General features: G+C 65.2%; 84 protein-coding genes (2 of these 84 running past the window's edge). 51 read left to right on the top strand and 33 right to left on the bottom strand.

Translation table 11 applies throughout. The features are described 5' to 3' along the window. The 3 genes from BerOc1_RS14040 to BerOc1_RS14030 all read right to left on the bottom strand — a co-directional run. A protein-coding gene (locus BerOc1_RS14040) for a dihydroorotase (RefSeq protein ID WP_071546290.1) crosses the window boundary here: on the bottom strand, positions 1-797 show its 5' portion. 532 nt of this gene lie to the left of the window's left edge; the window shows 797 of its 1,329 coding nt (coding positions 1-797); its start codon is at positions 795-797; the stop codon falls past the left edge of the window. Positions 798-901: 104 nt separating this feature from the next. After that, on the bottom strand, positions 902-2,095 hold the full coding sequence (locus tag BerOc1_RS14035; protein WP_207503311.1) for a diaminopropionate ammonia-lyase: 1,194 nt from the start codon (positions 2,093-2,095) through the stop codon (positions 902-904). 660 nt (positions 2,096-2,755) lie between these two features. Then, entirely contained in the window at positions 2,756-4,327 is a 1,572-nt protein-coding gene (locus tag BerOc1_RS14030; protein WP_165610825.1) for a sigma-54 interaction domain-containing protein, read from the bottom strand. A gap of 254 nt (positions 4,328-4,581) precedes the next feature. Here BerOc1_RS14030 and BerOc1_RS14025 point away from each other — a divergent pair, with 254 nt between their 5' ends. The 3 genes from BerOc1_RS14025 to BerOc1_RS18710 are packed head-to-tail and all read left to right on the top strand — an operon-like array spanning position 4,582 to position 8,410. Next, positions 4,582-6,153: a flavocytochrome c gene (locus BerOc1_RS14025; RefSeq protein WP_084641572.1), complete on the top strand. Its 1,572-nt coding sequence runs from the start codon at positions 4,582-4,584 to the stop codon at positions 6,151-6,153. 11 nt (positions 6,154-6,164) lie between these two features. After that, positions 6,165-6,644, top strand: coding sequence for a cytochrome c3 family protein (locus BerOc1_RS14020; RefSeq protein WP_084641569.1), 480 nt, complete (start codon positions 6,165-6,167; stop codon positions 6,642-6,644). A 56-nt stretch (positions 6,645-6,700) separates the two neighbouring features. Continuing rightward, positions 6,701-8,410, top strand: coding sequence for a cytochrome b/b6 domain-containing protein (locus BerOc1_RS18710; protein ID WP_129586542.1), 1,710 nt, complete (start codon positions 6,701-6,703; stop codon positions 8,408-8,410). A gap of 176 nt (positions 8,411-8,586) precedes the next feature. On the opposite strand, the gene BerOc1_RS19150 is transcribed toward BerOc1_RS18710, so the two are convergent. After that, positions 8,587-9,198, bottom strand: coding sequence for a LamG domain-containing protein (locus BerOc1_RS19150; RefSeq protein WP_165610824.1), 612 nt, complete (start codon positions 9,196-9,198; stop codon positions 8,587-8,589). A gap of 327 nt (positions 9,199-9,525) precedes the next feature. Here BerOc1_RS19150 and BerOc1_RS14005 point away from each other — a divergent pair, with 327 nt between their 5' ends. Next, positions 9,526-9,747, top strand: coding sequence for a Nif11-like leader peptide family natural product precursor (locus tag BerOc1_RS14005; RefSeq protein WP_071546286.1), 222 nt, complete (start codon positions 9,526-9,528; stop codon positions 9,745-9,747). Positions 9,748-9,894: 147 nt separating this feature from the next. Here the strand turns inward: BerOc1_RS14005 and BerOc1_RS14000 are convergent, their stop codons facing one another. The 4 genes from BerOc1_RS14000 to BerOc1_RS13985 all read right to left on the bottom strand — a co-directional run bounded on the left by BerOc1_RS14000 (position 9,895) and on the right by BerOc1_RS13985 (position 17,002). Then, positions 9,895-12,936, bottom strand: a complete 3,042-nt coding sequence (locus BerOc1_RS14000) for an efflux RND transporter permease subunit (RefSeq protein ID WP_071546285.1) — start codon at positions 12,934-12,936, stop codon at positions 9,895-9,897. Continuing rightward, positions 12,933-14,051, bottom strand: coding sequence for an efflux RND transporter periplasmic adaptor subunit (locus BerOc1_RS13995; protein ID WP_242653008.1), 1,119 nt, complete (start codon positions 14,049-14,051; stop codon positions 12,933-12,935). The genes BerOc1_RS14000 and BerOc1_RS13995 overlap by 4 nt, the downstream gene beginning before the upstream one ends. A 57-nt stretch (positions 14,052-14,108) precedes the next feature. Continuing rightward, positions 14,109-14,687 (bottom strand): TetR/AcrR family transcriptional regulator, encoded by a 579-nt coding sequence (locus BerOc1_RS13990; protein ID WP_071546284.1) that lies wholly within the window; start codon positions 14,685-14,687, stop codon positions 14,109-14,111. Between the two features lie 176 nt (positions 14,688-14,863). After that, a complete protein-coding gene (locus BerOc1_RS13985; protein WP_071546283.1) occupies positions 14,864-17,002 on the bottom strand; it encodes a molybdopterin-containing oxidoreductase family protein in 2,139 nt (712 codons plus the stop codon). A gap of 490 nt (positions 17,003-17,492) precedes the next feature. On the opposite strand from BerOc1_RS13985, the gene BerOc1_RS13980 reads away from it, so the two are divergent. The 12 genes from BerOc1_RS13980 to BerOc1_RS13925 all read left to right on the top strand — a co-directional run bounded on the left by BerOc1_RS13980 (position 17,493) and on the right by BerOc1_RS13925 (position 30,508). After that, positions 17,493-18,635: an iron-containing alcohol dehydrogenase gene (locus BerOc1_RS13980; protein ID WP_071546282.1), complete on the top strand. Its 1,143-nt coding sequence runs from the start codon at positions 17,493-17,495 to the stop codon at positions 18,633-18,635. Further along, positions 18,629-19,837 carry a two-component system sensor histidine kinase NtrB gene (locus BerOc1_RS13975; protein WP_071547129.1) on the top strand — a complete coding sequence of 403 codons (1,209 nt, stop codon included), beginning with the start codon at positions 18,629-18,631 and terminating at the stop codon, positions 19,835-19,837. Before BerOc1_RS13980 ends, BerOc1_RS13975 begins: the two co-directional genes overlap by 7 nt. Beyond that, complete coding sequence (locus BerOc1_RS13970; protein ID WP_071546281.1) at positions 19,830-21,173, top strand: sigma-54-dependent transcriptional regulator; 1,344 nt, start codon at positions 19,830-19,832, stop codon at positions 21,171-21,173. The genes BerOc1_RS13975 and BerOc1_RS13970 overlap by 8 nt, the downstream gene beginning before the upstream one ends. A gap of 363 nt (positions 21,174-21,536) precedes the next feature. Then, complete coding sequence (locus BerOc1_RS13965; protein WP_071546280.1) at positions 21,537-22,718, top strand: iron-containing alcohol dehydrogenase; 1,182 nt, start codon at positions 21,537-21,539, stop codon at positions 22,716-22,718. A 114-nt stretch (positions 22,719-22,832) separates the two neighbouring features. After that, positions 22,833-23,384 (top strand): 4Fe-4S dicluster domain-containing protein, encoded by a 552-nt coding sequence (locus tag BerOc1_RS13960; RefSeq protein WP_071546279.1) that lies wholly within the window; start codon positions 22,833-22,835, stop codon positions 23,382-23,384. Next, positions 23,381-24,283 (top strand): CoB--CoM heterodisulfide reductase iron-sulfur subunit B family protein, encoded by a 903-nt coding sequence (locus BerOc1_RS13955; RefSeq protein ID WP_071546278.1) that lies wholly within the window; start codon positions 23,381-23,383, stop codon positions 24,281-24,283. The genes BerOc1_RS13960 and BerOc1_RS13955 overlap by 4 nt, the downstream gene beginning before the upstream one ends. After that, a complete protein-coding gene (locus BerOc1_RS13950) occupies positions 24,283-26,238 on the top strand; it encodes a CoB--CoM heterodisulfide reductase iron-sulfur subunit A family protein (protein WP_071546277.1) in 1,956 nt (651 codons plus the stop codon). The genes BerOc1_RS13955 and BerOc1_RS13950 overlap by 1 nt, the downstream gene beginning before the upstream one ends. Further along, positions 26,229-26,702 (top strand): hydrogenase iron-sulfur subunit, encoded by a 474-nt coding sequence (locus BerOc1_RS13945; protein WP_071546276.1) that lies wholly within the window; start codon positions 26,229-26,231, stop codon positions 26,700-26,702. Before BerOc1_RS13950 ends, BerOc1_RS13945 begins: the two co-directional genes overlap by 10 nt. Positions 26,703-26,714: 12 nt before the next feature. Then, complete coding sequence (locus tag BerOc1_RS13940) at positions 26,715-27,680, top strand: 4Fe-4S dicluster domain-containing protein (protein WP_071546275.1); 966 nt, start codon at positions 26,715-26,717, stop codon at positions 27,678-27,680. Next, a complete protein-coding gene (locus tag BerOc1_RS13935; RefSeq protein WP_071546274.1) occupies positions 27,680-28,750 on the top strand; it encodes a 4Fe-4S dicluster domain-containing protein in 1,071 nt (356 codons plus the stop codon). Before BerOc1_RS13940 ends, BerOc1_RS13935 begins: the two co-directional genes overlap by 1 nt. Further along, on the top strand, positions 28,743-29,585 hold the full coding sequence (locus BerOc1_RS13930; protein ID WP_071546273.1) for an FAD/NAD(P)-binding protein: 843 nt from the start codon (positions 28,743-28,745) through the stop codon (positions 29,583-29,585). The genes BerOc1_RS13935 and BerOc1_RS13930 overlap by 8 nt, the downstream gene beginning before the upstream one ends. A gap of 116 nt (positions 29,586-29,701) precedes the next feature. Then, entirely contained in the window at positions 29,702-30,508 is an 807-nt protein-coding gene (locus BerOc1_RS13925; protein WP_071546272.1) for a hypothetical protein, read from the top strand. Positions 30,509-30,513: 5 nt separating this feature from the next. Here the strand turns inward: BerOc1_RS13925 and BerOc1_RS13920 are convergent, their stop codons facing one another. Then, positions 30,514-30,708 carry a hypothetical protein gene (locus BerOc1_RS13920; RefSeq protein WP_071546271.1) on the bottom strand — a complete coding sequence of 65 codons (195 nt, stop codon included), beginning with the start codon at positions 30,706-30,708 and terminating at the stop codon, positions 30,514-30,516. A gap of 372 nt (positions 30,709-31,080) precedes the next feature. Between BerOc1_RS13920 and BerOc1_RS13915 the strand changes: the two genes are divergently transcribed. Further along, a complete protein-coding gene (locus BerOc1_RS13915; RefSeq protein ID WP_071546270.1) occupies positions 31,081-32,103 on the top strand; it encodes a molybdopterin-binding protein in 1,023 nt (340 codons plus the stop codon). 44 nt (positions 32,104-32,147) lie between these two features. Further along, positions 32,148-34,862, top strand: a complete 2,715-nt coding sequence (locus tag BerOc1_RS13910) for a molybdopterin-dependent aldehyde oxidoreductase (RefSeq protein ID WP_071546269.1) — start codon at positions 32,148-32,150, stop codon at positions 34,860-34,862. A 95-nt stretch (positions 34,863-34,957) separates the two neighbouring features. Here the strand turns inward: BerOc1_RS13910 and BerOc1_RS13905 are convergent, their stop codons facing one another. The 3 genes from BerOc1_RS13905 to BerOc1_RS13895 all read right to left on the bottom strand — a co-directional run bounded on the left by BerOc1_RS13905 (position 34,958) and on the right by BerOc1_RS13895 (position 40,417). Then, a complete protein-coding gene (locus tag BerOc1_RS13905; protein WP_071546268.1) occupies positions 34,958-37,822 on the bottom strand; it encodes an ATP-binding protein in 2,865 nt (954 codons plus the stop codon). 98 nt (positions 37,823-37,920) lie between these two features. Then, positions 37,921-38,421: a chemotaxis protein CheW gene (locus BerOc1_RS13900; RefSeq protein ID WP_071546267.1), complete on the bottom strand. Its 501-nt coding sequence runs from the start codon at positions 38,419-38,421 to the stop codon at positions 37,921-37,923. Between the two features lie 10 nt (positions 38,422-38,431). Beyond that, positions 38,432-40,417 carry a methyl-accepting chemotaxis protein gene (locus tag BerOc1_RS13895; RefSeq protein WP_242653006.1) on the bottom strand — a complete coding sequence of 662 codons (1,986 nt, stop codon included), beginning with the start codon at positions 40,415-40,417 and terminating at the stop codon, positions 38,432-38,434. 118 nt (positions 40,418-40,535) lie between these two features. Between BerOc1_RS13895 and BerOc1_RS13890 the strand changes: the two genes are divergently transcribed. Then, positions 40,536-42,419, top strand: a complete 1,884-nt coding sequence (locus tag BerOc1_RS13890) for a response regulator (RefSeq protein ID WP_071546266.1) — start codon at positions 40,536-40,538, stop codon at positions 42,417-42,419. On the opposite strand, the gene BerOc1_RS13885 is transcribed toward BerOc1_RS13890, so the two are convergent. Further along, positions 42,404-45,934, bottom strand: a complete 3,531-nt coding sequence (locus tag BerOc1_RS13885) for a PAS domain S-box protein (protein WP_165610823.1) — start codon at positions 45,932-45,934, stop codon at positions 42,404-42,406. The two genes, BerOc1_RS13890 and BerOc1_RS13885, sit on opposite strands and share 16 nt — an antisense overlap. Before the next feature lie 364 nt (positions 45,935-46,298). Beyond that, complete coding sequence (locus tag BerOc1_RS13880; RefSeq protein ID WP_071546264.1) at positions 46,299-48,479, bottom strand: molybdopterin-containing oxidoreductase family protein; 2,181 nt, start codon at positions 48,477-48,479, stop codon at positions 46,299-46,301. A gap of 307 nt (positions 48,480-48,786) precedes the next feature. On the opposite strand from BerOc1_RS13880, the gene BerOc1_RS13875 reads away from it, so the two are divergent. After that, a complete protein-coding gene (locus BerOc1_RS13875) occupies positions 48,787-49,428 on the top strand; it encodes a TetR/AcrR family transcriptional regulator (RefSeq protein WP_242653004.1) in 642 nt (213 codons plus the stop codon). 140 nt (positions 49,429-49,568) lie between these two features. Here BerOc1_RS13875 and BerOc1_RS13870 read toward each other — a convergent pair whose 3' ends face one another. Together BerOc1_RS13870 and BerOc1_RS13865 are read right to left on the bottom strand one after the other, a co-directional pair. Next, on the bottom strand, positions 49,569-53,021 hold the full coding sequence (locus tag BerOc1_RS13870) for an acyl-[ACP]--phospholipid O-acyltransferase (RefSeq protein ID WP_071546263.1): 3,453 nt from the start codon (positions 53,019-53,021) through the stop codon (positions 49,569-49,571). Between the two features lie 250 nt (positions 53,022-53,271). After that, entirely contained in the window at positions 53,272-53,844 is a 573-nt protein-coding gene (locus BerOc1_RS13865; protein ID WP_084641552.1) for a TetR/AcrR family transcriptional regulator, read from the bottom strand. 206 nt (positions 53,845-54,050) lie between these two features. On the opposite strand from BerOc1_RS13865, the gene BerOc1_RS13860 reads away from it, so the two are divergent. Both BerOc1_RS13860 and BerOc1_RS13855 read left to right on the top strand, forming a co-directional pair. Further along, positions 54,051-55,931 (top strand): copper resistance system multicopper oxidase, encoded by a 1,881-nt coding sequence (locus BerOc1_RS13860; protein ID WP_071546261.1) that lies wholly within the window; start codon positions 54,051-54,053, stop codon positions 55,929-55,931. A 9-nt stretch (positions 55,932-55,940) separates the two neighbouring features. Further along, a complete protein-coding gene (locus BerOc1_RS13855) occupies positions 55,941-56,672 on the top strand; it encodes a copper resistance protein B (protein WP_071546260.1) in 732 nt (243 codons plus the stop codon). A gap of 3 nt (positions 56,673-56,675) precedes the next feature. Here the strand turns inward: BerOc1_RS13855 and BerOc1_RS13850 are convergent, their stop codons facing one another. Then, on the bottom strand, positions 56,676-57,470 hold the full coding sequence (locus BerOc1_RS13850; RefSeq protein ID WP_071546259.1) for an MBL fold metallo-hydrolase: 795 nt from the start codon (positions 57,468-57,470) through the stop codon (positions 56,676-56,678). A gap of 184 nt (positions 57,471-57,654) precedes the next feature. On the opposite strand from BerOc1_RS13850, the gene lplA reads away from it, so the two are divergent. From lplA to BerOc1_RS13835, 3 genes are all read left to right on the top strand, one after another. Then, on the top strand, positions 57,655-58,632 hold the full coding sequence (gene lplA / locus BerOc1_RS13845) for a lipoate--protein ligase (protein WP_071546258.1): 978 nt from the start codon (positions 57,655-57,657) through the stop codon (positions 58,630-58,632). 186 nt (positions 58,633-58,818) lie between these two features. Continuing rightward, positions 58,819-59,145 carry a carboxymuconolactone decarboxylase family protein gene (locus BerOc1_RS13840; protein WP_071546257.1) on the top strand — a complete coding sequence of 109 codons (327 nt, stop codon included), beginning with the start codon at positions 58,819-58,821 and terminating at the stop codon, positions 59,143-59,145. A 111-nt stretch (positions 59,146-59,256) separates the two neighbouring features. After that, on the top strand, positions 59,257-59,646 hold the full coding sequence (locus BerOc1_RS13835) for a PaaI family thioesterase (RefSeq protein WP_071546256.1): 390 nt from the start codon (positions 59,257-59,259) through the stop codon (positions 59,644-59,646). Positions 59,647-59,783: 137 nt separating this feature from the next. Here the strand turns inward: BerOc1_RS13835 and BerOc1_RS13830 are convergent, their stop codons facing one another. From BerOc1_RS13830 to BerOc1_RS13805, 6 genes are all read right to left on the bottom strand, one after another. Then, positions 59,784-60,092, bottom strand: coding sequence for a DUF6506 family protein (locus BerOc1_RS13830; protein ID WP_071546255.1), 309 nt, complete (start codon positions 60,090-60,092; stop codon positions 59,784-59,786). A gap of 12 nt (positions 60,093-60,104) precedes the next feature. Beyond that, positions 60,105-61,097 carry an NAD(+)/NADH kinase gene (locus BerOc1_RS13825; RefSeq protein WP_071546254.1) on the bottom strand — a complete coding sequence of 331 codons (993 nt, stop codon included), beginning with the start codon at positions 61,095-61,097 and terminating at the stop codon, positions 60,105-60,107. A gap of 63 nt (positions 61,098-61,160) precedes the next feature. Next, positions 61,161-62,132, bottom strand: coding sequence for an alpha-ketoacid dehydrogenase subunit beta (locus BerOc1_RS13820; protein ID WP_071546253.1), 972 nt, complete (start codon positions 62,130-62,132; stop codon positions 61,161-61,163). 43 nt (positions 62,133-62,175) lie between these two features. Beyond that, positions 62,176-63,135, bottom strand: a complete 960-nt coding sequence (locus BerOc1_RS13815; RefSeq protein ID WP_071546252.1) for a thiamine pyrophosphate-dependent dehydrogenase E1 component subunit alpha — start codon at positions 63,133-63,135, stop codon at positions 62,176-62,178. Between the two features lie 18 nt (positions 63,136-63,153). Next, entirely contained in the window at positions 63,154-63,579 is a 426-nt protein-coding gene (locus tag BerOc1_RS13810; RefSeq protein WP_071546251.1) for a Lin0512 family protein, read from the bottom strand. Between the two features lie 9 nt (positions 63,580-63,588). Then, positions 63,589-64,938 carry a dihydrolipoamide acetyltransferase family protein gene (locus tag BerOc1_RS13805; protein ID WP_071546250.1) on the bottom strand — a complete coding sequence of 450 codons (1,350 nt, stop codon included), beginning with the start codon at positions 64,936-64,938 and terminating at the stop codon, positions 63,589-63,591. Positions 64,939-65,338: 400 nt separating this feature from the next. On the opposite strand from BerOc1_RS13805, the gene BerOc1_RS13800 reads away from it, so the two are divergent. Continuing rightward, positions 65,339-67,327, top strand: coding sequence for a sigma-54-dependent Fis family transcriptional regulator (locus tag BerOc1_RS13800; RefSeq protein WP_242653002.1), 1,989 nt, complete (start codon positions 65,339-65,341; stop codon positions 67,325-67,327). A 137-nt stretch (positions 67,328-67,464) separates the two neighbouring features. Here the strand turns inward: BerOc1_RS13800 and BerOc1_RS13795 are convergent, their stop codons facing one another. From BerOc1_RS13795 to BerOc1_RS13775, 5 genes are all read right to left on the bottom strand, one after another. Further along, positions 67,465-68,265 (bottom strand): dimethyl sulfoxide reductase anchor subunit family protein, encoded by an 801-nt coding sequence (locus BerOc1_RS13795; RefSeq protein ID WP_071546248.1) that lies wholly within the window; start codon positions 68,263-68,265, stop codon positions 67,465-67,467. A 2-nt stretch (positions 68,266-68,267) separates the two neighbouring features. After that, complete coding sequence (locus BerOc1_RS13790; protein ID WP_071546247.1) at positions 68,268-68,828, bottom strand: 4Fe-4S dicluster domain-containing protein; 561 nt, start codon at positions 68,826-68,828, stop codon at positions 68,268-68,270. A 10-nt stretch (positions 68,829-68,838) separates the two neighbouring features. Beyond that, positions 68,839-71,085: a molybdopterin-dependent oxidoreductase gene (locus tag BerOc1_RS13785; RefSeq protein WP_071546246.1), complete on the bottom strand. Its 2,247-nt coding sequence runs from the start codon at positions 71,083-71,085 to the stop codon at positions 68,839-68,841. 35 nt (positions 71,086-71,120) lie between these two features. After that, entirely contained in the window at positions 71,121-71,687 is a 567-nt protein-coding gene (locus BerOc1_RS13780; RefSeq protein ID WP_071546245.1) for a molecular chaperone TorD family protein, read from the bottom strand. Positions 71,688-71,810: 123 nt separating this feature from the next. Then, positions 71,811-73,145, bottom strand: a complete 1,335-nt coding sequence (locus BerOc1_RS13775) for a LuxR C-terminal-related transcriptional regulator (protein WP_071546244.1) — start codon at positions 73,143-73,145, stop codon at positions 71,811-71,813. A 72-nt stretch (positions 73,146-73,217) separates the two neighbouring features. Here BerOc1_RS13775 and BerOc1_RS13770 point away from each other — a divergent pair, with 72 nt between their 5' ends. Next, a complete protein-coding gene (locus BerOc1_RS13770; protein WP_071546243.1) occupies positions 73,218-73,637 on the top strand; it encodes a hypothetical protein in 420 nt (139 codons plus the stop codon). Positions 73,638-73,707: 70 nt separating this feature from the next. On the opposite strand, the gene BerOc1_RS13765 is transcribed toward BerOc1_RS13770, so the two are convergent. Genes BerOc1_RS13765 through hybA form a run of 3 tightly spaced genes read right to left on the bottom strand, consistent with a single transcriptional unit; the run spans position 73,708 to position 77,924 of the window. Further along, positions 73,708-75,867 carry a tetrathionate reductase family octaheme c-type cytochrome gene (locus BerOc1_RS13765; RefSeq protein ID WP_071546242.1) on the bottom strand — a complete coding sequence of 720 codons (2,160 nt, stop codon included), beginning with the start codon at positions 75,865-75,867 and terminating at the stop codon, positions 73,708-73,710. After that, positions 75,854-77,026: an NrfD/PsrC family molybdoenzyme membrane anchor subunit gene (gene nrfD / locus BerOc1_RS13760; RefSeq protein ID WP_071546241.1), complete on the bottom strand. Its 1,173-nt coding sequence runs from the start codon at positions 77,024-77,026 to the stop codon at positions 75,854-75,856. Before nrfD ends, BerOc1_RS13765 begins: the two co-directional genes overlap by 14 nt. Continuing rightward, positions 77,016-77,924 (bottom strand): hydrogenase 2 operon protein HybA, encoded by a 909-nt coding sequence (hybA, locus tag BerOc1_RS13755; RefSeq protein WP_071546240.1) that lies wholly within the window; start codon positions 77,922-77,924, stop codon positions 77,016-77,018. The genes nrfD and hybA overlap by 11 nt, the downstream gene beginning before the upstream one ends. Before the next feature lie 366 nt (positions 77,925-78,290). On the opposite strand from hybA, the gene BerOc1_RS13750 reads away from it, so the two are divergent. The 24 genes from BerOc1_RS13750 to BerOc1_RS13635 all read left to right on the top strand — a co-directional run bounded on the left by BerOc1_RS13750 (position 78,291) and on the right by BerOc1_RS13635 (position 112,604). Beyond that, positions 78,291-79,502: an efflux RND transporter periplasmic adaptor subunit gene (locus BerOc1_RS13750; protein WP_242653000.1), complete on the top strand. Its 1,212-nt coding sequence runs from the start codon at positions 78,291-78,293 to the stop codon at positions 79,500-79,502. Continuing rightward, complete coding sequence (locus BerOc1_RS13745) at positions 79,502-82,603, top strand: efflux RND transporter permease subunit (protein WP_071546239.1); 3,102 nt, start codon at positions 79,502-79,504, stop codon at positions 82,601-82,603. Before BerOc1_RS13750 ends, BerOc1_RS13745 begins: the two co-directional genes overlap by 1 nt. Before the next feature lie 135 nt (positions 82,604-82,738). After that, positions 82,739-83,143, top strand: a complete 405-nt coding sequence (locus tag BerOc1_RS13740) for a cytochrome c3 family protein (RefSeq protein WP_084641543.1) — start codon at positions 82,739-82,741, stop codon at positions 83,141-83,143. 16 nt (positions 83,144-83,159) lie between these two features. Continuing rightward, a complete protein-coding gene (locus BerOc1_RS13735) occupies positions 83,160-84,125 on the top strand; it encodes a hydrogenase small subunit (protein ID WP_071546238.1) in 966 nt (321 codons plus the stop codon). A gap of 30 nt (positions 84,126-84,155) precedes the next feature. Then, positions 84,156-85,820, top strand: coding sequence for a nickel-dependent hydrogenase large subunit (locus BerOc1_RS13730; RefSeq protein WP_071546237.1), 1,665 nt, complete (start codon positions 84,156-84,158; stop codon positions 85,818-85,820). 148 nt (positions 85,821-85,968) lie between these two features. Beyond that, positions 85,969-89,193 (top strand): transporter substrate-binding domain-containing protein, encoded by a 3,225-nt coding sequence (locus BerOc1_RS13725; protein WP_071546236.1) that lies wholly within the window; start codon positions 85,969-85,971, stop codon positions 89,191-89,193. A gap of 214 nt (positions 89,194-89,407) precedes the next feature. Next, positions 89,408-91,366, top strand: a complete 1,959-nt coding sequence (locus tag BerOc1_RS13720; RefSeq protein ID WP_071546235.1) for an amylo-alpha-1,6-glucosidase — start codon at positions 89,408-89,410, stop codon at positions 91,364-91,366. Between the two features lie 2 nt (positions 91,367-91,368). Next, entirely contained in the window at positions 91,369-92,655 is a 1,287-nt protein-coding gene (locus tag BerOc1_RS13715) for a glycosyltransferase family 4 protein (RefSeq protein WP_071546234.1), read from the top strand. Beyond that, positions 92,652-93,854, top strand: a complete 1,203-nt coding sequence (locus BerOc1_RS13710) for a glycoside hydrolase family 57 protein (RefSeq protein ID WP_071546233.1) — start codon at positions 92,652-92,654, stop codon at positions 93,852-93,854. The genes BerOc1_RS13715 and BerOc1_RS13710 overlap by 4 nt, the downstream gene beginning before the upstream one ends. Positions 93,855-93,865: 11 nt before the next feature. Then, on the top strand, positions 93,866-98,107 hold the full coding sequence (gene glgP / locus BerOc1_RS13705; protein WP_071546232.1) for an alpha-glucan family phosphorylase: 4,242 nt from the start codon (positions 93,866-93,868) through the stop codon (positions 98,105-98,107). 569 nt (positions 98,108-98,676) lie between these two features. Continuing rightward, positions 98,677-100,071: a sigma-54 dependent transcriptional regulator gene (locus tag BerOc1_RS13700; RefSeq protein ID WP_071546231.1), complete on the top strand. Its 1,395-nt coding sequence runs from the start codon at positions 98,677-98,679 to the stop codon at positions 100,069-100,071. Between the two features lie 270 nt (positions 100,072-100,341). Further along, positions 100,342-100,614: a hypothetical protein gene (locus tag BerOc1_RS13695; protein WP_084641539.1), complete on the top strand. Its 273-nt coding sequence runs from the start codon at positions 100,342-100,344 to the stop codon at positions 100,612-100,614. Between the two features lie 3 nt (positions 100,615-100,617). Continuing rightward, positions 100,618-100,956, top strand: coding sequence for a hypothetical protein (locus tag BerOc1_RS13690; RefSeq protein ID WP_071546230.1), 339 nt, complete (start codon positions 100,618-100,620; stop codon positions 100,954-100,956). A 26-nt stretch (positions 100,957-100,982) separates the two neighbouring features. Further along, on the top strand, positions 100,983-101,546 hold the full coding sequence (locus BerOc1_RS13685; protein WP_071546229.1) for a GNAT family N-acetyltransferase: 564 nt from the start codon (positions 100,983-100,985) through the stop codon (positions 101,544-101,546). 12 nt (positions 101,547-101,558) lie between these two features. Next, a complete protein-coding gene (locus tag BerOc1_RS13680) occupies positions 101,559-101,831 on the top strand; it encodes a hypothetical protein (protein ID WP_071546228.1) in 273 nt (90 codons plus the stop codon). A gap of 56 nt (positions 101,832-101,887) precedes the next feature. Next, positions 101,888-102,532, top strand: coding sequence for an SET domain-containing protein (locus tag BerOc1_RS13675; protein ID WP_071546227.1), 645 nt, complete (start codon positions 101,888-101,890; stop codon positions 102,530-102,532). 89 nt (positions 102,533-102,621) lie between these two features. Further along, positions 102,622-103,698 (top strand): acyltransferase family protein, encoded by a 1,077-nt coding sequence (locus tag BerOc1_RS13670; RefSeq protein WP_071546226.1) that lies wholly within the window; start codon positions 102,622-102,624, stop codon positions 103,696-103,698. Positions 103,699-103,735: 37 nt separating this feature from the next. After that, positions 103,736-104,854: a spermidine/putrescine ABC transporter ATP-binding protein PotA gene (gene potA / locus BerOc1_RS13665; RefSeq protein WP_071546225.1), complete on the top strand. Its 1,119-nt coding sequence runs from the start codon at positions 103,736-103,738 to the stop codon at positions 104,852-104,854. Then, entirely contained in the window at positions 104,844-105,695 is an 852-nt protein-coding gene (gene potB, locus BerOc1_RS13660) for a spermidine/putrescine ABC transporter permease PotB (RefSeq protein ID WP_071546224.1), read from the top strand. Before potA ends, potB begins: the two co-directional genes overlap by 11 nt. Then, positions 105,692-106,459 (top strand): spermidine/putrescine ABC transporter permease PotC, encoded by a 768-nt coding sequence (gene potC / locus BerOc1_RS13655; RefSeq protein ID WP_129586541.1) that lies wholly within the window; start codon positions 105,692-105,694, stop codon positions 106,457-106,459. The genes potB and potC overlap by 4 nt, the downstream gene beginning before the upstream one ends. After that, on the top strand, positions 106,456-107,490 hold the full coding sequence (locus BerOc1_RS13650) for an extracellular solute-binding protein (protein WP_071546223.1): 1,035 nt from the start codon (positions 106,456-106,458) through the stop codon (positions 107,488-107,490). Before potC ends, BerOc1_RS13650 begins: the two co-directional genes overlap by 4 nt. 232 nt (positions 107,491-107,722) lie before the next feature. After that, positions 107,723-108,406 (top strand): TetR/AcrR family transcriptional regulator, encoded by a 684-nt coding sequence (locus BerOc1_RS13645; protein WP_071546222.1) that lies wholly within the window; start codon positions 107,723-107,725, stop codon positions 108,404-108,406. Continuing rightward, positions 108,403-109,494, top strand: a complete 1,092-nt coding sequence (locus BerOc1_RS13640; RefSeq protein ID WP_071546221.1) for an efflux RND transporter periplasmic adaptor subunit — start codon at positions 108,403-108,405, stop codon at positions 109,492-109,494. Before BerOc1_RS13645 ends, BerOc1_RS13640 begins: the two co-directional genes overlap by 4 nt. Positions 109,495-109,496: 2 nt before the next feature. Further along, a complete protein-coding gene (locus BerOc1_RS13635) occupies positions 109,497-112,604 on the top strand; it encodes an efflux RND transporter permease subunit (protein WP_071546220.1) in 3,108 nt (1,035 codons plus the stop codon). Positions 112,605-112,675: 71 nt separating this feature from the next. Here the strand turns inward: BerOc1_RS13635 and BerOc1_RS13630 are convergent, their stop codons facing one another. Then, positions 112,676-114,016, bottom strand: coding sequence for an ABC transporter substrate-binding protein (locus BerOc1_RS13630; protein WP_165610822.1), 1,341 nt, complete (start codon positions 114,014-114,016; stop codon positions 112,676-112,678). 16 nt (positions 114,017-114,032) lie between these two features. Next, on the bottom strand, positions 114,033-115,343 hold the 3' portion of the coding sequence (locus tag BerOc1_RS13625) for an adenylate/guanylate cyclase domain-containing protein (protein ID WP_071546218.1). 858 nt of this gene lie beyond the right edge of the window; the window shows 1,311 of its 2,169 coding nt (coding positions 859-2,169); the start codon falls outside the window, past its right edge — the gene reads right to left on this strand; it ends in the stop codon at positions 114,033-114,035.

The following is a 115,343-nucleotide window of genomic DNA, read 5'->3' as shown; positions in this document are numbered from 1 at the left end:
TCGAACAGAAAATAGTGCGGACAGCTCTCGATGGCAAAGCGGCCCTCCCGCAACAGCTCGGCGAACCCTTGCTTGAGCTTCGCCACGGTGGTGCCGCAGTTGGTGTGCACGATGTAGCAGTACCCGCCGGAATACTCGCAGATCTGGGCCAGCTTGACGACCTCGCTGATCTCGGACAGGGGCGGCCGCCGCCTGCCGTGCTGGGAAAACGGCGCACCCGTGGATTCGTCAACCAAACCGTCGTTCTCGGCGTGGACCAGGACGGTAAAGCCCGCCCGCTCCGACTCCTTGCACAGGGCGGCGATGAGCCGGTCGCCCGTGCGCCGGTTGGTGGAGGCGTAGGTGGTGAACAGCTTGATCGAGGGCATGCCCTGGGAGACCACGAAGTCGGCCAGTTCCCGCAGGTTGTCCCTGTAGCCCATGATGGTCGGGTGGAAGCCGTAGTCCACGAGACAACCCGCCGCGTCCCGCTTCCTTTCCTCGAAGGCGTTCCGCATCCCGGCCAGGGTGTCCGCCGGGTCCAGAAAATCGATGATTGTGGTCACGCCGCCCAGGGCCGCCAACATGGAGCCGGTCCGGAAATCGTCGCGCGAAACCGTGCCGCCCACCCGCAGGTTGAAATGGACGTGGGGATCGATCAGCCCGGGCAGGACCCATTTCCCGGCCGCGTCGAAGGTGGACTCGACCTCCGGGAGATCCCCGGCAATGGCCGCGATGACCCCGTCCTTTATATGGACGTTGGTCCGCTCGAAGCGCCCTTCCCTGTAGACGGAGCCGTTGACGATGGAGAGATCCATGGCGCTCACGATCCGGCCCCCTCGCCTTTCCCGCCGGAATGGCTTTTGAGCAGGATGAGCCGCCCGCGAATTTCGACTGTCACGCTTTGCCGCACGTCGCCCGCCTAGGCCATGGGCTCGTTGTATTTGCCGAACCAGACCACGTCCCGGTACACGCCGGGGTCGGTGTCGCCCTCGGTGCTGAAGACCAGGACCTTGGAGTCTTGGTCCAGCTCCAGCAGCGCCTTGCAGTCCGCGTACTCCGGATTGCGCATGATCCGTTCCAGGACCCCGGCGCCCACGGCGCCCGACTCGCCGCTGACCACCGGGGCATCGCCCGGGAGCGGGTTGGCCAGGATACGCATTCCATTGGCCGAGGCCCACTCCGGGGCGCTGATGAACCCGAAGGCCAGTTGCTTGAGAATCTTGTTGGCCAGGGGATTCTGCTCACCGCAGGCGAGCCCGGCCATGATTGTGGTCAGATCCCCGGTCTTGGTCACATCCTCGCCCTTGAGGGCGCTCTGGTAAAAGCAGTCGGCCGCTTCGGCCTCGACGATGACGACCTTGGGGCATCGGTCCTTGTAGAGCGCGTACAGGGATTCGGCGATGGTGCCCGCGAAAGCGCCCACGCCCGCCTGGATGAAGACATGGGTGGGGACGGCCTCCCCCAGGTCGTCGAAGAGTTCCCGGGCGATGATCGAATAGCCCTGCATGATCCAGCGGGGCACGTCCTCGTAGCCTTCCCAGGCGGTATCCTGGATGACCAGGCAGTTCTTCTCGGCCCCCTTGCGCGCCACAAGGCGGACGGTCTCGTCGTAGTTCAGGTCCGTGACCGTGGCTTCGGCCCCTTCCCTTCTGATGTGTTCGAGCCGCGCCGCGGTCGTACCTTTCGGCATCCACACGGAAACCGGAAGCCCGAGCTGGCGGCCCATCCAGGCCACGCCTCGGCCGTGGTTGCCGTCGGTGGCCGCCAGCAGCTTCAGATGCGGCAGCCGCTCGCGGACGCGCTCCCTGAGCACTGGGAAGGGAAGAGCGGAAAGCGGTTCGCCCAACTCCCGGGCCAGCGCCTTGCCGATGGCGTACGAGGCGCCCAGCGCCTTGAAGGAGTTCAGGCCGAAGCGGCTGGACTCGTCCTTCACCCAAAGGGAGCCCGCGCCCATGAACCCGGCAAGCGAAACGAGCGAATGCAGCGCGCTCTTTCGGTACCCCGCGATGGAGCCATGGAACGCCTGGACCTCCTCAAAAAGACCGGCGTCGATGAGCCTAGGCTCGTAGGAGGAGACGTCCCGCTTCACATTCTTCAAACACTGTATTTTCACTCTGTCTCATCCCTGTATATTCGGTGATTGGCTCGGCGGAGGCTCGATCAAGCGGGATTCGGCGATCGCCCGTAAACGCCCGAGAAGGGAGTGACGCCTGTCGGCTCATCGCGCGGCCAGGCGGCGGCTGCCGAGCCAAGCTTCACTTAATTAATTTAGTCTGGCTAAACCCATTTAGCCCTCGAACTCTTCACCTGTCAATACGCCAAGGCACAATTACAGCAAATTTTCGTCTATTTTGTTAAACCAGACTAAATTACAAAGCAATCAAATACTATTTTTAACAAAATTAGCAAATTTATCCACCAGCTGATACCGCCATCAAGAGCACGATTTGCATTACGCAACGCTATCGGCATGGCCGAGACACTGCTGCTCCCCTTCCTCGGTCCCTCCGCTGCCCGCAACAGGCAAAAAGGCTGGTAGAAAACCTCCCAAGCCAAGGTAGTTAGCGGCAAAGCCGAAAGGAAAGGAACTTCGCTTCCATGAGTGCCGTAGAAAGGACACTCGGTGGATTTGCTCCGTTCCGCTCGTCTCGAACAGCCTCGCGGGAACACGCGGAGGAACTGGATAGGGGGAGTCGGGGGGGCGGGGATCACCGGGGCTCTCGCCCGGGTGAGGTCGGCGGATGGTGGGCGAGAGGATCGGGTCGACCGGACCTTAGTCCGATGCAAGGCCGCCGAAGCCGCCAGGCAATTGCCTACCGAAAGGAATATTCATTTTTTTCAGTCGACTACGGAGGGTGCTCGGATTCACATCCAGGAGTTCGGCCGCGCCTCCCTTTCCGTGAATACGGCCGCCGGAGCGGCGGAGGGCGTCCAGCATGTGGTCTCGAACACATTCATCCAGTGTCGGCACGCCCTGGGAGAGCCCGGAGGCATCCCCCTCCCCGGCCATGGAGGAGTCCTGGACGTGCGCGCGGGAGGCGCCGTGTCCGCGATCGGCGGCGAAATGCGGGTCCAGATGAACGCGAAAAGGGGCGCCGCAACTCAGGATCAGGGAGCGGTCCAGACAGTTCTCCAGTTCCCGCACATTCCCCGGCCAGTCGTAGCGGACCAGGCGGTCCATGTCCGATCCAATCGGCGGGGCGGCCGACCACCCATATTCCTGTGCCTTTTTCCGGACAAAGTATTCGGCGAGCACGGGGATGTCTTCCCTTCTATGCCGCAAGGGCGGCACCTCCACCCTGATGCAGTTGAGCCGGAAATAGAGATCCCGGCGGAACCGGCCGTCCCGGCACATGGCCTCCAGGTCGTTGTTGGTGGCGGCCACCACCCGGAAATCGAGGGGCACATCGCGGCTTCCGCCCACCCGCCGTATGGTCTTGTTCTGCAACACCTGCAACAGGCGCGTCTGCATGGCCGGGGGAAGCTCCCCGATCTCGTCCAGGAACACGGTGCCGCCGTTCGCCTGCTCAAAGAGGCCGATACGGTCGGAGCCGGCGCCGGTAAAGGCCCCTTTCTGATGGCCGAAAAGCTCGGACTCGATCAATGACTCCGGCAGGCTCCCGCAATTGACGTGGACGAATCCGGCGGCCCTGCGGGGGGAGAGATCGTGCAGACGTCGTGCCAGCGCATCCTTCCCGACACCCGTTTCTCCGGTCAGCAGGACGGTGTTACCCGTCGGCGCTACGGCGCTCAACAGCCTGTACACCATCCGCATGGCACTGGAGGGACAGACAAAGTGGCCTCCGCTTTCAGGGGCCACGGCGGAATCCCCGAGCTCATCGTGGGACCACACCCGCAGTGCGGACAGCTTGTTGGCCAGGCTCAGGGCGATGGGGCCCCGTATCTTCATGAGCAGGTCGAGCGTCGCGTCGGACAGGTGCGGGCCGGGCGTGTGGAAGGCCAGCATCCCGATGTGCCTTCCGTCCAGCCGGACGCGGCATTCGTAGAGGGAATGGCTCGTGGGAATGCAGGATGGAAGCGTGATGGCCATGGCGGGGAACTCGTTGAGCCGGTTGACGATATTCAGTTCCTTGCGCCTGTTGGACAGGAGGTAGTTGTGCAGCGCGTCCTGGACGGGTTGTTTTTGGCGGCATTCCTCACTATGGGATTTGCCCGCGTAGACCAGGCTGTAGACCTGCTTCTCCTCGGGCGCATGATGCCCGATGAACACGCCCTCGATATCGGTCCGCGCTTCCAGTAGCTTTTGCAGATGGGTAATGGCCAGCTGCAAATCCAAGGTCGAACACACCTTGTCGACTATGTTCTCGAAAAGTCTGTCGCTCATTTCATCTGCTATTTGATATTTCATTGCACATAACCATTTGCGAACAACTTCGTTGGTATTCTTTGACTGTGTGACTTCGCAAGTCAACTGCGATATTTCGCAAATCAACTGCCGCCCCTCGCAATCCGATTGCCGGAATATAAATTTATCTTATAATTACAGTTTATTACAAAATGGCACACTCGTTGCTTTTTGGAAACATTTGAGTGTGACGCAAGTGTTTTTTAACCCATCACAGTACCCGGAGGAGGGTCATGAGTAGAAAGATCAAACAACACGGCAAGCCCGATACGATGGGCCGTCGTGACATGCTGAAGGTGGCTGGTCTTGCCGCCGGTTCGGCCCTGTTGTCCCAGATTGCAACGAGCGAGGCGAAAGCCGCGCCGTCGACGTCCGACCAATGGGATCGCGAATTCGACGTCATCATCGCCGGCAGCGGTTTCGCGGGCTGCGCCGCGGCCATCGCCGCCAGAAGGGAGGGCGCCTCCACTCTGGTCATCGAAAAGATGTCGGTATTCGGCGGCAACTCGGCGATCAACGGCGGCGCCATGGCCGTGGCGGGTTCCGCGCTGCAAAAGGAGAAAGGCATCAACGACAGCGTCGAGCTGATGATGGCCGACATGCTCAAGGGCGGCCGGGGCACCAACCACGTCGATCTGCTGCGCGTCGTCTGCGCGGGCACGGCCGAGGCCTTCGAAATGACCAGGGAATTCGGCGTCAAGTGGAAGGACGTCCTGTTGCAGTTCGGCGGCCACTCGGTCCAGCGCACCTTCCAGACCGAGCACTTCACCGGCGGCGACATCACCATTCCCCTGATGAAGGGCGGCATCAGCCTCGGGGCCATCTTCAAGAACCGCTGCAAGCTGGAGGAGATCCTGACGGACATGGACGGCGGCATCGCCGGCATCGTCGTCCGGGAGGACTACTACTTTCCGGACGAAAACTCCGGCACCCTGCGCCGGTACAAGGTGAACCGGGGCTTCGTGGCCTGCACCGGCGGGTTCGGCAGCGACATCGCCTTCAGGAAGACGCAGAATCCGAGCCTGGACGAAAGCGTCGGCTGCACCAACCATCGCGGGGCCACGGCCGAATCCTTCAACGCCCTGCTCGAGGTCAACGCGGCCCCGGTCAACACCGGGTCCTTTCAACTCGGCCCCTGGGCATCCCCGGACGAAAGCGGCTTCGGCTACGCCCCGCAATTCAACCAGCAGGCGGCCTTCCCCTACGGCATCATGGTCGACATCCGCGACGGCCTGCGCTTTGTCAATGAAAACGCCGACCGCAAGACCCGCGCCGACGCCCAGCTCAAGCACTGCAAGGAAGCGGACGGCACCATCCATTATCCGGTGGCCTTCTGTTCCGAGCCCGGCACGGTCAAGTCGCCCACCGTCAAATACGCCCTCAAGGAAGGCGTCGCCTGGAAATTCGACTCCCTCGAAGCCCTGGCGAACAACTTCGGCATCCCCCTCAAGCCGCTTCAGGAGCAGGTGGACCGTTTCAAGCAATTCGTGGCCAACGGCAAGGACGAGGAATTCGGCAAGCCCATCTTCGGCTTCGACCGCGCCCTGTACCTCGACAAGCCGCCCTACTACGCCATGCGCGCCTGGCCCAAGGTCCACTTCTGCCAGGGCGGGGTGAACATCAACCCCCGGGCCGAGGTCACCCACATGCGGACCGGCCAGCCCATTCCCAAGCTGTACGCTGCCGGTGAAATCACCGGAGGCACCCACGGCGAGAGCCGGCTGGGCAGTTGCGCCATCGCAGAAACGCTGGTCATGGGCACCATCGCCGGCAAAAACGCGGCCAGAAACAAGGCCCGAAGCTGAGGGGGAAGAGAATGAAACGCTTGATGATCTTAGCCGCGACCCTGGCCATCGGCGCCGCCGCCTGGGGAATCGTCGCCACCGAGGGCCTTTCGCAGTCGCCCGAGGGCCAGACCGGCCCCAACGGCGAGAGCGTCGACGCGGTGGGGTACAACCCCTCCGCCGGGGCGCAACTCGCGGAATCGGTCCGCGTCATGCTGGGCGAACGCACGCTCAAGGACTATCACAAGAAAATTCACCAGAACGGAACCAACTGTCAGTTGTGCCACTCCGGCGAAGCGCCCACGTCTCCTCCGGACGACACCAACTGCATCCGCTGCCACGGCACCCCGGAGCAGATGGCCCAGGTCACGGCCAAGCTGGAACGCAATCCCCACAGCGCGCCCCACTACGGCACGAACGTGCCGTGCACGACCTGCCACAAGGAGCACCAGCCCTCCAAGGTGCTGTGCTCCGATTGTCATAGCTTCACTTTCGAAAAGTTCAAGAAGTAGGGAATGCCGTACTGGAGGAAATTGTGAAAACGTACCGTCATTGTATATATGTAGTAATGGCGCTCATGGTCTGCACGGCCCCGCTGCGCAGCGCCTGGGCGGATACGGGGGGCGGCGATCCGGCCCCTGTATCCGTAAGGGGAAGCGCGCCGCAATCCGCCGACGGGGCCTCGGCCGACACACCGGCCGCGCCCGCGCCGGCGCGGTTTCCCGACGGCGTCCGGCGCGACACGTGCCTCGGCTGCCACGGCAAGGCGGACCTTAGGGCCGTCACCGAGCGCGGCGCCGGGCTGGACATCCACATTCCGGAAAACGGGTACGACCGGAGCGTCCACGGAAGAATGGAATGCGTGGTCTGCCACGCGCCCAAAGCCGCGCCCGAGGACTTCGGAAAAATCCCGCACAACGTGAATCGCGAGGCCCTGCCCTCGTGCATGAACTGCCATGACAAGGCCTTCGACCACGTCCGGCGACAGATCGCCAAGAGCAGGCACTTTGAAAAGCAGGGGAGCAAGATAACCTGCACGGACTGCCACAACCCGCACACGCAGCGGCGAGTGACGGCCATGGACTCCTATTCCGCCTCCGTGGCGGACAGCAACCGGCCGTGCGTGGATTGCCACACCAGCGCCATCCACTACAAGGAACTTACCGGGAAGGCCGTCTACACGCAGGACCTCTCCCACGAGTTCCTCCCCTTCCGCGACCGCCACTTCGCCAGCGTCCGGTGCGTCGAATGCCATACCCCGGCGGACGGCGACGCGCAGGTGCACGAGATACAGGCCAAGGAGAAGGCCCTACGGGATTGCACGGCCTGCCACAACAAGGACGACTCCCTTCTCGTGTCCCGCATCGCGGGCTACACGGACAGCCGGAACGGCGGAGGGGCCTTCCTGGGCAAGGGGTTCTTCGACGACGCCGAACTCATCGCCAAGATGCAAAAGGCGAACATCGCCCCGGGCACCACCGGAGCCATTGTCAACCGGATCGTCCCCGAAGGGGAAATCATCGGGTCCTTCGGCGATGCCTACGTTCCCGGCCTGGGCCAGACATCCGCGCTGGACGGCAGGGCCAACCTCTTCCTACTGGCCGTCCTGGCCGCCCTGGTCCTGCACGGCCTGCTGCGCGTCTTCACCGGACGCGGGGCCGCCGAAAGGGATGTTCCGGGAGAGCGGATATACTCCCTGTGGGTGCGCATCCTCCACTGGATCAACGCGCTGCTCTTCCTGGTACTGTTCGCCACCGGCCTGAGCATCCACTTCCCCGGCGGCTGGCTGAGCCTGCCCATGGAGTTCAGCGTGGACGTGCATGACGTGGCGGGCGGACTGCTGACGGCCAACTTCGCGGTCTTCCTGCTCTACAGCCTGCTCTCCGGCGACATCGTCCAGTACATCCCGTTCAAACGGGGAACGGGACGCCGGTTCTGGCGGCAGATCCACTACTACCTGATCGGCATCTTCCGCGGCGACGACAAGCCCCATCACGTCAGCGCCAGCCAGCGCATGAATCCCGTGCAACAGCTGACCTACCTGCTGGTGTACTGCCTGGGCATGTTCGTCATGCTGGGCTCGGGCCTGCTCCTGCTGGTCCCCGAACTGGCCGCCAGGGTCGTCCCCTGGGCCACTCCCCGGGGCCTCGCCACGGCCCACTATGTGCTGGCCGCCTGCTATCTCGCGTTCCTCCTGCTGCACGTCTACATGACGACAACCGGAAAACGCGCGTTCTCATTGATCAAGGCGATGATTACCGGCCGTCACTTCGGCTAACCTTCACCAAAGCAGCGGCTCCCGCCTTTCCCGGCGGGGGCCGCACTCAGCCTTGTCCGGCGCATCGCGGGCGGAGGCAGACGCCCAATCGGCATATGGAGCGACAGATCGGCTTGGGATCCGAGGCCCTGCCCGAAAACGGGCATTTCGGGAGCGGCCCGTTCCGGGCCCCCGGCTCATCGCACGATCAGGTAGTCGGCGCCGTCCTGAAGCCAGCTGCCGTACACCTTGACCTGATAAACGCTAACCTCGTCGTCGCCCTGGGCGCGCAGGGTTATGTTCCGCGCGGGGCGACCGACCAGGACCTGATGCCACTTCCCGTTGCGCTTCACGTCGATGTCGCGGGCGACGAGCACGTCGTCGGCGTAGACCGAGACCAGGCCATCATGCTTTGTTCCGATGTTGTCGTCGGCAAAGAAGAGCACCCGATCGACCGCGGCCATGCGCTGCAAGGACAGGATGAGTTCGTCGAAGGAATCGCGGCCGCACTTGTCCCCGCCCATACAGTAGGCCCGTTCCGGGCGAAAGGAGAGGATCATGCCTTCGGCCACGTCGCGCTGCTCTTGCGCCTGCTCCCTTTGCCGCTCCTCTTCCAGACGCAGCCGCCGCCGCTCCAGTTCGTTCCGCTCGTCCTGCCTGCGCGCCTCGAGCCGCTGTTCCGGCGTGAGCCGGTCCCACTCCTCGTCGCTCATGCCCAACGGATGCGTGGCGCAGGCCGCCAGAAGCAGGAGCAGGGCGAACCGGCCAAAAACGCTGGAGAGCCTGAACACAAATCTATCGGATGCCATGGAGTCCGTCCTCGTCGCTTGAGCGCGTCGCGCTATTTTGGAATCGATATTCCAAAGCAGGTAAACAACTGTTTGACGCATTGTCAAACATCCGCATTCCTTCGCCGTGGCGGCGGCAATCCCGGACCGCATCGCCCCGCCCTCCACCGTCTCTTTTGAAAAACTTGAATCCCGGACTAAAACGGATACTTGACGGTGATATCGGCCCCAAGCTAAAGTTGATTCATTGTCCGAGTCCGGCTTCATGCCTGTACTTGTCCATGCTTGTCGGCTCTTCCGATCCGAATAGCGCCATACCCCAATTTGTTGCCCCAAAGGAGCATCGCCATGTCCAAGAAAGAAGTGGAACGCCTGCTGATCGCAGGCGGTGAGGATAAGACCGTAAAGACCAAATACAACGCCATCGCCACCAAGGAAGCCTTCGTGGAAACCGCCAAAGAGGACGGTTACGATTTCACGGCCGAGGAACTGGACGAGGTGCTCCAGGAGAACGGCGACGACTTCACGCGCACCGGCAACCCGCCCGCGCGCATGATCTGGTGGACCTAACAACGGTCGGCATATCAAAACAGTTTCGTCAGAGCGCCGGTCCGATCCGACCTCCGCTTTCTGAAAACGAACGCCCCGCAGGGACACATATCCCTGCGGGGCGTTTTCCTATTGAACGGCCTGGGGGCTCGGCCGTTTTTTTAGCGGTTAATCTCCCGGGTTGCGGATCCGGTGGAACATGGCGAAGAGCACGGGAACCACGATCAGCGTCAGGATGGTGGCGAACATCAGGCCGCCCATGATGGTCACGGCCATGGCCGAGAAGAACGGATCGAACATGAGCGGGAGCATGCCCAGTATGGTCGTGGCCGCGGCCATGGCCACCGGCCTGATCCTGCTGACCGCCGACTCCACGATGGCCAGGTACGGCGGCCTGCCTTTCATCAGTTCCAGCATGATCTGATCGAGCAGGACAATCGCGTTCTTGATGAGCATGCCCGACAGGCTCAGGAAACCCAGCAGGGCCATGAACCCGAAGGGTTGGCCGGAGGCGAGCAGGCTGGCGGTCACGCCGATGATGGCCAGCGGGACCGTCAGCCAGATGACGAGGGGATTGCGGATCTTGTTGAAGAGCAGGACCGTCATCAGAACCATGATGATCGTGGGCAGGATGACTCCCTTGGCCAGGCTCTGCTGCGCGTCGTTCGAATCCTCGTATTCGCCGCCCCATTCCATGAAGTAGCCCGTCGGCAGTTTTATCGCCTCGATGCGCGGCATCAATTCCGCGAGCAGCGTCGAAGGCAAGCCCTCGATCGGGTCACAGGAGGCCGTGATGGTCAGCATGCGGTTCCGGGAGCGGATAATGCCGAAGTCCATTTCCGTGCGCATCTCGGAGACGACCTCCTCCATGGGGATCATGCGCCCGGCCGTCGGGCTGAAGACCTGGACGTTGCCGAGTTCATGCACGTTGTTCCGCTCGTCGGCCGGCGGACGCAGGACGATGGGAAGCAGATTGTCGTTCTCCCGGTACACCCCGATCTGGGTGCCGTTGAAGAAGGTGTTCAGGGCGTCGGCCAGGGCCGGACGCGTGATGCCCGCCCGCTTGGCCGGCGTTTCGGAAAGGACCGGCCGGATCACCTTGACGGGCTGACGCCAGTTGTCGCGTATGGACCGGGCGTTCCCGGAGGCGTGCATGATCTTCTGGGCCTTAAGCGAGAGTTCGCGCAGGACCTTGGTGTCCGGGCCGCTGAAGCGGACCTCGATGGGGGCGTCCCGGCCCGGTCCGAGGCGGAACTTCTTGAATTTGGCCTCGGAGTCCGGATACTGCCTGTCGACCTTGTCCCTGTATTCGGCCAGGACGGCATCGACCTGCTCGTAATTCTCGACCTCGACCAGCAACAGCCCGTAGGACGAATTGGTCTTCTCCGGAGTATAGGTGAGGATGAAGCGGGGCGCGCCCTCGCCCACGAAGGTCGCCACCGACTTGACGCGCTCGTCCTTCATGAGCATGGCCTCGATTTCGGATATCTGCTCGCTGGTGTGGCGGATATCGCTCCCCTGGGGCAGCCAGTAGTGGAGGAAGAACCTCGGTTGGGTGGAGTTCGGGAAAAAGGACTGCTTGACGAAGCCGAATCCGTAGATCGATACCGCCAGCATGCCGATGAGCACCCCCACCGTCGTCAGACGGTGTCTCATGCAGGCCTCCAGGCACCGCCTGTAGAAGCGGAAGATGCCCCCGCCATAGGGATCCTCTTCGGCCCCGCGGGGCTTGGGATGGAGAAACAGCTTGCACAGAAGCGGGGTCACGGTCACCGCCGTCACCCAGCTCATGAACAGGGAGACGCACAGGACGATGAACAGGGAGTTGCAGAACTCGCCGACCGACTCCTCGCTCAGGCCGATGCCGGCAAAGGCCATGATCGCGATGACGGTCGCGCCCAGCAGCGGCCACATGTTCTGATCCACCACGTCGGCGCAGGCCTTAACGCGGTCCTCGCCCCCCTGATAGCGGATGAGGATGCCCTCGACCACCACGATGGCGTTGTCCACCAGCATGCCCAGGGCGATGATCAACGCCCCCAGGGAGATGCGCTCAAGGGCCACGCCGGCCATCTCGATGAAGATGAACGATCCGCAGATGGTGATCAGCAGGATCACGCCGATGAGCACGCCGCTCTGCAGCCCCATGAACAGGAGCAGGACCACGATGACGATGGCCACGGCCTCGGCCAGGTTGAGGGTGAAGGACGAGATGGCCTGCTCGACCCGTTTGGGCTGATAGTAGACCGTATTGATGTGCATGCCCACCGGGGTCATGCTCTGGAGTTCCTCAAGCCGCTGGTCGATGGCCTTTCCCAGCTCCACCACGTTGCCCGTGGAGATCATGGAAATGCCCATGGCCACGGCCGGCTTGCCGTCGAAGCGCATCACCTGCGAGGGCGTGTCCGAATACCCCCGGCTGATATCGGCGATCTCCTTGAGGGCCACGAGGTTGGTCCCGTCGGCATTGGCGATGAGCAGGTCGCCGAGGCTCTTCACCGTGGGCTTGACGCCCGTCGGCGAGATGCGGACGTATTCGGGCCCCACCCGCACGTTGCCCGCCGGGACCACGAGATTGCGCTGCGCCAGGGTGTCGGTCACGGCGTCCATGGTCACGCCCATGCGGCTCATGCGGGCGCGGGACATCTCGATATACACGTTCTCCTGCTGTTCGCCCCAAAGGCTGATCTTGGCCACGTTGTCCACGAGCAGGAGTTGCTTGCGCAGGTACTTGGCGAAGTCCTGAATGTCCTGCGTGGAGTACCCGTCTCCGCTGATGGACAGGAGAATGCCGTAAACGTCGCTGAAATCGTCCACGACCAGGGACGGTCCGGCTCCGGGAGGCAATTCGCCCTGCGCGTCGTTTATCTTGCGGCGCAGTTCGTCCCAGACCTGGGGCAGGGTCTCCTTGTCGTACTTCTCCTTGACTTCCACCGTGACGATGGACTGGCCGGGATTGGATTGGGAGCTCACCTTGTCCAGCTGCCCGAGCTGCTGGGTGGCGCTTTCTATGACGTCGGTGACCTCGTTGGCCACTTCCTCGGGTGTCGCCCCGGGGTAGTTGGTGATAACCAGGGCTTCCTTGATGGTGAAGTCGGGGTCTTCCAGCCTCGGCATGTTCATGAAGGCCGCGACGCCGCCAACGAGAAAGCATAGGGTCAGGACAAGGGTGACCGTGCTCTTTCTGATGGAATACTCGGCAATGTTCATTGACGGCCTCCGATGCGCCCTTTCAGGGTCTCCACCTTCTGCCCTTCATGCAGATAGTTCACGCCGGCCGACACCAGGGTCTCCCCGGGAGTGAGCCCCGAAGTCACCAGGGCCATGCCCAGATCGGAAATCCGCCCCAGAACCACTTCGCGCTTGCTGACCGTGTTGTCCTTGTTCAGGATCCAGACGTACTTCTCCCCTTTGGCGTCCCCGACGATAGCGTGAAACGGGACGCTGACGGAGGTGTCCGCGCCCGGCCCCTGCATCACCCCGCTGATCTCCGCTGTCATGCCGGGATACACGCCGGATTCCTCCGCGTCGTCAATGGTCAGGGTCACCTTGTAGGTCTGGGTGCCGGGGTCGGAGTTGGTCTGGTACTCCTTGAGACGGAGCGGAAACGTTTTGCCGGGAAGAGACTCGAAACTTGCGATATTGCTGGATTTTTCCTTATCCCCTTCGCTGAACGCCCGGACCCACACGTTTTCGGGCACGTCCACGACGATGTCCAGGGAGGAGATGTCTTCCAGATCGACGATGGACTCCTGGGCCTGAACGAATTCATGGTTCGAAATGTACCTTCTGGCGACGACCCCATCAAAGGGGGCGGTCAATTCCGTGTAAAGAAGGTTCAATTTCGCCCGGCGCAAGGTCTGCTCCAGGGAAAGCACTCTGGCCCGGCTGGTCTCGTAGTTGCTTTGCGCCGTATCGAAGGTGCTCTGGGAGACAATCTTTTCCTGAAGAAGGGTGCTGTTGCGCTGGATGTTGAGCTTGGCCTCCCGCAGGGTGGACCGGGCGCCGACCAATTGCGCCTCGTAGTCCGCCACGGCGGCGCGGTAGTCCCGCTGGTCCAGCATGGCGATCAGCTGGCCCTTGCGCACGAAATCGCCCTCGTTGACCTTCAATTCCACCACTTCGCCGGACAGGCGAAAGGCTAGGGTCGCCTCCTTGGAGGCCTTCACCTTGCCGGGGTAGGTCCGTGAATCCAATTGGACGGTCCCGTCCGTGGTGAACACCCGCACAGGGCGCACCGCCTCGGGCTTGACGACCTTCTCGCCGTCTCCGCAACCGGCCACAAAGATGGTCAACGCCAATATCAAAACAATATTTTTCATCATTTTCTCTCCCAAGTATGGAATTAATCAATCACTTGATTAATACAGGCCAAAAAAAAATTACTCCACCAGCGAGGGCAGTCCGTAGCTCAGTATCTGCGTTATGGTTTCCGCATACTTATCCAATGATTCATCATCATTAATATTGTCGCCGCCGCCGAGGAGGTAGTCGGAGAAGAGCATCCCCATGACCCCGTCGAATATGAGCCGCTGCGTCTGGGGCATCTTTTCCCTGCGCCCGGTCCTGGCGAGAAATCCGGCGAAATACTCGTCGCTCTTCTCCCTGAGCCACTCCTGGTCGTCCTTGAGCCACTCGAGGTCCCTGTTCATCGAACGCAGCCCGACCAGAAATACCTCGCGGTTCTTGCGGGCCACGTCCAGAAGGGCCCGGCACGTGCCGTTGCAAAGATCAAGGCTGTCGGCGGCGCGCTCCAGGTGCACCCGGGCGACGGCGAGCACGACCTGGACGAACCGGGCGAAAATCTCCCTGTGCAGCCCGCTCTTCCCACCAAAATAGTATGAGATCATCGCGCTGTTGACGTCCGCTTCCCTGGCTATGTCCCGAATGCCGACCATGTCGTAGGAGTAGTCGGCAAAGAGCTTGGCCGCCGCCTTCAATATGCTTTCCCGTTTTGTCATACCCTATTTTTAATCATTCGATTAACGGCTGTCAATCACCTGATTAAGATTTGGCGACAGGTGGCATGCCGCCTCTTCTTCACTGCCTTGGCCGGAAAATCCGTTCCCCCGGGTTCATCGAAGGCCCGGCCGACTCTGGAAGCCGGCCGGGCCGTGTTTCGTCCTTTGTCCCGTCGTCAGGCCGCGCTCTCCACCGCGTCCGACAGCGGCTGCACCGCGCAGAGCAGGCACTTCAGGGGTTGGGCCCCGGAGATGGGGTCGAAGTGCTCGTTGCCGAAGAGCAGGTTGGCGTTGCTGGTGAAGCAGTCGAAGTCGGGTTCTTCCCGCTCCGGGAACCACCAGGCGTGCTCGGCATGGACCACGCCCCGTTGCAGGCGGTCGTCGGGGTGCAGCTTGAACCGCTGTCTGCCGTACGGAGTGGCCACCTCGACCATCTGCCCGGCCTCGAGGCCGAGCGCCGCGGCGTCCTCGGGGTGCATGTCCACCATCGGGTCGGGGTGGAGCTTGCGCAGAGCCGGGATGTTGCGCCCTTCGGAGTGGAAGAACCCCTTGATCTTGCAGCCGGTCATGAGGATGAAGGGATACTCGTCCAGCAGTTCCGGCGTGGAGACCGGGGACAGGGGCGGCTCCGTGTACACGGGCAGGGGATCCAGCCCCATGTGCTCCATGACGTTGGAGTAGAGTTCGAACTTGCCGCTGGGGGTCTTGAACCCTTCCTTTTCATACTTCCGGTATCCCATGTCGCCGAACAGGATGTCCTTTTCGGCGAACTCCTCGAAGGTCATGCCCGACGGCTCGAGGATCCACTTCAGGTAGTCGTCCCAGTCCTTCCAGGGGAAGGCCTCGTCAAGGCCCAGCCTGTGGGCCATCTCGAGCATCACCGCCCGGTCGTCGCGCGTCTCGCCGACCTGGGCCAGCTTCTTGCGCGACAGCACGCACCAGATCTTGTGGAAGTAGACCACGTCCTCCTGCTCGAGCCAGTGGGCGGCCGGGAGGACCAGGTCGGACACGGCGGCCGTGGGCGTCATGAAGAAGTCGGACGTGACCACGAACTCCATGTGGTCGCGCAGGGCCCTCTGGACCACGTCGCCCCGGGTGTGGGTCATGATCGGGTTGGTGCCGATCAGCCAGATGGCCTTGGGCTTGTAGGGCTTGCCGTCCACGCAGGCCTGCCAGAAGGTCGGCGGATGCGCCCCGGGGCAGAGCGGGAACGGGCTGATGCACTTCTTCTGCTGCTCCGGGGAGAGGAACTGCGCGCCCTGGACCGAGTGGTCCACCATGTGGGACTTGGGCCGCAGGTTCGCGGGCGGCACCCAGCGGACCATGCCGCCGGGCGCGTCGATGCTGCCGCACAGGGCCAGCAGCAGGTACACGGCCCGGGCGGTCTGGAACGCGGACACGCTCTCGTCGATGCCGTTGCCCCAGATCAGCGCCGAGGGCCCGGTCCGGGCAAAGGTCAGGGCCGCCTCCTCGATCATTTCGGCGGGTACGCCGGTGATCTCCTGCGCCCACCGGGTCGTGAACGGCTGGATATGGGCCTGCAGCTTATCGAAGCCGAAGCAGTGATTCTCGACGAAGTCCTTGTCGTAGGCCTCGTTGACGATGACCGCGTGGAGCATGCCGAGCATGAGCGCGCACTCCGAACCGGGCCGAAGCGCCAGGTGGTAGTCGCTGCCCTCGCAGGCCTTGATCCGCCGGGGGTCGATGATGATGGTCTTGTCCGCCTGGTCCAGGGCCTTGGTGACCATCTTGCCGCAATAGCCGCCCTCGCCCCCGGACTCCATGATGTTGCTGCCGAAGACCATGACGCAGCGCGGCATGGTCCCGGAACGGCCGTAGATGTCCGGCTGGGGGAACCAGCCCATGGTCATTCCGGCGCAGATGTTCCGGGGCACGTAGCAGTTGTGCGCGGGCGAAACGTGGTTCGGGGAGCCGAGCGCGTTGCAGAAGCGCGGCGTGAACTCCGTGTAGGGCCGCCCTGTGCCCTGCGCGATGGCGATGTATTCCGGACCGTGCTCGTCGATGATCCGCTTGAAATGGCTCTCCATCAGGTCCAGGGCCTCGTCCCATTCTATGGCCCGCCACGCCGCCTCGCCGCGCCCCTTTTCGCGCAGCATCGGCCGGGTGATCCGGTCCGGATGGTACAGGGTGTCGGCCGCCCGCGCGCCCTTGGGGCAGATGAACCCCTGGCTGGTCGGGCTGTCCTTGTCGCCGGTGATCTTGACGATCCGGCCGGTCTCGTCCTGGTGGACGAGAAGTTGGCAGACGCCGTGACAGCCCCTGCACGAGGATCGGGTAATCGTTGCCTTCGCCATACTTGCCTCCTTCCCTAACGGTATAGCATTGCGGTTGTCCGTTTGAGGACCAGTGTGCCCGCAATCGGTCCGGTTTGATATTATATAGGAGATCCTCTCTCCCGGCCCTTCCCGCCCGGGAAGCGCCGTTTGCCGCAGGGGAGAGAATCCGCCATGCCTGCCATCGATACCCGGGATGGCGTCAGGCTCGACACCCATCCCGGTTTCGTCCATACACCATACTCATCAAAAGAATAATCATCACAAAAAGAAATCTCTTTTCTATGCATGGGCACAATCACTCAGCCGCATCGGCCCGCCCGCCGAGCCGCCCGAAGCGGGGCGTGGCGAAAAAAGGGACGCAACCGACCGATTTCCCGGGAGCTCACCATTGCGCCGCGCGGGCCGGGCCGCGTGGCTGGTGCAAAAATGAGAACCTCGGCAAAGGGCTTGCCTAAATTAGAGGAAACTGAGTACGCTTGAGCACACTACAATTACGTGCGGAGATGTCATGCTCATCACAAAATTCGCCATTCCGGAAGTCATCTTCGGCAACGGCAGCATAAAGTACCTTGCGCCCTGCGCCCGGCGCCTGGGGGCCAAGCGCGTCCTGCTGGTCAGCGACCCCGGTGTCGAACGGGCGGGCTGGGTCGAGGTCGTCATGGATCTCCTGCGCAAGGACTCCATCGAGTGCGTCTATTTCAACGAGGTCAGTTCCAATCCCCGCGACGTGCAGGTCCACAAGGGGGCCGAACTGTACGTGGAGAACGGCGCGGACGTCATCGTCGGCATCGGCGGGGGCAGCCCCATCGACGCTGCCAAGGGCATCTCCACCATCGTGGGCAACGGCGGGCGGATCAGGGACTACGAGGGCGCCAACAAGATCATGCGCCCCCTGCCGCCCATGATCTTCATTCCCTCCACTGCGGGCAGCGGGTCGGACGTCTCCCAGTTCTGCATCATCACCGACGTGGAGCGCCAGGTGAAGATGTCCATCATCAGCCGTTCGCTGGTGCCCAACCTGTCCATCATCGACCCCATGATCCTGATGACCAAGAGTCGGGAACTGATCGCCGCGTCTGCCGTGGACGCCCTGGCCCACGCCGTGGAGTCCTACGTCTCCCGGATGGCCTCGCCGTTCACCGAGCCCCAGTCCATGCAGGCCATCCAGCTGTTCATGGAAAACGTCCGCGAGGCGGTGGACTCCAAGTCCCCGGAGGCGCTCAAGAACCTGAGCATCGCCAGCACGGCCGCGGGCATGGCCTTCAGCAACGCGGGCCTGGGCATCGCCCACTCCCTGGCCCACTCCATCGGCGGGCGGTTCGACGTCCTGCACGGCATGGTCCACCCCGTGCTGCTCCCCTCGGTCATGCGCTTCAACCTCATGTCCCGGCCCAAGAAGCTGGCCCGCGTGGGCTTCCAGATAACCGGCGTGCAGTGCCGGTCCGAGGAAAAGCAGGCCATGAAGGGCATCGAGTACCTGGAACAGCTGTTCCTGGACCTGGGGGCCACCTGCCGCCTGAACGACATCCTGCCCGACGACAGCGAACTGGAACTGCTCTGCCACAAGGCCCTGCCCGACGCCTGCACCCTGACCAACCCCCGGGAGGCGACCTGCAAGGACCTGATGAGCATATGCGAGGCCGCATGGTGAGCACCGCGAAGACCACACTCGAAGACCTCATGGGCATTGAGCACAGCAAGCTCAACTTTTTCCAGGAACTGCGCCAGAGCATCGAGAAGCTGACCGCCAGCCACCGGGAGTCCGAGGACCAGCGCCTCGAGATCGCGGCCATCCTCGAAGGCATCACCGACGTCATGATGGTCCTCTCCGAGAACCTGGAGATCATCTCGGTCAACCATGTCTTCCTGGAGCTCTTTCCGGGCATCAACCCCATCGGCCGGTACTGCTACGAGGTCTTCCGGCACACCAACTACCCGTGCCACGAATGCCCGGCCTTCCGGTCCCTGAGCACGGACACGGTCTGCCGGGAGACGGCCATCTTCCGCATCGGCGGGCGCAACCGCCAGTTCCAGATGGTCGCGGCCCCCCTGAAGAATCCCCACCTGCCCCAGCACAGGGTGCTGATCTTCAAGCGGGACGTGACCATGGAAAAGGAATACCAGGCCAAGTTCTATCAGGCCGAGAAGATGGCCACCACCGGCATGCTGGCCGCGGGCGTGGCCCACGAGGTCAACAATCCGCTGGCCGCGGTGGCCGGTTTCGCCGAGGGGCTCAAGCGCCGCCTCCCCCGGCTGGAAAACGTCGTGGACGACGAGCTCTACGAGGATTTCAAGGAATACACGGACACCATCCTCAAGGAGTGTTCGCGCTGCCAGAAGATAGTCCAGACCCTGCTGACCTTCAGCCGCCCCATGGTGGCCGACTTCACCCAGGTCAGCGTCAACCGCGTGGTCAAGGACACCATCCGCATCCTGCAGCACCATTTCAAAAACCACCCGAAGCTCAAGGTCTCCATGTCCCTGGCCGAGACCCTGCCCATGATCTACGGCGACGAGGCGCAGCTCAAGCAGGTCGCCCTGAACCTGCTGACCAACGCGGTGGACGCCATCGGCGAGGAGGGGGAACTGTGCGTGTCCACCTGTCTCCACGAGGGCGGCGTGCGCATGGCCGTCAGCGACACCGGCTGCGGCATCCCGGAAAAGAACCTGGACAAGCTCTTCGAACCGTTCTTCACCACCAAGCCCGTGGGCAAGGGCATCGGCATCGGCCTGGCCACCTGCTACCACATCGTCCAGGACCACGGCGGGGAGATCACGGTCAACAGCGAGCTCGGCACCGGCACATGTTTCTCGGTCACCCTGCCCATCGGCAAACGAGGCCGCCATGGCTAACGGCTACAAGGTCCTGGTCATCGACGACGAGGAATCCATCCTCCGTCTGCTCCAGCACGAACTGAGCACCGAGGAGCGGACCGTGGACACGGCTCCCTCGGCCACCATCGGGCTGGAGAAATTCGCCAAGGGCCACTACGACGTGGTGGTCTCGGACATCCGCCTGCCGGACGGCGACGGCCTGGACATGCTCGTCAAGTTCAAGACCGCCTACCCGGACATCGAGGTCATCCTGATCACCGGCCACGGCAACATCGACAACGCGGTCGAGGCCATGCGCATCGGGGCCTACGACTACGTGACCAAGCCCTTTCACCTCGACCGGGTGGAGATGGTCATCGAGCGGGCCTACCAGCGGGTCTGCCTGCAGCGCGAGAACCGCAGCTTCCGCCATTCCAAGCAGACCCTGCCCGCCTCCAAGCTGGTGGGCAACTCCGCGCCCATCAAACAGATAAAATACCTCATCGGCAGGGTCGCCCCCACCGACGTGGCCGTGCTCATCACCGGCGAAAGCGGAGTGGGCAAGGACGTGGTGGCCCACACCATCCAGGAGCACAGCGAACGCAGCGAGCGGCCGTTCATCGTCAAGAACTGCGCCACCCTGCAGAAGGAGCTGATGCGCAGCGAACTGTTCGGGCACACGCGCGGCTCCTTCACCGGGGCCACGGAAAACCGCGACGGCCTGATGACCTACGCCGATACCGGCACCCTTTTCCTGGACGAGATCGGCGAGCTGCCCCTGGAGGTCCAGGGCGGGCTGCTCCGGGTGCTCGAGGCCAAGATGTACCGCCGCATGGGCGAGAAGAACGAGCGCCACGTGGACATCCGCTTCCTGTTCGCCACCAGCCGCAACCTGGCCGAGGAGGTCGAGGCCGGGCGGTTCAACGAGGCCCTGTACCACCGCATCAACGTCTTCAACATCCCGGTCCCGCCCCTTTGCCAGCGCAAGGAGGACATCCCGCTGCTGGTGGAGCACTTCCTCGGCCGCATGAGCATCGCCATGCGCCGGGAGCGGCTGACCATCACCGACAAGGCCGTGCAGTGCCTGACGCAGTACGACTGGCCCGGCAACATCCGCGAGCTGCGCAACGTGCTCGAGCGGAGCATCATCCTGGCCGAAGGCGGTGTGATCACCATCCAGGCCCTGCCCCGGGAACTGGTCGAGCACGTGGCCGACCAGGGCGAGGGCACCGTCTTCTCCCTGGAGGAGCTGGAGCGCCAGCACATCCAGCGCGCCCTGCAGTTCTACGACGGCAACCGACTCCAGGCGGCCAGGGCCCTGGGCATCGGCAGGAAGACCCTATACCGGAAGATCGAGAAGTTCGGACTGGGGTAGCCCCCTTCCCTCACATTATACTATGCACAGATCCGAAAAACCGTTATCATAACGGTTTTTTTATATGCGCTCGTGCCCTGATATTTTGACCCATTCGGCCTGTTTTCGTGTGTCAAAAGGATACACACTGTAACCTGTCAAAATAGCAGGATTTGACCGCCCTCCCCCACCTCCCGGGGTCACGCTGACCCAAAAATGAAGGCAGAAGGGTCACAAAGGCCCATTTGGGAGAATCTACCTAACGTACTATTATAATGATTATAACTTGAATGGCCCGGTCCTTGCTCAAGGGAATGACGTCACAACGATGTGGCAGGCACTTGTCCCTAGTTCAGTCACCCTCAACCACAAGGACGGAACATTATGGCAGTTACCGAACAAGTTAATGGCTTTTTCATTCCCAGCGTGACCCTTATCGGCATCGGCGCCCACAAGGAGATCCCGGCCAAGATCAAGGCCCTGGGCAGCAAAAAACCGCTGCTCGTGACTGACAAAGGCATCACCGCCTGCGGCATCACCCAGCAGATCGTCGACCTGCTCAAGAGCCATAAGATGAGCTGCGTGGTGTACGACGAGACCATTCCCAACCCCACGGACAAGAACGTCCACGACGGCGTGAAGGTCTACAAGGACAACAAGTGCGACTCCCTGATCACCCTGGGCGGCGGCTCCTCCCATGACTGCGGCAAGGGCATCGGCCTGGTCGTGGCCAACGGCGGCAAGATCCACGACTACGAAGGCGTGGACAAGTCCACCAACCCCATGCCCCCCTACGTCGCCGTGAACACCACCGCCGGCACCGCGTCCGAGATGACCCGCTTCTGCATCATCACCGACACCTCCCGCAAGGTGAAGATGGCCATCGTCGACTGGCGTGTCACCCCGGGCATCGCCCTGGACGACCCGCTGCTGATGATGGGCATGCCCCCGGCGCTGACCGCCGCCACCGGCATGGACGCCCTGACCCACGCCGTGGAGGCCTATGTTTCCACCATCGCCACCCCGATGACCGACGCCTGCGCCGAAAAGGCCATCCGCCTTATCTTCAAGTTCCTGCGCCGCGCCGTGGCCAACGGCTCCGACATCGAGGCCCGCGAAGGCATGTGCTACGCCCAGTACCTGGCCGGCATGGCCTTCAACAACGCCAGCCTCGGCCACGTCCACGCCATGGCCCACCAGCTGGGCGGCTTCTACGACCTGCCGCACGGCGAATGCAACGCCATCCTCCTGCCCCACGTCGAGAAGTTCAACCTCATCGCCCGCGTCGAGCGGTTCGCCGAAATGGCCGAGATGATGGACCAGAACATCGCCGGCATGAGCAAGCGCGACGCCGCCGAACTGTGCCTCGACGCCATCAAGCAGCTCTCCTCCGACGTCGGCATCCCCGCCGGCCTGGTCGAGCTGGGCAAGCGTTACGGCAAGGATGTCAAGATCAAGGACATCAAGATCATGACCGAGAACGCCCAGAAGGACGCCTGCGGCCTGACCAACCCCCGCTGCCCCAAGGACATGGACGTCATGGCCATCTACGAAGCAGCAATGTAGGTCCTCCCTTCCAATGGGGGCGGGGCTTCGGCTCCGCCCCTGTTCGGAAGACCTCCCCATATTCGGGCGGCCGCACACGCCGCCCGTTTGCCACCAACACGGAGAGTCACGTCCATGTCATCCAGCCCGAAGACCTTTGATTCAGAATTCATCGCCGAGGTGCAGCGGGAGAGCGAGCAGAACCTCGCCCTTTGCTACCAATGCGGCAACTGCACCGCCGGGTGCCCGGTTTCCTTCGCCTACGACTATCCGGTCAACCAGATCATGCGCCTGGTCCAGGCCGGGAGGAAGCAGGAAGCCCTGTCCTCCCACGCCATCTGGCTGTGCGCCTCCTGCGAGACCTGCACCACCCGGTGTCCCAACGACATCGACGTGGCCAGGATCATGGACGTCCTGCGCCACATGGCCCGGCGCGAGGACATCGTCAGCGAAAAGGCGGTCGGCGCCTTCTGGAAGGCCTTCCTGGAATCCGTGGAAAAGCACGGCCGCGTCTTCGAGCTCGGGCTCATGGCCAACTACGTGAGCAAGACCGGCCGGATGTTCACCGACGTGGACCTGGCCCCCATGGCCCTGCGCAAGGGCAAGCTGGGCCTGAGGGCCCACGACATCAAGAAATTGGCTGAAATCCGAGGGATTTTCGACCGCTATCGGGAGCAGAAACAATGAGTCTGTGTTACGCGTATTATCCGGGATGCTCGGGACTCGGCACCTCGCTCGAGTACGACACCTCCACCCGCGCCCTGTGCGAAAGCCTGGGCATCGAGCTGGTGGAGATCCCCGACTGGAACTGTTGCGGCTCCACCCCGGCCCACGCGGTCGATCACCTGCTGTCAGCCTGCCTGGTGGGCCGCAACCTGGGCATCGCCGACGACATGGCCGAAGAGCGGAAACTCGACGGCATCCTCACGCCCTGCCCCAGCTGCCTGAAGAATCTCAAGACCACCCAGCACCGGCTGGCCGATCCCGAATTCCACCGCAAAGTGGAACTGGTGGTCGGGCGGACGCTGACGGCCGACCTGCCGATCAAATCCGTGCTCCAGATGCTGGTCGAGGACCTCGGCCTCGAAGCCCTGGCCAAGCTGGTCCAAAAGCCCCTGGCCGGACTCAAGGTGGTCCCCTACTACGGCTGCATCATGATCCGCCCGCCGCAGATCATGCAGTTCGATGACCCGGAAAACCCCATGGCCCTGGACAACCTGCTGGCCGAACTGGGGGCCGAGGTCCTGCCCTTCGCCCTGAAGACCGACTGTTGCGGCGCGTCCCTGGGCACCACCCGCAAGGACGTCATCGCCAAGCTTTCCGGGCGCATTCTGGACGCGGCCGAGGAGGCCGGGGCCGACGCCATCGTCACGGCCTGCCCCCTGTGCCAGCTGAACCTGGACATGCGCCAGTCGCAGATCAACAAGGCCAATCACAGCGGGCACAACATGCCCGTCTTCTACTATACGCAACTTGCCGGCCTTGCCGCCGGGCAGGGCGAGACGAGCACCATGATGGACAAACTCTGCGTCAGTCCGCGTCCCCTGCTCGCCTCCCTGGCCGGGCGCACCGGAGAGGGGGCCTAATGAATATCGGAGTCTTCGTCTGCCACTGCGGCAGCAACATCGCCGGAACCGTGGACACCGAGGCCGTGGCCAAGGCGGCCCTGAACTTTCGCGAAGTGGTCTTCGCCACGGACACCATGTACGCCTGCTCCGAACCGGGCCAGGCGGGCATCGTGGACGCCATCAAGACCTATGACCTGGACGGCGTGGTCGTGGCCTCCTGCACCCCGCGCATGCACGAGGCGACCTTCCGGCGCACCCTGGAGAGGGCGGGCCTGAACAAGTACATGTTCGAGATGGCCAACATCCGGGAGCACGTCTCCTGGGTCGGCAAGGACAAGGAGGCCAACACCCGCAAGGCCGAGGAACTGGTCCACATGGCCGTCGAAAAGCTGCGCCGCAACGACTATCTCGAGGCCGGCGAGTTCGACATCAACAAGCGGGTCATGGTCATCGGCGGCGGCGTGGCCGGAATCCAGGCCGCCCTGGACTGCGCCGACGGCGGGCTCGAAGTGGTCCTGGTCGAGCGCGAGCCGAGCATCGGCGGCAAGATGTCCAAGCTCGACAAGACCTTCCCCACCGTGGACTGTTCGAGCTGCATCCTCGGCCCCAAGATGGTCGACGTGGCCCAGCACCCGAACATCACCCTGTACACCCTGTCCGAGGTGGACTCGGTCAAGGGATTCGTCGGCAACTTCGACGTCACCGTGCGCCGCAAGGCCGCGTACGTGGACTGGGACGCCTGCACCGGGTGCGGGGAATGCGCCACCAAGTGCCCGAGCAAGAAGACCCCGGACCGCTTCAACGAATTCATCGGTACGACCACGGCCATCAACATCCCGTTTCCCCAGGCCATTCCCAAGAAGGCGTCCATCAACCCGGAGGCCTGCATCATGCTGACCAAGGGCAAGTGCGGCGCCTGCGCCAAGGCCTGCCCCACCGAGGCCATCCGCTTCGACCAGCAGGACGAACTGGTCACCGAGCAGGTGGGCGCGATCATCGCGGCCACGGGCTACGACCTGTTCGACTTCACCAAGTACGGCGAATACGGCGGCGGCCGGTATCCGGACGTGATCACGTCCATGCAGTACGAGCGCCTGCTGTCCGCCTCCGGCCCCACCGAGGGGCACATCAAGCGGCCGTCCGACGGGACCGAGCCCAAGGACATCGTCTTCATCCAGTGCGTGGGCTCCCGCGACAAGTCCATCGGCCGCCCTTACTGCTCCGGCTTCTGCTGCATGTACACGGCCAAGCAGACCATCCTGACCAAGGACCACATGCCCGACTCCCAGTCCTACGTCTTCTACATGGACATCCGCTCACCCGGTAAGAACTACGACGAGTTCACCCGGCGGGCCATGGAGGAATACGGGGCCCGGTACATCCGGGGCAGGGTCTCGGCCATCCAGCCCAAGAACGGCCGCTACCTGGTCAAGGGCGCGGACACGCTGCTCGGCCAGCAGGTGGAGATCGAGGCCGACCTGATCGTTCTCGCCGTGGGGGCCGAGGCCGCCAAGGGCGCGGGCGAGCTGGCCGAGAAGCTGCGCATCTCCTACGACCCGTACGGATTCTTCCTGGAGGGACACCCCAAGCTCAAGCCGGTCGAGACCAACACCGCGGGCATCTACCTCGCAGGGTCCTGCCAGGGCCCCAAGGACATCCCGTCCTCGGTGGCCCAGGGCGACGCGGCCGCGGCCAAGGTCCTGGCCCTGTTCTCCAAGGACAAGCTGGCCAGCGATCCCCAGGTCTCGGGCGTCAAGCTGGTGCGCTGCATCGGCTGCGGCAAGTGCGAATCGGTCTGCCCCTTCGGGGCCATCGAGATGATCGACTTCCGGGGCATGCCCAAGGCCTCGGTCGTCGAGACCGTATGCCAGGGCTGCGGCGTATGCACGGCCGCCTGCCCGCAGGGGGCCATCCAGCTCCGCCACTTCACCGACAACCAGATACTCGCCGAGGTGAACACCTTATGTCTGTAAACGAAGGAAAGGAACTGCGGATCATCGGCTTCCTTTGCAACTGGTGCTCCTATGCGGGAGCCGACACCGCGGGCGTGGGCCGGTTCGCCCAGCCCACGGACCTGCGCATCGTCAGGCTGCCCTGCACGGGCCGCATCAACCCGCTGTTCATCGTCCGCGCGTTCATGAACGGGGCCGACGGCGTGCTCGTCTCCGGCTGCCATCCAAGGGACTGCCACTATTCCGAAGGCAACTTCTACGCCCGCAGGCGGCTCGAGGTCCTCAAGGCCCTGCTGCCCGTCATCGGCGTCGATCCCGGCCGCTTCGAATATACCTGGGTCTCGGCCTCCGAGGGCCAGCGCTGGCGGTCGGTGGTCACCAGCTTCACCGAGCAGGTGCACGCGCTGGGCCCCATGCCCGGCTTCAAGTCCGGAACCAGCCTGGACATGTGCCTGTGTCACATGGACCAGACCCAGGCCCTTTAAAGGAGTCCCGCAATGGCATCATCCATTGACGATCTGAAAACCGAGATAAAGAAAGCGCTGCCCGGCCTCGACATGGTCATCGCCTGGGCGGCGGGCCCCGATCCCCTGAGCCACACCCCGCTGTTCATCACCGAAGAGGCGGATGTCGAACGTATCGAATGGGACCCCCGCTGTTCCCAGAACCTGGCGGGATACCTGCCCGGCCTTCGCGGCAAGAAGGTCGGCATCGTGGTCAAGGGGTGCGACGCCCGGTCCCTGGTCGAACTGCTCCAGGAGAAGCTCATCGACCGCGAGGACGTGACCATCTTCGGCCTGCACTGCACCGGTGCGGTGGACGCCCGGGCGGCGCGCAAGGCGCTGGGCTCGTTGCGCGGCGGCCTGGAATCCGTGTCCGTGAACGGCGGGACCGCGAGCTTCTCCATGTCCGGTGAGCCCAGGACCCTGCCCCTGGCCGAGGTGTTGCAGAAAAAATGCTTCACCTGCACCGGGGCCGACGCCGAGGTCTGCGACCACTTCATCGGCGAGCACGGCGAACCGCCCCGGGTGACCGAGACCCCGGCCACCACCCTGGAGGAGCTGGAGGCCATGAGCATGGAGGAGCGCCTGCACTTCTGGGAGGACCAGATGAGCCGCTGCATCCGCTGCTACGCCTGCCGGTCCGCCTGCCCCCTGTGCGTCTGCCAGGACCACTGCGCGGCCCAGAGCCGTGAGCCCCACTGGGTGGACCAGACCGACCACCCCCGGGAAAAACTCATGTTCCAGGCCATCCACGCCCTGCACACGGCCGGGCGCTGCACCGAATGCGGCGAATGCGAGCGGGCCTGCCCCATGGGGCTGCCGATCATGACCCTGAAGCAGGCCCTCAACCGCAGCATTCAGGACCTGTTCGACTACCGGGCCGGGACCGACCCGGACCAGGCCCCGCCGCTGTTCGAATTCCGTGAAGAGGAGAAAAACATCAAGGAGAGGGAGTGGTAATGCTCACCGCACGATACATCGCCGACGACAAGCTCATGCCCTGGCTCCTTTCCCTGGCCGAGACCCGGCAGGTCCTGGCGCCGGTGCGACAGGGGGGACAGACTCTCTTCGCGCCGCTTGATGCGGACAGCCAGCTGGATCTGGAGGGGCTGGCCGACGCATCAGCCAAAGCCGCACTGCTCCCCCGCTGCGAAACACTGTTGGAGTTCCACTACTCCAAGGGCGAGGGCGTGCCGTCCCGGACCGAACTCGAGGTCCGCGAGACCCTGCCCGACCGGGACGCCTTCCTGTTCGGGGCCCGGCCCTGCGACGCCAAGGGGTTCACCGTGTTCGACCGCGTTTACGACGGCGGCTCCCGCCGGGACATCTACTACTGCACCCGCCGGGACAAGACCATCGTGGCCGCCCTGGCCTGCACCGATCCCGCGGACACCTGTTTCTGCAACCGCGTGGGCGGCGGCCCCGGCGACACGGACGGCTCGGATATCCTGTTCACGCCCGTGGAGGGCGGCTACGTGATCGAGCCCGTGACCGAGCGGGGCGAGGCGTTCCTGGCGGAACAGCCCCTGGTGGAGGCCGAAGGCCGGTTGGAGGAGGCCCGCCAGGTCCGCAAGGACGTTGCCGAGTCCATGCCCGGAGGCGATCCCCTGGGCGGGGCCCAGGGCGAAGTGCTCCGGCTCTTCGACGACCAGGAATTCTGGGGCGGGGTGGCGGCCAAGTGCCTCAGCTGCGGCGCGTGCAGCTACCTCTGCCCGACCTGCTACTGCTTCAACATGACCGACGAGATCAACGGCGACGACGGTGTCCGGGTACGGACCTGGGACAACTGCATGTCCTTCCAGTTCACCCTGGAGGGCAGCGGCCACAACCCGCGCAACGGGAAGGCCCAGCGCATGCGCAACCGGATCGGCCACAAGTTCAGCTACTATCCCGAACTGCACGACGGCAACCTCGCCTGCGTGGGATGCGGGCGGTGCATCGTGCATTGCCCCGTGTCCATGGACGTCCGGGCCATCGTCGCCCAAGCGCGGGACCGCGCCTTGGCCAAACAGGAGCACGCCAATGACTAGCACCGACGCGAGCAATCTGTATCTTCCCGACATGGGCACCATCCAGGAAGTGATTGAGGAGACGGCGAACATCAAGACGTTCCGCATCACCCTCAACAACCCCGATGCCATGCGGAACTTCCGGTTCGAGCCGGGACAGGTGGGACAACTGTCCGTCTTCGGCGTGGGCGAATCCACCTTTGTCATCAACTCCACCCCCACCCGCATGGACTACCTGCAGTTCAGCGTCATGCGCGTGGGCGAGCTGACCGAGAAGTTGCACAAGCTGCGCCCGGGCGACCAGGTCGGCGTGCGCGCCCCCCTGGGCAACAGCTTCCCCTACAAGGAGATGCGGGGCAAGGACATCGTCTTCGTCGGCGGCGGCATCGGCATGGCCCCGCTGCGGACCCTGCTTCTGTACATGCTCGACAACCGCGACGACTACGGCAAGATCACCCTGCTCTACGGCGCGCGCAGCCCCTTTGACATGGCCTTCAGCTACGAACTGCCCGACTGGCTCGAGCGCGAGGACATGACCACCGAGCTGACCGTGGACAACGGCACCCCGGACTGGCCGCACCACGTGGGACTGATCCCCAACGTGCTCAAGGAGATGGCCCCCTCGGCCGAGAACGCCTTTGCCGTGACCTGCGGCCCGCCGATCATGATCAAGTTCACCATAGAGGCCCTGCACACGCTGGGCTTCAAGGACGAGCAGATCATCACCACCCTGGAGAAGAGAATGAAGTGCGGGGTGGGCATCTGCGGCCGGTGCAACATAGGCACCAAGTACGTCTGCAAGGACGGCCCGGTCTTCACCAACAAGCAGCTCAAGGAGCTGCCCAACGAATTATAGACACCTCATCACCTTAGCCTCCGTGGCCCGGGGCGGCGAAAGCCGCTCCGGGCCACACCCCGGGTGCGCGGACGGGTACCCGGTGCGTCCCGACAAACGACAGAGGAGAAGCAAGGATGTACGACGACGACATGCCGGTGGAAGGATGGATGGGACAGGGCTGGGCCCCGGGCGGAACCGACGCCCTGACGCAGAAGGAATGCGCGTTCCTCAGCCTGCCGCCGGAACTCTTTTTCGCCTCGGAACTGTTTCAGGGACAGTATGTGCGGCGCCGGGTGCGCGTGCGCGACTATCCCATCCAGTCGACCTGCGCCCACCGCACCCTCCACTACACGGGCGTGCGGCTCGACCAGTTCGACCAGGACGTATTTCTGGCCTGCGCGGCCAGGTTCCCCCGGCAGAAGTCCTCGGCTCCCTGCACCCGAAAAATGGACCTCAGGGGTCTGGCAAGGGAAGTGCTCAAAAGGGCGGGGACCACGGACAGGCGCCGGGTGGCCGAATCGCTGCGCAGGCTGGAATCGGGCCGCATCAAGATCCGCGACGGGCGGTTCACCTGCTATCTGCAGCCCATTCAGAAGGCCCTGTTCGACGACAAGGCCGGGTTCTGTCTCATTGAACTGAACCCCGAGATGCTCATCTCGCTGCAACGCCTGGACAACCTGCAGGGGTTCGTCCGGGAGCGGTTCCAGCTGCCCAAGGTCTCCATGGACCGCTGGCTGCACGGGGTCATGCACTACAGCGACCGGATCTGCATCCCCTTCTCGGGTCTCCCCGCCCTGTCCGGCAATGCCCAGGCCGTTCCGGTCCAGGTCGAGGAATCCGTGAACCGCCTGCGCACGTCGGTGAGCCTGTATCGTCTGAGCCTTGGGGAAGGAGGACTGGAGATCAGCAGGCAGGCTCGGGCGGGCGGGGAGAGACGATGAAGGGTCTAGTTGATGGCGCCGTCCCGGTAATTGTACATGAGCCGGTCCGCCTGGGGGGCGTGCTCGTAGTCGGCCCACTTGTAGTCGGTCTGGCTCATCAGCCACTGGATGACTTCGCCCTGGCTCGAAGGAGTGCCCGGGTATTCCACAACCTTTGAGATGTTCTCGCCGAACACGTTGATTTCGATGGCTATCTTCATATCTACTCCGATTGTTTTCACGCTCCCGGCCCAGGCGGCGCTCCGACACGACCAGCCTGCGGCACGGCGCATTGACTGTTGAGTGGGTCCGGCGGCAGGCGGTTTCCTTTACCTGAAACACACCGCCTGTCGTCGGCCCGCCGACACCGGAAAACCGGTGCCCACAAGTCCGGCGTAACGTAGGTCAGAAACCGCGTCAAACCCTTAAAATCGGCTATTTTTTATCGAGGGAAAATAGAAATACAGCAAAAACGGGAAGTTGGAACGAACATCATCTTGCCGTGTAAAATGCAAAAAAATTAAAATTTATTTTTATAGTACATTTTTGAAGCATGGTCAATGGCCTTGATGCAGTAATAAGGAGTCCTGGACATGAAGGTAGTTCCGGTTGAAAGCGCCGTGGGTATGGTGCTCTGCCACGACATGACGCGCATCGTTCCCGACGAATACAAGGGCCCGGCCTTCCGCAAGGGGCACGTGGTCACCGAAAAAGACATCCCCGTCCTGCTGCGGATCGGCAAGGAACACATCTACGTCCTGGACATGCCCCCGGGCAAGATCCACGAGGACGAGGCCGCCGTGCGCATCGCCAAGGCCGCCGCCGGGCCCGGGCTGACCCTGAGCCCCGTGTCCGAGGGCCGCGTGAACATGAAGGCCGACCCGGGCCTGCTCGACATCAACGTGGAGGCCCTTTACGAGATCAACTCCATCGAGGAGGTCGTGCTCTCGACCATGCACACGGGCATGACCTTCACCGCCCCGCGCGACGTGGCCGGGACCCGCGTGGTCCCGCTCGTGGTGGACGAGTCCAAGATCGAGCAGGTGGAGGCCATCTGCGCCGCCAACTACCCGGTCATCCAGGTCCGCCCCCTGCAACCCATGTCCGTGGGCATCGTGACCACCGGCAGCGAGATCTTCCACGGCCGCATCAAGGACAAATTCGGCCCGGTGCTGAACAAAAAATTCGGCCTCCTGGGGTCGAAGTCCATGGGCCAGACATTCGTCGGCGACGAGGTCGAGGCCACCCGCGACGCCATCCTCCAGTTCGTGGTCGACGGCGCGGACATGGTCATGGTCACGGGCGGCATGTCCGTGGACCCGGACGACCAGACCCCTGCGGGCATACGGGCCACGGGCGCGGACGTGGTCACCTACGGATCGCCCACCTTCCCCGGGGCCATGTTCCTGCTGGCCTACCTCGGCGACGTGCCCATCCTCGGCCTGCCCGGCTGCGTCATGTACTACCGGGCCTCCATCTTCGATCTGGTCGTTCCCCGGCTGCTGGCCGGTGAGCGGCTCAACCGCTCGGACATCATTTCCATGGGACATGGCGGCTTCTGCGCCGGATGCGATACCTGCCGCTATCCGCTCTGTTCCTTTGGCAAACACGACTGATTGGAATTGGCTCCAATCGCAACCCGGACAGAGGAGAAAACCCTATGAAAAAGACACTGATGGTAAACGGTGTCAGCCGGATGGTGGTGGCGAAATCCACCGACCTTTTGGCCGACGTCCTGCGCAAAAGCCTTGGACTGACCAGCGTCAAGGTCGGCTGCGGCCAGGGCCAGTGCGGTTCCTGCAGCATCATTCTCGACGGCAAGCTGATCCGTTCGTGCACCCGGAAGATGGGCCGGGTCCCCGAAGGGGCAGTGGTCACCACCCTGGAGGGCATCGGCACCCCCGGCAACCTGCACCCCATCCAGATGGCCTGGATGGCTTACGGCGGCGCGCAGTGCGGCTTCTGCACGCCCGGCTTCATCGTGTCCACCTACGCCCTGCTCGAGACCAATCCGAACCCGACGCGCATGGAGGTCCGCGACTGGTTCCAGAAATACCGCAACGTCTGCCGCTGCACCGGCTACAAGCCGCTGGTGGACGCCGTCATGGCCGCCGCCGAAGTGATGCGCGGCGAGGCCCCTCTTTCCGACCTGGAATTCAAGATTCCCGAGGACGGCCGCATCTGGGGCACCAAGTACCCGCGCCCCTCGGCCGTGGCCAAGGTCACCGGCACCTGGGACTTCGGCGCGGACCTGGGGCTGAAGCTGCCCGACGACACCCTGCACTGCGCCCTGGTCCAGGCCGAGGTCTCCCACGCCAACATCAAGTCCATCGACGTGACCGAGGCCGAAAAGATGCCCGGCGTGTACAAGGTCGTGACCCACAAGGACGTCAAGGGCAAGAACCGGATCACCGGCCTGATCACCTTCCCGACCAACAAGGGCGACGGCTGGGACCGTCCCATCCTGTGCGATGAGAAGGTCTTCCAGTACGGCGACGCCATCGCCATCGTCTGCGCGGACACCGAGGACCACGCCCACGACGCCGTGGCCAAGGTCAAGGTGGAGCTGGAGCAGCTGCCCGAGTACATGAGCGCCCAGGCGGCCATGGCCGACGACGCCATCGAGATCCACCCGGGCACGCCCAACGTCTACTACATCCAGAACGTGGCCAAGGGCGAGGATACCAAGCCCGTCTTCGATGCGGCCGACGTGGTCATCGAAGGCGACTACTACACGCAGCGCCAGCCGCACATGCCCATCGAGCCGGACGTCGGGTTCGCCTACACCGACGAGAACGGCAAGCTGTTCATCCACTCCAAGTCCATCGGCGTGCATCTGCACATGTACATGATCGCGCCGGGCCTGGGCGTGGAGCCCGAGAACATGGCCCTGGTCCAGAACCCCACGGGCGGCACCTTCGGCTACAAGTTCTCGCCCACCATGGAAGCCCTGGTCGGCGCGGCCTCCCTGGCCACCGGCCGTCCGGTCTTCCTGCGCTACAACTGGCACCAGCAGCAGACCTACACCGGCAAACGCTCCCCGCAGTTCACCACCGTGCGCATGGCCGCCACCAACGACGGCCAGCTGCTTGGCATGGAGACCGACTGGACCGTGGACCACGGCCCGTACTCCGAGTTCGGCGACCTGCTGACCCTGCGCGGCGCGCAGTTCATCGGCGCGGGCTACAACATCCCGTCCATCCGGGGCGAGGGCCGCACCGTGTGCACCAACCACTGCTGGGGCGCGGCCTTCCGCGGCTACGGCGGACCCGAGGCGGAGTTCCCGTCCGAGGTGCTGATGGACGAGCTGGCCGAAAAGCTGGGCATGGACCCGCTGGAGTTGCGCTACAAGAACGTCTACCGCAAGGGTTCCACCACGCCCACGGGCCAGGATCCCGAGGTCTACTCCCTGCCCGAGATGCTCGACATCGCGCGGCCCAAATATGAAGAGGCCAAGAAAAAGGCGGCCGCGAACTCCACCGCCGAGGTCAAGCGCGGCGTGGGCCTGGCGCTGGGCATCTACGGCTCCGGCCTGGACGGCCCGGACACCGCCGAGGTCGACGCCGAGCTCAACGCGGACGGCTCGGTGACCATCTACTCCTGCTGGGGAGACCACGGCCAGGGCGCGGACATGGGCACCCTGGGCACGGCCCACGAGGCCCTGCGCCCGCTGAACATCGCTCCGGACCGGATTCATCTGGTCATGGGCGACACCAGCCTGGCACCCAACGCGGGCCCGGCCGGCGGCAGCCGCTCCCAGGTCATGGTCGGCGGCGCCACCAAGAATGCCTGCGAACAGCTGGTCGCGGCCATGAAGAAGGCCGACGGCTCCTTCCGGACCTATGACGAGATGACCGCCGAGAGCCTGGAACTGCGCTACAACGGCAAGTTCACCGCGCCCGCCAACGACTGCGACGCGAACGGCCAGGGCAACCCCTTCTGCTGCTACATGTACGGCGTGTTCCTGGCCGAGGTGGCCGTGGAGGTCGCCACCGGCAAGACCACGGTGGAGAAGATGACCATGGTGGCCGACATCGGCGTGGTCAACAACTTCCTCCTGGTGGACGGCCAGATCTACGGCGGCCTGGCCCAGGGCATCGGCCTGGCCCTGTCCGAGGACTACGAGGACATCAAGAAGCACTCGACCATGGCCGGAGCCGGTATCCCGTACATCAAGGACATCCCGGACGACATGGAGATCGTCTACGTCGAGTCCCCGCGCCCCGACGGCCCGTTCGGCGCTTCCGGCGTCGGCGAGGTCCCGCTGTGCGGACCGCACCCGGCGATCATCAACGCCATCTACAACGCCTGCGGCGTGCGCATCCGCGAGCTGCCCGCCTACCCCGAAAAGGTGCTGGCCGGTCTCAAGGGCTAGCGGATCGCATCAAGAACCGAACAACAGGGGCGGCCGCCGGAATCTCCGGCGGCCGCCCTCTTTTGCGCGAAGTTGTTCAAAGGATAAGCGGCCCCCTAATCCGCCATTTCGGGAATCGACACTCTGAAGACGGTCCCGACCGAGTCGTTGGACACGAACTCGGCCTTGCCTCCCAGGTAGTTCTCGGTCAGGAGCTTGATCGAATAGGTGCCCACCCCGCGGCCCTGCCCCTTGGTGGAGTAGAACCGCTTGAAAACCTGAAGCTGCGTTTTTTCCTCCATGACCCGATCGTTCCGCACCTCGAAGACCACCCGGCCGTCGATGGAGAAGCAGCCCGCATGGACCGTGCCGCCGACCTCCGTGGCCTCGAGGCCGTTCTTGAGCATATTGACCAGGACCCGGCGCAGCAGGGAGCGGTCCGCCCAGACCGCGTGGTCCTCGGAGGACGGGGAAATCCGGATGGACCGTCCCTCGGCCAGGGGCTGCGAGAGCAACTCCCTGGTCACGTCCTCCAGGAGTTTCCCGGACATGACCCGCGACTCGTGGGGCGGGTAGTCCCCCCTTTCCGCCATCATCAGGTCCCTGTGGCTCATGATCTCGTCCACCAGGCCGTTCAGGGCCGTGCAGAGCAGGCCGCTGAGCTCGCACAGCTCGCTGTCCCCCTCGCTTTGCAGCAATTCCACCAGGTTCCGGGCCCCTCCGGCGGTGTTGATGATGTCGTGGAAGAACGTCCGCTCCAGCAGTTCACGCTGCTTCAGGTCGCTGATATCCTGGATGGTGACCACGTAAAACCGGGCCTCTCCGACGCTGAAGGGCACCGCGTGGACGCGGAAATCCTTGGCCTGGCACCTGCCCTCCACGGACTGGAGAATCCGGGTGTCGTGCGTGGACGGGCCATTGCTCTCCATGCACCCGAGCACGGCCCGGACCAAGCCGCACTCCCGGCAGAACCGGGACGTCCCGCAGCCCCCGGGCTCGAGCCCGGAATAGGCGCACTGTATGGCCTCTCCCGGGCGGTGTCCCAGGAAGTCCTCCACGCTCGACAGCCCGAGCATGTCCAGGCAGGCCTGGTTGGCGAAAACGAGCTGGCGGTGGTTGTTCAGGACGAGCAGGGGCAGGGGGAAAAAACTGAAATACACGGAACAGGAGTTCTGGGAAATCTCGAGGAAATCGCATTCGATCTCGTCAAGCGGGCTTCTGTAGGCGGAAGCGAACCGCGTGTCCGGCTCCGCTCCGGCCAGAGGCGCGGGACGCCAAACGTCCTCACCCGGCGGCCCCTCGGCCGACACAACGTCCGGCGCGACGGCCGGACGCTCGTCCGCGCCCCCGCCCAGGGCCTCCCGCATGGCCGACAACAGGACGGTCTTGCCCACGGGCTTGGGCACGAAGCCGGTTATGCCGGACTTGATCAGCCGCTCGTGGTCGCCCGGTGGGGCGTAGGCGGTCATGGCCACCACCGGGATCGTCGCGTTGCCCGGCCCGGCCTCTCCGTTGCGGATGGCCTCCGTGGTTTCGATGCCGCCCATCCCGGGCATCCGCACGTCCATCAAAACCACGTCGAAATCGTGCTCCGCCAGCAGGCGGAGAGCCTCCGTGCCGTTTTCCGCCGTGCGCACGCCGAACCCGGCGCTCTCCAGCATGACGCGCACCGAATAGCTGTCCACGTAGTCGTCCTCCGCGACCAGCACGCGCACCCCGGTCCCGGGTGAAGGGCCCTCCCCCTTGTCGCCGCCCTTGCCGAACACGCCGTGCCTCAACGGGACCAGCGGCAGGCTGACGGCCACGGTCGTGCCCGCGCCCGGCTCGGATTCCATGGCGATATTGCCGCCCATGAGCTCCACCAGCCGCCTGCAGATGGCCAGCCCGAGCCCGGCGCCGTCGAACAGCCGGGAAAACCCGGTGGAGACCTGGGTGAAGGAGGTGAAGAGCGACGGGATCATCCGGTCGGGCACGCCGATCCCGGTGTCGGAGACCATGAACAGGACCCGGAATCGCTCATGGTCGGCGGGCAGCTGCCGGAAGGCTTCGATGCGCACCTCTCCCGAGCGGGTGAATTTCAGGGCGTTGCCCACAAGGTTGTTCAGGACCTGCTGGATGCGCAGCCGATCGCCCAACAGAACGTCCGGGACGGCCTCGTCCACCGAACAGGTCAGGCGCACGCCGTTCTGCCGCGCGGCCGGGCCGAAGAGCGAATGGACGTCCGCGACCAGCCCATTCAGGGAAAAGGGCCTCGGGGCCAGCGGCATCTTGCTGGCTTCGGCCCGGGACAGGTCCAGGATGTCGGAGAGCAGGCTGGCCAGCCTGGCGCACGACTGCACGGCGATGTCCGCAAAATCGCGCTGTTCCGAGCTCAGATCCGACTCCTGGAGCAGTTGCATCATGCCCAGGACGCCGTTCAGGGGCGTGCGGATCTCGTGGCTCATGTTGGTCAGGAACTCGGACTTGGCCTTGTTCGCGGCCAGCGCCACTTCCCGGCTCTCCAGCAACCGCTCCTCGCGGCACTTCTTTTCCGTGATGTCGAAACCGGCGACCAGAAAGCGCTGGACGGTGTCGTTGTCGTCGAACCTGCCCCTGAGACTCCACTCGATCCAGTGGGTGGTGCCGCCGAAGTCGACCCGCGAAGTCAACGAGGTCAGCGGCTCCTCGCGGGTGAGGGAGGGCAGCAGGCCGCAGATGGCCTCCAGGTGGCAGGCACAGAAAGTCGGCTCGGGAAGTTCGCCGCATCGGGTCATGGAAAAACCGAAGAAATCCGAAGCGGCCGCGTTGACGTAGGAGATCGCGCCGTCAGGGAGCATTTCCAGGATCAGGACGGGCAGTTCCTCGACCAACCGGCGATACCGGTCGTCGCGCTCGGCGGGCGTGCCGCGGCAAGCGTCCCCGCCCTGCGGTTCGTCCCGGACCACGAGGGGAATCCGCCCCTCCTCGGCGCCCAAGGACAGTTCCATCTTGTTCCCGCACATCGCTCGACCTCCTGTCATGCGCTTTTGGGGAATCCGAACGGCCGGACGCCGTTCCCCGAATATCGTTACCCCCGGCTGCTCCTCCCGCCGCCCGACAACTAGGCGGCCCTGCCGCTTTCCTCTCCGGCCGATCCATCGGCCCATTGCACTTCGTCGGCAAAGACCTCGTCCACGTCGACGATGATGACGAACCTGTCCCCGTCACGGCCCATCCCGCGAATCCAGGCGTCCCGGCCGCCGGGTCCCATCCTCGGCGCGGCCTCGATGTCCGCCTCATTGATCCCGGACACCTCCCGGACCGAATCCACCAGGGCGCCCATGACGATCTCCCCGGCCCCGGACGCCACCTCCAGGATGATGATGCAGGTGTCCACGGTCCGCTCGGCCGGGCACATGCCCAGTTTCCGGCGCATGTCCATGACCGGGACGGCGCGCCCCCTGAGGTTGATGACGCCCATCATGTGGGCCGGGGTGCGCGGGATGTCGGTCATTCCCGTCGATCCCAGCACCTCGCGAACCTTGGCGACCTCCACGGCGAAGCGCTCGCCGCCGAGGGCGAACGTCAGGAACTGGCCCTGAGAAACGACGCTTGTCTCCATGCCGCCTCCCCTAGAACCGTTCGAAATCGGTGTCCCGATCCTTGCCTTCGGCCGGAGGCAGGGCGGAAGGCGACCGTCTGACGACCGAAACCCGCCCCTGCGTCCCGCCGGGCAAGCCCTGGGCCACAGTAAAGAAGGACATGGTCATCTGGAGCTGCTGCCCCTGGCTGGACAACTCCTCGCTCGTCGAGGCCATTTCCTCGGACGCCGAGGCGTTGCGCTGGATGACCGAGTCCAGTTGGCTGATGGCCTGGTTGATCTGCTTGGCCCCGGCGTTCTGCTCGCTGCTGGCGGCCGCGATCTCCTGGACCAGGGACGCGGTCTTTTCTATGTCCGGGACCAGGGCCGCCAACATCTGCCCGGCGTCCTCGGCCACGGCCACGCTTGTCGAGGACAGTTCGCTGATCTCCGAGGCGGCCGAGCCCGACCGTTCGGCCAGCTTCCTGACCTCGGCGGCCACGACGGCGAAGCCCTTGCCGTGCTCGCCCGCCCGGGCGGCCTCGATGGCCGCGTTCAGGGCCAGCAGGTTGGTCTGCCGGGCGATCTCCTCGATGATGGAAATCTTTTCGGCGATGCTCTTCATGGCGCTCACGGTCTGGTTGACCGCCTCGCCGCCCTTCCGGGCGTCGGCCGCCGCCTTGGTGGCCAGCGCGTCCGTATCCTTGGCGTTCTGGGCGTTCTGGCTGATGTTGGCGGCCATCTCCTCCATGGAGGCGGAAACTTCCTCGATGGACGCGGCCTGCTCGGTGGCCCCCTGGGAAAGGGACTCGGCCGACGCGGACAGCTCCTCGCTGCCCGAAGCCACGTTCTCGGTGGCCTCCTGGACGTCGGAAACCACGCCGGTCAGCCTGTCCTTCATGTTCCTGAGAGCCTCGGCCAGGATGCCGATCTCGTCGGACTGGTGGACGTCGACCGTCTGGGTCAGGTCGCCCTGGGCCAGCTTCCGGGCAAAGGCCACGCCCTGCATGACCGGCCCGGTGATGGCCCTGGTCAGGAACACGGCCAGGACGACACCCAGCAGCAGGGCCGCGACCAGGCCGACGATCATCACCAGGGACGCGGTCTCCAGATCCTTCACGTCCGCGTCGGCACGGGCCTTGGACGCCCCGGAGGCGGCCAGGGCGGTCTGCTTGGCGGACTCGATGATCTTGGCTCCAAGGGCCTCGCTCTCCCGGGTCAGGGCCTGGAGGGCGAGGGAGTTGTCGAGGAACGCCTGCATGGCCGCGGCATACTCCTGGGCGGCCTTGCGGATGTTCTCGATCTGCTCGTGGTTCTCCTCGCGCCAAGTGGTCGCGGCCAGTTCGTCCAGCATGGCCTCGATCTTCTTCATGTCCTCCAGCCCAGCGCGCATGAACTCGGGATTCCTGTCCGCCTGGGCAATGAGGTTCTTGAGGCGCGTTTCATAGCCCAGCCCGATGACGTCGCTGATCATATGTATCTTCTCCAACCGATCGAGCAACATGCCCTCGGTCGCCCCGGACTCCATGTCCTGCTTCATGGCCTCCTCGGCCAGATTCAGGAACCGCTTGCAGTTCTCCATGTATGCCCGGGCCGGTCCGTTCATCGCGTCGCGGCTCGCGGTCAGGGCCGCGATCAGATCGTGGGACCTGGAGGCCAGTTCCGAATAGCCGTCGATGTCGCCCTTGGCCTTTTCTGTGTTGGCCTTGAGCTTGACCAGGTAGGGGTAGCGGCCGTAATGGGCCTCAGCATTCCTCAAGGCCTTCTGCTCGTCGTCCATATACCCGACGGCCCGTTCCCAGAACCCCTCCTCGCGGCTGAAGGAATAGCCGCGCATGGCGTACATGGTCAGCAGCGACGACCGTTCGATGTCCGTGGCCATGCCGACCTCCGGGACATAGGCATCGGCCAGACGGGTGGACCCATCGCTCGCCTTGTGCATGTTGTATACGGCCAGACCGCCAAGCATGGTCGCGATAAGTATCAGGCAACCGAACCCCAATCCCAATTTCAGGCCCAGTTTCATGTTCTTCAACATAACGGATTCCCCCCGAACATTTTATATGTAATACTCGCAACTAGTACCTATGGGTACTAGGTATTGCATACCTTGCACACTTTGCATCTTATGTAAAGTGCGATACTGTTATAATAATATGAGACAACTAGGCACTTTCATAAAGCAAAAGCGGGAGGAGCTGCTCAAGGCGGACCGCGCCTTCTCGCAACTGCAGGTCAGCAAGCGCATCGGCATCGAGCAGTCCTACCTGAGCAAGGTCGAACGCGGCGTGGCCACGAAACTCTCCGAGGAGAAGATCGTGGCCCTGGCCGAGATACTGGGCGAGGACCCGGACTACATGCTCGCCCTGGGCGGCAAGGTCTCGGGCGACGTGCTGGCCATCATCAAGCAGCGGCCCCGTCTCTTTTCCCGCCTGGTCCGGGACATGAAGCACATGTCCGAGGACGTGATCGAGGCGGATCACGACTTCAAGCGGCGCCAGTCCCGGATGAACCGGATCTACGATTTCGCCGCGCTCGGGTTCTTCCACCTGGAGGAAGGCGCCGACCGATCCATATGGTCCTCGCACACCCCGGCCATCCTCGGCCTGCCGGACGACACCCCGCCGAGCCTGGACGCCGTGGTCCGGGCCCTGGACCTGGGCGACCGCAGGCGGTTCATCGCGGTGGAGCGGGAGTCCTGCCGCCTGCACAAGCCCTATTCCTGCGAACTGCGCATCGAGGACAAGGACGTCCTCCCCCGGTACATCCGCATATGGGGGGATTTCGAGACCTCCGGTCCGGACGGGGTGGTCCGGGTCGGCCTGATCCAGGACGTCACCCGGGAAGTGGCCTCCCGGGAGGAGCTGCGCCAGGCGCAGCATGCCCTGAGCGGCACGGTCAGGCAGCAGAGCCGGCAGCTCTCCCAGGGGATCGAGGAACTCAAGCGCGAGATCACGGCCCGCAAGGAGCTGGAGGGCAAGCTGCGCGCGGTCAATGAGGAGATTGCCCGACAGAGGGACGTGCAGCGGGAGTACCTGAAGCAGAGCGCCTATGAACTGCGTTCGCTGGTCAACCGGCTGGTGGTCGAGAAGGCGGACCTGCGCGAGGACACCCTGGCCGCCAGCCTCAGCCTCATCTCCACGACCATCGACAACATGAACGATTTCTTCGAGATGCCGTCGGGCCTGTGCCCGCTGGCCGAGGCGTTCTCGCCCAGGGGGGCCGCCGAGAACTGGACCGGGGACCTCGTCCGCGCCCGGCTCACTCCGGACATCGGGCTGACCCTGACGGTTTCGCCCAACCTGCCCGAGCGCATCGTGGGCGACCCGCAGCGGTTGCAGCAGATCGCGGTCTGCGTGGTCGGCTTCCTGCTCAAGGCCACCACCTGGGGCTCGGTCGGACTGACCCTGGACTACATGGCCGGGGAAGGCCTTCTGAGCCTGACGGCGTCGAGTCCGGCGGTCGGAGAACCGGTGACCAACGAATCCCTGTTTCCGAACTCCGTCGGCGGATTCGGCAAGGCGTCCTGGATGCTGTCCACGGTCGGGCCCATGGTCGAGGCCTTGCGCGGCACGGTGAACGTCGACCGCCTCTCCGGCAGCGGCGTGGCCGTTTCCATCCAGATCCCCGCGCAGCCCGAGGCCGAGCCCGCCCGCGAGGCCATCGACGCCAGGCTGCCCATCCTGGTCGTGGAGGACGACGCCCCCAGCCGCTTCTTCACCGAAAGCGTCATCCAGGGCGAAGGCTACCGGGCCGAGGCCATCGCCCTGGGCCGGGAGGCCTTGTCCCGGCTCGACGAGCAGCGGTACAGCCTCGTGCTCCTGGACATCCAGCTCCCCGACGTCGATGGCGTGACCATCGCCAGGACCATGCGCCGGGAGGGGGCGCTCAACGCCCGGACGCCGATCATCGCGGTCACGGCCCACGCCACCCCGGAACACCGGCAGCGCTACGAGGACGCCGGGATCGACCAGCTCATCACCAAGCCGTTCAAGGTCGCGGCACTCAAGAAAATGATCGAAAGCTATCTCGGCGACTGACCGGACGGCGCACCGCCGACACCGCGCGGACGGCCCTCGGACGCCTCCCGCTCCGGACCGACGGGGTCGAGCGGCAGGGAGACGTAGACCGAGGTTCCCTGTCCCGGCGCGCTGTCCACGCACAGGGTGCCGCCCATCAGGTCGATGATCCGCTTGACGATGGGCAGCCCCAGCCCGGCCCCCTGGTGGGAGCGGGCCAGCCCCTGCGACACCTGGCCGAAGGTCTCGAAGGCGGTCTTGAGCTCCTCATCCGCCATGCCGGGGCCGGTGTCCGAGACGACGAAGAGCAGCCCGCCCCGGCCGTTGTCCGAGCCCAACGCGGAGACATGCAGCGAGACCGAGCCCTGTTGGGTGAATTTCAGCCCGTTTCCGACCAGGTTGAAGAGGATCTGGCGCAGCCGGATCTCATCCGCCAGGACGCGCTCCGGCACGTCCGGATCCATGAAGGCGCCGAGCGACACCCCGGTCTGCCCGGTGGTCACGGCCAGCAGGCCGACCACGGAATCCACCAGGTCGTGCACGTCCACCGGGGCCGGGGACAGGGCGAATTTGCCCGCCTCGATGGCCGAGATGTCCAGGATGTCGGTCAACAGCCGGGTCAGCCGCTCCCCGGAGAACTGGGCGATCTCGATGAGCCGTCCCTGCTCCGGGCTCGGCCCGGACGATTCGAGCAGCTGCAGCATCCCCATGAGCCCGTTCAAGGGCGTGCGGATTTCGTGGCTGATGTTGGCCAAAAATTCCGATTTGGCCCGGTTGGCGGCCTCGGCGGCCTCCTTGGCGTCGATCAGGGCCTGCTCCGCCTGCCTCCTGTCCGAGATGTCCCGAAACTCCACGGCCCGGACGACCCGCCCCTTGTAGGGGATGTTGCGCATCTCGATGCGCACGGGATATTCCCGCCCATCCTTGCGCACCCCGAAGGTCTCGTAGGCCCCTTCGAACCCGGAGTGGATCTTCTCCCTGCCCTCCTCACGGGCCTGCTCGGCGATCAGGAACAGCCCGTCCGCCCCGATCATCTCGCTCATCTCATACCCGGTCATGGCGCACAGCCCCTGGTTGCAATCCAGGATCAACCCGTTGTCGTGGATGCCGATGCCCCCGCGCGACGCCTCGTGCAGGGTCTTGTAGCGGATCTCGCTTTCCCTGAGCGCGTCCTGCGCCCTTTTCAACTCGGTGATGTCCACGAAACTGACCACTACCCGCACCAACCGGTCGCCCTCGTACAGGGGCACGGCGTTGGCCAGCCTCCAGCCCACGTCTTCCCGGGGAGACTTGCGCAGCCCAGCGACCAGCCCGTGTACGGAGACGCCCGAGGAGAGCACCCGGAACAGGGGGCGCTCCTCCTCCGGCATGGCGCTCCCGTCCTCGCGGAAGAACGACCATCCCTCCAGCGTCCGGTCGCCCCTGGTGCCGATGAGTTCCTCGGCGGGGATGCCGATCATGGCGCAGACGGCAGGATTGACGCTGCGGATCGTGGTGTCGCTGTCCATGACGATCACCCCCGCATCCAGACTGTCCAGAATCTTGCGGTAGGTTTCGTCCTTGCGCCGCCTCTCCAGTTCCAGCCGCTTCCTGGCGGTGATGTCCTGGAACGCGCCCCACAGGCCGATGATCCCGCCCGCGGCGTCGAACTCGGCCTCGCCCCGGACCCACATCCACCCCTGGCCGCCGTCGTCTCCCCGGGTACGCAGCTCCAGTTCGTAGGGCTCCCCGGTGACCACGGTCCGGTCCAGCGATTCCAGGAGCCGCTTCGCGTCATCCGGTTTGAACAGCCGTCCGAGCCCTGTATACGGCAGGGGGTCGGCGTCCGGGGCAAGCCCGTACATCCTGCGCAGCTCCTCGGTCCAGACCATGGACCGGTTGGAGAGGTCCAGATGCCAACTGCCGAGGCGGACGATGCTCTGGGACTTCTTCAGGTCGTGTTCCCGCCGCCGCAGCCGCTCTTCCAGCCGCTTCCGGCAGGAGATGTCCACGTGGGTGCCGAGCATGCGCAGCGGATTGCCCAGATAGTCCCGTTCGACCACCTCGCCCCGGTCCAGGATCCAGAGCCAGCCGCCGTCCTTGGTGCGCATGCGGTACTCCGCGCGGTATGCCTCCCCGGTGTCCCAATGGCGCCGCAGCAGGTTCATGATTCCGTCCACGTCGTCGGGATGGATGAGGGACAGCACTTTTTCCCTGGAAAAGGGAAATTCGTTGGGCTCATAGCCCAGCATCGTGAACCAGCGCGGGCTGAGGTAGGCCTCATCGCTGTCGAAGCGCAGGTCCCAGACCGCGTCGCTGGCGGCGTCGAAGGCCATGGTCATGCGCTCCTCGGATATCCGCCGGTCCTCGATGGCCCTGCGCCTGTCGACCAGGAGCATGACGTTGGCCACAAAGGCCTCGACCTGGGCCGCGTCCTCCTCGGTATAGGCGGTCGACTTGTTGGCCACGGTGGCCAGCGCGTGCACCTTTCCGTCGCGGATATAGGGGACCGACATCAACCGCCGGATGGGCACGTGGCCCTCGGGCAGCCCCTTCTTCCACTCGCCGGCCTGTCCGTAGTCGTTGTGGATGACGCTCCGTTTCCGGGCCACGGCCTCGCTCCACAACCCGCCGCAACTCAACGGGAACGTCCTGGATCCGGCCCGGACCGAGCAGATGTCCATGGCCTCGGGCGACCAGGCGTAGACGACCATCGCGTCCACGACTTCGTCAAAGAACCCGAAAAAGGAATACTCGCTCCCGGTCAGGCGCAGGACCTCGGCCAGAACCAGCTCGCAGAGTTCGTCGTAGCTGGCCTCGGCCATGCGGGCCACGTTCCACAGGGACTGGAGCCTTTCCTGGAGGCAGGTCCGCTCGTCCTCCCGCCGCTTACGGGCCGAGATGTCGGTCATCACGACCCCGGCGGCGGGCTCGCCCCGATAGGAAAAAGCCCTCGACCGGAACTCCGCCGGAAAGGTCGAGCCGTCCCGGCGCAGCCCCACGGACTCGAACGAACAGGCCCGGGACAGGCAGTCCCCCCGGCGAATGGCCTCCACCTGACCGGAGGCCACGGTCAAGGGCAGGATATCCCTGCCGAGCATCTCCTCCGGGGCGTAGCCGAACATCTCGTAGTACCGTTCGTTGGCCTCCAGGAGCACGCCGTTCCGGATGATGGCCACCCCGGAAAGGGACGCGTCCGCCAGCATGGCGAACCGCTCCTCGCTCTCGGCCAGTTCCCGTTCGCGCCGGTCCAGCCGGTCGCGCAGCCTCGCGAAGCGCACGCCAAGGAGCAACCCGGCGAAAAGGAATACCGCCGACACCGCCCAGAGCGCGCCCTGCGCGCCATCCCGAACGGCCGGAGCGGGCGAGGCCGCGGGGCCGGAGGACGGACTGTCCGCGCCTCCGACGGACTGGGCGACAAGAATGGATTCCGGCAAGAATGCCCGCGACACGGATTCGGAAGGGCGCACCCCCTGCGGCGAACGGGACGGTTCCGTGCGCGCGGCAAGGGCGTCCGCCCGGCGGAACGCCGGAACGGCCAGGATCACGGCGAGCATCGCGGCCACCATGAGCCCACGCCATGCACAAGGCCGGGCCACGTCCGCCCCATTTGCCCGGCGCACCGCCTTACACATGGGAATATAAAGATAAAAACAGCACTGCCCCGTCTCCTCGCGAAGAAAGTCGCCTTGTCCGGCCTGCCCGGGAATCGGGAAAGCCCCCTATGGTCCATCCGCCCGCTGCAACAAGTGCCAGCATACAATCAGATACACGCCGCGCCCATCCTTGCCAAGGCCTATCCAAACGAAAGCGGTGCGTCCGCCCCCCCTTCTCCCATCGCCCCGGCAAAAGCAAGGCCCCGCAATGCGCAGGGCATTGCGGGGCCTGTATCGTCTTGGATCCGGCTCACGCCGGTTCCGGCTATTCCTTTTCAACGCGGCACATGAGCGCCGTATGGGGCCAGCTGCCGATCTCCGGGCTGCAGAACTCGGGATCGTCAGGGCAGAGCATGTTGGTGTTGGACTCGAACACGCCGAACAGCTCGGGCAACTTGCCGTTGCGTTCCGGGAACCACCAGGAATGCTGCGCGTCCACCGTGCTCGGGTGCATGGCATCCGTGATGCGAACGCGCTGGCGGATGGACCCCTGCGGGGTGGAGATCACGGCCCAGTCCCCTTCGGCCAGCCCAAGCTTGGCGGCCGTGTCCGGATGGATCGAGACCAGGGGATCGGGGACCTTCTTGCGGGCCTTTTCGATCTGCCGCTGTTCCGAGTGATACATGGGCAGGTACCGACTGCCGGTGATCAGGATGAGCGGGTATTCCCGGGTAAGGTCCGGGTCCTCGCTCTTGGGGCTCCACACGGGCTCGCGGTACACGGGCACCGGGGACGCGCCCAGCTCCTCGAAAATCGAGGACTTGAGTTCGACCTTGCCGGACGGGGTGCCGAAGCCGTACTTCTCGTACCGCCGGTACTCCCTTTCACCGAACACGCCGTTCCGCTCGGCCAACTGCTTGAAGGTCAGGCCGAGAGGGTCCAGGCAGTAATCGTAGACGTCCTCGACGGTCTCCCACGGCCAGTGCTCCTCCTGGCCGAGGCGCAGCCCCAGCTGCCGGTAGAAGTAGTAGCTGTCGCGGCGCTCCTCGATCTTGTCGATGCCCTGCGGGCAGGCCACGCAGAAATCACGGGTCAACCACATCTCGGGCTGCTCCACCGTGGTGGACGCGGGGAGGACGTAGTCGGCCATGGCCGCGGACGGGGTCATGTAGTATTCCATGACCACGTAGAGCTTGAGTGCCTTGAGAGCCTCGAACACGTGCTGAGTGTTGGGCAGTGCGAGCAACGGATTGTTCGCCAGGGTGATGGCGGCGGTCACCGGATAGGGCTTGCCGGTCAGGATGGCGTCCATGACGGGCCTGGCGTGGGCCAGGTTCGAGTGCCACGCCTCGGGCGGGGCCAGATAGCCCTCGGGGAGCTTGGCGTTGGCCGCCGTGTTCCGTTCCCAACCGGGGAAACCGAAGAACGGATACTCGTCGCTGCCGAGCTGCTTGGCCCGCTGCTCCGCGGAAATCATGTCGTTGCATTCCAGCGCTGTCCAGTCATGGATTTTGGCGATGTCGCCCGCCAGGCTGATGTTGTCGCCGCCCGGAACCTCCAGGTTGCCGGTGAGGGAGCGCAGGATGGCCCGCCCCCTGGCGCACTGGGTGGCGTTGACACCCTGCTTGTCCGGCCCCAGGCCGAAAGGCAGCACGGCCGGGGAGGTCGTGGCGTACATCTCCGCCGCCTGGACCATGAGCGAGGCCGGGACCGAGGTGATCTCCTCGACCTTTTCCGGCGTGTAGGCCTCCACGGCCTCCTTGAGCTCGTCGAAGCCGATGGTGTAATTGGCCACGAAATCCTTGTCGTAGAGTTCCTCCGCGATGATGTGGCGCATCCAGCCCATCATCATGGCCATGTCCGTGCCGGGCCGGATCTGCAGCCACAGGTCGGCCTTTTCGGCCTCCTTGATCCGGCGCGGGTCCACCACGATGAGCTTGGCCCCGTGCTTCTGGGCCCCGTTGATCATGGGGTACGTGAAGGTCGGGTACGACTTGGAGGAGTTATGCCCCCACAGGACCACGCACTTCGCGCCCGGAATCTCGCTGCCCATGACCATGCCGCCGTAGGTGGCGTATTCGGTGGCGTAGCTCGGGCACATGCAGATGGTGTTCACGCCGCAGGTGTTGGGCGAGCCGAACAGGTTGAAGAACCGGCGGCAGTCCCAGTGATAGGTCCGCTTGGTCCCGTGCGTGAAGGCCAGGGTCTCGGGCCCGTGCTGGTCCCGGAGCTTGGCCAGCTTTTCGGCCACCTCGTCCAGGGCCTGTTCCCAGCTGATCCGCTCCCAGCGCCCCTCGCCCCGTTCACCGACCCTCTTCAGGGGGTGATTCAGACGGTCGGGATGGTAGATATGGTCCAGCATCAACCGGCCGCGCTCGCATAGGACTCCGCGAGAAATCGGATGATCGGGGTCCCCGGTGATCTTGACGACCTTGCCGCCCTCGATGTGCAGCAGCGTGCCGCACCGGGGATGACAGAGACCGCAATAGCTTCTGCGTACTTCCATGGTGTTTTCCTCCACCGCTATTGGTACGGGACCCCGGTTGCCGCAGGCGAAGCCGCCCAGTCCCGGTCCCCGGCGCGGTTTCCTCCTCCGCCGCCGGCCCCCGGACTTTTTGAGGGACCCCAGTCCATGTTCTTAACCCGGCTCGCTCACTTGGCGCAAGCGGGGCTGATTCAATCCTGGATAAAAATCGACCCTTGGTCAATTTAAAAATCGACTTATGGTCGAAAAAAAAGTACATGACAAGCGACGCCACGGCGGCCGATACGGTGTATCCGGGGCAGGCAACGTCTCCAACAGCGGAAGATACATGGATAAAAGAAAAGACAACATGGAACGGGACCCGCGCGGCAGCGCCAACCGGCCGGGAGCGCCCAAGGGGCCGCGCAAGGCCAAGCAGCGGCGCGCGGACCTGCTCGAATCGGCGAGCAGGCTCTTCGTGGAAAAGGGCTACGCCTCCACGACCATGAACGAGATCGCCGCGGACGCGGGATTCGCCAAGGGCACCCTGTACCATTATTTCTCGACCAAGGCCGAACTGTTGATGAGTCTTCGCGAGGAATTCGACCAACGGATCGAGCGCCTCATCCGGGCCAGGGTGGATCGATGCCGGGCCGACGACTGGCGAGGGCGCATCCGGGCCTGGATCGCGGGGGCCGTGGACGGCTACTTCGCCCTGAGCGACCTGCACGACGTGGTCATCTACGGCACCGAGATGCCGTTCCGCAATTCCATGCTCGATTCCGAGGTCACCCGCAGCCTGGCCGCGCTGATAGCCGACGGCGTCCGGGCCGGTGCCTGGAAGGTAGAGGACTGCCGCTGGATGGCGGTGATGATGTTCTACTGCTTCCGCGGCGGCTGCGACGAGGCCATGACCGGTACCCAACAGGCCGGGGACATCCCGGATCGCCTGTACCCCGTGTTCCTGCGCATGCTCGGCATCGTCGACTAGCCGCCCGCCGTTTCCCCGACCACCACTTCCGCCGCGCCGTTGCGATGCGCGCATCCGCCGGGCGCGGCCCCGGACGCGGGACTTGTCCCACGCCCGGGCCGCGAGTCCGCACGGAGCCGACGTACTCCCGCCCCGGCCCGCTAAACGCCGGTGAACTCCAGGGCCAGCTTGCGGGCCCCGGCCAGGTCCTTCTTGCCGGTGCCGAGCTTGGGAATTTCCGCCACGCCAAAGAACTTCGCGGGCACGGACAGGGCGTCGGTCCCGGCCTCGAGCAACGCTCCCTTGAGCGCGGACGGATCGTCCATGCCGCTGACCAGGGCCACGATGCGCTCGCCCTTCCTGGGGTCCGGGATGGCCACGGCGGCCACGTCGGTCCCTTCGGGCGCGACCCGCAACAGGGCCTCCTCCACGGCGGTCAGGCTGACCATCTCGCCGCCGAGCTTGGCGAAGCGAGAGTAGCGGTCCATGATGACCAGGAATCCGTCCTCGTCGATCCGGCCCTTGTCGCCGGACTTGTACCAGCGCGCCCCGCCCTGCTCCACGATGACCTCGGCGGTCTTGGCCTCGTCGTCCAGGTACCCCTTCATGATCTGGGTCCCGCCGATGAGGATCAGACCGGCCTCGCCCTCGGGCAGGTCTTGCAGGGTCCGCGGGTCCACGATGCGAAACGCGCTGCCGGGCAGGGGCAGCCCCACGGTGCCGGGCCGGGCCCCCACCTGGACGGTGAAGTCGCTGACGTTGAGCACGTCGGGCATGTTCACGCTGGCCACCGGCGTGGTTTCGGTGGTGCCGTATCCCTCGTAGATCTCCAGGCCGAACTTGGCCTTGAACGCGGTGCGGATGTCCTCGTTGAGCTTCTCCGCCCCGGCCACGACCAGGCGCAGGGAGGAGAACATGAGCGGGTGCAGGCGGCGGTTGCGGGCGTACAGGCCGAGGAAGGTGGGCGTGGCGCACAGGAAGGTCGCCTTGTACCTGGCGACCGTCATGCCGATCTTGCGGGCGTCCGTGGGGTCGGGATGGCAGGCCAGGGGGATGCCCTCGATGAGCGGCATGAAGGTCGTGGCCGTCAGGCCGAAGGCGTGGAACAGGGGCAGCGCGCCCAGGAACACGTCGTCGTCCTTGGCGTTGAACAGGCTGGCCACCTGCTTGACGTTGCCCACGATGTTCTCGTGGGTCAGCATGACGCCCTTGGGCATGCCCTCGGACCCGGAACTGAACAGGATGGCCGCCGTGGAATCGAGCGGCACCTTGCGGAAGTACAGAGGCCGCAGCAGGCTCACCGGCAGGATGCGGGCCAGGAGCATGGACCGCAGGAAACCGGCCTTGGAGATGGTTTGGCGCAGGCTCTCCATGGGGAACACATCAACGGAATCCAGGATGGCGGACAGGTCGAACCCCTTGGCCTTGAGCCGGACAAGGAACTGCTCCGAGGTGACCACTGTGCGGATTCCGGCGCGCTCGACGGCCTTGCGCATGGCCTCGGGACCGGCGGTGTAGTTGAGGTTGACCACGGTCTTGCCGCGCATGAGCAGGGCCATGTTGGCGATGGTCCCGGCCGCGCCCGCGGGCAGGAGCACGCCCACGTTCCGCGCCGAGCGGGTCCGCCCCGCGAGCAGGCGGGAGGCGGCCATGCAGGTGGTCAGGAGCTTGGCATGGGTCAGTTCGGCCCCGGTGGAATCGGCCACGGCCAGCTGGTTCATGCGCCGCTTGGCGGTCTTGAGCCAGGACACGTGGATGGAATCGAAGGTCTCGGCGTAGCGCTTCCAGGCATCGATGGACAGCTGGGTCACGCCGTGCTTGACCTCCTGGGCCGAGGCCTCGGACGGCAGCGGCTGGCCGAAGCAGACCGTGACGTCACGGGTCTTGCGGATGCGGGACATCTCGCGCAGCCGGGGCGTGGCGAACGAGAAGGCGCTGCCCCACAGCCCGCGCAGGTAGAAGGGAATGATGGTGCAGCCCGAGGCGCGGGCCGGGCCCTCGAAGCCGCGCTTGAACTCGCCCAGCTGGCCGTTGCGGCTAATGGCGCCCTCGGGGAAGAGGACCACGCAGTCGCCGTTTTCCAAGGCCTCGGCAATGGTCTTCAGGGCGGTCTTGCTCCCGCGCGGGGAGATGGGGATCACGCCGAGGCGCTTGAGAAACCACTTCAGGTACCAGCGTTCGTAGATGGACCGATCCATGACGAAACGCAGCTTGCGCGGCATGGCCAGGGAAAGCACGGCCCAGTCGATCCAACTGACATGGTTGCCCAGAAGCAGTACCCCGCCCTCGGCCGGGACGTTGTTCAGGCCGGACACGGTCAGCCTGTAGCCCTGGGAAAAGGCCAGGTGCATGACGTAGCGCAACAGGGACTGGGGCAGCTTGTACAGGGTGTAGACCATGCCGCAGAAAACCACAGCGGCCAGAAAGTAGAACAGTGGCACGCTGCCCGCCCCGGCCAGGGACATGACCAGGGTCAGCCCCAGGAAGCCGAGCATGAAGAGGTTCTGGATGAAGTTGTTGCCCGCCAGGACCTTGCCCATGTCCTTGGCCCGGGCGGTGAACTGGATCAACGAGTTGAGCGGGACGATGAGCATGCCGCCGAAGATGCCGTAGACGAAGATCAGCACGGCCAGGATCCAGCGGCTCTCGACCACGGGCAGGGCGAAGAGGCAGACGGTCATGCCGATGGCACCCAGGGGAATGGTCCCGGTCTCGATGAAATTCCGGGAGACCTTGCCGGCCATGACCGAGCCGATGATGATGCCCACGCCGCCCAGGGAGAGCATGCCTTGGGCGATGACCGTGTTGGTCTCCCCGGCAACGTCCTTGAGGTGCGCGCCGAAGGCGGCCAGCAGGACCTGGTTCACGGCCCAGAAGATGGCCAGGCCGATGATGGACAGCCAGATGACCTCGCTCTTCCTGACCAGCTTCATGTTGGACTTCAGGTACCCGCCGCGCAGGTACTTCCCTCGGTCCAGGGTCAACCCGGCGTCGCCGGGCCGCTTCTCGGGCAGGGTCAGGGTGACGAGCGTCTCGAGCACGGCCCCGGCCACCAGGATGTAGCCGCACGGAGCGATGGACTGGAGGATTTCGCCCGGCGTGCCCGCCGCGCCCGCAAGGAAGTGCTCGAAGAACAGGGAGAAGATCACCGCCCCGGCCAGGATGGCCACGATGGTCACGGCCTGGACCGCCGCGTTGGCCTGGGCCAGGCGGTCGTTGCCGGTCATCTCCTTGATGTAGCCGTACTTGGCCGGGGAGTAGACGGCGCTCTGGGCGGCCAGCAGGAAGGTCAGGCCGAAGGCGGGCCAGAACAGCCCGGCGTGGTAGCAGACCACGATGAGCATGGTCAACGGGATGGACGCGGCCGCGCATATCTTGATGACCTTGTTCTTGGCGAACCGGTCCGAGATGAACGCGGACGGGGTGAACATCAGGATGAAGGGCAGCAGGATCAGCGCGTTGACCACGGCGGTCAGGGCGATCTGCTGGGACCCGTCGAAACTCTTGAAGACCGTGTTCTGGATGATGATCTTGTGGCCGAGGTCGGTCATGGCGTTGAGCAGAACCACCAGGATGTACGGGGTAAAACCTTGTATCTTCAGCAAAGATCGCATGGGACGCTCCTGTTATGCGCGCTTGAGGGGCGCAGGGGTTGAGTCGGAGAGGATGGACCGTACGGCAAAACCTTCGGCGCAACAATATGCATAAACTCGCCCAGATACCGGGATTTCCCGTCCCCGCCGGACTCCGCTCGCCGCTGTTTTCACTGCCCTGTTCATGTTCCCTCTCTCTTTTTGTACGTAAATGCTCACTTATTAACTATCTTAAAAAAAGCGCCCGCCACTTGTGACGGGCGCCGGAAAATCAGTCGATCATCAGGACGCGCTTGGCCGCCCCGACCACTTCGCCGACCACCGTCGCGTCGATCTTGATCCGATCGTAGCGGTGCATGACCATGACCTGAAGGACCAGGCCCAGAAGCAGGCCGGAGCCGAGCGTCCTGTCCATTGCCGGGATGTCGCCCGCGTTCACCGCCTCGGCCACAAACCGCTCGACCATGTCGTTGGGGTTCGTGACCACATCCAGGATGCGCTCCTCCGGGAACCCGTGCTGGGTCAGCAGGATGAAGGCGAACTGCACGGGGTATTGGGCGTAATATTCGAAGATGAACCGGATGCTCGCCTCCAACCGCTCGGCCAGGGGGGCGCCCGGCTCGAACATCCGCCTGCCCAGTTCGCCCGAGAACTTCTCGAGCTCGCGGCAGAACAGCTGCCAGGCCATTGCGTTCTTGCCCGGATAGTGCCGGTACAGGGCCCCTTCGGTCACCCCGGCCTCGGACGCGATGTCCTTGACCGTGGTCTGGGCCAGCCCCTTGGTGGCGAACAGGCGGATCGCCGCGTCTTCAATGTCCTGCTTTTTCACTACCGGTCGAGCCATGTCGTCTCCGTTTATAAGTAAATGGTCACTTATTAACTAGCCACGCCGTTTTGACCTGTCAACACAAAAAACGATCCCGGTCAAGAAATACCGATGTCCCTTATGACTCGCACCAGCGACCGCAATGCGGCCCGAAACAGGGGAGCGCTCGACACACCCGGCGGATTTATATATCCAATGGCTTGAACCAAAAACAGAGAATCCGCATGAAGCCCCAGCAATCTCATCCAATCGTTCCGTCGCCGCGCATCTCCCGACGCCGTTTCGTCACCGGCCTGGCCGTGGGCGGCGCGATGCTCGGCCTGGGAGGGTTCCCGGCCGCCCTCTTCGCCTCCACCGGCACGGCCGCGCAGTCGCCCGTGCTCAAGGGCAAGCGCTTCGACCTGACCCTGGCCCCCACGCCGGTCAACTTCACCGGCACCCGGTGCATGGCCACGGCCGTCAACGGCTCGGTCCCGGCTCCGACCCTGCGCTGGCGCGAGGGCGACACGGTCTCGCTCAACGTGACCAACAACCTGGCCGAGGACAGTTCCATCCACTGGCACGGAATCATCCTGCCCGCGAACATGGACGGCGTGCCGGGCATCAGCTATCCGGGCATCGCCCCGGGCGAGACCTTCCACTACGAATTCAAGGTCCGGCAGAGCGGAACCTTCTGGTACCACAGCCATTCGAAATTCCAGGAGCAGACCGGCCTGCACGGGGCCATCGTCATCGACCCCGCCGAGCCCGATCCCCACCACTTCGACCGCGACTATGTGGTCATGCTCACCGACTGGTCCGACGAGGACCCGGACGACATCTACGCCAAGCTCAAGAAGTCGAGCGACTACTACAACTTCCACCAGCGGACCTTCGGCGACCTGTTCCGGGAGATCGAGGCCAAGGGGATCGCCCGCACCTGGGCCGACCGGGCCATGTGGAACCGGATGCGCATGTCGGACCGCGACCTGTCCGACGTGACCGGCTACACCTATACCTTCCTGATGAACGGCCAAACGCCCGCACAGGGATGGACCGGGCTGTTCAGACGCGGCGAAAAGGTCCGCCTGCGCTTCATCAACGGGTCGGCCATGACCTTCTTCGACGTCCGCATCCCTGGCCTGAAGATGACGGTCGTGGCTGCGGACGGACAGAACGTGCAACCGGTGGACGTGGACGAATTCCGCATCGGCGTGGCCGAGACCTACGACGTCATCGTCGAGCCCGAGGACGGCGCCTACTGCGTCTTCGCTCAGGCCCTGGACCGCTCCGGGTATGCCAGGGGCACGCTCACGCCCGACCCCTCGGTCGTTGCCGAGGTCCCGGGACTCGACCCGCTCCCCATCCTGGACCATCGGGACATGGGCATGGCCATGAACATGGATATGGACATGGGGAAAGGCCAGCCCATGGATATGAGCATGGACAGGGAAAAGGGGCAGGCCGCGGACATGCCGGGCATGGACCACGGCGGCATGCGGGCCCCCTCCCAAGGCATGGGCGATATGGCCGACATGGCCGGGCAAACGGCGAACAAACCGATGGCGTCCATGCCCGCCCTGGGCAAGGCCGGATTCGGGAGCATCGCGCCCATCGTCCACCCGGACACGGAGAACGGGCCGCAGACGACCATGCGTACGGACAGCCCCAAGTACAAGCTGGACGACCCCGGCCCGGGGCTGCGCGACAATGGGCGCCGGGTGCTGACCTACGCCGACCTGCGCAACCTGTACCGCACACCCGACATGCGCGAGCCCGAGCGCGAGATCCAGCTGCATCTGACCGGCAACATGGCCCGCTACATGTGGTCCATCAACGGCGTAAAGTACGCGGACGCCGAACCGTTGCGCTTCCGTTTCGGCGAGCGGCTGCGCATCACCTTCGTCAACGACACCATGATGAACCACCCCATGCACCTGCACGGCATGTGGAGCAACCTGGAGACGGGCGACCCCATGGCCATCCCCAGAAAGCACACGGTCATCGTCCAGCCGGGCTCCAAGATCAGTTATCTCGTCACCGCCGACGCCATGGGGGGCTGGGCCTTCCACTGCCACCTGCTCTACCACATGCTCGGCATGTTCCGAAAAGTCGTCGTCAGCTAGGAGAAAGCCATGAAATTCCGCTTCATTACCCTATTGGCCCTCCTGGTCCTGTCCGCTGCCGCCCTCATCCCGGTTTCGGTCCGGGCCGAGGAGATGGAGGACGACCCGCTGCTCTACATGGTGGACGTGGAAAAGCTCGAGATGCGGGTGTCGGAGGGCGACAACCCCATCGAATGGGATGCCGAGGCCTGGATCGGCAAGGACCTGAACAAGCTCTGGTTCAAGACCGAAGGCGAATATCTCGACGAAAAGATCGATTCCGCCGAATTCCAGGCCCTGTACAGCCGGGCCGTGGCCCCGTACTGGGATTTCCAGGCCGGAGTGCGGCGGGATATCCGCCAGGAGCCCGGCATGCCGGACAGGAACTGGCTGGCCCTGGGCTTCGAAGGCGAGGCCCCCTACGACATCGGCATCGACACGGCCCTGTTCCTGGGCGAATACGGGCGCTCCTCCCTGCGCTTCAAGGCGGACTACGACATCCTGCTGACCCAGCGGCTGATCCTCATGCCCGAGTTCGAGGCGAACCTCTTCGGCAAGAACGACCCGGCCACCCGGACCGGCTCCGGGCTGTCCGAGACCGAACTCGGCCTGAGGCTGCGTTACGAAATCCTGCGGGAATTCGCGCCCTACATCGGCGTGAACTGGGACAGGCTGTGGGGCAAGACCGAGGACTACGCCAGGGAGGACGGCGAGAGCTACGACCAGGTCCAGTTCGTCATGGGCGTGCGCTTCCGGTTCTAGCCCCTACAAGACGGCCGGGCAGATGGTCACGTGGGGGGCGGCCGCGTCGAGCACGTGGACCGGCATGTCAGGCCGGGCGTAGCGCTGCAGGGCGCGCTTGACCGTGAAGGCCAGGTGGAACGGGTCCCTGCCGTTGGACGGCATGTGGTAGATGACCAATTCCAGCGGGCGGAAGATGCCGTCGATGATCGCCTGGCCGTTCGGGTTGTGGTAGAAGATCGGGTTGACGAAGGCCGCGTCCAGGTCCACGTCCTTCAACGCTTCCTCGTAATATTCCGGCACGTGGTCCGCGTCGCCGGTGAAGAGCAGGTTCATGCCCATGAGCGAAACGAGCAGGCAGTCGTTGCGCACATCCTGGAACTGCTTGCCCATGTGGCGCGTGCCGATGGCCGTGACCGTCAGGCCCGGCTCGGGCGAAACCGACAGCGTGCCCCCCGGCTCCGGGCCCATGGTCCAATGCGGAACACCCCGCTCCTCAAGGGCGCGGACGAGCCGGGCGCGACCCTCCGGCTCCCTGGCCGGGGCGGGCAGAAACACGCCCTTGACCGGCCTGCGTTCCAGGTGCCCGGCCACCAGGTCCGGGGTGAAGTGGTCCGGGTGCTCGTGGGTGAACAGCAGGTAGTCCAGCCGCTCGAAAATACCCTCGGGCCGGCCCATGCGGGCCATGTCGTCCGGTTCCACCCGGCCGAACGGGTGCCCGTCCTGGTCGTGCATGCCGTCCACAAGCAGCCCCAGGCCCCCGCCCCGGACCAGCACGCCCGCGTTGGCCACAAGGTCTATATCGATGCAATCGCTCACGCTCCGCCCTCCTTTCCGACTCGCGGTGCAAAGGTCATACCCCCATTGCCCGGCCAAGGCCACCCGCGCGCCCGGACCTTGCCGGGCGGCCCGGCGGCGGGTATAGGCCGCTCTGGGCGGTGGGGCCCGGATCTCCGATAATCCCGAGGCCCGCCTTTTGCATCACCCGAGGAAAGGAGCGCTCATGCGATACATCTACAACCCGTCCATCGACCCGGCCTTCAACCTGGCCGCCGAGGAATGGCTGCTGACCGAGTCCCCGGACGAAATCTTCATGCTCTGGCGCAACCGCCCGGCGGTCATCGTCGGCCGCAACCAGAACACCCTGGCCGAGATAGACGAGACCTTCACCCGGGAGCGCGGCATCCCGGTGGTCCGCAGGCTGAGCGGCGGCGGGGCCGTGTTCCACGACCTCGGGAACATCAACTTCACCTTCATCAACCACGGCACCCCCTCCGAGGGGCTGGACTTCGAGCGGTTCACCGTGCCCATCCAGCAGGCACTGCGCTCCATGGGCGTGGAGTGCGTGTTCAGCGGGCGCAACGACCTGCTCATCGACGGCAAAAAATTTTCGGGCAACGCCCAGCACTTCCACGGCGGGCGCATCCTGCACCACGGCACCCTGCTCTTCTCCTCGGACATGGCCGACCTGAGCGGGGCCCTGCGCGTGGACCCGGAAAAGTACCGCGACAAGGCGGTCAAGAGCGTGCGCTCGCGGGTGACCAACATTTCGAGCCACCTGCCCGCCCCCATGGAGGTCACGGACTTCATCAAGACGCTCATGGGCTTCGTGTCCGGCGGGGTATCGCCCGACGGCATGGCCCTGACCGACGGCGAAACCGAAATCATCGAGACCATGGCCGACAGGCGCTACCGCACCTGGGACTGGAACTTCGGTTCCTCCCCGGCCTACAACTTCGCCAAGCGCACCCGCACGGACGGCGGCCTGCTGGACGTGAACCTGTACGTCAAGAAGGGACGCATCCTCACCGCAAGGCTGTTCGGCGACTACTTCGGCGTGCGCGACGTGGACGAACTCGAAAAGCGGCTAGTCGGCTGCCGCCACGAGCGCGGCGAGATCGAAGCCCGGCTCAAGGACGTCGCCCTCGACGAATACCTGCACGGCGTCACCCTGCCCGCGCTCCTGGACTGTCTGTTCTAGGCCTTGTCCCGGAAGACCTGTTCGAAATCCGAGCAATGTTCGTCTCCGGGACAGGCTTCAGCCCCTTTTCCCCAGTCCCTCCATCGGGTTTCCATACGAACAGCCCGATTTTCATGGCGAAAACCACCAGGGCATGCTCCTTGCTGTATCCGTGCATCGCAACTCTCAAAAACAGGAGAAACTCTCATGGATGCAGCCGAAAAAGCAGCAACGACCTTGGCCAAAATGACCCAGCGGGCGGGCAACGTCTTCCCCAATTACCTTGCCTTCACCAAGGAGATCAGCCAGTTTGGACCCATCGACCACAAGACGCAGGAACTGATCCACGTGGCCTGTTCCATGATGTCCCAGTGCGAGATGTGCATCTCCCTCCACATTCAGGGAGCGGCCAGCCACGGCGCCACCAAGGAAGAAATCATGCAGGCCGCCATGCTCGCCATTTCCATGGGCGGCTCGCCCAAGGTCATGTACATGCACTACGTGTTCGACGAACTGGAAGACCTCTTCGACTAAACGGTCGGCGGCTTTTGCCGGGGCCCGGGATCAATGCGTACCTTCCCGGGTCCCGATGTCCCGCCTCCGGCCAAACGGCGGACGCGCTCCGCTCCACCTCCCGAGGCATGTATGGAAATCAAGACCCATGAAAGCATAAACCGGTCCCTGTGCGGGGAACCGGTCGAGGTATCGCAGGGCGCCAGCGCCGTGCGCCTGATCTGCACGGCCGACATGGCCGCCGACGCCAGCGGGCTGGTCCACGGCGGCTTCATCTTCGGCCTGGCCGACTACGCGGCCATGCTCTCCGTCAACCACCCCAACGTGGTCCTGGGCGCGGCCGAGACCCGCTTCCTCAAGCCGTCCCGCGTGGGCGACGAGCTCGTGGCCAGGGCGCAGGACCAGACCCCGCAGGAGCGCAAGCACCTGGTCCAGGTGGAGGTCTCCTGCGGAGAGGACGTGGTCTTCAGCGGCACGTTCACCTGCTTCGTGACCAAGGAGCACGTGCTCACCGGGGTTTAGGCCGCGCCGAGAGAGAAATCGGTTTCGGAGGCCGCTTCGCGGCGTTGGCGGATGATTTCGCCTCTGGCGGGGAAGGGTTCACCCTTCCATCCCGCTGCCGCGCCTTCGGCGCGGTGGGGAATCCTTTTTTCTTTCGGCTAGCCGAACAGGGTGTCGCCGCTGACGTTGCCCAGGCCCGGGTGGACGTCGAAGCGGACCACGCCCACCGGGACGTTCACGGCGGCCGCGATGCGAGCCGTTCCGGCCGTGCCGAATCCACCGCACAGCTCGATGGCCTTGATGCCGTCCTTTTCGACCAGTTCCCTGGCCACTGTCTCGGCCTGGGCGTAGTCCTTCACGGCCACGGCCAGCAGCTCCACGGCCTCGGTCCTGACCCAGTTGCGGTGGCTGGACGGGTCGGCGTTGGGCGCGACAAAGATGAATGCGGCTTTCAAGATATCACTCATGACGGTTCCTCTCTATTTTGACGGTTGGCGAAACAAGCCCTCGGTCCTGGCCAGCGCCATGGTTCTGTCCACGTCGATGACCAGCGGCCCTTCCGTGTTCAGGCGGATGGAGGCGCGGGACCCTGACGGTATCTCCACCTCGCGCTCGCCGTCCAGGGCGATCAGGCCGGGGCTCGTGTCGATGTTGAAAATTTCTCCCGGAAGCATGTCCGAAATGCCGCAGATGGGCACGTCCGCGAACATGCCCGGCGCGATGGCCGCCGAGACCACCACGGGCGAACCGCCGCCCAGCCGCAGCGCCAGGCCCAGCGGCTCCTCCGGGCGGATGGAACGCATCTGGCCGCCGATGGCCGACAGCCCGATGGCGCTGGCGCTGCACCGGGTCATGAACAGCTGGGGGACCTTGTCCATGTGCCACACGGCCTTGGAGCCCAGAAAGACGTCGTCGTACACCGCCGCGTCCACCAGGGCCATATCCACGACCTCGCCGTCGATCAGGATGTCGAGCATGCAGGACCGGTAGCAGCACGCCTCGCGCGGCAAACGGCCGCCGGCCACGATCCCGGCGGCCAGCCCGGCCACCGTGGCCTCGCCCATGATCGGAAAGACGTTGTTGGTCCCCGTGGAGAGCGGCAGAAGCGGAACGGCCACGGACCCCTTGCAGGCCGCGCGGCTGGTGCCGTCGCCGCCGAGGATGACGAGGCACTGCGCGCCGAGGGTCTCCATGATGCCCGCCGCCACGGTCGTATCGCTCTGGTTGTTGCGGATGGGCATTTCCACCGGCTCCACGGGGATGGAAGGGGAAATGGCGTTCAGCGCCCTGGGCACGATGGCGTACCCGTCCGGCATGTACAGGATCTTGGTCACCCCGGCCTTTTCCAGGCCCAGGATGAGCCGCCGGACCATGCGCACCTTTTCCTGGTTGTCGAACACGGACCCGTGGGCCACCAGGCGGCGGATGTCCTTTCCGGAAGCGGGATTGGCCAGTATGGCTGCGATGCTCAATGGGATGCCCTCATGGGGTCGGCGGGAGAACGGCTGGAGCCGCCCTCCCGCCAAGGTCAGGGATTAGCGAATACTCTTGACCGCCTCGACGATGTTGTCCGCGTCGGGGATGTAGAACTGCTCCAGCGGCGGGGAGAACGGCACCGGGCAGAACGGCGCGCCCACACGCTTGATGGGGGCGTCCAGGTAGTCCAACGCCTCTTCGGCGACCATGGCCGCGATCTCCGCGCCGGGGCCGGAGAACTGCACGGCCTCGTGGGCCACCACCAGGGCGTTGGTCTTCTTCACGGAATTGATGATGATGTCCTTGTCCAGCGGTTGCAGGCAGCGCGGGTCCACGACCTCGGCCTCGATGCCGTCGGCCTTGAGACGCTCGGCCGCCTCCAGGGCCGAGTGGACCATGAGGGAGGTGGCCACGATGGTCACGTCCGTGCCCTCGCGCTTGACCTCGCCCTTGCCGAGTTCGATGGTGTAGCTCTCGTCCGGGACCTCGCCGGACACGCCGTAGAGCAGCTTGTGCTCCAGGAAGACCACCGGATTCTCGTCGCGGATGGCGCTGATCAGCAGCCCCTTGGCGTCGCGCGGGGTGGACGGGATGACCACCTTGAGGCCCGGGATGTTCATGAACCAGGACTCCAGGCACTGGGAATGCTGGGCCGCCGCGCCGATGCCCGCGCCCTGGGGCATGCGCAGGGTCATGGGCACCGTGGCCTTGCCGCCGAACATGAAGCGCATCTTGGCGGCCTGGTTGAACAGCTGGTCCATGGCCACGCCGATGAAGTCCACGAACATCAGTTCGGCCACGGGCCGCAGCCCGGCCGCGGCCGCGCCCGCGGCAGCGCCGACAATGGTGCTCTCGGTGATCGGGGTGTCCATGACCCGCGCCTCGCCGAACTTGTCGTACAGCCCCTGGGTCACGCCGAAGCAGCCACCGAACTGTCCCACGTCCTCGCCGAGGATGAAGACGTTCTCGTCCCGCTCCATTTCCAGCTTCAATGCTTCATTGAGCGCCTGAAGATATGTTTTTTCGGACATTTTACTCTCCGTAGAATGTATAAGGATTCAGGTGAACCGCCGCTTAGGCGTAGACGTCGTCCATGAGCGCGCTGGTCGCGGGCATCGGGCTTTCCTTGGCAAAGGCCACGGCCTCGTCGACCTCCCCGGCGATGCTCGCCTTGATCTTGTCCGCCTCCTGCTGGGTCAGGGTCTTGCTCTCCAGCAGCTTGGCCTCGAAGCGGGGGATCGGGTCCTTGGCCATCCACTCCTCCAGTTCCTCGACGCAGCGGTAGGTGCAGGCGTCGCCCTCGAAGTGGCCGCGCCAGCGGTAGGTCTTGCACTCGATGAGCGAGGGGCCCTCGCCCCTGCGGGCGCGCTTGACCGCCTCGGTCACGGCCTCGTGCACGGCCAGGACGTCGTTGCCGTCGACCACCACGCCGGGCATGTCGTAGGCGGCGGCCCGGTCGGCGATGTCGACCACGGCCATGGACTTGCACTGCGGGCAGGAGATGCCGTAGCCGTTGTTCTCGTTGACGAAGACCAGCGGCAGCTTCCAGGCGGAAGCCATGTTCAGGGCCTCCTGGGTGGTGCCCTGGTTGGACGCGCCGTCGCCGAAGAAGCAGACGGTCACATCCTTGGTCTTCTTGTACCTGGCGGCCAGGGCCGCGCCCACGGCCAGGGGACCGCCGCCGCCCACGATGCCGTTGGCGCCGAGGATGCCGAGGTCGAAGTCCGCGATGTGCATGGACCCGCCCTTGCCCTTGCAGTAGCCGGTGGAGCGGCCGAATATCTCGGCCATCATCAGCTTCAGGTCGCCGCCCTTGGCCAGCAGGTGGCCGTGGCCCCGGTGGGTGGAGGTGATGGTGTCGGCGTCGGTCAGGACCGAACAGGCACCGGTGGCCACGGCTTCCTCGCCGAGGTAGAGGTGCACGAAGCCCGGGATCTCGCCCGCGGCGAAGAACTCCTGCAGTTTCTGCTCGAACAGGCGGATCCTGTTCATGGTTTCATACATGTGGATCAATGTCTTCTTGCTGAGAGCCATTGCTTTCTCTCCTGTGAGTTATATGGCCTTGGCGGCGCATCCGCAGGCCGTTTTTTTCGATCCGTCCGCGTCCTCGCCCATGTCCGTCTCAATGGAGACGGTCAGCGCGGCGCAGGCCACCACGATGTTGCTCACCCCCGGGGCGAAGCACGGGACCTCGATGCCGGGCACGCTCATGCCGCCCCGGCTCAGGGTCAGGGTCGTCTCGCCGATGGGAATGCAGGCGAGGACCCTATCGCGGTCCACGCCGTCCGGGTCCGGGACGGCCACGTCCGCGTGGACGTGCACCCCCTGGAATTGGTCACGGCCGCAAATCTCCACGATGCCGCACAGGCATATGCGGGACACGGCGTCGCGGACCGCCCGCACGGCGGCCTTGGTCATGTCCTCGCCGTGCAGGTCGGCGGCGTAGCCGAGTTCGATGGCAAACCGTTTCAGCGTCATGGACGCCCCCTAGACGATCATCATGCCCGGGTTCTCCAGCATGTCCCCCAGCTCGCGCAGGAAGGCCATGGCCGGAGCGCCGTCCGTGGTCATGTGGTTGAAGGTCAGGGACAGGGTCATCATCTGCCGGATGGCGATCTCGCCCCTGTGCACGGCGGGCTTATCGATGACCCGGCCGACGCCCAGGATGCCGGTCTCGGGCGGGTTGAGGATCGGCGTGAAGCCGTCCACGCCGAGCATGCTGACGTTGCTGATGGTGAAGGTGCCGCCCGAGATCTCGTCCATGTTCAGGCCGCCCTTGCGCGCCCGTCCGGCCACGTCGCGGACCTGGGCCTTGAGATCTTCCAGGCCGTAGGTGTCGGCTTCCTTGACGTTGGGCACGATGAGCCCGTTGTCGATGGATACGGCGATGCCGAGGTTGACGTGCGGGTGGAGGTGGATGCCGTCCTCCCGCAGGGTGGAGTTCATGACCGGATGGCGCTTCAGGGCGCGGCACACGGCGTAGGCGATGATGTCGTTGTAGGACAGCCGGTACTCCTTGTCGCGCTTGTTGCGCTCGAGCAGCTGCGCGCGCAGCTCGACCATCCCGGTGACGTCCAGCTCCACGAACACGGTCAGCTGGGCCGCGCCCTGCAGGCTGGCGTGCATGTTGTCCGCGATGAGCTTGCGCACGCCGTCCATGGGCACGATGGTGTCCTTGGCGGCCTGGGGCGCGGCGGCGGGCTGGTCGGCCGACGGGTTCATGGCCCGCAGGATGTCCGCCTTGGTGATCTTGCCGTCCTCGCCCGTGCCCGTGATTTCGCTCAGGTCCACGCCCTGCTTGCGGGCGAACTCGATGGCCTTGGGGCTGGCGTTGATCCCGGCGAACGCGGAATCGGCCGAGGTCTGGACGTCCTTTCTGGTGATGGCCCCGCCCTTGCCGGTGCCGGTCACCGTGGAGAGGTCCACGCCCAACTCCCTGGCCAGCTTGCGCGCGGCGGGCATGGCCGGGACGAACGCGCCGTCCCCGGCGGGAGCGGCGGCTGCCGGGGCCTCGGCCGCTGTCGCGGGAGCGCCCCCGGCCTCGGGCTGGGCGGCGGGTTGGGCCGCTCCCGCCGGAGCCGGCGAATCCACGGCCTCGCCCGGGGCGGCGATGATGGCCAATACGGCCTTGATCGGAGCCACGTCCCCCTCGGGAACGATGATTTTGGCCAGGACGCCGCTGGCGGGCGCCTCGACCGAGTTGGTGATCTTGTCGGTCTCGACTTCGAACAGGGGCTCCCCGGCTTCCACCGGATCCCCCTCGCCCTTGAGCCAGCGTGCGACCTTGCCTTCCTTCATGGTCAGGCCCCACTTGGGCATAATCACATCATGAGCCATAACCAAGTCCTCCTGGTTTTTTTGCGTACGTTCAGGAGGGGATTGCAACGCTGGTGCCAAGGGTCATAGACAAATGATTTTAGCAAGATACCATCATGCCCCACTCCATGCGCGAGCCAAGTGTTCGGTGCGCGAACAACTGGCAACGATTCTCCCGCATTTTGCCCGACACGACACATCACCCTGATATCAAATGAATATTTCGCATTTCGATACGCAGGAACCGTTCGAAAACGGAACACTTGACAGTTTTTTACCCTTGGAGGACATACACCATGCGGTCTAAACATGATTTCTTGCGTCAATCCGGAGGTAAGGCATGCACCTGCTCCTCAGAGATGGAAATGGTTTTGAAATACGAAGGGATCCGCACGCGCCCGGGGCGCACGCGGCACTTCCCGTGTCATATTCCCGCAGACAGCGGGACGCCCAGGTAAACTATTCGAGCTGGAAGCAATTCGTCGAAGGCAAGCGGCTGAAAAACGAGAATGTGTCTCCTGCCCTGCTGGCCTCGTGGCAGCGCTGCAAGGACATGGCCGTGGACCCGGCTCCGCGCAGCTGTTGGGACTTCCTGCCCATGAACCAGCTGGAGCAGTTCACCACCACCCTGGAAAAGATCTGCGGCGAGATCGAGTCCACGGCCTACGAGGCCATCAAGGGCAAGGGGCTGCTGATCACCATCGCCAACGCCGACGCCCGGGTGGCCCGCACCTGCGGCGACCTGGACGTCCTGCACGAGGCGGACAGGTTGAACTTCGGCCCCGGGGCCAACTGGTCCGAGGCCTGCGTGGGCACCAACGCCATCGGCACCGCCCTGGCCACGGGCCGCCCCATGCAGGTCTTCGCCTCGGAACACTTCTGCGAGTCCCACCACAGCTGGAACTGCACCGCCGCGCCCATCCTGGACCCGCGCGGCAACGTCTGGGGCTGCTTCGACATCTCCGGGCCCACCTGGTCCGACCACTCCCAGTCCATGGACCTGGTCCTGCACGCCGCCCGCGCCCTGGAGCAGAACCTGAGCCGACTCTATTGCTCGGAGCTCGAAGGCCAGATGGCCTCCCTGTTCTCCTCCATGTTCAACTCGGTCATGACCGGCGTGCTGTTCCTGAACAAATCGGGCCGGATCACCAGCGCCAACAACACCGCCGAACTGCTGCTGAGCCAGTCGGGCGGGGCCCTGCGCGGGCGCAAGGCCGAGGAGCTTTTCGACCTGGGCCCGTACCTGGCCCAGGCCAAGAGCGCCTCCCTGTGCGAGCCGGTCATCGTCAAGTGCCTGGTCGACCCGAACCTGTACATCCGGGTCATGCCGACCTTCAGCGCCAGCGGCGCGTGGCTCGACACCATCGTCACGGTCAGCGAGACCCAGCGTTCCCGCCAGTTCGCGGCCGGACCGCGCCCATCAAACCGCCCCCAGGCGGAACCGGCGGAGGTCAAGGGATTCGAGCACGTGCTCCACGCCAGCCAGTCCATGCGCCAGGTCATCCGTCAGGCGGGCAACGCCGCCCGGACACCGTCCACCATCCTGCTGACCGGCGAGTCCGGCACGGGCAAGGAGCTCTTCGCCCGGGGCATCCACCAGGCAGGGCCCAGGGCCGGGCAGCCGTTCGTGGCCGTGAACTGCGGCGCATTCTCCGAGGAGCTGGTCCAGAGCGAGCTGTTCGGCTACCGCGAGGGGGCCTTCACCGGAGCGGTCAAGCGCGGCCGGGTGGGCAAGTTCCAGAAGGCGGACAAGGGCGTGCTCTTCCTGGACGAAATCTCCGAGATGCCCCTGTCCCAGCAGGTCAACCTGCTCCGGGCGCTGGAGGAGCGGGCCGTGGTCCCGGTGGGCGGCACCAGCCCCCTGCCCGTGGACGTGAAGATCCTGGCGGCCACCAACAAGAACCTGCGCGAACTGGTGGACCGGGGGCTGTTCCGCGAGGACCTCTTCTACCGCCTGAACGTGGTCACCATCGCCATCCCGCCGCTCCGGGAGCGCGGCAACGACGTGTCGCTGCTGGCCGAATACCACCTCAAGCGGCTGTGCGCCTCGTTCGGCATCCACTGCCCGGAGATCGGCCCGCAGACCAGGGAGCTGCTCGCGGCCCACGACTGGCCCGGCAACGTCCGCGAACTGATCAACTGCCTGGAATACGCGGCCAACAACCTGTCCGGCGACTGGCTCTTGCCCGAGCACCTGCCCCACTATCTCCTGGAGCGGGCCGGCGGCCGGGCCGTGGGCCCGGCGGACCATTCCGGCGACAAGGGTTTTCTGCTCAAGCGGCGCGAGGCCAACGCCATCCGCGAGGCCCTGGACTTCCACGAGGGCAACATCAGCAAGACGGCCAAGGCGCTGGGCATCGGGCGCAATACCCTGTACGCCAAGATGGAGCGCTACGACATCCAGGCCTGATCCCCCGCCCCGGCCATGAAAACAGACGCCCCGCAGCGAGACATCGCTGCGGGGCTTTTCCATGCCGGGCGGCTAGGAGGAGCCGCCCGGCATGGGGTGAGCGCGGGACGGGGAGTATCCCGCACGGTATGGGGTGGCTAATACAATCCGCCCATGTTCGCGGCCGTGTGGATGGTGTCGGCGAAGAACCCGGCGCGTCCGGCCAACTCGCCGAGCAAAGCGAGCACCGGCAGCCAGGCCGGGACGGTCCGCGTCTTCCAGACCGCGCCCAGGCAGGCGAGCAGGACGGCAACGTGCGCCCAGTAGAAGCCCGAGCCGAGCCACGCCTCGCCGGTCATGCGCATGACCGTGCCGCCGGACAGCCAGACGCACGGGGCGGCCAGGTTCAGGACCAGGCCGACCACCAGGGCCGTGGTGAAGATGCGGGCCATGAGCGGCGCGCGCTCCTCGCCCGCGAACCAGCTGCCGAACCCCGCGCCGAGGACCACGGCCGAGGTCAGGAAGAAGGCGAACGGCAGGGCGTTGTTCAGGGCGGGCAGGGCCGGGGGCGCGTAGGTCATGCCCGCGGACACGATCACGCCCAGTCCGAGCAGGGTGCCGAGCCAGGCCAGCCAGGGCCTGCCCGTCATCCCGGCCACGAGCACGGCCAGCACGGTCACGCCGGTGAACATCCCGGCGAACAGGACCTCGCGGCTGAGCCAGGCCGTGCCCAGATGCTTGAGCGCCGTGGGCGCGTACAGCGGGTGGCCCAGGTGGAACAGGGAGCCGAGCATGCCGAGAATCATCAGCCCGGCGATGAGCCCCCATTCGCGGCGGGCATCGCGGTCCCCGGACCCGGTCCCGTCGGCCGTGGTGCGCACCACGCGCATCAGGGTCAGGCCGATGGCCGCCTGGGAGAATACGGTGAACAAAACAAGCGGGAGTTCCATGGACTGCATGACTACCTCCTGACCATCTTCGGAGTTTTGGGCAGGACGAACCGGGTGGACGGGTTGAGCCCCTCCATCCGGGGGTAGCCCGCCGGATACTGGACCTCGTTGGTCCGTTCGAACTCGGCCAGGTCGACCAACTGCAGGGCATCCGTGGGACAGGCCTGCACGCAGGCGGGGTCGAGCCCCGCATCCAGCCGTTCATGACACAGGCTGCACTTCTCGGCCCGCTTCTCCACCGGGTTGTACTTGGGCGCGCCGTAGGGGCAGGAGCGGATGCAGTTGCCGCAGCCGATGCACTTCTCCTGATGATGGACGACCACGCCGTCCTCCTCCCGCTTGGTGTACGCCTCCACCGGGCAGACGTTCAGGCAGGCCGGGTTCTCGCAATGGTTGCAGGAGAGCGACAGGAAGGCCCGCTCGCGATGGGGATAGATCTCCTCGCTCAGCGGATGGACCTGGCGCCAGACCACGCCCTCCACCTGATGGTAGTAGTTGCGGCAGGCCATGGCGCAGGTGAAGCAGCCTATGCACCGCTCGGTATCGACAAGAAACGCGTATTGCTTTTTCATCACTGTCCTCCTAGGCCCGCTCGACGCTGGCGAACTGGTCGTGGATGGCCACGCCCGGGGCCCCGGCCTTGAACGCGCCCATGTCGGCGGACTCGTCGTCCACCAGATTCTGGACGTTGTAGTCGTTGCCCCGTCCGAACCACGCCTCGTACATCAGCAGGCAGTCCTCGGCCACGTTGTCGGTCAGCTTGACCCGGGCCTTCTGCTCGCCCACCTTGTTGAACACGCGGACCATGTCCAGGTCCCCGATGCCCTTTTCGGCGGCCGCCTTGGGGTGCATGTAGATGTACGGCTCCTTGTTGTACTCGTGCATCCAGTCCAGGTTGACGAACTGGGAGTGGAGCCCGAACTTGGTGTGCGGGGTGAGCAGGCGGAACTCGTCGTAGCCCTCGCGCCCGACCTTGAACTCGGGCAGCGCCTTGTGGCCGTGCTGCTCGCACAGTTCGGACTTGAACTCGTACTTGCCGGACGGGGTGGCGAACTTCTTGTCGCTCCATGCCGCCGAGGACTTGAGCCTGGCCTTGACCGGGCCGTTGCGCAGCTCGGTCCAGTCGCTGATGCCGAACATGTCGTAGATGCCCTGATTGAACTCCTTGGCCATCCACTCCCGGGTATCGATGTCCTGGGGGAAGGTGCAGGAGCCGGGGGACAACTCGTTCATCTTTTTCGACAGGGCCGCCGCGATCTCGATGTTGGACTTGGTCTCGAACATGGGCTTGATGGCCTGCTCGTTGACCGACAGCCAATAATGCCAATAGGAGGCGTTGACCGTCCACTCCTCGAACAGGGTGGTCACGGGCAGGACGATGTCGGAGTTGGCCACGGTCTCGTTGAAGAACTGGTCCACGGTGACGACCATCTCCAGCTTGTCGAAGGCCTTTTCCAGCTTGGGCCGGTCGAAGTCCTGACCGAACGGATTCTTGCAGGAGACCCAGAGCATGCGGATGGCCGGGTCCGTGGTATCCAGGATGGCCTGGGCGGTCTTGTTGATGTTCACCGTGCGGTCGGTGTAGCTCGCGCCAGAGCCGCTGGTGAAGTCGAACTCGCCCTTGGCCGCGCCGCCCAGGAACCCCTTGGATCCCTCGGGCTGCTTCTGGATCAGCGCGTGGTAGTTGAACCCCCAGGTCTGGAGGTGGCCGTAGCGCGCGCCGCCGCCTTCCTTGCCCACGTTGCCGGTCATGGCCACCAGGGCGTCGATGGAGCGCACGGACGCCCCGCCGTTGGTGTGGCGCTGCATGCCGTAGCCGATCCAGATGGTCGCCGGGTCGGCCGTGGCGAACTCCTCGGCCACTTCCATGATGTCCCTGGCCGGGATGCCGGACTGCTCGGCGGCCCACTCGACGGTCACGTTGTCGCGCAGGTAGTCGGCGAACTCGTCGAACCCGAGGCCGTAGTTGTGGACGAAGTCCTCGTCCACCAGCCCCTTGTCCAGGATGTGCCGGGCCATGCCCAGGGCCAGCGCCCCGTCCGAGGCGGTCTTGGGCTGCCAGTAGACGTCGCCCTTGGCCGCGGTCTGGGTGAAGACCGGGTCCACGACCACGACCTTGGCCCCGCGCCGCTTGGCCTCCATGATGTACTTCATGGAATGGACCGAACACCAGGCCGGGTTCGCGCCCCAGACGATGACGTACCGGGCCTTGACCATGTCCTCGGGGTCGTTGCACCACATGTTGCCCAGGTCGTAGTTCTGGGCGTCGATGCCGGCCGGCCAGCACGGGGTGCCGACGAACCGGGTGGTGTAGCCGAGCGAGGACATCATTCCTTCCACGCCGTAGTTGGTGATTCCGAAGTTGCCGGAATACTTGGTCATACCCAGGCCGAGCAGACTGCCGTCCTCCTCTTTGAGCTTGAGCATCTTCTTGGCGATCATGTCCAGGGCCTCGTCCCAGGAGACCCGCCGCCACTTGCCGGAGCGGCGGCCGTCCTGGACCATGGGGTACTTGACCCGGTCCGGGCTGTAGGGCCGCCGCGTGTAGCTGTAGCCCTTCACGCACAGCCCGCCGTCCGTGTAGGTGGACTCGGACGCGCCTTCGATGAACTTGACGACCCCGTCCTTAACGTAGGTCTTGATGCTGCAGGTGTCGTAGCAGTTGCGGGGGCAGGCGTTGCGGAAGGTCTGGTAATCGCCTTCGCTGAACGCGGCCGCCTCGGCCTTGCCCGGCACCAGCAGGGAGCACGGCAACATGGCCGCCGCGCCCGCGGCGGCGGCCCCTTGCAGGAAGCGCCGTCTGCTGAACGTACATTTTTTCGCTGTCATATGATCCTCCTCCAGATCACGTTGAAAGGTTTCCCCTATGCTTCACCGGCCCTTGCCGCGGGCCGGATGGTTTCAAGCCAGTCCTCGAGGGCGGCCACGGCCATTTGCACCGGCGCGCTCACATCCGGCTGCGCCCTGACGGCCTCGATGAAGGCCGGGACCCAGCCGGGCAGGTGTTCGCCCAACAGCCACTCCCGGACCGCGCCCGTGACGCCGTCGCGGTCCTGGCCTTCGCCCTGACCGGGCAGTGCCGCCGCCAGGTCCAGCTCAAAGGCCAGGTGATCGTCCGGGGTCTGTCCCTGGTCCGGGACCATCAGCCCCAGGGCGCGGTAGGCGTCGCGCATGGCCAGGGTCGGCTCGCCCATGAGCGCCGGTTCGGTCTGGTAGGCCGAGGCGAAGGGCGGGGCCGGGACGGCCATGGGACCGACAAAGAGCCGGTTGAAGTCGTACTCCGCGCCGGTCCAGTCGGTGTCCCGGCCGAGCGCCAGGTGAAAATGATCGGAAACGACGGCCGAGGCGCGCTTCAGGTCCGCCGCGTCGCGGGACGCGAAGAAATCCCGAAGGGCCCGGGCCCCGTCACGGGTGTGTGCAAGGTCCGCCATAATTTCCCTCCATTATACAAATACCGCATTCACGATTAAGCAGTATGATAATCGCGCCGGGGGGTAACAGACGGGAAATTGGGGATAGAATGGGTATGTTCGGCTACCCATTGCGAGGTGGAATCAGGTAGTCAATCCCAGGGTCCTGAGGTGGGCGTACAGACTGACGCTCTTGCCGTGCAGGCCGAGCTTGCGCCGGATGTTCTTGCGGTGGGTCTGAACCGTCTCCACCGAGATGTTCAAGGATTCCGCGATCTCCTTGGACGGATGCCCGGCCTGGATGAACTGGGCCACGCGGGTCTCCATATGGGTCAGCTTGAGCAGCAACGGGTCCGAGCCGCCGCTGCCGGGCGCGAGCCGGGCCAGCTGGTCCTTGGCCACGGTCAGGTAGCCCCTGCGGATGGCCGCGTCGTCCTCGTTCTCGATCCGCTCCAGGGCGGGCAGGACCAGGTTGTTGACCTTGGCCGAGACCTCGCCCAGGAGCTGCTCCCGTTCGCGGTCGATGGATTGGAGCACGTTGCGCAGGGTGATGTTCATCTCCTCGAGCTGCTCCTTTTCCAGGCGCAGGGCCTCGGTGCGCTCGGAGACCACCCGCTCCAGGGTATCGCGCTGCACGGCCTGGGCCGTGATGTTGGTCAGCATGATCATGTACTCGTCGCTGGCCATGGACACGCTGCCAATGGAGTTGATCTGCATGCGGTAGACCACGGCCTCGTCAAAGGGGCTCAGTTCGCAGGACATGCCCACCGGATAGTACTTGAGCAGGTCCTCCAGGGACTGGCCCTCCACGGACAATACGTCCCAGACCGGCGCGCCGATGACGTCCGCCCGGTCCAGCACGGCCAGGACCGCACGGTTGGCCTGGGTCACCCGGCCGTCGCCGCCGACCACCAGGACCAGCTCGGACGAGGCGTCCAGAATGTTCTCGTAGCGGCACTTCTCCAGCGTCAGCAGCCGGTTGGCCTCATCGAGCTTTTGGGCGGCCAGGTCCGGCAGGATGCGCGTCCAGTCACGCACGAACAGGACCTCCAGTGCATCGCCGTAGAGCATGACGTGACGCCGCGCCAGGACCTTGCTCTCGAACGAGCCCTCCATCTTCTCGAGCACGTCCCCCAGGCTGTGGATGAAGGTCTTGAAGCAGCCGAGGTACATGTCGGCGGTGATGCCGCGCATGCGGTGCCGCCGGGCGGACTCGATCTGCGTCCGGCCCCATTCGCCCTCGTGGCGGAGGAGCCAGGGAAAGTCCGGGTTGGGCAGCCCCATGTCCCGGTGCGTCCGCATGGGCGCGACGAAGTCGTCCAGCGCCTGGAGGCAGTCGGCCCGCTTGGCCGTGGTGTGCTCCAGATAGCCCGCCTGCTCCATGCGCACGGACCAGCGCGCGAGAAAATAGTCCACCTCCCGCTCCATGCCCAGAAGCAGGTCCCAGTGGTGCCGCTGTTCGCCGGACCGGTTCCTCATCGCGCCTCCCGCGTATATACCCAATGGATACCCATGTCTTGCAATATACCGGACCGGGCGTATGATCAAGCCATGAAAAACAGACGCCCCCTGCCCGCCCTGTTCACGGCCCGCGCCGCCCTGGTCCTCGCCTGGGCCGCGCTCCTGTCCGTCCCGGCCTTCGCCGGTCAGACCCATTCCGCCGTGCCCGGCGGCGAGGTCCGCCTGGAAGGTCCGGTCAAGGCCGGGCAGCCGGTCAAGGCGGTCTTCGACCTCAAGGGGTACGCCCTCCCGGCCGGGGCCTACGCGGCCATCAACGTGGAGTTCACGGCCCATCCCGAAGGGGCCAAACCCGAGGTCAGGCCCGGCTACCCCGAGACGGTCATGACCTTTGACCGGCCCGGAACGTACAGCGTGCTCCTCCTGCTCAACGAGATCAGCAAGGGCAGCTGCGGCGGGGTCAGCGCCAAGCCGCTGCTGGACGCCGAACTGGACGTGGACGTGGCCCCGTAGCGGACCGCACGCACGCGCAAAAAGGCCCGGAGTCGAAGGACTCCGGGCCTTTTTGTTTGTTTTATGCCGACTACTTCGCGTCCGGACCACGGCCCAGCGGCAGCCTGGTGAAGCGCCCGCCGTAGAGGATCGGGTCGCCCTTGTAGCCCAGCCTCTTGAAGTCGATGTAGTCCGACTTGCCGATCAGCTCGCCCACGTCGCGGCCCATCATCCGGAGCAGTTCGAAGTCCGCGCCCTTTTCCGTCAGCTCGCGGAACTTCGCTTCCCGGGAGTCCTGGTGGCAGCGGTCGCAGGTGCGCTCGCCCTTGAGGCTCTGGTGGCACTGCACGCAGGACAGGGCGTGCTCCCTGGGCATGACCTCGTGCTCGATGCGCCAGTACATGTTGGTGGCAACCCACATGTACTCCCCGCTGTAGGGCAGGCCCGCCTTGGCCATGCCTTCCCTGAAGGCCGCCTGCCAGTCGGTGCCCTTCCAGAAGGCGGCCGTGTCCTCCTTGTCGTAGGGGAAGAGGTGCGGCACCAGCAGGTAGCGGTTCACGGCGTCCGCTGGCTGGATGCCCGACATGATCTTGAACGGCGTGATCTTGGAGCGCGGGTCTTTGAGCGAACCCACGGGCCGGGTGATGTCCGTGACCACCATGTCGGCCTTCCGCGCCGGGGTCGGCTGTTCGCCCGGGCGGAATCCCCTGGCCGCCGGTTCGATGGGGTCGCCCAGCAGGCGGCGCTCCATGAACCCGTTGAACCAGGCGTAGACCGGCTTGGACGCCTCCTTCCAGCGGAAGTCGCCCTTCATCCAGTTATAGTCCGGCTTGCCGTACTTGTCCTTGTGCACCGCGCGCTGCTTGTCGCCCGCCGTGGACCAGTCCCACCAGGTCTTGGTCGCCGCGCACTTGGAGTAGATGGGCGAATGGCAGGTGTTGCAGGCCACGGTCTCGCAGTGCTTGTTCAGGTGGTGGTCCAGCAGGCTGTCGCCGTAGTGCGGACTGGACGTGTGGCAGTCCTCGCAGGCCCGGGTCCCCTCGGACACGGGCACGGAGGTGGACCGGCCCGAGATCTTGTGGTTGCGGGTCTTGTGGCACTCCACGCACTGGAAGTCGTAGCCGCCCATGTGCACGTCGCAATTGCGGTCCGGCCAGTACAGCTGAGCCGACATGTCCGCGTGCTTGACCGCGTCGCCCCCGCCGCCGCTGAAGTGGCAGACGCCGCAGGTCTTGCGGCTGGTCGGGCCGACGTTTCGGGCCACGTAGACCATGTCCACCTTGGGATCGGGCATGCCCGCCGCGGGCGGGGCCTTCTTGTAGCTGCCCGTGGTGTCGTGGCAGACCAGGCAGTCCATGTTCTCCCGGTTGGAGAAGTCGAATGTATTGTCCTTCCAGCCGTATCCGGCGTGGCAGGAGGTGCAGCGCTTCTCGTTGCTGATGGCCGACAGGCAGAAGTTGTTCAGGGTGGTCGTGCCCTTGCCGGACATGACGCTCTTGCGGTGTTCCACCGTGTACGGCGACGGGCCGCGCCACAGCCAGTGGGCCGTGGTCAGCATGTCCTCGCCCGCCTGCTCGTGGCAGCGCAGGCACTCCTTGGTGACCTGCTGCGGGGTCGGGTTCTCCGGGAGCTTGACCAGCTCCCGATGGTCCGTCGGGCGCTTGGCGTGACACCCCTCGCAACTGACCGGCCCCTTCTTCATCTTCTCGTGACAGTTCATGCACTGCATATGGTAGGCGGCCTTGAGCCCGATGCGCTCCCTGCCGTCCTCCTGGCGGTTGTCCTGGTGGCAGGCGCGGCAGGCCACGGTCTCCGGCGCGCTCTCGTCCGCCGGGCGCAGGTGGTGGCAGGCCGCGCAGTCGCCGTCCAGGGCGGCCGCGTGCTTGGCGTGCATGAAGCGCACGGGTCCGTACTTGCGCTCGAAAGTGTCCGCGTAGGGGCTGTCGAGCAGCATGTAGCTGCGCTTGACGTCCTTGAGCCCGAGCCCCAGCCCGCGCAGACGCTGCTGGCGCAGGGGCAGATCCTCCATGAGCACATCCTTGACGAACGGGTATTCCTTTTTCGCCTCCTCCTCGGCCTTGACCTGGTCGGCGGGCGTCCATCCGTCCGGCCTGGGGGTCAGGTCCTTGCGGGACTTCTCCACGGGTTCGACGGCGGCCGGAGCGGGCGCGGGCGCGGCGAATCCGCACACGGCGGTGCCCAGGATCGCGATCAGGAAGATGGCCATGAGCCGCGGGCTAAGCTTGGTCACGGGACACCTCCTGCGGTTGGGCGGAAAGCACCGGGAACCAGGTCACGATCAACCTATAGAGGAAGAAGATCGTGGCCACGGCCCCGGCGGTGACGAGTATCTCGCCGATGGCCGGGTAGTACGGATGGGTCGCGTACGGAGCCTTGAACGAGACCACGAACACGTTGAACCGGTTGAGCATCACGCCCGAGACGATGAGCAGGGCCGCGATGAAAAGCCACCTGCGCGAACGGCGCACCGCCGGGAACAGCAGCATGATCCACGGCAGGATCACGCCGAGCCCCACCTCGACCATGAAGGAGTTGCTCTGGGCCGAGCCGTCCAGCAGGGTCGCGTAGGCCCCGCGCGAGATCAGGTCGCCGAGCTTGAGGGCCATGTACACGCCGAGCAGCAGGATGGTGATCCTCGACAACGGCGAGAGCACGTTCATCTCGGACTCCAGCCTGAGCGAGGAGGTGGCGAGGGTCGTCTCGACCACGACCATGGGATAGCCCACGGCAAAGGCCGAGGTCAGGAAGAGCAGCGGCTGCAGCGGCGTGGCCCACAGCGGCGAGGTCTTGGTCGGGGCGATGACCATCAGGGTGCCCAGGCTGGACTGGTGCATGCAGGACAATACCACCCCGAGGATGATGAAGACCCACATGGTCCTATCCAGGATGCGGTCGAGATAGGCCAGCAGCCTGATCTTCCCGCCCAGCCGTTCGGCCAGGACCGGAATGAACTCGATCCACAGCACGGTCACGTAGGCCATGACGCACATGGCCACCTCGAACAGGGCCGAGGTGTGGTTCTGATAAAAGACCGGCTTCCAGATGGCCCAGGAACGGCCCACGTCGAAGGTCACGGCCAGGGCCACGAAGGTGTAGCCCAGGGCGGCGGACAGCAGCGCGGGCCGGGTCACGGCCTCGTAATAGCGGCGGCCCAGGATGTGGGACAGGAAGGCGGTGGTGAAGCCGCCCGCGGCCAGGGCCACGCCCGAGGCCACGTCCAGGCCGATCCAGATGCCCCAGGGATAGTGGTTGCTCAGGTTGGTCACGGCGGCCAGCCCATAGGTGTAGCGGATGACCAGGGTCACTCCGGCCGCGATCATCAGGGCCAGCATGACCAGCACGCCCGGCGTCCAGAACGGCCGGTCAACGGGTTGCGGCTTATGCGTCATGGCCGTCCTCCTTGTCATGCTTGCGAGAGGTCACGCCCATGACCGCCCCCAGGACCCCGAACAGGGCCAGCGGCGACCACAAATAGCTGAACAGCGCGCTCTGGATGGTCTCCGTGGTCTGCGGCATGGGCCGGTCGGGCAGCTCCTGGAAGCCGACCTTCCGGAAGTCCACGCCCGAGATGTACAGCCAGCTCGTGCCGCCCACCTCGTGTTCGCCGTAGACGTGGTCCACGTACTTGCCGGGGTCGCTTTCGATGCGATTCTTGGCCAGGCGCAGCAGCTCCGAGCGCTTGCCGAAGGTGATGGCCTCCACCGGACAGATGGAGGCGCAGCCGGGCTTCCCCCCTTCCTTGGAGATGCGCTCGAAACAGAAGGTGCACTTGCGCACCCGGGGCCAAATGGGCCGGTCGTACTCGTAGGCCGGGATCTCGAAGGGACAGGCGGCCATGCAGTAACGGCAGCCGATACACTTGTCCACGTCGTAGTGCACGGCCCCATTTTCCTTTTTTGTCAGGGCCCCGGTGATGCAGGCCGAGACGCAGGCCGGGTCCTGGCAGTGCATGCACTGGACCTTGACATAGGTGGGCACCAGCTTGTCGCGGTCGTCGATGCGGCCCGTGTAATAACGGTTGATGACCGTGAAGGCGTCCTGGTCCGGCCGCCGCTTGGCGTCCAGGACGGTCAGGTCGTCGAACTTCACGGCCGGTTCGGGCAGCTCGTTGACCTCGTTGCAAGCCTGCTCGCACTTGCGGCAGCCCACGCACCGGGTCAGGTCCACCAGACAGCCGAAGGGATCGGGCGGCGCCTTGGACTGCCACGCCTGCGCATTCCCGGGCAGGGTCGAGGCCGCCCCCGCGATCCCCAACGCCCCCAGAAATCCTCTGCGGGTGATTGTCATTGGTATACCTCCTAAGATTACAGTCCATTGTTGACTATTCACGCATATACCATAGGAGAATTACCCTTTCGTCACATTGATCCCGATCAATATTCGCAAAACATTTTCCGGATGCGCCCGCCGAAAAAATGCGCCCGCCCCCCCTGCTCCGGCCGCACCAACCCGCCGTTTTCACAAGCTGATTCCCCGGGCGGTGACAATGCCCGGCCGTCCCGGCGCGTTTTCCCGCGCGGGGACCCATTGTGTTTGTGATTCTTTGCAATTATAAACGCGGACAGTATGAATTGAACAACCGTCCGTCGGCCTTCGGCGGCCGGACGGACATACGGCTCCCGCCTTATGCGGAGCTGCCGACCTGGAGGGCATGTGCCTCGTTCGCATTTTCCTGAACACGACGGAAACCGGCCCCGATGCCGGGTCCCCGGCCAGCTCCCGGCCGGACTGCTCTGCCTGCTCCTCGCCTGCCTGCTCGCGGCCTGCGGGGGCGACGACAAGAAGTCCCGGCGCGAACGGGTGGTCCCGGTCACGGCCGTGGCCGCGGTACGCGAGGACGTGCCCGTGACCCTGTCCGCCGTGGGCAACGTCAGCCCGCTGGCCTCGGTGGAGGTCAAGTCCCGGGTGGGCGGCATCATCGACAGGCAGCTGGTCCAGAACGGCCAGGACGTGGAGGCGGGCGACCTGCTCTTCCAGGTGGATTCCCGGTCCTTCGACCTGGCCGTGAAGGAGGCCCAGGCGCGGCTCGACCGCGACCGCGCCCACCTGGACAAGGCCAAGGAGGACCTGCGCCGCTACTCCAAGCTGCGCGACCTGAACGTGGTCGCCCAGGAGCAGTACGACAACACATTCGCCGAGGCCACGTCCCTGGAGAACACCATCCGGCTCAACGAGGCCGCCCTGGAAAAGGCCCGCCTGGACCGCGACTACGCGGCCATCCGCGCCCCCATCTCCGGGCGCGTGGGCATCGTCCGCGTCAACGTGGGCAACGTCATCAAGGCCAACGACGACCGCACCCTGTGCGTCATCAACCAGATCAGGCCGATCAACGTCTCCTTCACCCTGCCCGAGCGCTACCTGGGCGAGATCATGGAACGCCGCGGGCAGGGGCCCCTGCGCGTGTCCATCACCCCGTCCGGGACGAGCTCCACGCCGGTCGAGGCGGACCTGGCGGCCGTGGACAACGCCGTGGACACGACCACGGGCACCATCCGGCTGCTGGCCTCCTACCCCAACGAGGACACCCGGTTCTGGCCCGGCCAGTTCGCCCGGGTGGAACTGACCCTGCGCACCCTGAAAGGAGCCCTGCTCCTGCCCACCGGGGCCGTGCTCCAGGGCATGGAGGGACCGTACGTATACGTGGTCAAGCCGGACGGCGGCGACCCGGCCGCCGGCGCGGTGGAGGCCAGACAGGTCGCCACCTCCCACATCGTGGGCAAGCGCACGGTCGTGGACTCCGGAATCGAGTCCGGCGAACTGGTGGTCCTGGACGGTCAGGTGGGGCTGAGCCCCGGGGCCAGGGTGTCCATCAAGAGCGGCGGGAATGTCGGCGCGGGCAAGGGACCGGCCAAGGACGGGCAATAATGAACCCGTCCGCCATCTTCGTCCGCCGCCCGGTCATGACCTCCCTGGTCATGATCGCCATCCTGGTCTTCGGCGTCATGGCCTACCTGCGCCTGCCGGTCAGCGACCTGCCCAGCGTGGACTTCCCGACCATCGAGGTCTCGGCCCAGCTCTCCGGGGCCAACCCCGAGACCATGGCCTCGTCCGTGGCCAACCCTCTGGAAAAGCAATTCTCGACCATCGCGGGCCTGGACTCCATGACCTCCATCTCCAACCTGGGGAACACGCGCATCACCCTGCAGTTCGACCTGGAGCGGAACATCGACGACGCGGCGCTGGACGTGCAGTCGGCCATCACCACGGCCCTGCGGCGGCTGCCCGACGACATGACCTCCACGCCGAGCTTCCGCAAGGTCAACCCGGCGGACTCGCCCATCCTCTATCTTTCGCTCTCCTCGCCGACCATGCGGCTGTCCGACGTCAACGAGTACGCCGAGAACTTCATGGCCCAGCGCATCTCCATGGTCAACGGCGTGGCCCAGGTCATGGTCTACGGCTCCCAGAAGTACGCGGTGCGCATCCAGCTCTCGCCCGAGAAGCTCTCGGCCATGGAGCTGGGCGTGGACGAGGTGGCCGAGGCCGTGCGCAGGGGCAACGTCAACCTGCCCGTGGGCACCGTGTCCGGGCCGGTGCGCGAATACATCGTCCGGTCCAGCGGCAAGCTGATGAACGCCGAGGACTACAAACCCCTGGTGGTGGCCTGGCGACAGGGCGCGCCCGTGCGCCTCTCGGACGTGGCCCTCGTGTTCGACTCCGTGGAGCAGACGAGACGGCGCAACTGGTACAACGGCCAGCCCGGCATGATCCTGGCCATCCAGCGCCAGCCCGGCACCAACACCGTGGAGGTGGTCCAGGCCGTTCGCGATCTGCTGCCCTCGTTCCAGGCCCAGTTGCCCGCGGCCATCGACCTCAACGTGCTCTACGACCGCTCCGAGTCCATCAAGGAGTCCATCGAGGACGTGCAGTTCACCCTGCTGCTCACCGTGGCCCTGGTCATCACGGTCATCTTTATCTTCCTGCGCAGAATGTCGGCCACGATCATCCCGAGCCTGGCCCTGCCCATGTCGGTCATCGGCACCTTCGCGGTCATGTACCTCTACGGATTTTCCCTGAACAACATCTCGCTCATGGCCCTGACCCTGTCCGTGGGCTTCGTGGTGGACGACGCCATCGTCATGCTCGAAAACATCGTCCGTCACGGGGAGATGGGCAAGCCGACCATGGAGGCGGTCATGGACGGCTCCAAGGAGATCGCCTTCACCATCGTGTCCATGACCATCTCGCTGGCCGCCGTGTTCCTGCCCGTGCTCTTCATGGGCGGCATCGTGGGCCGCCTGTTCCACGAATTCGCGGTGACCATCTGCGCCTCCATCCTCATCTCCGGGCTGGTCTCCCTGACGCTCACCCCCATGCTGTGCAGCCTGATCATCAGGCCGCACTCGGGCGAGAAACGCCACGGCAGGCTCTTCAATCTCTTCGAGCGGGGCTTCAACGGGCTGCACGACGTCTACGCCCGGACCCTGGACTGGACGATCAGGCACCACCGGCTGACCATGCTCGCCTCCATCCTGGTCCTGGCCCTGACCGTGGTCCTGTTCCGGGCCATCCCCAAGGGCTTTCTGCCCACCGAGGACGCCGGGCGGCTGATCGTCCGCACCGAGGCCGAACAGGGTGTGGCCTTCGACATCATGAAGCGCCGCCAACAGGAGCTCATGGGCATCCTGGCCAAGGACCCGGCCGTGGAGAACTACATGTCCGTGGTCGGCGGGGGCGGCCCCAACCGGGGCGGCAACTCCGGGCGGCTGATGGTCGACCTCAAGCCGAGGAGCGAGCGCGGTCCCATCGACGCCGTACAGCAGCGGCTGCGGGCCAGACTCTCGCAGGTGCCGGGCATCCGGGCCTACGTGTCCAACCCCCCGGCCATCCGCATCGGCGGACGCAGCTCCAAGGGCCAGTACCAGTACACCCTGCAGAGCCCGGACACCGACCTGCTTTTCAAGGCCGCGGCGGACATGGAAAAACGCATGCATGACCTGCCCGGCATCCAGGACGTCTCCTCGGACATGGAGTTCGACAACCCGGAGCTGAACATCGACATCGACCGCGACAAGGCCTCGGCGCTGGGCATCTCCGCCTTCCAGATCGAGGACGCCCTGTCGACCTCGTTCGGCAACCGCAAGATCTCCTCCATCTACGCGCCCACCGACACCTACGACGTGATCATGGAGCTGGCCCCGGAGTACCAGTCCAACCCGGACGCCCTGGCCATGCTCTCGGTGCGCTCCCAGAACGGCAAGCTCGTGCGCCTTGAGACCCTGGCCAAATGGGGGCTGGGCGTGGGGCCGCTGTCCGTCAACCACTCGGGCCAGCTGCCGTCCGCGACCATCTCCTTCAACCTGGAGCCGGGCGAGTCGCTCGGCTCGGCCGTGAGCGCGGTCTCGGGGCTTGCGGCCGAGGTGGTGCCCGCTTCCGTGTCCACCAGCTTCCAGGGCGAGGCCCAGGCGTTCCAGGACTCCATGCGCGGGCTGTGGGTCCTGCTGGTCATGGCCATCCTGGTCATCTACCTGGTGCTCGGCGTGCTCTACGAATCCTTCGTCCACCCGCTGACCATCCTCTCCGGCCTGCCCTCGGCGGGCGTGGGCGCGCTGCTCACGCTCATGCTCTTCGGGCTCGACCTGAACATCTACGGATTCGTGGGCATCATCATGCTCATCGGCATCGTCAAGAAGAACGCGATCATGATGATCGACTTCGCGGTGGAGGCCCAGCGCGTGCACGGCCAGGGCGCGGTCCAGGCCATCCGCGAGGGCGCGCTCATCCGCTTCAGGCCGATCATGATGACCACCATGGCCGCGCTCATGGGCACCCTGCCCATCGCGCTCGGCCTGGGCGCCGGGGCCGAGGCCCGGCGTCCCCTGGGTCTGGCCGTGGTCGGCGGGCTGCTGGTCTCCCAGCTCCTGACCCTGTACTTCACCCCTGTCTACTACATGTACCTGGACGCGGCCCAGCAGCGCCTGAACCGGCTCTTCGCCCGGACCGGAAAGCGGGCCCGGGCCGAATAGGAGTCCAGCGGCCCCGCCCGGGCGGGTCGAATCTCCCGCTTTTTCTTCGCTCACGAGCGCAATCTATAATATGCGCCCCTCCCGTATTTGCTATGGTCGGTCATGGTTCCGTCCACTTTTCGCACCGGAGGGTTTATGTTCCGAAAGATACTGCTCTTCGCCTCGGCGGCCGCGATGGCCGCCATCACCGTCACGGCGGCGCTGGCCTATGAGGTGCCCGACCAAATCGTCCTCACACGCCCCAAAGGCAACCAGGCTCTGAACACCTGGATCACGCCGGTCAAATTCCCGCACGGCTTCCACGCCATCCGGCGGGCCTGCCGGGACTGTCACCACAAGGAATCCGACAAGACCCTGGGGCAGTTCGTCGCGTGCAGGCAATGCCACACCGACGACGATCCCAACGAGGCCTCTGGCTTCTACCGCGCCTGGCATTCCCCGGGGCCGCCGAGCTGCCTGGGCTGTCACACGCGCATGCGAACCGAAGGCGGCAAGAACCCGGTGGGCTGCACCACTGCCTGCCACAGGCCCAAGAAGTAGCCCCAAGGAGGAAATCATGCCGAACGGGAAGAGATTCGACGCACTCAAGATGCTGGCCGGCGGGCCCAAGCCGAGCCGCCGGGAGTTCATGAAGTTCTGCGGCGCCATGGCCGTGTTCATGGGCATGGGCCCGGCCTTCGCCCCGGCCGTCGCCGAGGCGCTCATGTCCAAGAAGCGGCCTTCGGTGGTCTACCTGCACTGCGCCGAGTGCACGGGCTGCACCGAGGGGCTGCTGCGCGCCTACGAGCCGTTCTTCGACGAGATCATCATGAGCACCATTTCCCTGGACTATTGCGAGACGGTCATGGCCGCATCCGGCCACGCCGCCCACGCCGCCCTTGAAAAGGCCATCGCCAATCCCGAAGGATACGTCTGCGTCATCGAAGGCGGCATCCCCACCTTCCACGGGGGCGAGTACGGCAAGGTCGGCGGCGAGACCATGTTCCAGCTCTGCGCCCGGGTGGCCGCCAAGGCCAAGGCGACCATCGCCATGGGCTCCTGCGCCTGCTTCGGCGGGGTGCAGGCCGCCGCGCCCAACCCCTCCGGGGCCAAGGGCGTCAACCAGGCCCTGGCAGCGGTGGGCGTCTCGGCCATCAACATCTCGGGCTGTCCGCCCAACCCCATGAACTTCGTGGGCACCGTGGTCCACCTGCTGACCAAGGGCATGCCCAAACTCGATCACTGGAACCGGCCGGTCATGTTCTACGGCGACACGGTCCACGCCCACTGCCCGAGGCAGGAGCACTTCAACCGCGGCGAATTCGCCCCGAGCTTCGACAGCCCGGAGGCCAAGAAGGGATGGTGCCTGTACCAGCTCGGCTGCAAGGGGCCGTACACCTACAACAACTGCCCCACGGCCCTGTTCAATCAGGTCAACTGGCCGGTCAAGGCGGGCGCTCCGTGCATCGGTTGCAGCGAACCCAACTTCTGGGACGACTATTCGCCGTTCTTCCACCCCATCGAAGACCGCCCCAAGGGTTAACCCGCGCCATCTGGAAGGAGGAAATTCCGCATGAGCCAGACCACTGCCACCACCGCCGGGAAACGGCTGATCGTCGACCCGGTGTCGAGAATCGAAGGCCACCTCAAGGTCGAGGTGGAACTGGAAAACGACCGCGTCAAGAACGCCTGGGTCTCCACCCAGCTCTTCCGGGGCATCGAAGTCATCCTCAAGGGCCGCCCGCCCGAGGACGCCCCCCTGTTCACCCAACGGGCCTGCGGGGTGTGCACCAACACCCATGCCCTGACCTCCATCCGGGCCATCGAGGACGCCCTCAAGCTGAAGGCGCCCCCCCTGGCCCAGCTGGTCCGTCACCTGATCCTGTCCACCCTGATCATCCACGACCACCTGGTGCACTACTACCACCTGCACGGGCTGGACTGGATCGACATGGCCTCGGCCCTGAACGCCGACCCGGTCGAGGCGGGCAAGATCGTGGCCGCCGCCAGCAACCGCGACAGCGACCCGAGCAACCTGTTCATCGTCCGCAAGCGGCTCAAGGAGTTCGTGGCCGGCGGCCAGCTCGGGTTCCTGGAAAACGCCTACTTCCTGGGCGGCAACCCGGTCTACCGGTGCACGCCCGAGGAGAATCTGATCCTGGCGGCCCACTACATCGAGGGGCTGCGCATCCAGCTCGAGCTGGGCCGGGCCATGGCCCTGTTCGCGGGCAAGAACCCCCACGCACAGTCCATGGTCGTGGGCGGGGTGACCTGCTACGACAGCCTGCGCCCGGAGGTCGTGGACCACTTCCGCCAGATATGGGCCAAGACCAAGGAGTTCGTGGACAACGCCATGATGCCGGACGTCCTGCTCATGGCCAAGCGGTTCCCCGAGGCCCTGACCTACGGCAGGACTTCGAACTTCTTCGCCTTCTCCGATTTCCACGACCCGGAAAGCGGCAAGGATCCCTACTTCGCGTCCGGCGTGCTCTGGGGCAACGACCTGTCCAAACACGAGAGCCTGGACATGGGGTTGATCGACGAGCACGTGGCCCGCAGCTGGTACGAGGGCGACACGGTGCGCAAACCCTACGACGGCGAGACCCGGCCCATGTACACGAGCTACGACGACAAGGAGAAGTACTCCTGGTCCAAGGCCCCGCGCTACAAGGGCGAGGCCATGGAGACCGGGCCGCTGGCCCGCCGCGCCCTGGCCTACGCGCGCAAGGAGAAGGAGACCCGGACCATGCTGGACGCCTTTTTCAAGGCCGCGTCCATGAAGCCGGAACAGCTCTTCTCCACCATGGGCCGCACGGTCTGCCGCGTGGTCGAGACGAGCATGCTCATCAACCGCATGCAGGGCTGGATCGACGAGACCGAAAAGCGCGTCAAGGCCGGAGACACGGACATATACAAGCCGTGGAAGATGGTCGACGAGGCCAGAGGCGTGGGCACCTGCTGCGTCACCCGGGGCGCCCTGTCCCACTGGATCCGCATCAAGGGCGGGGTGATCGAAAACTTCCAGATGGTCGTCCCGTCCACCTGGAACCTCGGCCCCCGCTGCGAGAACGACAAGCTCAGCGCCGCCGAGCAGTCCCTGATCGGCTGTCCCTGCCCGGATCCGGAGCGCCCGGTGGAGATCCTGCGCACCATCCACTCGTTCGACCCGTGCATCGCCTGCTCGGTCCACATGGTGGACAACCGCAGCGGCGGCATACGGAAGTTCAAGATACGCTAAACCGAACAGGGGCCGGACATGAATCCGGCCCCTGTCCCGCCGGACGGTCATCTTCCCGCACTCAATTTTCATTTGACCCGAGTGAAAGATGTTCTATTATGGGGATAATCGACAGGTTCTCCCTGCAAACGGCATCGGCGGATACCATATGGGCCCCTTTCGTTCCATCCTGCACACCGTTCTCCTGGCGGCGCTGGCTTGTCTTGCGGCCGTTCCCGCGCCCGCTGCCCAGGGGACCGTCCCGAAGGTCCTGAGGTCGGCCAGCGAACTCGACTATCCGCCCTTCGCCCTGGCCCTGCCCGACGGCACGGCGGACGGCTTCTCCGTGGAGCTGCTCCGGGCCGTGGCCGAAAAGGCCGGGCTCAAAATCCGCTTCAAGACCGCGCCCTGGGCCGAGATCAAGCAGGAGCTGGCCGACGGTCGGCTCGACGTCCTGCCCCTGGTCTCCTACTCCCGCGAGCGCGACGTCTACTTCGACTTTTCCATCCCCTACCTGCAGATGCACGGCTCCATCTTCGTGCGCGAGGGGACCAAGGGCATCGAGAACGAGGGGGACCTCAAGGACAAGACGGTCCTGGTCATGCGCGGGGACACGGCCCAGGAATACGCCGAGCGCAATCACCTGGCCGGCAAACTCGTCCTGACCGAGAGCTACGGCGAGGCCATGACCCTGCTCTCCGAGGGCCGCTACGACGCGGTCCTGGTGCAGCAGGTGGTCGGCTGGCAGATCATCAAGAAGCTCGGCCTGAAAAACATCGAGGACGTCCGGGCCCGGCCCCTGGACCCGACCTTGCGGCCCGAAGGCCACGACATGACCGGATTCGTGCAGAAGTTCTGCCTGGCCGTGCCCGAGGGCAACCACGCCCTGCTGGCCCGGCTGAACGAAGGGCTGTCCGCCGTCTTTGCCGACGGAACCTACGACCGGCTGTACCTCAAATGGTTCGGGCCCATCCTGCCCCGCCCCGAACCTTCCTTCACGCAGGTGGCCGGCCAGGCCCTGGTCTTCGTCCTGCCTGCGGCCCTGCTCATGGCCCTGGGCGGCCTGGTCTTCCTCAAGATCCAGGTCAACCGGAAGACCGCCCACCTGCGCGAGGAGGTCGAGCAGCGCAAGCGTGCCGAAGCCCAGGTGGCCAGAAGCCGGGAGTGGATGCACTCCCTGCTGGACCACCTGCCCCTGTCCGTCTACCTGCAGACCGGGAAGCACGAGATCACCTTTGCCAACGAGCACTTCCGCTGCGGGCATGACAAGGACACGGGAAGGCCCTGCCACGAGGTCCTGTACGGCAGTCCCGCCCCGTGCGTGACGTGCAGGGCGAAGCAGGTCCTTCAATCGGGCGAGGCCCTGACCTGGGAGAAGCTGGAGCCCGACGGCCGAACCCTGCTGGTGCACAACGTTCCGTTCCGGGACATGGACGGCTCCCCGGTGGTCCTGGCCGCGGCCATGGACATCACCGAAACCAAGCGCATCGAGGAGGCCTTAAACGAGAGCGAAAACCTCTACCGCACGCTGATCAACAACATGCCGGACATCGTCATGCGCTACGACCGGCAGTTGCGCCGCCGCTTCGTCTCCGAGAACATCGAGCAGTATTCGGGCTTTCCCCCGGCGTACTTCATCGGCAAGACCAACCGGGAACTGGGCATGCCCGAGGATCTCAGCCGGTTCATGGACGAACACATCGCCAAGGTGTTCGAGACCGGCGAGCCCATCGGGACCGAATTCCACGTCGACTGGAACGGCCGGTCGTTCCGGTTCGACTGGCGGCTCTTCCCGGAGCGCGACGCGGACGGCAAGGTCCAGACCGTCTCCTCCATCCACCGCGACATCACCCGCCAGCATCTCATGGAGGCGGAATACCAGCTCCTGTTCAACGGCATGCTCGACGGATTCGCCTCCCACGAGATCATCTGCGACGAGGCGGGCAACCCGGTGGACTACCGCTTCCTGCGGGTCAACCCTGCCTTCGAGCGGCTGACCGGGGTCAAGGCCGCCGAGATCCTCGGGCGGACCATGCGCGAGGTCTTTCCCCGCATCGAATCGTACTGGATCGAGACCTACGGCAAGGTGGCCCTGACCGGCGAGCCCGTCATCTTCGAACACTACGCCGCGGACATGGACAAGTACTTCAACGTCAGCGCGTTCTGTCCCGCCCCGGGCCGGTTCGCGACCATCTTCTCGGACGTCACGGAGCGGGTGAACACGGCCAAGGCCCTGGTCGAGGCCAAGGAGCTTGCCGAGTCCGCCAGCCGGGTGAAGTCCGAGTTTTTGGCCAACATGAGCCACGAGATACGCACCCCGCTCAACGGCATCATGGGCATGCTCCAGCTCCTGCGCACCGGGGACCTGACCGACGAGCAGGCCGAATACGCGGCCTACGGCATAGAGGCGAGCAGACGGCTGACCCGGCTGCTCACGGACATCCTCGACCTGTCCCGCATCGAGGCGGGCAAGCTGGACATCCGCGAGGAGCCCCTGAACCTCAGGGACATGCTGACCGGGCTGGAACAGATGTTCACCGTGGCCGCCCGAAGCAAGGGACTGAACCTCGACTTCAGCGTGCCCGACGGCCTGCCCGGGCTGCTCTTCGGGGACGACACCCGCCTCCAGCAGGTCCTGGTCAACCTCGTCGGCAACGCCATCAAGTACACCGAGGCGGGCCTGGTGGGCGTGAACGTCACGGTCCTGCCCAGACGGCGGCCGGGCACGGTCCACGTGCTCTTCACGGTCACGGACACCGGCATCGGCATCCCGGACGACAAGATGGGCTCCATCTTCGAACACTTCACCCAGGTCAGCAGCGGCTTCACCCGCCACTACCAGGGGGCCGGGCTGGGGCTGGCCATCTCCAAGCGCATGGTCGGCCTGCTCGGCGGGACCATGGCCGTGGACAGCACGCCCGGCCTGGGCACGACCTTCTGCCTGTGCGTGCCACTGCGCCCGACCGAGGACGACGGGGCGGAGAGCACGGCCCGGACCGCCGAGCCCCGGGGGGCGTCGCCCTCGCTGAACATCCTCCTGGCCGAGGACGACAGGGTCAACAGCCTGGCCGTGTCCGGCCTGCTCAAGCGCATGGGCCACCGGGTCCGGACCGTGGACAACGGCGAGATGGCCCTGACGGCCCTGCGCGACGAGACCTTCGACCTGGTTCTCATGGACATCCAGATGCCGGTCATGGACGGGGTGCAGGCCACCCGGGCGATCCGCAAAGGCGAGGTCGGGCCGGACAAGACCTCCATCCCGATCATCGCCATGACCGCGTACGCCATGAAGGGCGACCGCGAGAACTTCCTGGGCAAGGGCATGACCGACTACATCGCCAAGCCGCTGGACAAGGCCGACCTGGAGAGCGCCATCCGGCGGACCGTCATGTAGCACCGGCGCCGTTTCCCCGCCTTCCCGGAAGCGTCCGGGGCGAATCGCCCCGGACGCTTCGTGTCTTTTCTATACCATTTTGAAAATAATCATCCGGACGCCCATTTTCCCCTTGCAACTAGCAAAGTTTTTCTATCAAATCGAACAATCGGAAATACCCCTTCCCGGGGCAGCTCCCATCTTCTCAACCTCTTTTTTTTCACAGGTGGTCACCATGCTGCACATTTCCAGAGACGACTGCGTCAACACCGAGACGGCGACCCGGAAGGAATGGATCGACGCCAACGGGCTGGGCGGATACGCGTCCAGCACGGTCATCAATTGCCACACCCGGAAATACCACGGCCTGCTGGTCGCGGCCCTCAAACAACCCAAGGGACGGTTCGTCCTGCTCTCCAAGCTGGAAACCTCGGTCCTGGCCAACGACCGCGAATTCCTGCTCTCGTCCAACAAGTATCCGGGCGTGTACCATCCCACCGGGCACCAGTTCGCGGACGGCTTCGACCAGGGCCTCTATCCGTCCACGACCTACCGCATCGGCGACGCACTCATCCGCAAATCCTTTCTCATGGTCCACGGCAAGAACACCGTGCTGGTCTGCTTCGAACTGCTCGAGGGCAAGGTCAAACCCGCCCTGCGCCTGCGTCCGCTGCTGCCCTACCGGGACATCCACAAGCTGACCCGCGAGAACATGTTCCTGCGGCCCAAGTCCTACCCCGAAAAGAATGGCCGCAAGATCCAGCCCTACGAGTCCATGCCGCCCCTGTACATGGGTACCAACCGCGCCTCGGAGTTCTTCCCCGGCCCCAAGTGGGTCTACAACGTCGAATACCTCATGGAGCGGGCGCGCGGCTTCGACTACCAGGAGGACCTGTTCTGCCCCGGCATGTTCGAGACCACTCTTGAAAAGGGCAAGCCCGTGATCTTCGCCGCGTCCGTGGAGCCGCTGGGCAACCTGGAGCGGTTGCGCAAGAAGGAGATCGCCCGGCGCGAGGCCGAATTCGAGGCCTGCAAGGACCGCAGCAAGTCCGTGCAGTGGCTCAAGTATTTCTCCGGGCAGTTCCTGATCCGCAACGCCTCGGGATTCGCCTCGGTCATCGCGGGGTACCACTGGTTCGGCGAGTGGGGCCGCGACACCATGATCAGCCTGCCCGGCCTGACCTTCCACGCCGGGCGCAGGGAGTTCGGCGAGGAGGTCCTGGCCGCCTACGCCGGGCTGGCCCGCGACGGGCTGCTGCCCAACTACCTGGACCAGAACTCCGACCACCTGGCCTACAATTCGGTGGACGCCTCCCTGTGGTTCTTCTGGGCCGTGCAGGAATACCTCAAGGCCCGGGGCAGCAAAAAATTCGTCATGGACAAGGTCTACCCGGCCCTGCGCGACATCGTGGCCGCCCACCTGGACGGCCGCGTGCCCCTGTGCGGGCTCGACCAGGACGGCCTGCTGTTCGCGGGCAACGAGCACACCCAGCTGACCTGGATGGACGCCCAGGCCTACGGCCGCCCGGTCACCCCGCGCCATGGGGCGGCCGTGGAGATCAACGCCCTGTGGTACAACGCGCTGCGCTTCTTCCTGGAACTGGCCGAAAGCGAGGACGACGTCCTGGCCGGGCGGGCCCTTGAGGCCGCCGACCGGCTCCAGGCCCACTTCGTCCCCCGGTTCTGGAACGACCGCGACAACTGCCTGAGCGACGTGGTCAACGAACACGGACAGGACCGGCGCATCCGGCCCAACCAGATCTTCGCCCTGTCCCTGCCGCACTCCATGCTCGACACCGCCCGCATGCGGGCGGTCATCGGCGTGGTCCAGGCGCATCTGCTGACCCCGTACGGCCTGCGCACCCTGTCGCCCCGCGACCCGGACTATTCGCCCTACTACAAGGGCGACGCCGACGCCCGCGACTCCGCCTACCACCAGGGCATGGTCTGGCCCTGGCTGGCCGGGCACTTCGGCCAGGCCCTGCTGCGCCAGGCCGAGGACCGCGCCGGGGCCAAGGCGTTCCTGCGCAAGTACTTCAAGCCGATCCTGCGCGGCTTCCCCGAAGACTTCTGCATCAGCGCGGTGCCGGAACTGTACACGGGCAACCCGCCGCATGAGCCCAAGGGGGCCGTGGCCCAGGCGTGGTCCATGGCCGAGGCCGTCCGCCTGAACAAGCTCCTCAAGGAGAAGTAGGCATGCGCGTACTCATGTTCGGGTGGGAATTCCCGCCATACATCTCCGGCGGCCTGGGCACGGCCTGCTTCGGCCTGACCAAGGGACTGTCCCACTTCGGGACCGACATCCTGTTCGTCCTGCCCAAGCTCGATTCCGACGAGCAGGCGCGCCACCTGACCCTGGTCGGGGCCAACCGGCTGCGCGCCAAGGTCGGCGTGTCCGAGATCCGCAAGCTCCAGGAACGGTTGTCCGTGCTCGAGGTACTCTCCCCTCTGCGCCCCTACCTGACCGAGACCGAATACCGCTCCCTGCTGGAGCGGAACGAACTGGTCACGGCCGAGGACATCTTCGGCGAGCTCGCGAACGACTTCTCGGGCGGCTACGGCGAAAACCTCATGGCCGAGATTGTGCGTTACAGCCTGATCGGCGCGCACCTGGGGTTGACCGAGAAGTTCGACGTCATCCACGCCCACGACTGGCTGACCGCCCCGGCGGGCATCGAGGCCAAGCGCGTCTCGGGCAAGCCGCTGGTGGTCCACGCCCACGCGCTCGAATTCGACCGCTCGGGCGAGCACGTCAACCAGCGGGTCTACGACATAGAGCGGGCCGGGTTCGAGGCGGCCGACCGGATCATCGCGGTCAGCCACTTCACCAAGGAGACCATCGTCAACCGCTACTCCATAGACCCGGCCAAGATCACCGTGGTCCACAACGCCGTGGAAAAGGACCGGCGGCTGGGCCAGCTGCGCGTGCAGAAGCCGTTCAAGGAGAAGCTGGTCCTCTTCCTGGGCCGGATCACCTTCCAGAAGGGGCCGGACTACTTCGTGGAGGCCGCGGCCAAGGTCCTGGAAAAGCACAACGACGTGCGTTTCGCCATGGCCGGGACCGGCGACATGTTCCCGCGCATGGTCGAGCGCATGGCCGAGTTGAGGATGGGCGACCGCTTCCACTTCACCGGCTTCGTGCGCGGGACCGACGTGGAGCGCATCTACGCCATGAGCGACCTGTACGTCATGCCCAGCGTGTCCGAGCCGTTCGGCATCACCCCGCTGGAGGCCATGGTCTTCGACGTGCCGTGCATCGTGTCCAAGCAGTCCGGCGTGGCCGAGATCCTGGAGGACGCGGTCAAGGTGGACTTCTGGGACGTGGACCGGCTGGCCTTCGAGATCGGGGACATCCTGACCGACGAGAAACGGGCCCGGACCCTGGTCGAGCACGGCCGGGAAACCCTCAAGAAGATCCAATGGGACCGGGCCGCCGAAAAGGTTCTCGACGTGTACCGGCAACTCACCGGAGGGCGCTCATGATATCCGTCTGCTTCTACTTCCAGGTCCACCAGCCCATGCGCCTGGACAAGGACTACTCCTTCTTCCGGATGGGCCGCAGCCACCACTACCGCGACGAGGCCGCCAACCGCGAGATCATGCGCAAGGTGGCCGACAAGTGCTATCTGCCCGCCAACCGGATGATGCTCGACCTCATCGAGCTGCACAAGGGCAGGTTCCGCATCTCCTACGCCATCACCGGCGTGGCCATGGAGCAGTTCCAGGAGTTCTGCCCCGAGGTCCTGGACTCGTTCCGGGCCCTGGCCGACACCGGGTGCGTGGAGTTCATCGGCGAGACCCACTACCACTCCCTGGCCTTCCTCTTCTCCAAGGAGGAGTTCCGCCGCCAGGTGAAGATGCACAGCCGCATCCTCGAGGAGTTCTTCGGGGCCAAACCCGTGACCTTCCGCAACACCGAGCTGATCTACAACAACGACCTGGCCCTGGAGATCGAGAAGATGGGCTACAGGGCCATCCTGGCCGAGGGCGCGGACCAGGTCCTGGGCTGGCGCTCGTCCAACTTCGTGTACCAGCCCGCGGGCTGCTCCAAGCTCAAGGCCCTGCTCAAGAACTACCGCCTGTCCGACGACGTGGCCTTCCGCTTCTCGGACCGGGGGTGGAGCGAATGGCCCGTGACCGTGGAGAAATACGCGGACTGGGTGCACAAGGTGGCGGGCAACGGCGAGATCCTCAACCTGTTCATGGACTACGAGACCATCGGCGAGCACCAGTGGGCCGACACCGGCATCTTCGAATTCTTCCGGAGCCTGCCCGAGGCGGTCCTGTCCCGGGGCGACTTCGCCTTCGAGACGCCCGGCGAGGCCGCCGCGCACCTGGACCCCATGGCCCAGCTCGACGTGCCCTACTTCACCTCCTGGGCCGACCTGGAGCGCGACGTGACCGCCTGGCTGGGCAACCCCATGCAGGATCAGGCTGCCGAGCTGGCCTACGCCCTGGAGGACAGGGTCCTGGACTCCGGGGACGAGGATATCATCGCCACCTGGCGCGAACTGTTGACCAGCGACCATTTCTACTACATGTGCACCAAATGGTTTTCCGACGGCGACGTGCATAAGTATTTCAACCCCTATGAAACCCCGCACCAGGCGTTCATCACCTACATGAACGTGCTCAACGACCTCGCCCTCCGGCTGGACGGCGCGGACCGACGGCAGGGTTAGGAGAAAGAGCCATGGACACAAGTTGGCTGTTCGAAGTTTCCTGGGAAGTGTGCAACAAGGTCGGCGGCATCTACACCGTCATCAGCAGCAAGGCTCCGCAGGCCATGGCCGCCTTCGACAACCGATACGTAGCCGTGGGCCCGCTGCTTGACCGTAATCCCGGGTTCATCGAGGAGAAGCCGCCCAAGACGATCGGCCCGGCCCTGGAGCGGCTCAAGGCCTGGGGCGTGGAGACCGCCACCGGCCGATGGGACATCCCCGGCAAGCCGCTGGTCCTGCTCGTCGGCTTCCGCAACGCCTTCCCGAACCACGACAAGCTCCTGTTCCAGCTGTGGAACGACTACGGCGTGGACTCCATGGCGGGCGGCTGGGACTATATCGAGCCGGTCCTGTTCTCCTCGGCCGCGGCCATGGCCATCAAGGAGATCAGCGAGGACGTGGGCGACGGCGAGGACGTCTACGCCCACTTCCACGAATGGATGTCCGGCGCGGGCGTGCTCTACCTGAAGAAGCAGGCACCCTCGGTGTCCACGGTCCTGACCACCCACGCGACCATGCTCGGCCGGGCCATGTCCGGGGCGGGCGTGGACATCTACAAACGGCTGGAGGAGATCGAGCCGTCCCAGGAGGCCAAGGCCTTCGGGGTCACGGCCAAACACTCCATGGAATCGGTCTCGGCCCGCGAGGCGGACTGCTTCACCACGGTCTCCAACATTACCCGCCGCGAGGCCTCCAACCTGCTCGGCACCAACCCGGCCGTGGTCACGGTCAACGGCTTCAACCTCAAGGGATTCGCCGAGCCCCAGGCCGTGGCCGCCACCCGCAAGAGTTCGCGCGAGCAGCTCCTGGACCTGGCCGCCCGGTTCCTGGAGCGCGACCTGGCTCCGGACAAGACCCTGCTGGTGGCGACCAGCGGGCGCTATGAATTTCACAACAAGGGCATCGACCTGCTCCTGGACGGACTGGCCGACCTGGATGAGGAACTGGCCAAGGCGGGCAACGACACCACCGTGGTCGCCTTCCTGCTGGTCTCCTGCGGCTACGCCGGGTTCAGCGACGAGGCGAGGCGCCGTCTGAAGCAGGAGCGCTACGACATCGAGAAGTACGCCGGGATCAGCACCCACCACCTGGGCGACGCGGACCACGACCCCGTGGTCATGAAGTGCCGCGAGCGCAAGCTGGACAACGGCCCCGGAAACCGCTGCTGCGTCATCTTCATCCCGGTCTACCTGGACGGCAACGACGGCGTGCTCAACCTGGAATACTACGACGCCCTGGCCGGCATGGACCTGACCGCCTTCCCGTCCTTCTACGAGCCGTGGGGCTATACCCCCATGGAGAGCGCGGCCTTTGCCGTGCCGACCATCACCTCGGACCGGGCCGGGTTCGGCCAGTGGATCATGGAGAAGCATCCCCAGGGCCACCCGGGCGTGCACGTCCTCAACCGGCTGGAGGACGACTACGAGACCACGCGCGAAAACCTGACCCGCTTTCTGGCCGACTTCACCCGCTGGACGCCCAAGGAGCGGGCCTCGCGCAGCGCAGAGGCCCGCAGGATCGCCGAGGAGGCCACCTGGGTCCACTTCTACCCGCGCTACCTGGAGGCCTACGAATACGCGGCCGACATCCGCACCGAGCGCATAGCGGGCGTGCAGCGCATGGCCACCGCGCCCGGGGCCGAGATCAGCTTCTCGGGCGTGAACACCACCCAACCCAGGCTGCGTTCCTTCACCGTGGTCACCGAACTGCCCGAACAGCTCGCCCGGCTGCGCGACGTGGCTGAAAACCTCTGGTGGGTCTGGCACCGCGACTCCCAGGAACTGTTCGAATGGATGGACGCGGACAAATGGCACGGCAGCGGCCACAACCCGGTCCTGTTCCTGGACACCATGCGCAGCGACCGGCTGGACGAACTGGCGGGCGACCCGGAATTCATCGGCCGCCTGGACTCGGTCCTGGAACGGTTCGACGCCTACATGGCCCAGAGCGCGGACGCGGACGTGCAGGGCATCACCTGGAAGAACCCGGTTGCCTACTTCTCCATGGAGTTCGGCTTGCACGAGTCCATCCCGGTCTACTCCGGCGGCCTGGGGCTGCTGTCCGGCGACCACATCAAGTCGGCCAGCGACCTGAACCTGCCGTTCATCGGCATCTCCCTGTTGTACAAGAACGGCTTCTTCCACCAGCGGATCAACGGCAACGGCGACCAGGTGGTCGAGTACCACCAGAACGATTTCGCGACCATGCCCATCACCCCGCTGCAGAAGGACGACGCCGAAAAGGTCATGATCACCGTGAACCTGCCGGGCCGCACCGTGTACGCCCAGATCTGGGAGGTTCATGTGGGCCGGGCCCGGCTCTACCTGCTCGATACGGACGTGGTCGAGAACTCGCGTTCGGACCGCGACATCACCTCCAAGCTCTACGACCCGACCTCCAAGGGGCGCATCGAGCAGGAGATCATCCTCGGCGTGGGCGGCGTGCGCCTGCTGACCGCCCTGAACGTGACCCCGTCGGTCTACCACCTCAACGAGGGCCACTCCGCCTTCCTGCTCTTCGAGCGCATCCGCCACCTCATGCTCATGGACGGAACCGACTTCGCCACGGCCAAGGAGATCGTCCGGGGCAACACCGTGTTCACCATGCATACCCCGGTGCCCGCGGGCAACGAACGGTTCGAGAAGTCCCTGGTGGAGAACTACTTCCGGGGCTACGCCGACGAGATGGGCGTGCCCTGGGACGGGCTGTGGAACCTCGGGCACATCTACGCCGAGGAGGCCGACCACCTGAACATGACCGTGCTCGCCCTGCACCTCTCCTGCAAACGCAACGGCGTGTCCCGGCTGCACGGCGACGTGTCCCGGCGCATGTGGCAGGACCTGTGGCGCGGCTTCATCCTGAGCGAGATCCCGGTGGGCCACGTGACCAACGGCGTGCACATCACCTCCTGGCTGGACGAGCGCGTCCGCCACGACATCGAGGAGTCCTGCAGCCTGTCCGTGCACCGCGAGCTCATCGAGAAAAATGACTGGGAGTGCCTGGACGGCCTGGACGACCGGCGGCTGTGGGACACCCATGTTGCCCTCAAGCACCGGCTGTACGACGAGGTGCGCCGGTCCATCGCCAACCAGTGGACCCGCGAGGGCGAGCCGCCCAACCGGCTGCACACCTTCCTGAGCGAGCTCAACCCGGACCACCTGACCCTGTGCTTCGCAAGGAGGTGCACGGCCTACAAGCGGCCCACCCTGCTCTTCCACAACCTGCAGCGGGCCAAGGAGATTCTGGCCAACGCGGATCGCCCGGTGAACATCATCTTCGCGGGCAAGGCCCACCCGGCCGACACCATGGGCGCGAGCTACATCAACCTCATCTGCCGGCTGGCCAAGCAGGACGACTTCCTGGGACGGGTCATCTTCCTGGAGAGCTACGACATCCGCCTGGCCCGCCTGCTGGTGTCCGGCGCGGACGTATGGCTGAACAACCCGACCCGGCTCATGGAGGCAAGCGGCACCAGCGGCATGAAGGCCGCGGTCAACGGCGTGCCCAACTGCTCCATCCTGGACGGCTGGTGGGACGAGGCCTTTGACGGCCAAAACGGATGGGCCGTGGGCAGCGGGCTGGTGTATCAGAGCCAGGTCAACCAGGACATCGTGGACGCGGACAACCTCTACGCCACCCTGGCGTCCGAGGTGGTTCCCGAGTTCTACGACCGGGGCGGCGACGGCGTGCCCCACGCCTGGCTGCGCCGCATGAAGGCGTCCATGAAGACCGCCTTCAGGGAGTACGGCACCCACCGCATGGTCCGCGACTACATCGACGGCATGTACCTGCCCGCCATCGAGCTGGCCAAACTGCGCTCCAGAAACCACAACGAGCTGGCCCTGAGCCTGGGCGAATGGCGCACGCGCGTTCCCGGCCGGTTCGCCACGGTGAACATCAAGGAGGTCCAGGTGGAGGGCATCAGTGGCGACGTGTTCCGGCTGGGCAGCAAGCTGACCGTGTCCGCCAAGGTGGACCGGGGTCAACTGCTGACCGAGGAGATCGTGGTCGAATTCGTGGCCGCCACCCCGGACGAGGAGACCGTCCTGGACTGCATCCCCATGCAGCTCAAGCACAGCGAGGGCTCCACCCTGCTCTACAAGGCCACCTACAGCCCGTCCGAGTCCGGCCCGGTGCGCTACGGCGTCCGCGTCCTCCCCACTCACCCGGGCGTCGCCAACAAATGCGATCCTAGGCTGATACGTTGGAGCTAGAGGGGGGGCGGCTTCCGATAGCGGGCCATCTGCACATTTTTTCCGGCGGGCGCTGATCCTCACGTAGACGGCTACGCTGCGGTCAGCGCCCACCGGAAGAAAATGCACAGCTGCCCCACTCTCGACAAATCCGCAGGACAGCGGATTTGGACGTTGCGGTCTTTACGCAACGTCCCGAAGGGGTGAGCCCCAGGACGGGGCGAATCAAAGCCTATTCCGAGGACGGATTAGCGGCGGAAGAGAGAGCCGCTGTCGGGGGCTGCGCACCCGAATCGCTCCAAATTGGGAGAAGGGAGCCCCCGGCTGATGACGAGCCAGGGGGCTTTTGCTGGTCTGGACCGCGAAGCGGCAATAAAAAGTTTAGGAATGGAGAGGGGATGGGGGGCCGGGGGAAGGGGAGAGGGAAAGCCCTTTTCAAAGGGTTTCCCTCTCCCCTTCCCCCGGCCGATCGCCGCTGTCCTCATCCGTAGGGCTCGAAGACTCGCCAACGGCTGGAAGCCCGGGGCCTCTTTTGATATTGTCTCGGGGGCGGCATCGAAGTACAACGGGGGCTGGAGGCATCAGGCGTCATGCGTAAAATGCTCGTCATCACCCGGGACGGGAGCCGGTCGGAGGAGATCGGCGGCCTGTTCGGCCAGGAAAAGCACACGGGGGCGGTCCCGGTTTCCGCAACCACGGCCCCGGACCGCGAGGTGGACACCCTGTTCGTGGACGTGGAGTCCCTGCTGGGCAAGCACACCTCCGTGGCCAAGGGCCTGGAGGGGCTGTGGTCGCAGTACCCGTCGGCGGCCATCGTGGTCCTGGCGGACGAGGCCAACACCCACCACGCCGTGGACGCGGTCAAGGCCGGGGCGTTCGACTACCTGACCCGGCCCGTGGAGCGAGAGGAGCTGGACCTGATCGTGGACAAGGTCCGCGAATCCGACGTGCTCAAGTCCGAACTCGACTATTTGCGCGGCCAGTTCTGGAACGAGGACTCGCTGGAATACGTGGACACCCGCAGCCGGGCCATGCGCGACGTGTTCGTCAAGATCCGCCAGGTGGCCGGGACCCGGACCACCGTGCTGCTCACGGGCGAGACCGGCACGGGCAAGTCGCTCATCGCCAAGCTCATCCACGCCCACTCCAACCGCAAGAGCCAGCCGTTCATCAGCGTGCACTGCGGGGCCATCCCGGACACCCTGGTGGAGAGCGAGCTGTTCGGCCACGAGAAGGGGGCGTTCACCGGCGCTGTCCGACGCAAGCTCGGCAAGTTCGAGCTGGCCCACGGGGGCACGATCTTCCTGGATGAGATCGGCACGGTCTCCCAGTCGGTCCAGGTCAAGCTCCTGAACGTCATCCAGGAACGATTCATCCAGCGCGTGGGCGGCGAGTCCGACATCCCGGTGGACGTGCGCATTATCGCGGCCACCAACGAGGACATGCAGGAGCTGTGCGAACGCGGCAAGTTCCGGCGCGACCTGTTCTACCGGCTGAACGTCTTTCCCATCCGCATCCCCCCGCTCAGGGAGCGGCGCGAGGACATCCCAAGGCTGTCCGAGGCCTTCATCCAGCAGTTCAACGGGCTGCTCAACACCGAGGTCAAGGGCATCCACCCGCAGGTCCTGGACCGGCTATTGGAATACGAATGGCCGGGCAACGTGCGCGAACTCGAGAACGTCATCGAGCGTGCCTGCATCCTGGAGACCGGGGAAGTGCTTCTGCCCGAAAGCTTTCCGCCGGACCTCCTGGACACCCAGGGAGAGGTGGTCACTTCGCCGGTCCGGACCAGCCTGCCGCTCAAGGAGGCAAGGCGCATCACCGTGGACCGGTTCGAGCGCCAGTATCTGTCGAGCCTGCTGGAGCAGTGCAACGGCGTGGTCAAGGACGCGGCCGGACGGGCGGGCGTGACCACCCGGCAGCTGTCCAAGCTGATGGGCCGCCACGGCCTGGACAAGATGGACTTCCGAAAGAGGAATCAGTAGTTCCGTTTTTGTGTTGATCGGAATTTTAAATTCCTATCAAATTACAACTTACTAAAAATATTATGTTTTTCAACGCTTCTATCGCCTCGAACAAGCCCATGAAAAGCGCTTTTGCCGCGCCCGGGCCCCGGCGTTGCGAAAAAACGGAACAAAAAGTTCCGCCCGTCAATTCGTCATCAAACGGACTTCACAAGCAATTTCAGCAAATTATGGATTTGGCACGCTCCATGCTTTTCCCGCATCTTCAAAACCACCTGGTAGAGAAGAAACGTGCAGCAAGAGAAACAACACCGAAACAACACGGTCACCGTCAAGGGCATGGTCGTCCCCCGGCAATGGGACGAGCAATTCCGAGTGACCGAGGTGCTGATCGCCTGCAAGGACGAACGGGAAATCCTCGTGGAGAATTTCAAGAGCCTCCCGAGCCTTCTGTCCCTGTCCAGGGCCGAGGCGGTCTTCACCGGCGTGGTCCGCAAGGAGCGCGGCGTGGAGTCCATGGTCGTGGAGAGCTTTGCACCCGTGGAAAACAACATCCCAGGATAACCCATGCGAAAACAACTCATTCCCCTGCTGCTGGCCGCGGCCCTCTGCCTTATGCCCTCCCTGTCCCTCGCGGACGATGCCGGAACCTTCTGGGGGCTGGTGGTCAACACCGACTTCGGCCTGGTGCTCAAGGACGGCGACACGGAGTACCTGCTCCTCGGCGTGGAACTGGACCCGGCCTTGCTGGAAGGCAAGACCTGCGAGGTCACCGGCACCATGACGAACTCCCTGGGCATCGACTCCATCAGTGTCGAGACCATCGAGGTCATCGGCGACACCTCGTCGATGAACTATACATCTATGAACCTGAAACGCGGCGGGCGGACCAACCGCCTCGCCTGACGAGCCGACACGGCTTCGAGATCACCATGGACACGACTACCAGAGAAGACGACGCCCGCGAGGACATGCGCGAAGTTCGCATCTCCTCGGGCATCACGCCCGACGATGTGGAGACCATCCTGAACATGGCCGCGTCGAGCGGTCTGTTTTCGGCCGACGCCATGCTGTCCGCCGAGGACATGGCCTGGGACTGCGCCTACGGCAACGGCGAGGAGGCACAGACCTTCCTCCTGGCCAAGGTCTGCGACGCCGGGGGCGAGCGGATCATCGGATTCCTCTGCTACGGCCCGATCATGTACTGGCCCGGCGAGTTCGAACTCTACGGCATCACCGTGGATCCCGAGTTCCGCAGGCTGGGCATCGGCTCGGCCCTGGTGGCCGAGATGACCCGGCGGGCCGTCGGGGAGCTGGGCCGATCGATCTTCCTGGAGACCGGCGAGGGACGCGCCTTCGAGAACGCCCGGCAGTTCTACGAGGCCAACGGCTTCTCGGTGCAGCGCCGGTTCTGCAAGCAGTTCATTCCCATGGACGGCGGGCTTGTCTACCGCCTGAACATCGACGAAGACGACGCCGACAACAACTACCAATAGGAGCGGGAGAAGATGGCTACCGACGTGTACGAAGATTCCCTGTTCGGACAGATACTCCCCCTTGACTGGGACAATGAAACCGTTGCCGGCGTGGTCCTGCTCGTGGACGGCGAGGAGGAGTTCATCGTCGAACCCGACGAGAACGGCGAGAGCCTGATCGAGTACATCGACAGGTGGGTCACGGCCGAGGGCGTGGTCGTCGAGGACGAGGACGAACTGCGCATCAAGGTGCGCAGCTACACCCTGGAAGACGAGATCGACTACGACACCGACGAGGACTGGTAGGGGCGGCCCGTCCGCCCCCGAACAGGCTTCCGCCCCTGCGGAAGCGGTGAATTTCCATGATGCATCCCAAGACCGAAGTGCGCTTCGTCGACCCGACCATCGGGTACGGCGTGTTCGCCGCCGAGGACATCCCGCGCGGCACCATCGTCTACGTCCGCGACCGGCTGGAGGCGGCCCACGTGGCCCGCTTCGCCAACCGCATGGACGCGGCCTCCGGCCCCGGCAAGACCGCCTACGCCGACGAGACCGGCGTGCACATCGTCAGCCGCGACAACGCGCGCTACGTCAACCACCGCTGCGACTGCAACGTCATGACCACGGCCTACGGCTTCGAGATCGCGGTGCGCGACATCTGGAAGGGCCAGGAGATCTGCGAGGAGTACGGCCTGTTCGACCTGGGCCGTGACATCCCCCTGAACTGCGGCTGCACCCGCTGCCGCAAACAGCTTCGCCCCGACGACCTGGAACGGTTCCACGCGGCCTGGGACGGACTCATCCTGGACGCCCTGACCCGGGTGGCCGACGTGCACCAGCCGCTCATGGCCTTCATGGACGCCGAGACCAAGCACCGGCTGCGCGCCTACCTCTGCGGCGAGGAGCCCTATCTTTCCGTGGCCCGCCTGGCCCGCCACACCCCGGCCGTCCTGTCCGCGATCCCGCCCGACAACCTCAAGTCCGCCCCGTTCGGGTTCAATGGCTGAGAGATTGAAGCGGATGATTGCGGCGCGCGCCGCATGCGACACCCGGCCGGGCCTGTGCGGTCCGGTTTCCCGGAGAGGGAGGTAACGGTATGGGCATCATCCGCCTGCTGCTCGCCTTTGCGGTCTTCAACTCGCATTTTCCCTCCTTCGAAGGAGCGCCCCTGGTCAACGGCCACGAGGCGGTGCTGACCTTTTTCGCCATCTCCGGCTTCTACATGGCCCTGATCCTGGACCGGACCTACCGCGACGCGCGCTCCTTCTACTGGAGCCGCTTTCTGACCCTGTACCCCATGTACGTCCTGGCCCTGGTGGTCAGTCTGGGGCTCCTGACCAGCCTGGACGTCCATTCCCTGACCAGCCGGGCGACCCTGCTGGCCATCGTGGCCGATCCCGCCGCCTTCCTGGTCATGGCCTGGACCTCGGCCACGACCATCGGCCAGGAGCTGCTCTTCTCCCTGGCCCGCTCCCCGGAGGGGGGGCTGCACTTCGTGGCTTACAGCCACGACGCCCTGTGGGCCGACGCCCCGCTCATCCAGGCGTGGTCCCTGTCACTGGAGGCGACCTTCTACGCCCTGGCCCCGTTCCTGGTGCGGCTGCGCTCCCGCACCCTGGTCGGGCTCCTGGCCGCCAGCCTGGCCCTCAAGATCGCGGCCATGGCCTCCCCCCTGTCCGGGGTGATCTTTTTCAAACGCTTCTTCCTCCTGGAATTCTGGCTTTTCGCGGGCGGCATCCTGGCCTACCGCGCCCATCGGCGGCTGCCCGAAGCGGCGCGCTGGTACGACTACGCCCTGTTCCTGGCCCTGGCCGGACTGGGCCTGGTGGCCGACGGCCTGCCCAAGCCGCTTTTGCCCTTTTTCCTGCCCACGGCAGCCCTGCTTTCGATGCCCCTTGTCTTTCGCGGCTTTAAACGGTTACGATTCGACAGGTTCGCGGGCAAGATCAGCTACCCGTTCTACCTGCTCCACTACATCGTCATCGCCCTGTTCGAGACCTATGCGGAAGACCCCGAGGGGGGACAGATCCTGGCCGCCGCGCTGGCCGCCTCGATCCTGACCCATTTCCTGTTCAACCCGGGCATCGAGTCCCTGAAAACGAAATTGCGTCGCCGCCATGCGCTTTCCGTCCCGGAGGGAGGGGCTGTCCTGCAGCCCGTGAGCCTGCCGTGACCGCGTCCGCCAAGACGCCGCATCATAGAGGAAACACATGACCCAGCCTGTCGTCACCCTGGACAGCGTCTCCAAGTCCTTTGACGGGGAGACCGCCGTCGAAAACATCTCCCTGTCCATCGAGGACGGGGAGTTCATCACTCTGCTCGGCCCCTCCGGGTGCGGCAAGACCACCATCCTGCGCATCCTCGGCGGGTTCGAGGAATCCGACTCCGGAGCGGTGAAGCTGGACGGGCGCTCTGTCAAGGGCGTGCCCCCGGAGTCCAGGGCCGTGAACACCGTGTTCCAGAGCTACGCCCTGTTCCCGCACATGAACGTCTTCGACAACGTGGCCTTTGGACTGCGCATCGCGGGTATGGGCGAGGCCGACGTCCGGCGCACCGTGGACGAAGCCCTCAGGCTGGTCTGCCTGGAATCCATGGGACGGCGCATGCCCAAGGAGCTGTCCGGCGGCCAGCAGCAGCGGGTGGCCATCGCCCGGGCCATCGTCAACAAACCCCGCGTCCTGCTCCTGGACGAGCCCCTGTCCGCCCTGGACTACCGGCTGCGCAAGCAGATGCAGAAAGAGCTCAAGGAATTGCAGCGCACCCTGGACATCACCTTCGTCCTGGTCACCCACGACCAGGAGGAGGCCTTCTCCATGTCCGACCGGGTGGTGGTCATGAACGACGGGCACATCGAGCAGGTGGGCACGCCGCGCGAGATCTACGAGGAACCGGCCAACCTGTACGTGGCCCGGTTCGTGGGCGAGATCAACGTCCTGGACGGGACCGTCACCGGCCGCCGGGGCGAGAGCTACACCGCAGAGGTGGAGGGAGCGTCCGTGCTGGTCAAGGCCCGGCGCGAGTTCGCGGACGGCGACCGGGTGCACGTCCTGCTGCGGCCCGAGGACTTCCGCGTGGAGGTCATGAAGGACCTGGAGGAATCCCCGGACCTGGCCGACAAGTTCGCCAAGGCCCTGCTCAAGGGCACGGTGGACGGCACCTGCTACCGGGGGGCCACCTACGACGTGGACATCACCCTGGACGACGGCAAGCGCATCCTGGTCACCGAATTTTTCGACGAGGACAGCGAAACCCTCTATTTCCATGCCGGCGACCGGGTGGCCGTGGGCTGGTTCGAGGGCTGGGAGGTGGTCCTGCCCCATGAAGGATAGCCTGTTCAAGCGGCTGGTCGTCACCGGCGTGCTCGGCTGGCTGGTCCTGTTCGGGGCCGTGCCCACCCTCATGCTCCTGGCGGTCAGCTTCCTCAAGCGCGACCCGGACAGCCTGATCGAGCCGGTCCTCTCCCTTTCGAGCTACCACGAGCTGTTCCAGCCGGCCCTGGGGTCCATGCTGGCCGAGTCCATGGTCATGGCCGCCACGGCCACCCTGCTGTGCCTGCTCATCGGCTACCCGTTCGCCTACATCGTGGCCCGGGCCGACAAACGGCACACCCCGACCCTGCTCCTGCTGGTCATGATCCCGTTCTGGACCAACACGCTGATCCGGACCTACGCCCTGGTGGCCGTGCTCAAGGCCGACGGCGTGGTCAACACGTTCCTGCGCTTCCTCGGGGTCATCGACGCGCCGCTCAAGCTCATGTACACGCCCACGGCGGTCTTCATCGGCCTGGTCTACACCCTGCTGCCGTTCATGATCCTGCCGCTGTACGCGGCCATCGAGAAACTGGACCTGAAGCTTCTCGAGGCCTCGCGCGACCTCGGGGCGAGCCGCTTCTCGACCTTCCGCAAGATCACCATCCCGCTGACCATGCCCGGCATCGTCTCGGGCTGCATGCTCGTCTTCCTGCCCGCGCTGGGCATGTTCTACATCCCGGACATCCTGGGCGGGGCACGGACCATGCTGCTTGGCAACTACATCCGCGACCAGTTCCTGGCGGCCCGCAACATCCCGCTCGGGGCCGCGGCCTCCATCGCCATGACCCTGATCATGGGGCTGATGCTCGCCCTGTACTACAAGAGCGTACGCCGGGCCGGAAGGAAGGTGCGCATATGAACATATGGGTCAAGCGGGCCTACGCTGCCCTGGTCTTCGCCTTCCTGTACCTGCCGCTGGTCGTCATCGCGGTCTATTCCTTCAACGCCTCCAAGTACTCGCTGGCCTGGAAGGGATTCACCCTGCAGTGGTACGGCAGGCTGCTCGACAACGCCACCCTGGTGGACGCGGCCTTCCGGTCCATGACCATCGCCGTGGTCTCGGCCACGGTCTCCTGCGTCATCGGCACCCTGGCCGCGTTCATGCTCCACCAGTACCGCTTCAGGGGCCGCCGCGCGGTCTTCGCGTCCATCTTCGTCATGATGATGTCCCCGGACATCGTCATCGGCATCTCGCTGCTGGTCCTGTTCCTGGGCGTGGGGCTGTCCCTGGGCTTCTGGACCCTGCTCATGGGCCACGTGACCCTGTGCGTGCCGTTCGTCACGGCCACGGTCTACACCCGGTTCAAGGGGTTCGACCCCACGGTGGTCGAGGCCGCCCGGGACCTGGGGGCCGTGGAGTACCAGGTCTTCCGGCGCATCGTCCTGCCCATGGCCGCGCCCGGCCTGGTGGCCGGGTGGCTCTTAAGCTTCACCATGTCCCTGGACGACGTCATCGTTTCCTTCTTCACCACGGGGCCGACCTACGAGGTCCTGCCCCTGCGGATATATTCCATGGTCCGTCTCGGCATAAAGCCGGACGTCAACGCGCTCAGCGTGGTGATGATCACCGTAACCGTGGCCGCCGTCCTCCTGTCCCGGCGGCTGCTCAAGGAGAAGTCATGAAAAAGCTACTGCTCGCAATCGTCCTGACCCTCGCCTTCGCGGTCCCGGCCCTTGCCGGCAGCGGGGAACTCTACCTGTACATCTGGTCCGAATACATCCCGGACGAGGTGGTCGAGAACTTCACCAAGGAAACCGGCATCAAGGTGCACCTCTCCACCTACGACAGCAACGAGGCCATGTACGCCAAGATCAAGCTGGCCGGCGACGGCTACGACCTGATCGTGCCCTCGTCCGACTACGTGGGGCTCATGCGCCGCCAGGACATGCTCCTGCCGCTGGACAAGTCCAAGCTGACCAACTTCCCCAACCTCTCGGACAAGTTCACGGACCAGCCCTTTGACCCGGACAACACCTTTTCCGTGCCCTACATGTGGGGCTCCACGGCCATCGCCGTGAACACCGGCACCCTGGGCGAGGCCGCCGTGACCTCGTACGCCGACCTCTGGAAGCCGGAAATGAACGGCCGTCTGCTGCTGCCCAACGACCCGCGCGAGGTCTTCGCCATCGCCCTGAAGAGCCTGGGCTACTCCCTGAACGACACCGACCCGGCCCATCTGGAGCAGGCTTACCAGAAGCTCAAGGCCCTGATGCCCTATGTCCGGGTCTTCGACTCCGACTCCCCCAAGCAGGCCCTGCTGTCCGGCGAGGTCTCGGTGGGCGTGATCTGGAACGGCGAGGCCTACATCGCCAACCAGGAGAACCCGGAGATCCAGTACGTCTACCCCAAGGAGGGCTTCTCCATGTGGATGGACTCCCTGTGCATCCCCAAGGGGGCCAAGAACCTGGATGAGGCTCACGCCTTCCTGAACTACCTGCTGCGCCCGGACGTGGCCGCGGCCATCTCCACCGAGATGGGCTATTCCACCCCCAACGCCAAGGCCGCCGAGTTCCTCGAACCCGAAGTGGCCGGCAACCCCATCGTCTACCCCGACGCGGCCACCGCCGCGCACGGCGAGTTCCAGGACGACATCGGCGAGGCCATGAAGCTCTACGAGGACTACTGGGTCAAGCTCAAGGGTTCCAACGACTAGGGAGCGTCCCTCCCGACGAGAAGGATCAAGGCCGGACGCGCGTCCGGCCTTTTTTTATGGCCCGTCCCTCCCCGCTGCCCCGCCCTTCCCCTCCATCCCGGTCCGGGGCCTGCGGGCGCTCCGTCGGATTCCGGCACGCGCCTACTATTTAAACAAACGTTTGACAAAAACAGTGGGCCGGGAATATGATTTGGCCTTTCCCTTAATCGATTTTCACCCCACGGAGGGAATCATGAGCGATGGAAAGCGCACATCCCGCAGACGGGCCCAGGGCGAGGAAACCCGGGCCACGCTGCTGCATACGGGCGCGGAGTTGTTCGCCAAAAACGGATACAACGGCGTGTCCATGCGCACCCTTGCGTCCGAGGCCGGGGTCAACCTGGCCACGGTCGGCTACCATTTCGGCGGCAAGGCCGGGCTGTACGAGGCCATCATCCGGGAAATCGCCAACGTCCGCGACCAGATCTTCCCGCCCATCGAGGCGGTCAGGGCCCGCCTGGCCGAGGCCGGGGACACGCCCGAGGAAAAGGCCAGGGTGGTGGACTGGTTCATGCGCTCCCTGATCGACGGACTGCTGGTCCGCTCCGACTACCTCTGGGGCGTGGTCATCGTCTCCCGCGAACTGGTCCATCCGACCGAGCTCTTCCCCCGGCTGGAGACCTCCTTTTTCAACCCCAACCTGGAATCCCTGTCCATCCTGGTCAAGGGGACCGCCGCCCACTGCCGCGGCGAGACGGACGCCCTCATGACCGGGCACCTGATCATCAGTGTCATCATCAAGCTGCTGGAAAGCCACGCCCTGATCTGCAAACGCCTTGGCTGGGATTCCTACGCGGGCCACCACGAAACCATCGAAGCCATTATAAAGACCCGAATCCGGGGGCTCCTCGGCCTCCCCATGGAGAACGCACAATGAACCGTTTTCTCTTTCCCGCCGCCTTGCTCTGCCTGACCCTGCTCGGTGCCTGCGACCGCTCGCCCGAGCCCGTGCCCGAGCCCGTGCGCCCGGTTAAGACCACCCGGGCGGTGCGGGCCGACAGCAGCAAGATGTGGTCGTTCGCGGGCACGGCCGAGGACGCCCTGGCCACCAGCCTTTCCTTCCGCGTGCGCGGCAAGATCGTCGAGTTCCCGGGCAACCAGATCGGCCGCAAATTTTCCGAGGGCCAGGTCATCGCCCGCCTGGACCCGTCCGACTACGAGCTGGAGCTGAGGCAGGCCAAGGCCAACATGGAGCAGGTCCGGGCCAACTACGTCCGGGCCAAGGCGGACATGGAGCGCAACTCCCGGCTGTTCGCGGGCCGGGTCATCTCGCGCGGCGAACTGGACCAGGTGGAGGCGGACTTCAAGTCCTACGAGGCCCAGCTCAGCGCCTCGGCCAAACAGCTGGACATCGCCCGCAAGCGGCTGGGCTACACCACCCTGCAGGCGCCTTTCGACGGCTGGATCGGCGAGGTCGAGGCCGACGTGCACCAGAACGTCGAGGCGGGCCAGGCCATCGCCACCTACAACGCGGGCCGCCAGATGAAGATGTACATCTCCGTGCCCGACACCCTCATCTCCCAGGTCAGCGAAGGGGACGAGGTGGCCGTGGTCTTCGACGCCCTGCCGGGCCGGACCATGCGGGGCAAGGTGGAGGAGATCGGCGTGGAGTCCGGCACCGGCTCAACCTACCCGGTCAAAGTCTACCTGAACAACGCGGACCGGTCCGTGCGCAGCGGCATGTCCGGGCACGTGAACTTCACCGGCCTGGGCCACGCCGGGGCCGCCTTCTACCTGCCCCCGGCCGCGGTCGTAGGCGAGCCCGACGGCTCCCACGCGATCTGGGTGGTGGACCCGAAGAGCTCCACCGTGACCCGCCGCGACGTCACCGTGGGCCCGCTCACCCCGGGCGGGCTCGAGATCGTCGGGGGCGTGAACGAGGGCGACGTCGTCGTCATCCGGGGCGTGCACAGCCTGGAGGAGGGCCGCAAGGTCAGGCTGATCAACAACGGGGCGGAGGGCTGACCATGAACCTGGCCAAGTGGTGCATCACCAACAACCGCACCTCCCTCGTCCTGTTCCTGCTCATCGCGGTCAGCGGGGTGATGACCTTCTTCTCCATACCCAAGAGCGAGGACCCGGACTTCACCATTCGCACCGGGGTCATCTCCACGGTCTTTCCCGGCGCCTCTCCGCAACGGGTGGAGGAGCTGGTCACCGACAAGCTCGAGGAACGCATCCGCGAGATCGACGGGGTCAAGACCGTCAAATCCCAGTCCATGACCGGCCTGTCCATCATCGAGGTGGAGTTCGAGGACTCCATCATGGACATGCAGCCCTACTGGCAGAAGCTGCGCAACAAGGTGGACGACGCAGCCCCGGACCTGCCCGAGGAGGCGCGCACCCCGCAGGTCGACGACGAGTTCGGCGACGTCTACGGCATCGTCATCGCCCTGACCGGCGACGGGTTTTCCTACCGCGAGCTCAAGGACGCGGCCGACGACATGCGTGACGAGCTGCTCAAGATCAAGGGCGTGGGCAAGGTCGAACGCTGGGGCGTGCAGGACGAGCGAATCTTCGTGGACTTCACCAACTCGCGCATGGCCGCTGCCGGGGTCAGCCCGTTTGTCCTGGCCCAGATGATCGATCGCCAGAACACGCTCCAGCCCAGCGGCTCGAGCATGGTCGGCCCGGAACGCATCGTCATCGAGCCCACCGGCGAGTTCAAGGGCGTGCAGGACATCTATTCCCTGTCCATCCGCCCGCCCGGAAGAAGGACCTCGGTCCGGCTGGCCGACGTGGCCGACATCTCGCGCGGCTTCTCGGACCCGCCGTCCACCATGGCCCGGTACAACGGCAAGCAGTGCCTGATGCTGGCCGTGTCCATGGCCGACGGGGGCAACATCACCGAACTGGGCCAGCGGGTCGCCGAGCGCCTCGAGGGACTCAAGGCCAACATGTACGTCGGCCTTGACACCAGCCTGGTCGTGTTCCAGCCCGACTACGTCAACAAGGCCATCAGCGACTTCATGATCAACCTGATCGAGTCGTTCGCCTTCGTGGTGGTCATCATCCTGCTCTTCGCGGGGCTGCGCACGGGCGTCATCGCCGGGTCCCTGGTGCCCATGGCCATGCTCGGCTGCATCGCGCTCATGCCCTACCTCGGCGTGGGGCTGCAGCGCATCTCCATCGCCTCGCTGATCATCTCGCTGGGCATCCTGGTGGACAACGGCGTGGTCGTGTCCGAGGCCATCCTGGTCCGCCTGGCCGCGGGCGAGGACCGGCTCAAGGCCGCCACCGAAGCGGTCGGCGAACTATGGATGCCGCTGCTGGCCGCGTCGCTGACGACCATTTTCGCCTTCCTGCCCATCCCTCTGGCCACCACCCACCCGGTGGGCGAGTTCTGCGAATCCCTGTTCATCGTGGTCACCCTGACCCTGGCCTGCTCCTGGGGGCTGTCCATGTCCATGGTCCCGATGATGTGCTACTACCTGCTCAAGCCCAAGCTGACCGTCCAGACCTTTTCCAGCCGGCTGTACCGGGGCTACCGGGGGCTGCTGCTGTGGTCCCTGCGCCACCGGACCGTGTTCGTGTGCGGCATCCTGCTGTGCTGCGCGGCCTCGGGCTGGGCCTTCCAGTTCGTGCCCAAGATGTTCTTCCCGCCCAACGAGCGGGCTCAGTTCACCATCGACTTCTGGCAGCCCTACGGCACGGACATCACCGCCACGCAGCGGCGCGTGGAGCGGCTGGAAAAGGTTCTGCTGGCCGACGAGGGCGTGACCGGCGTGGGCGTGTTCGTGGGCCACGGCGGACCGCGCTGGTACCTGCCCCTGAACCTCGAACAGCGTAACGACAACCTGGCCACCTTCGTGGTCAACACCACGTCCATCGAGGCCGTTGATCCTGTCATCAGGCGCACCCGACAGGCCCTGGAAAAGGGGTTCCCGGACGCCGAATACAGCCTGAACAAGTTGATGAACGGCCCGCCGGTGGGGGCCAAGCTCCAGATCCGCCTGTCCGGCCCGGACATCAAGACCCTCTATGCCCTGCGCGACCAGATCGCGCCCATCGTGGAGGGCCAGGAGGGCGTAACCCGCGTCTGGGACGACTGGGGCCAGTGGACCAAGAAGATGATCGTCCACGTGGACCAGGACAAGGCCCGCGAGGCCGGGCTGTCCAGCTTCGACGTGGCCGTGTCCCTGCAGGCCGCCATGTCCGGGCTGCCCGCCTCGAACTACCGCGAGGGCGACACCATCATCCCCATCCTGTTGCGCAACGACGAGGGGTTCCGCAACCACCTGGACAAGATCGACAGCCTGAACGTCTACTCCTACGATACCGGGGCGAGCGTGCCCCTGTCACAGGTGGCCTCGACCAGGCTCGACTGGCAACCGTCCGACATCCGCCGCCGCGACCAGGGCCGGACCATGACCATCAAGGCGGACGTGGCCGACGGCTACTTCGCCCTGTCCATCCTGAACCGGGTCCGCCCGGCCGTGCAGAAACTCATGGCCGGGGGCGACTGGCCTCTGGGCTACAACGTGGAGTACGGCGGCGAGTTCGAGGAGAGCGCCGAGGCGCAGGAGGCCATCAACGCCAACATGCCCCTGGCCATGGGGCTGCTCGTGCTGGTGCTCATCTTCCAGTTCAACTCCCTGCGCCGCCCGCTGATCATCCTGCTGACCCTGCCGCCCATGTTCATCGGCATCTCCACGGGCATGCTGGCCACCAACTCGCCCTTCGGGTTCATGCCCATGCTCGGCATGATCTCCCTGCTCGGCATCATCGTGAACAACGCCATCATGCTCATCGACCGCATCGAGATACAGCGCGGCCGGGGGCTGGCCCTGGCCGACGCCATCGTGCTCTCGTCCATGGAGCGCGCCAGGCCGATCATCATGACCGCCACCACGACGATCATCGGCATGGTCCCGCTCTCGCTCCAGGGCGGCGAGATGTGGCGGCCCATGGCCAACCTGATCATGTCCGGCCTGACCGTGGCCACGGTCCTGACCCTGGTTCTCTGCCCGGTCCTCTACTCCTTCTTCTTCCGCCAGCGGTTCAAGGACTATGTCTGGGACCAGCGGATCGTGGAACGGGGCAGCGACCTCCACGTGGACCCGGCCGCCGAATAGGCCCGGACCCCGACGAAAAAAGGGCGGCCCGCTTCGGCGGGCCGCCCTTCTCCTTTTTTCTCGGAAAACCGTCACTGCGCCGCGATGGCCCGCATTCGCTCGGCCGCCTCGCGCACGGCCCGTTCGGGCGTGGCCCTGCCCGCCAGCGTCTCCTCGATCATCCGGCCGATGACGCCGTCCGCCGAAACCCGGGCCGCCTCGGGGATGAGCCTGCCGTCCTCGAACTCGAAACTCTGCAGGGAGTCGAAACCGGCCAGGATGGATTCCAGCCGCCTGCGCCGGTACTTCTGGAAGCCCCCCTGGGCGTCGCGGTAGAAAACCGGGGAATCGGTGATGTCCTCGAGCACGGGCATCATCCCGCCCGGGACCATGTGCAGCCAGGTGATGTAGGCGTCCTCGCGGAAGAGGAAAAGGGCGAACCGCCTGGCCGCCTCGCTGCGGGCCGGGTCCTTGCCCCTGACCAGTCCCAGGGCGTGCAGCACCCCGTATCCGGCCGTGCGCGTCCCGGTCAGGCCGGAGACCATGGCCGTGTTTTCCGGGAGCCGGAAGTCGTAGGGCGCGCCCGTGAGCTCCTCGAAATTGTGGCCGGTCAGGGAATCGGCGGCCACCGAGGCCACGGCCAGGTCGTCCATGATGAAGGTTGAATAAAACATCATGGCCAGCCTGCCCTGGAAATAGTAGTCCCTGCCGCGCCACCACTGCGGGCCGGGCGGGGTGTAACGGGCCAGCTCGGCGTAGAACCTGAGCGTTTTGACCGTGGCCGGGGAATCGAAGGCCACCCTGCCGTCCGGGGTGAACTCGCGCACGCCCGCGGACTTGGCCAGGTGGGTGAAGACCTGCTCGGCGTAGACGTCGTTGCGGGTCCCCAGCAGGATGCCGTACCGCCCGTGGGCCGGGTCGTGCAGGGTTCTGGCCGCCTTGAGCAGGGCGTCCCAGGTATCGGGCGGAGCTAGAGCGGCCTCGTCGAACCAGTCCTTGCGGTACCATATACCCTGAATCCAGCCGTTGAACGGGACGCCGCACGGTCGGCCGTCCGGCAGGCTGACCCGGCTCAGCGCCCCGGCGAAGAAACGCTTGCGGCCCACGGCGTCGATCACCCGGGCCGCGCCCTCGTTGTCCATCCAGCCCCGGTTGCAGAAGGCCACCACCAGGTTGGAGGCGCAGCCGACGATGTCCGGCCCGCGCCCGTCGCGCATGGCCGTGGCCAGGGTCTCGGCCATGGCGTTCTCCTCCACGCCGACCACCCGGACCTCCACGTCCGGGTTGAAGACCGTGAAGGTCTGGGCCAGATACTCGATGACCGTCTGGCGGTCCTTGCCGACCTCGGTGGACCAGAAGACCACGGGCGTGGCCGCCCGGGCCGCCGGGACCCAGGCGAGCAGGATCGCGGCCGCCAGCAGGGCCGTAAGCAATTTCGGGCGCGTTCTCCTATTTGGCATCGAAGATCTGCTCCCCCTTCCAGTCGGCCGCCGGGGGCCGGGAAGTGAAGGTCCGGGCCAATTCCAGGAAATGCCCGGCCAGCCGGTCCGGGCCGTGACCGGCGAGATAGCGTTCAAAGGCGTCGGCCGCCGCCGCGAACTCCCTGGCCAAAAGAAGATCGAAACAGGCGTCCCACTCCGCAAGCCGCGCCTCGGCGCCCTCATCCACGGCCAGGGGAGCGTACACCCCGGTCGAGCCGTGCCGGGTGCCGAGCAACTCGTACACGCCCACCCCGGCCGAGGTGCCCTTGGGCACGACCCGCCCGGCGAAGCGGAAAACGAAGGACTCTCCGGCCGCGAGCCGGGTGGTCTCGCTGACCAGGATGGACGAGCCCAGGTACTTGTTCAGTCCCTCCAGGCGGGAGGCCATGTTCACGCTCGCGCCGATGGCCGTGTAGGCCATGCGGTCCGCGGAACCGATGTTGCCGACCACGGCCTCGCCGGTGTGGATGCCCATGCGCGTCTTGAACTCGGGCAGGCCCGTTTTCCGCCGCCCCCGGTTGAACACGCGCAGGGCGGACCGGCAGCGCAGGGCCGCCAAGCAGGCGTCGTGGGCGTGGGCGGGGTTGCGCACCGGGGCGTTCCAGAAGGCCATGACCGCGTCGCCGATGTATTTGTCCACCGTGCCGTTGGTGCGCAGGATGACCTGGCTGACCCGCTTGAAATACTCGGTGATCTCGGCTGTCAGCGCCTCGGGCGACAACCCCTCGGACAGGCCGGTGAACCCCTCGATGTCGCTGAACAGCAGGGTCAGTTCCCGCCGGTCCCCGCCCAGGGCCGGGGTGATGTCGTTGGTGATCATGCGCTCGACCAGGGGCCGGGGCACGTAGCTGCCGAAGGCGTTCAACGAGCTGCGCATGGTCTCCAGGGCGGCGGCCAGGTCGCGGATCTCCAGGATGAAGGTCTTGATGCGCACCGGGACGCGCAGGTTGAAGGCGCGGATGTTCTCCACCGACCCGGTCAGCAGGATGAGCGGACGGCTGATCAGCTTGGCCACGCCGTAAATGATGGGCAGGGTCAGGATCAGCAACGCCAGGGAGACGAGCAGGGTCTTCTTGCCGATGGCGGCGATGGGTCCGGTGAACCGTTCCTCGGGCACGGCCACGGCCACGAACAGCCCCTTGCCGTATTCGGCGGGCAGCGGATCCACACGGTACAGGTAGCGGACCGCGTCCACGGACAGTTCCCCGGACTCGGTGCCCCGGCCCCCGTGAGCCCCGTACTCCCGCACCAGCGCGGACAGGGACGGGACCCCCAGCCG

Origin of the sequence: Pseudodesulfovibrio hydrargyri, assembly GCF_001874525.1 — a bacterium.
GTDB classification, from domain to species: Bacteria; Desulfobacterota; Desulfovibrionia; order Desulfovibrionales; family Desulfovibrionaceae; genus Pseudodesulfovibrio; species Pseudodesulfovibrio hydrargyri.
This window is presented reverse-complemented; position numbering and strand designations above follow the sequence as displayed.

Coding starts and splice junctions, on each gene's coding strand:
- BerOc1_RS14030 (WP_165610825.1), bottom strand. CDS start 4,327: ATGAGCGACAGACTTTTCGAGAACATAGTCGACAAGGTGTGTTCGACC.
- BerOc1_RS14025 (WP_084641572.1), top strand. CDS start 4,582: ATGAGTAGAAAGATCAAACAACACGGCAAGCCCGATACGATGGGCCGT.
- BerOc1_RS14020 (WP_084641569.1), top strand. CDS start 6,165: ATGAAACGCTTGATGATCTTAGCCGCGACCCTGGCCATCGGCGCCGCC.
- BerOc1_RS18710 (WP_129586542.1), top strand. CDS start 6,701: ATGGCGCTCATGGTCTGCACGGCCCCGCTGCGCAGCGCCTGGGCGGAT.
- BerOc1_RS19150 (WP_165610824.1), bottom strand. CDS start 9,198: ATGGCATCCGATAGATTTGTGTTCAGGCTCTCCAGCGTTTTTGGCCGG.
- BerOc1_RS14005 (WP_071546286.1), top strand. CDS start 9,526: ATGTCCAAGAAAGAAGTGGAACGCCTGCTGATCGCAGGCGGTGAGGAT.
- BerOc1_RS14000 (WP_071546285.1), bottom strand. CDS start 12,936: ATGAACATTGCCGAGTATTCCATCAGAAAGAGCACGGTCACCCTTGTC.
- BerOc1_RS13995 (WP_242653008.1), bottom strand. CDS start 14,051: ATGATGAAAAATATTGTTTTGATATTGGCGTTGACCATCTTTGTGGCC.
- BerOc1_RS13990 (WP_071546284.1), bottom strand. CDS start 14,687: ATGACAAAACGGGAAAGCATATTGAAGGCGGCGGCCAAGCTCTTTGCC.
- BerOc1_RS13985 (WP_071546283.1), bottom strand. CDS start 17,002: ATGGCGAAGGCAACGATTACCCGATCCTCGTGCAGGGGCTGTCACGGC.
- BerOc1_RS13980 (WP_071546282.1), top strand. CDS start 17,493: ATGCTCATCACAAAATTCGCCATTCCGGAAGTCATCTTCGGCAACGGC.
- BerOc1_RS13975 (WP_071547129.1), top strand. CDS start 18,629: ATGGTGAGCACCGCGAAGACCACACTCGAAGACCTCATGGGCATTGAG.
- BerOc1_RS13970 (WP_071546281.1), top strand. CDS start 19,830: ATGGCTAACGGCTACAAGGTCCTGGTCATCGACGACGAGGAATCCATC.
- BerOc1_RS13965 (WP_071546280.1), top strand. CDS start 21,537: ATGGCAGTTACCGAACAAGTTAATGGCTTTTTCATTCCCAGCGTGACC.
- BerOc1_RS13960 (WP_071546279.1), top strand. CDS start 22,833: ATGTCATCCAGCCCGAAGACCTTTGATTCAGAATTCATCGCCGAGGTG.
- BerOc1_RS13955 (WP_071546278.1), top strand. CDS start 23,381: ATGAGTCTGTGTTACGCGTATTATCCGGGATGCTCGGGACTCGGCACC.
- BerOc1_RS13950 (WP_071546277.1), top strand. CDS start 24,283: ATGAATATCGGAGTCTTCGTCTGCCACTGCGGCAGCAACATCGCCGGA.
- BerOc1_RS13945 (WP_071546276.1), top strand. CDS start 26,229: ATGTCTGTAAACGAAGGAAAGGAACTGCGGATCATCGGCTTCCTTTGC.
- BerOc1_RS13940 (WP_071546275.1), top strand. CDS start 26,715: ATGGCATCATCCATTGACGATCTGAAAACCGAGATAAAGAAAGCGCTG.
- BerOc1_RS13935 (WP_071546274.1), top strand. CDS start 27,680: ATGCTCACCGCACGATACATCGCCGACGACAAGCTCATGCCCTGGCTC.
- BerOc1_RS13930 (WP_071546273.1), top strand. CDS start 28,743: ATGACTAGCACCGACGCGAGCAATCTGTATCTTCCCGACATGGGCACC.
- BerOc1_RS13925 (WP_071546272.1), top strand. CDS start 29,702: ATGTACGACGACGACATGCCGGTGGAAGGATGGATGGGACAGGGCTGG.
- BerOc1_RS13920 (WP_071546271.1), bottom strand. CDS start 30,708: ATGAAGATAGCCATCGAAATCAACGTGTTCGGCGAGAACATCTCAAAG.
- BerOc1_RS13915 (WP_071546270.1), top strand. CDS start 31,081: ATGAAGGTAGTTCCGGTTGAAAGCGCCGTGGGTATGGTGCTCTGCCAC.
- BerOc1_RS13910 (WP_071546269.1), top strand. CDS start 32,148: ATGAAAAAGACACTGATGGTAAACGGTGTCAGCCGGATGGTGGTGGCG.
- BerOc1_RS13905 (WP_071546268.1), bottom strand. CDS start 37,822: ATGTGCGGGAACAAGATGGAACTGTCCTTGGGCGCCGAGGAGGGGCGG.
- BerOc1_RS13900 (WP_071546267.1), bottom strand. CDS start 38,421: ATGGAGACAAGCGTCGTTTCTCAGGGCCAGTTCCTGACGTTCGCCCTC.
- BerOc1_RS13895 (WP_242653006.1), bottom strand. CDS start 40,417: ATGTTGAAGAACATGAAACTGGGCCTGAAATTGGGATTGGGGTTCGGT.
- BerOc1_RS13890 (WP_071546266.1), top strand. CDS start 40,536: ATGAGACAACTAGGCACTTTCATAAAGCAAAAGCGGGAGGAGCTGCTC.
- BerOc1_RS13885 (WP_165610823.1), bottom strand. CDS start 45,934: ATGCTCGCCGTGATCCTGGCCGTTCCGGCGTTCCGCCGGGCGGACGCC.
- BerOc1_RS13880 (WP_071546264.1), bottom strand. CDS start 48,479: ATGGAAGTACGCAGAAGCTATTGCGGTCTCTGTCATCCCCGGTGCGGC.
- BerOc1_RS13875 (WP_242653004.1), top strand. CDS start 48,787: ATGGATAAAAGAAAAGACAACATGGAACGGGACCCGCGCGGCAGCGCC.
- BerOc1_RS13870 (WP_071546263.1), bottom strand. CDS start 53,021: ATGCGATCTTTGCTGAAGATACAAGGTTTTACCCCGTACATCCTGGTG.
- BerOc1_RS13865 (WP_084641552.1), bottom strand. CDS start 53,844: ATGGCTCGACCGGTAGTGAAAAAGCAGGACATTGAAGACGCGGCGATC.
- BerOc1_RS13860 (WP_071546261.1), top strand. CDS start 54,051: ATGAAGCCCCAGCAATCTCATCCAATCGTTCCGTCGCCGCGCATCTCC.
- BerOc1_RS13855 (WP_071546260.1), top strand. CDS start 55,941: ATGAAATTCCGCTTCATTACCCTATTGGCCCTCCTGGTCCTGTCCGCT.
- lplA (WP_071546258.1), top strand. CDS start 57,655: ATGCGATACATCTACAACCCGTCCATCGACCCGGCCTTCAACCTGGCC.
- BerOc1_RS13840 (WP_071546257.1), top strand. CDS start 58,819: ATGGATGCAGCCGAAAAAGCAGCAACGACCTTGGCCAAAATGACCCAG.
- BerOc1_RS13835 (WP_071546256.1), top strand. CDS start 59,257: ATGGAAATCAAGACCCATGAAAGCATAAACCGGTCCCTGTGCGGGGAA.
- BerOc1_RS13830 (WP_071546255.1), bottom strand. CDS start 60,092: ATGAGTGATATCTTGAAAGCCGCATTCATCTTTGTCGCGCCCAACGCC.
- BerOc1_RS13820 (WP_071546253.1), bottom strand. CDS start 62,132: ATGTCCGAAAAAACATATCTTCAGGCGCTCAATGAAGCATTGAAGCTG.
- BerOc1_RS13815 (WP_071546252.1), bottom strand. CDS start 63,135: ATGGCTCTCAGCAAGAAGACATTGATCCACATGTATGAAACCATGAAC.
- BerOc1_RS13810 (WP_071546251.1), bottom strand. CDS start 63,579: ATGACGCTGAAACGGTTTGCCATCGAACTCGGCTACGCCGCCGACCTG.
- BerOc1_RS13805 (WP_071546250.1), bottom strand. CDS start 64,938: ATGGCTCATGATGTGATTATGCCCAAGTGGGGCCTGACCATGAAGGAA.
- BerOc1_RS13795 (WP_071546248.1), bottom strand. CDS start 68,265: ATGCAGTCCATGGAACTCCCGCTTGTTTTGTTCACCGTATTCTCCCAG.
- BerOc1_RS13790 (WP_071546247.1), bottom strand. CDS start 68,828: ATGAAAAAGCAATACGCGTTTCTTGTCGATACCGAGCGGTGCATAGGC.
- BerOc1_RS13785 (WP_071546246.1), bottom strand. CDS start 71,085: ATGACAGCGAAAAAATGTACGTTCAGCAGACGGCGCTTCCTGCAAGGG.
- BerOc1_RS13780 (WP_071546245.1), bottom strand. CDS start 71,687: ATGGCGGACCTTGCACACACCCGTGACGGGGCCCGGGCCCTTCGGGAT.
- BerOc1_RS13775 (WP_071546244.1), bottom strand. CDS start 73,145: ATGAGGAACCGGTCCGGCGAACAGCGGCACCACTGGGACCTGCTTCTG.
- BerOc1_RS13770 (WP_071546243.1), top strand. CDS start 73,218: ATGAAAAACAGACGCCCCCTGCCCGCCCTGTTCACGGCCCGCGCCGCC.
- nrfD (WP_071546241.1), bottom strand. CDS start 77,026: ATGACGCATAAGCCGCAACCCGTTGACCGGCCGTTCTGGACGCCGGGC.
- hybA (WP_071546240.1), bottom strand. CDS start 77,924: ATGACAATCACCCGCAGAGGATTTCTGGGGGCGTTGGGGATCGCGGGG.
- BerOc1_RS13745 (WP_071546239.1), top strand. CDS start 79,502: ATGAACCCGTCCGCCATCTTCGTCCGCCGCCCGGTCATGACCTCCCTG.
- BerOc1_RS13740 (WP_084641543.1), top strand. CDS start 82,739: ATGTTCCGAAAGATACTGCTCTTCGCCTCGGCGGCCGCGATGGCCGCC.
- BerOc1_RS13735 (WP_071546238.1), top strand. CDS start 83,160: ATGCCGAACGGGAAGAGATTCGACGCACTCAAGATGCTGGCCGGCGGG.
- BerOc1_RS13730 (WP_071546237.1), top strand. CDS start 84,156: ATGAGCCAGACCACTGCCACCACCGCCGGGAAACGGCTGATCGTCGAC.
- BerOc1_RS13725 (WP_071546236.1), top strand. CDS start 85,969: ATGGGCCCCTTTCGTTCCATCCTGCACACCGTTCTCCTGGCGGCGCTG.
- BerOc1_RS13720 (WP_071546235.1), top strand. CDS start 89,408: ATGCTGCACATTTCCAGAGACGACTGCGTCAACACCGAGACGGCGACC.
- BerOc1_RS13715 (WP_071546234.1), top strand. CDS start 91,369: ATGCGCGTACTCATGTTCGGGTGGGAATTCCCGCCATACATCTCCGGC.
- BerOc1_RS13710 (WP_071546233.1), top strand. CDS start 92,652: ATGATATCCGTCTGCTTCTACTTCCAGGTCCACCAGCCCATGCGCCTG.
- glgP (WP_071546232.1), top strand. CDS start 93,866: ATGGACACAAGTTGGCTGTTCGAAGTTTCCTGGGAAGTGTGCAACAAG.
- BerOc1_RS13700 (WP_071546231.1), top strand. CDS start 98,677: ATGCGTAAAATGCTCGTCATCACCCGGGACGGGAGCCGGTCGGAGGAG.
- BerOc1_RS13690 (WP_071546230.1), top strand. CDS start 100,618: ATGCGAAAACAACTCATTCCCCTGCTGCTGGCCGCGGCCCTCTGCCTT.
- BerOc1_RS13685 (WP_071546229.1), top strand. CDS start 100,983: ATGGACACGACTACCAGAGAAGACGACGCCCGCGAGGACATGCGCGAA.
- BerOc1_RS13680 (WP_071546228.1), top strand. CDS start 101,559: ATGGCTACCGACGTGTACGAAGATTCCCTGTTCGGACAGATACTCCCC.
- BerOc1_RS13675 (WP_071546227.1), top strand. CDS start 101,888: ATGATGCATCCCAAGACCGAAGTGCGCTTCGTCGACCCGACCATCGGG.
- BerOc1_RS13670 (WP_071546226.1), top strand. CDS start 102,622: ATGGGCATCATCCGCCTGCTGCTCGCCTTTGCGGTCTTCAACTCGCAT.
- potA (WP_071546225.1), top strand. CDS start 103,736: ATGACCCAGCCTGTCGTCACCCTGGACAGCGTCTCCAAGTCCTTTGAC.
- potB (WP_071546224.1), top strand. CDS start 104,844: ATGAAGGATAGCCTGTTCAAGCGGCTGGTCGTCACCGGCGTGCTCGGC.
- potC (WP_129586541.1), top strand. CDS start 105,692: ATGAACATATGGGTCAAGCGGGCCTACGCTGCCCTGGTCTTCGCCTTC.
- BerOc1_RS13650 (WP_071546223.1), top strand. CDS start 106,456: ATGAAAAAGCTACTGCTCGCAATCGTCCTGACCCTCGCCTTCGCGGTC.
- BerOc1_RS13645 (WP_071546222.1), top strand. CDS start 107,723: ATGAGCGATGGAAAGCGCACATCCCGCAGACGGGCCCAGGGCGAGGAA.
- BerOc1_RS13640 (WP_071546221.1), top strand. CDS start 108,403: ATGAACCGTTTTCTCTTTCCCGCCGCCTTGCTCTGCCTGACCCTGCTC.
- BerOc1_RS13635 (WP_071546220.1), top strand. CDS start 109,497: ATGAACCTGGCCAAGTGGTGCATCACCAACAACCGCACCTCCCTCGTC.